Source organism: Paractinoplanes maris, assembly GCF_023544465.1.
Classification (GTDB): Bacteria; Actinomycetota; Actinomycetes; order Mycobacteriales; family Micromonosporaceae; genus Actinoplanes; species Actinoplanes maris.
The window spans coordinates 1-113,723 of record NZ_JALPVL010000013.1 but is presented as its reverse complement, the minus strand read 5'-3'; the positions used below and the strand labels follow the sequence as shown (position 1 = coordinate 113,723).

The 113,723-nt window shown below is 71.0% G+C and carries 104 protein-coding genes and 1 rRNA gene (1 of these 105 running past the window's edge); 36 read left to right on the top strand and 69 right to left on the bottom strand.

The genetic code is table 11. The annotated features are described in order from the left end of the window. On the bottom strand, positions 1 to 422 hold the start of the coding sequence (locus NAG42_RS33625; protein WP_250036000.1) for a hypothetical protein. Its footprint begins 817 nt before the window's first position; 422 of the gene's 1,239 nt are visible here — the first part of the coding sequence; its start codon is at positions 420 to 422; the stop codon falls past the left edge of the window. Positions 423 to 670: 248 nt separating this feature from the next. Further along, entirely contained in the window at positions 671 to 1,546 is an 876-nt protein-coding gene (locus tag NAG42_RS33620; protein ID WP_250035999.1) for an aldo/keto reductase, read from the bottom strand. Positions 1,547 to 1,671: 125 nt separating this feature from the next. Here NAG42_RS33620 and NAG42_RS33615 point away from each other — a divergent pair, with 125 nt between their 5' ends. Then, positions 1,672 to 2,340: an NADPH-dependent F420 reductase gene (locus NAG42_RS33615; RefSeq protein WP_250035998.1), complete on the top strand. Its 669-nt coding sequence runs from the start codon at positions 1,672 to 1,674 to the stop codon at positions 2,338 to 2,340. A gap of 4 nt (positions 2,341 to 2,344) precedes the next feature. Here NAG42_RS33615 and NAG42_RS33610 read toward each other — a convergent pair whose 3' ends face one another. Together NAG42_RS33610 and NAG42_RS33605 are read right to left on the bottom strand one after the other, a co-directional pair. Further along, positions 2,345 to 2,770, bottom strand: a complete 426-nt coding sequence (locus NAG42_RS33610) for a PIN domain nuclease (protein WP_250035997.1) — start codon at positions 2,768 to 2,770, stop codon at positions 2,345 to 2,347. After that, positions 2,767 to 2,976, bottom strand: a complete 210-nt coding sequence (locus tag NAG42_RS33605) for a type II toxin-antitoxin system VapB family antitoxin (RefSeq protein WP_250035996.1) — start codon at positions 2,974 to 2,976, stop codon at positions 2,767 to 2,769. Before NAG42_RS33605 ends, NAG42_RS33610 begins: the two co-directional genes overlap by 4 nt. A 274-nt stretch (positions 2,977 to 3,250) precedes the next feature. Here NAG42_RS33605 and NAG42_RS33600 point away from each other — a divergent pair, with 274 nt between their 5' ends. Continuing rightward, positions 3,251 to 3,553, top strand: a complete 303-nt coding sequence (locus NAG42_RS33600) for an MTH1187 family thiamine-binding protein (protein WP_250035995.1) — start codon at positions 3,251 to 3,253, stop codon at positions 3,551 to 3,553. Continuing rightward, positions 3,550 to 4,257 carry an HAD hydrolase-like protein gene (locus tag NAG42_RS33595; RefSeq protein ID WP_250035993.1) on the top strand — a complete coding sequence of 236 codons (708 nt, stop codon included), beginning with the start codon at positions 3,550 to 3,552 and terminating at the stop codon, positions 4,255 to 4,257. The genes NAG42_RS33600 and NAG42_RS33595 overlap by 4 nt, the downstream gene beginning before the upstream one ends. Before the next feature lie 10 nt (positions 4,258 to 4,267). Here the strand turns inward: NAG42_RS33595 and NAG42_RS33590 are convergent, their stop codons facing one another. The 3 genes from NAG42_RS33590 to recO are packed head-to-tail and all read right to left on the bottom strand — an operon-like array spanning position 4,268 to position 6,283. Further along, on the bottom strand, positions 4,268 to 4,681 hold the full coding sequence (locus NAG42_RS33590; protein ID WP_250035992.1) for a phosphoglycerate mutase family protein: 414 nt from the start codon (positions 4,679 to 4,681) through the stop codon (positions 4,268 to 4,270). A gap of 46 nt (positions 4,682 to 4,727) precedes the next feature. After that, a complete protein-coding gene (locus NAG42_RS33585) occupies positions 4,728 to 5,510 on the bottom strand; it encodes an isoprenyl transferase (RefSeq protein ID WP_250035991.1) in 783 nt (260 codons plus the stop codon). Continuing rightward, entirely contained in the window at positions 5,507 to 6,283 is a 777-nt protein-coding gene (recO, locus tag NAG42_RS33580) for a DNA repair protein RecO (RefSeq protein ID WP_250035990.1), read from the bottom strand. Before recO ends, NAG42_RS33585 begins: the two co-directional genes overlap by 4 nt. A gap of 119 nt (positions 6,284 to 6,402) precedes the next feature. On the opposite strand from recO, the gene NAG42_RS33575 reads away from it, so the two are divergent. Together NAG42_RS33575 and NAG42_RS33570 are read left to right on the top strand one after the other, a co-directional pair. Next, entirely contained in the window at positions 6,403 to 7,188 is a 786-nt protein-coding gene (locus tag NAG42_RS33575) for a DUF4097 family beta strand repeat-containing protein (protein ID WP_250035989.1), read from the top strand. Further along, positions 7,185 to 7,946, top strand: coding sequence for a thioesterase family protein (locus NAG42_RS33570; RefSeq protein ID WP_250035988.1), 762 nt, complete (start codon positions 7,185 to 7,187; stop codon positions 7,944 to 7,946). Before NAG42_RS33575 ends, NAG42_RS33570 begins: the two co-directional genes overlap by 4 nt. A gap of 278 nt (positions 7,947 to 8,224) precedes the next feature. Here NAG42_RS33570 and NAG42_RS33565 read toward each other — a convergent pair whose 3' ends face one another. The 7 genes from NAG42_RS33565 to NAG42_RS33535 form a co-directional block, all read right to left on the bottom strand. Continuing rightward, positions 8,225 to 9,415, bottom strand: coding sequence for an acyltransferase family protein (locus NAG42_RS33565; protein ID WP_250035987.1), 1,191 nt, complete (start codon positions 9,413 to 9,415; stop codon positions 8,225 to 8,227). Between the two features lie 108 nt (positions 9,416 to 9,523). Beyond that, complete coding sequence (gene era, locus NAG42_RS33560; RefSeq protein ID WP_250036307.1) at positions 9,524 to 10,411, bottom strand: GTPase Era; 888 nt, start codon at positions 10,409 to 10,411, stop codon at positions 9,524 to 9,526. A 1,010-nt stretch (positions 10,412 to 11,421) separates the two neighbouring features. Then, positions 11,422 to 11,772: a cytidine deaminase-like protein gene (locus NAG42_RS33555; protein WP_250035986.1), complete on the bottom strand. Its 351-nt coding sequence runs from the start codon at positions 11,770 to 11,772 to the stop codon at positions 11,422 to 11,424. Next, positions 11,765 to 13,141, bottom strand: coding sequence for a hemolysin family protein (locus tag NAG42_RS33550; protein ID WP_250035985.1), 1,377 nt, complete (start codon positions 13,139 to 13,141; stop codon positions 11,765 to 11,767). Before NAG42_RS33550 ends, NAG42_RS33555 begins: the two co-directional genes overlap by 8 nt. A gap of 4 nt (positions 13,142 to 13,145) precedes the next feature. Beyond that, positions 13,146 to 13,613 carry an rRNA maturation RNase YbeY gene (gene ybeY / locus NAG42_RS33545; RefSeq protein ID WP_250035984.1) on the bottom strand — a complete coding sequence of 156 codons (468 nt, stop codon included), beginning with the start codon at positions 13,611 to 13,613 and terminating at the stop codon, positions 13,146 to 13,148. A 22-nt stretch (positions 13,614 to 13,635) separates the two neighbouring features. Further along, positions 13,636 to 14,709 carry a PhoH family protein gene (locus NAG42_RS33540; RefSeq protein ID WP_250035983.1) on the bottom strand — a complete coding sequence of 358 codons (1,074 nt, stop codon included), beginning with the start codon at positions 14,707 to 14,709 and terminating at the stop codon, positions 13,636 to 13,638. 126 nt (positions 14,710 to 14,835) lie between these two features. Then, positions 14,836 to 16,227 carry a serine hydrolase domain-containing protein gene (locus NAG42_RS33535; protein WP_250035982.1) on the bottom strand — a complete coding sequence of 464 codons (1,392 nt, stop codon included), beginning with the start codon at positions 16,225 to 16,227 and terminating at the stop codon, positions 14,836 to 14,838. Between the two features lie 52 nt (positions 16,228 to 16,279). Here NAG42_RS33535 and NAG42_RS33530 point away from each other — a divergent pair, with 52 nt between their 5' ends. Then, complete coding sequence (locus tag NAG42_RS33530; RefSeq protein WP_250035981.1) at positions 16,280 to 18,658, top strand: beta-glucosidase family protein; 2,379 nt, start codon at positions 16,280 to 16,282, stop codon at positions 18,656 to 18,658. Positions 18,659 to 18,691: 33 nt separating this feature from the next. Beyond that, a complete protein-coding gene (locus NAG42_RS33525) occupies positions 18,692 to 19,678 on the top strand; it encodes an ABC transporter substrate-binding protein (RefSeq protein WP_250035980.1) in 987 nt (328 codons plus the stop codon). On the opposite strand, the gene NAG42_RS33520 is transcribed toward NAG42_RS33525, so the two are convergent. Genes NAG42_RS33520 through NAG42_RS33505 form a run of 4 tightly spaced genes read right to left on the bottom strand, consistent with a single transcriptional unit; the run spans position 19,675 to position 24,993 of the window. Beyond that, positions 19,675 to 21,402, bottom strand: a complete 1,728-nt coding sequence (locus NAG42_RS33520) for an ABC transporter ATP-binding protein (protein WP_250035979.1) — start codon at positions 21,400 to 21,402, stop codon at positions 19,675 to 19,677. The two genes, NAG42_RS33525 and NAG42_RS33520, sit on opposite strands and share 4 nt — an antisense overlap. Beyond that, positions 21,399 to 22,919: an ABC transporter transmembrane domain-containing protein gene (locus NAG42_RS33515; protein ID WP_250035977.1), complete on the bottom strand. Its 1,521-nt coding sequence runs from the start codon at positions 22,917 to 22,919 to the stop codon at positions 21,399 to 21,401. Before NAG42_RS33515 ends, NAG42_RS33520 begins: the two co-directional genes overlap by 4 nt. Beyond that, positions 22,916 to 23,950, bottom strand: a complete 1,035-nt coding sequence (locus NAG42_RS33510) for a FecCD family ABC transporter permease (protein WP_250035976.1) — start codon at positions 23,948 to 23,950, stop codon at positions 22,916 to 22,918. Before NAG42_RS33510 ends, NAG42_RS33515 begins: the two co-directional genes overlap by 4 nt. Continuing rightward, positions 23,950 to 24,993 carry an iron chelate uptake ABC transporter family permease subunit gene (locus NAG42_RS33505; protein WP_250035975.1) on the bottom strand — a complete coding sequence of 348 codons (1,044 nt, stop codon included), beginning with the start codon at positions 24,991 to 24,993 and terminating at the stop codon, positions 23,950 to 23,952. Before NAG42_RS33505 ends, NAG42_RS33510 begins: the two co-directional genes overlap by 1 nt. 123 nt (positions 24,994 to 25,116) lie before the next feature. On the opposite strand from NAG42_RS33505, the gene NAG42_RS33500 reads away from it, so the two are divergent. Further along, positions 25,117 to 25,911 carry a hypothetical protein gene (locus NAG42_RS33500; protein WP_250035974.1) on the top strand — a complete coding sequence of 265 codons (795 nt, stop codon included), beginning with the start codon at positions 25,117 to 25,119 and terminating at the stop codon, positions 25,909 to 25,911. A gap of 57 nt (positions 25,912 to 25,968) precedes the next feature. Here the strand turns inward: NAG42_RS33500 and NAG42_RS33495 are convergent, their stop codons facing one another. Together NAG42_RS33495 and NAG42_RS33490 are read right to left on the bottom strand one after the other, a co-directional pair. Beyond that, entirely contained in the window at positions 25,969 to 26,211 is a 243-nt protein-coding gene (locus tag NAG42_RS33495; RefSeq protein ID WP_250035973.1) for a hypothetical protein, read from the bottom strand. A 137-nt stretch (positions 26,212 to 26,348) separates the two neighbouring features. After that, a complete protein-coding gene (locus tag NAG42_RS33490; RefSeq protein WP_250035972.1) occupies positions 26,349 to 26,615 on the bottom strand; it encodes a hypothetical protein in 267 nt (88 codons plus the stop codon). A gap of 521 nt (positions 26,616 to 27,136) precedes the next feature. Here NAG42_RS33490 and NAG42_RS33485 point away from each other — a divergent pair. After that, the gene (locus NAG42_RS33485) at positions 27,137 to 28,498 is read left to right on the top strand and encodes a glycosyltransferase (RefSeq protein ID WP_250035971.1); all 1,362 of its coding nucleotides are present in this window, start codon (positions 27,137 to 27,139) and stop codon (positions 28,496 to 28,498) included. Positions 28,499 to 29,339: 841 nt separating this feature from the next. On the opposite strand, the gene NAG42_RS33480 is transcribed toward NAG42_RS33485, so the two are convergent. Then, positions 29,340 to 29,549 carry a hypothetical protein gene (locus NAG42_RS33480; RefSeq protein ID WP_250035970.1) on the bottom strand — a complete coding sequence of 70 codons (210 nt, stop codon included), beginning with the start codon at positions 29,547 to 29,549 and terminating at the stop codon, positions 29,340 to 29,342. 217 nt (positions 29,550 to 29,766) lie between these two features. On the opposite strand from NAG42_RS33480, the gene NAG42_RS33475 reads away from it, so the two are divergent. Next, positions 29,767 to 30,066, top strand: a complete 300-nt coding sequence (locus NAG42_RS33475; protein ID WP_250035969.1) for a hypothetical protein — start codon at positions 29,767 to 29,769, stop codon at positions 30,064 to 30,066. Positions 30,067 to 30,490: 424 nt separating this feature from the next. Here the strand turns inward: NAG42_RS33475 and NAG42_RS33470 are convergent, their stop codons facing one another. Next, positions 30,491 to 30,778 carry a hypothetical protein gene (locus NAG42_RS33470; protein ID WP_250035968.1) on the bottom strand — a complete coding sequence of 96 codons (288 nt, stop codon included), beginning with the start codon at positions 30,776 to 30,778 and terminating at the stop codon, positions 30,491 to 30,493. 1,387 nt (positions 30,779 to 32,165) lie between these two features. Between NAG42_RS33470 and NAG42_RS33465 the strand changes: the two genes are divergently transcribed. Further along, positions 32,166 to 32,882 (top strand): hypothetical protein, encoded by a 717-nt coding sequence (locus NAG42_RS33465; RefSeq protein ID WP_250035967.1) that lies wholly within the window; start codon positions 32,166 to 32,168, stop codon positions 32,880 to 32,882. Between the two features lie 356 nt (positions 32,883 to 33,238). Here NAG42_RS33465 and NAG42_RS33460 read toward each other — a convergent pair whose 3' ends face one another. The 4 genes from NAG42_RS33460 to NAG42_RS33445 form a co-directional block, all read right to left on the bottom strand. After that, positions 33,239 to 33,733 carry a hypothetical protein gene (locus NAG42_RS33460; RefSeq protein WP_250035966.1) on the bottom strand — a complete coding sequence of 165 codons (495 nt, stop codon included), beginning with the start codon at positions 33,731 to 33,733 and terminating at the stop codon, positions 33,239 to 33,241. A gap of 176 nt (positions 33,734 to 33,909) precedes the next feature. Further along, positions 33,910 to 34,644, bottom strand: a complete 735-nt coding sequence (locus NAG42_RS33455) for a 16S rRNA (uracil(1498)-N(3))-methyltransferase (protein WP_250035965.1) — start codon at positions 34,642 to 34,644, stop codon at positions 33,910 to 33,912. 122 nt (positions 34,645 to 34,766) lie between these two features. Beyond that, positions 34,767 to 35,420 (bottom strand): hypothetical protein, encoded by a 654-nt coding sequence (locus NAG42_RS33450; protein ID WP_250035964.1) that lies wholly within the window; start codon positions 35,418 to 35,420, stop codon positions 34,767 to 34,769. 44 nt (positions 35,421 to 35,464) lie between these two features. Continuing rightward, positions 35,465 to 35,923, bottom strand: coding sequence for a carboxymuconolactone decarboxylase family protein (locus NAG42_RS33445; RefSeq protein ID WP_250035963.1), 459 nt, complete (start codon positions 35,921 to 35,923; stop codon positions 35,465 to 35,467). A 131-nt stretch (positions 35,924 to 36,054) separates the two neighbouring features. Between NAG42_RS33445 and NAG42_RS33440 the strand changes: the two genes are divergently transcribed. After that, the gene (locus NAG42_RS33440; protein WP_250035962.1) at positions 36,055 to 36,900 is read left to right on the top strand and encodes a sigma-70 family RNA polymerase sigma factor; all 846 of its coding nucleotides are present in this window, start codon (positions 36,055 to 36,057) and stop codon (positions 36,898 to 36,900) included. Positions 36,901 to 36,942: 42 nt separating this feature from the next. Here the strand turns inward: NAG42_RS33440 and NAG42_RS33435 are convergent, their stop codons facing one another. Genes NAG42_RS33435 through NAG42_RS33415 form a run of 5 tightly spaced genes read right to left on the bottom strand, consistent with a single transcriptional unit; the run spans position 36,943 to position 41,022 of the window. Then, entirely contained in the window at positions 36,943 to 37,905 is a 963-nt protein-coding gene (locus NAG42_RS33435) for a quinone oxidoreductase family protein (RefSeq protein WP_250035961.1), read from the bottom strand. Further along, the gene (locus NAG42_RS33430; protein WP_250035959.1) at positions 37,902 to 38,264 is read right to left on the bottom strand and encodes a hypothetical protein; all 363 of its coding nucleotides are present in this window, start codon (positions 38,262 to 38,264) and stop codon (positions 37,902 to 37,904) included. The genes NAG42_RS33435 and NAG42_RS33430 overlap by 4 nt, the downstream gene beginning before the upstream one ends. Then, positions 38,261 to 39,124 (bottom strand): DODA-type extradiol aromatic ring-opening family dioxygenase, encoded by an 864-nt coding sequence (locus tag NAG42_RS33425; RefSeq protein ID WP_250035958.1) that lies wholly within the window; start codon positions 39,122 to 39,124, stop codon positions 38,261 to 38,263. Before NAG42_RS33425 ends, NAG42_RS33430 begins: the two co-directional genes overlap by 4 nt. 12 nt (positions 39,125 to 39,136) lie before the next feature. Next, a complete protein-coding gene (locus NAG42_RS33420; RefSeq protein ID WP_369077118.1) occupies positions 39,137 to 39,907 on the bottom strand; it encodes a citryl-CoA lyase in 771 nt (256 codons plus the stop codon). After that, on the bottom strand, positions 39,892 to 41,022 hold the full coding sequence (locus NAG42_RS33415; RefSeq protein WP_250035957.1) for a CaiB/BaiF CoA transferase family protein: 1,131 nt from the start codon (positions 41,020 to 41,022) through the stop codon (positions 39,892 to 39,894). Before NAG42_RS33415 ends, NAG42_RS33420 begins: the two co-directional genes overlap by 16 nt. Before the next feature lie 186 nt (positions 41,023 to 41,208). On the opposite strand from NAG42_RS33415, the gene NAG42_RS33410 reads away from it, so the two are divergent. The 3 genes from NAG42_RS33410 to NAG42_RS33400 are packed head-to-tail and all read left to right on the top strand — an operon-like array spanning position 41,209 to position 43,765. Beyond that, entirely contained in the window at positions 41,209 to 42,594 is a 1,386-nt protein-coding gene (locus NAG42_RS33410) for an amidohydrolase family protein (RefSeq protein WP_250035956.1), read from the top strand. An 11-nt stretch (positions 42,595 to 42,605) separates the two neighbouring features. Beyond that, a complete protein-coding gene (locus NAG42_RS33405; protein ID WP_250035955.1) occupies positions 42,606 to 43,427 on the top strand; it encodes an IclR family transcriptional regulator domain-containing protein in 822 nt (273 codons plus the stop codon). A gap of 20 nt (positions 43,428 to 43,447) precedes the next feature. Next, positions 43,448 to 43,765, top strand: a complete 318-nt coding sequence (locus NAG42_RS33400) for a hypothetical protein (protein WP_250035954.1) — start codon at positions 43,448 to 43,450, stop codon at positions 43,763 to 43,765. Between the two features lie 17 nt (positions 43,766 to 43,782). Here the strand turns inward: NAG42_RS33400 and NAG42_RS33395 are convergent, their stop codons facing one another. Continuing rightward, on the bottom strand, positions 43,783 to 44,346 hold the full coding sequence (locus tag NAG42_RS33395) for a MarR family winged helix-turn-helix transcriptional regulator (RefSeq protein WP_250035953.1): 564 nt from the start codon (positions 44,344 to 44,346) through the stop codon (positions 43,783 to 43,785). Positions 44,347 to 44,436: 90 nt separating this feature from the next. On the opposite strand from NAG42_RS33395, the gene NAG42_RS33390 reads away from it, so the two are divergent. From NAG42_RS33390 to NAG42_RS33380, 3 genes are all read left to right on the top strand, one after another. Then, positions 44,437 to 45,072, top strand: a complete 636-nt coding sequence (locus tag NAG42_RS33390; protein WP_250035952.1) for an FMN-dependent NADH-azoreductase — start codon at positions 44,437 to 44,439, stop codon at positions 45,070 to 45,072. A gap of 114 nt (positions 45,073 to 45,186) precedes the next feature. Further along, positions 45,187 to 46,413: a DUF4241 domain-containing protein gene (locus NAG42_RS33385; RefSeq protein ID WP_250035951.1), complete on the top strand. Its 1,227-nt coding sequence runs from the start codon at positions 45,187 to 45,189 to the stop codon at positions 46,411 to 46,413. A gap of 29 nt (positions 46,414 to 46,442) precedes the next feature. Then, positions 46,443 to 47,174 (top strand): VOC family protein, encoded by a 732-nt coding sequence (locus NAG42_RS33380; RefSeq protein ID WP_250035950.1) that lies wholly within the window; start codon positions 46,443 to 46,445, stop codon positions 47,172 to 47,174. A 16-nt stretch (positions 47,175 to 47,190) separates the two neighbouring features. On the opposite strand, the gene dnaJ is transcribed toward NAG42_RS33380, so the two are convergent. Together dnaJ and hrcA are read right to left on the bottom strand one after the other, a co-directional pair. Next, entirely contained in the window at positions 47,191 to 48,333 is a 1,143-nt protein-coding gene (gene dnaJ / locus NAG42_RS33375) for a molecular chaperone DnaJ (protein WP_250035949.1), read from the bottom strand. Between the two features lie 17 nt (positions 48,334 to 48,350). After that, the gene (hrcA, locus tag NAG42_RS33370; protein WP_250035948.1) at positions 48,351 to 49,373 is read right to left on the bottom strand and encodes a heat-inducible transcriptional repressor HrcA; all 1,023 of its coding nucleotides are present in this window, start codon (positions 49,371 to 49,373) and stop codon (positions 48,351 to 48,353) included. Positions 49,374 to 49,548: 175 nt separating this feature from the next. On the opposite strand from hrcA, the gene NAG42_RS33365 reads away from it, so the two are divergent. After that, positions 49,549 to 50,196, top strand: a complete 648-nt coding sequence (locus NAG42_RS33365) for a DUF4870 domain-containing protein (RefSeq protein WP_250035947.1) — start codon at positions 49,549 to 49,551, stop codon at positions 50,194 to 50,196. A gap of 33 nt (positions 50,197 to 50,229) precedes the next feature. Here the strand turns inward: NAG42_RS33365 and hemW are convergent, their stop codons facing one another. Then, entirely contained in the window at positions 50,230 to 51,432 is a 1,203-nt protein-coding gene (hemW, locus tag NAG42_RS33360; RefSeq protein ID WP_250035946.1) for a radical SAM family heme chaperone HemW, read from the bottom strand. A gap of 36 nt (positions 51,433 to 51,468) precedes the next feature. Here hemW and NAG42_RS33355 point away from each other — a divergent pair, with 36 nt between their 5' ends. From NAG42_RS33355 to NAG42_RS33345, 3 genes are all read left to right on the top strand, one after another. Then, positions 51,469 to 52,245, top strand: a complete 777-nt coding sequence (locus NAG42_RS33355; protein WP_250035945.1) for an enoyl-CoA hydratase-related protein — start codon at positions 51,469 to 51,471, stop codon at positions 52,243 to 52,245. A gap of 87 nt (positions 52,246 to 52,332) precedes the next feature. Next, positions 52,333 to 53,190: a hypothetical protein gene (locus NAG42_RS33350; protein WP_250035944.1), complete on the top strand. Its 858-nt coding sequence runs from the start codon at positions 52,333 to 52,335 to the stop codon at positions 53,188 to 53,190. A gap of 331 nt (positions 53,191 to 53,521) precedes the next feature. Beyond that, a complete protein-coding gene (locus NAG42_RS33345; RefSeq protein ID WP_250035943.1) occupies positions 53,522 to 56,029 on the top strand; it encodes a PAS domain-containing protein in 2,508 nt (835 codons plus the stop codon). A 797-nt stretch (positions 56,030 to 56,826) separates the two neighbouring features. Here the strand turns inward: NAG42_RS33345 and NAG42_RS33340 are convergent. From NAG42_RS33340 to NAG42_RS33325, 4 genes are all read right to left on the bottom strand, one after another. Continuing rightward, positions 56,827 to 57,102: a GlsB/YeaQ/YmgE family stress response membrane protein gene (locus tag NAG42_RS33340; protein ID WP_250035941.1), complete on the bottom strand. Its 276-nt coding sequence runs from the start codon at positions 57,100 to 57,102 to the stop codon at positions 56,827 to 56,829. Between the two features lie 80 nt (positions 57,103 to 57,182). After that, on the bottom strand, positions 57,183 to 59,063 hold the full coding sequence (gene lepA, locus NAG42_RS33335) for a translation elongation factor 4 (RefSeq protein WP_250035940.1): 1,881 nt from the start codon (positions 59,061 to 59,063) through the stop codon (positions 57,183 to 57,185). 159 nt (positions 59,064 to 59,222) lie between these two features. Then, entirely contained in the window at positions 59,223 to 59,948 is a 726-nt protein-coding gene (locus NAG42_RS33330; protein ID WP_250035939.1) for an MOSC domain-containing protein, read from the bottom strand. Positions 59,949 to 60,098: 150 nt separating this feature from the next. After that, a complete protein-coding gene (locus tag NAG42_RS33325) occupies positions 60,099 to 60,632 on the bottom strand; it encodes a DUF4240 domain-containing protein (protein WP_250035938.1) in 534 nt (177 codons plus the stop codon). 46 nt (positions 60,633 to 60,678) lie between these two features. Here NAG42_RS33325 and NAG42_RS33320 point away from each other — a divergent pair, with 46 nt between their 5' ends. The 3 genes from NAG42_RS33320 (at position 60,679) to NAG42_RS33310 (ending at position 62,431) form a co-directional block, all read left to right on the top strand. Next, entirely contained in the window at positions 60,679 to 61,656 is a 978-nt protein-coding gene (locus tag NAG42_RS33320) for a phosphotransferase family protein (protein WP_284046257.1), read from the top strand. 158 nt (positions 61,657 to 61,814) lie between these two features. Then, positions 61,815 to 62,081 (top strand): 30S ribosomal protein S20, encoded by a 267-nt coding sequence (gene rpsT, locus NAG42_RS33315; RefSeq protein ID WP_250009153.1) that lies wholly within the window; start codon positions 61,815 to 61,817, stop codon positions 62,079 to 62,081. Positions 62,082 to 62,185: 104 nt separating this feature from the next. After that, the gene (locus tag NAG42_RS33310) at positions 62,186 to 62,431 is read left to right on the top strand and encodes a hypothetical protein (RefSeq protein ID WP_250035936.1); all 246 of its coding nucleotides are present in this window, start codon (positions 62,186 to 62,188) and stop codon (positions 62,429 to 62,431) included. A gap of 3 nt (positions 62,432 to 62,434) precedes the next feature. Here the strand turns inward: NAG42_RS33310 and NAG42_RS33305 are convergent, their stop codons facing one another. From NAG42_RS33305 to NAG42_RS33285, 5 genes are all read right to left on the bottom strand, one after another. Then, positions 62,435 to 62,986 (bottom strand): hypothetical protein, encoded by a 552-nt coding sequence (locus tag NAG42_RS33305; protein WP_250035935.1) that lies wholly within the window; start codon positions 62,984 to 62,986, stop codon positions 62,435 to 62,437. A gap of 185 nt (positions 62,987 to 63,171) precedes the next feature. Next, positions 63,172 to 64,155, bottom strand: coding sequence for a DNA polymerase III subunit delta (holA, locus tag NAG42_RS33300; RefSeq protein ID WP_250035933.1), 984 nt, complete (start codon positions 64,153 to 64,155; stop codon positions 63,172 to 63,174). A gap of 306 nt (positions 64,156 to 64,461) precedes the next feature. Then, entirely contained in the window at positions 64,462 to 65,001 is a 540-nt protein-coding gene (locus tag NAG42_RS33295) for a GNAT family N-acetyltransferase (protein ID WP_250035932.1), read from the bottom strand. Between the two features lie 15 nt (positions 65,002 to 65,016). Beyond that, positions 65,017 to 67,551 (bottom strand): ComEC/Rec2 family competence protein, encoded by a 2,535-nt coding sequence (locus NAG42_RS33290; protein WP_438872491.1) that lies wholly within the window; start codon positions 67,549 to 67,551, stop codon positions 65,017 to 65,019. 424 nt (positions 67,552 to 67,975) lie between these two features. Next, entirely contained in the window at positions 67,976 to 68,872 is an 897-nt protein-coding gene (locus NAG42_RS33285) for a ComEA family DNA-binding protein (protein WP_438872490.1), read from the bottom strand. A gap of 925 nt (positions 68,873 to 69,797) precedes the next feature. Between NAG42_RS33285 and NAG42_RS33280 the strand changes: the two genes are divergently transcribed. After that, complete coding sequence (locus NAG42_RS33280) at positions 69,798 to 70,622, top strand: putative protein N(5)-glutamine methyltransferase (protein ID WP_250035931.1); 825 nt, start codon at positions 69,798 to 69,800, stop codon at positions 70,620 to 70,622. Positions 70,623 to 70,639: 17 nt separating this feature from the next. Continuing rightward, a complete protein-coding gene (locus tag NAG42_RS33275) occupies positions 70,640 to 71,659 on the top strand; it encodes a DUF1444 domain-containing protein (protein ID WP_250035930.1) in 1,020 nt (339 codons plus the stop codon). 56 nt (positions 71,660 to 71,715) lie between these two features. Here NAG42_RS33275 and NAG42_RS33270 read toward each other — a convergent pair whose 3' ends face one another. Genes NAG42_RS33270 through pepN form a run of 6 tightly spaced genes read right to left on the bottom strand, consistent with a single transcriptional unit; the run spans position 71,716 to position 77,243 of the window. Then, the gene (locus NAG42_RS33270) at positions 71,716 to 72,564 is read right to left on the bottom strand and encodes a DegV family protein (RefSeq protein ID WP_250035929.1); all 849 of its coding nucleotides are present in this window, start codon (positions 72,562 to 72,564) and stop codon (positions 71,716 to 71,718) included. Positions 72,565 to 72,624: 60 nt separating this feature from the next. Beyond that, positions 72,625 to 73,038 carry a hypothetical protein gene (locus tag NAG42_RS33265; RefSeq protein WP_250035927.1) on the bottom strand — a complete coding sequence of 138 codons (414 nt, stop codon included), beginning with the start codon at positions 73,036 to 73,038 and terminating at the stop codon, positions 72,625 to 72,627. A gap of 41 nt (positions 73,039 to 73,079) precedes the next feature. Next, complete coding sequence (locus tag NAG42_RS33260; RefSeq protein ID WP_250035925.1) at positions 73,080 to 73,709, bottom strand: histidine phosphatase family protein; 630 nt, start codon at positions 73,707 to 73,709, stop codon at positions 73,080 to 73,082. Next, positions 73,706 to 74,095, bottom strand: coding sequence for a ribosome silencing factor (gene rsfS / locus NAG42_RS33255; RefSeq protein ID WP_250035923.1), 390 nt, complete (start codon positions 74,093 to 74,095; stop codon positions 73,706 to 73,708). Before rsfS ends, NAG42_RS33260 begins: the two co-directional genes overlap by 4 nt. Before the next feature lie 38 nt (positions 74,096 to 74,133). After that, entirely contained in the window at positions 74,134 to 74,739 is a 606-nt protein-coding gene (gene nadD, locus NAG42_RS33250) for a nicotinate-nucleotide adenylyltransferase (RefSeq protein ID WP_284046256.1), read from the bottom strand. Beyond that, complete coding sequence (pepN, locus tag NAG42_RS33245; RefSeq protein WP_250035922.1) at positions 74,739 to 77,243, bottom strand: aminopeptidase N; 2,505 nt, start codon at positions 77,241 to 77,243, stop codon at positions 74,739 to 74,741. Before pepN ends, nadD begins: the two co-directional genes overlap by 1 nt. A gap of 181 nt (positions 77,244 to 77,424) precedes the next feature. On the opposite strand from pepN, the gene trpS reads away from it, so the two are divergent. After that, positions 77,425 to 78,402 (top strand): tryptophan--tRNA ligase, encoded by a 978-nt coding sequence (gene trpS / locus NAG42_RS33240; protein ID WP_250035921.1) that lies wholly within the window; start codon positions 77,425 to 77,427, stop codon positions 78,400 to 78,402. On the opposite strand, the gene NAG42_RS33235 is transcribed toward trpS, so the two are convergent. From NAG42_RS33235 to NAG42_RS33185, 11 genes are all read right to left on the bottom strand, one after another. Further along, a complete protein-coding gene (locus tag NAG42_RS33235) occupies positions 78,391 to 78,807 on the bottom strand; it encodes a GNAT family N-acetyltransferase (RefSeq protein ID WP_250035920.1) in 417 nt (138 codons plus the stop codon). The two genes, trpS and NAG42_RS33235, sit on opposite strands and share 12 nt — an antisense overlap. A gap of 56 nt (positions 78,808 to 78,863) precedes the next feature. Next, positions 78,864 to 80,360, bottom strand: coding sequence for a GTPase ObgE (obgE, locus tag NAG42_RS33230; protein WP_250035919.1), 1,497 nt, complete (start codon positions 80,358 to 80,360; stop codon positions 78,864 to 78,866). Between the two features lie 73 nt (positions 80,361 to 80,433). After that, positions 80,434 to 80,691, bottom strand: a complete 258-nt coding sequence (gene rpmA, locus NAG42_RS33225) for a 50S ribosomal protein L27 (RefSeq protein WP_250035918.1) — start codon at positions 80,689 to 80,691, stop codon at positions 80,434 to 80,436. 14 nt (positions 80,692 to 80,705) lie between these two features. Continuing rightward, positions 80,706 to 81,020 carry a 50S ribosomal protein L21 gene (rplU, locus tag NAG42_RS33220; RefSeq protein ID WP_250035917.1) on the bottom strand — a complete coding sequence of 105 codons (315 nt, stop codon included), beginning with the start codon at positions 81,018 to 81,020 and terminating at the stop codon, positions 80,706 to 80,708. Positions 81,021 to 81,192: 172 nt separating this feature from the next. Further along, positions 81,193 to 81,738: a hypothetical protein gene (locus tag NAG42_RS33215; protein ID WP_250035916.1), complete on the bottom strand. Its 546-nt coding sequence runs from the start codon at positions 81,736 to 81,738 to the stop codon at positions 81,193 to 81,195. 124 nt (positions 81,739 to 81,862) lie between these two features. Further along, the gene (locus NAG42_RS33210; RefSeq protein WP_438872489.1) at positions 81,863 to 85,027 is read right to left on the bottom strand and encodes an Rne/Rng family ribonuclease; all 3,165 of its coding nucleotides are present in this window, start codon (positions 85,025 to 85,027) and stop codon (positions 81,863 to 81,865) included. Positions 85,028 to 85,275: 248 nt separating this feature from the next. Further along, positions 85,276 to 86,043, bottom strand: a complete 768-nt coding sequence (locus NAG42_RS33205; RefSeq protein WP_250035914.1) for a TIGR03936 family radical SAM-associated protein — start codon at positions 86,041 to 86,043, stop codon at positions 85,276 to 85,278. Between the two features lies 1 nt (position 86,044). Further along, positions 86,045 to 87,988, bottom strand: coding sequence for a TIGR03960 family B12-binding radical SAM protein (locus NAG42_RS33200; protein WP_250035913.1), 1,944 nt, complete (start codon positions 87,986 to 87,988; stop codon positions 86,045 to 86,047). Between the two features lie 20 nt (positions 87,989 to 88,008). Further along, positions 88,009 to 88,392 carry an STAS domain-containing protein gene (locus NAG42_RS33195; protein WP_250035912.1) on the bottom strand — a complete coding sequence of 128 codons (384 nt, stop codon included), beginning with the start codon at positions 88,390 to 88,392 and terminating at the stop codon, positions 88,009 to 88,011. Continuing rightward, positions 88,392 to 90,890: a SpoIIE family protein phosphatase gene (locus tag NAG42_RS33190; protein ID WP_250035911.1), complete on the bottom strand. Its 2,499-nt coding sequence runs from the start codon at positions 90,888 to 90,890 to the stop codon at positions 88,392 to 88,394. The genes NAG42_RS33195 and NAG42_RS33190 overlap by 1 nt, the downstream gene beginning before the upstream one ends. 12 nt (positions 90,891 to 90,902) lie before the next feature. Then, positions 90,903 to 91,700: an alpha/beta fold hydrolase gene (locus NAG42_RS33185; RefSeq protein WP_250035910.1), complete on the bottom strand. Its 798-nt coding sequence runs from the start codon at positions 91,698 to 91,700 to the stop codon at positions 90,903 to 90,905. A gap of 166 nt (positions 91,701 to 91,866) precedes the next feature. Between NAG42_RS33185 and NAG42_RS33180 the strand changes: the two genes are divergently transcribed. After that, positions 91,867 to 93,006 (top strand): hypothetical protein, encoded by a 1,140-nt coding sequence (locus tag NAG42_RS33180; protein ID WP_250035908.1) that lies wholly within the window; start codon positions 91,867 to 91,869, stop codon positions 93,004 to 93,006. A 28-nt stretch (positions 93,007 to 93,034) separates the two neighbouring features. Continuing rightward, positions 93,035 to 94,495, top strand: coding sequence for a cryptochrome/photolyase family protein (locus NAG42_RS33175; RefSeq protein ID WP_250035907.1), 1,461 nt, complete (start codon positions 93,035 to 93,037; stop codon positions 94,493 to 94,495). Between the two features lie 3 nt (positions 94,496 to 94,498). On the opposite strand, the gene NAG42_RS33170 is transcribed toward NAG42_RS33175, so the two are convergent. The 3 genes from NAG42_RS33170 to NAG42_RS33160 form a co-directional block, all read right to left on the bottom strand. Continuing rightward, positions 94,499 to 95,173 (bottom strand): lysophospholipid acyltransferase family protein, encoded by a 675-nt coding sequence (locus tag NAG42_RS33170; RefSeq protein WP_250035906.1) that lies wholly within the window; start codon positions 95,171 to 95,173, stop codon positions 94,499 to 94,501. A gap of 149 nt (positions 95,174 to 95,322) precedes the next feature. Beyond that, positions 95,323 to 98,442 (bottom strand): isoleucine--tRNA ligase, encoded by a 3,120-nt coding sequence (gene ileS, locus NAG42_RS33165; RefSeq protein WP_250035905.1) that lies wholly within the window; start codon positions 98,440 to 98,442, stop codon positions 95,323 to 95,325. Positions 98,443 to 98,659: 217 nt separating this feature from the next. Next, positions 98,660 to 100,189, bottom strand: a complete 1,530-nt coding sequence (locus NAG42_RS33160; protein WP_250035904.1) for an alkaline phosphatase D family protein — start codon at positions 100,187 to 100,189, stop codon at positions 98,660 to 98,662. Positions 100,190 to 100,248: 59 nt separating this feature from the next. Here NAG42_RS33160 and NAG42_RS45160 point away from each other — a divergent pair, with 59 nt between their 5' ends. The 4 genes from NAG42_RS45160 (at position 100,249) to NAG42_RS33140 (ending at position 103,923) form a co-directional block, all read left to right on the top strand. Beyond that, positions 100,249 to 101,262 (top strand): helix-turn-helix domain-containing protein, encoded by a 1,014-nt coding sequence (locus NAG42_RS45160; protein WP_250035903.1) that lies wholly within the window; start codon positions 100,249 to 100,251, stop codon positions 101,260 to 101,262. Positions 101,263 to 101,291: 29 nt separating this feature from the next. Beyond that, a complete protein-coding gene (locus tag NAG42_RS33150) occupies positions 101,292 to 102,272 on the top strand; it encodes an ABC transporter ATP-binding protein (protein WP_250035902.1) in 981 nt (326 codons plus the stop codon). Then, positions 102,269 to 103,039 carry an ABC transporter permease gene (locus tag NAG42_RS33145; protein WP_250035901.1) on the top strand — a complete coding sequence of 257 codons (771 nt, stop codon included), beginning with the start codon at positions 102,269 to 102,271 and terminating at the stop codon, positions 103,037 to 103,039. Before NAG42_RS33150 ends, NAG42_RS33145 begins: the two co-directional genes overlap by 4 nt. Positions 103,040 to 103,137: 98 nt before the next feature. Then, a complete protein-coding gene (locus tag NAG42_RS33140) occupies positions 103,138 to 103,923 on the top strand; it encodes an ABC transporter permease (RefSeq protein ID WP_250035900.1) in 786 nt (261 codons plus the stop codon). A gap of 10 nt (positions 103,924 to 103,933) precedes the next feature. Here the strand turns inward: NAG42_RS33140 and ndk are convergent, their stop codons facing one another. After that, the gene (ndk, locus tag NAG42_RS33135) at positions 103,934 to 104,362 is read right to left on the bottom strand and encodes a nucleoside-diphosphate kinase (RefSeq protein WP_250036304.1); all 429 of its coding nucleotides are present in this window, start codon (positions 104,360 to 104,362) and stop codon (positions 103,934 to 103,936) included. A gap of 138 nt (positions 104,363 to 104,500) precedes the next feature. Here ndk and NAG42_RS33130 point away from each other — a divergent pair, with 138 nt between their 5' ends. Next, positions 104,501 to 108,280, top strand: coding sequence for a VOC family protein (locus tag NAG42_RS33130; protein ID WP_250035899.1), 3,780 nt, complete (start codon positions 104,501 to 104,503; stop codon positions 108,278 to 108,280). A gap of 99 nt (positions 108,281 to 108,379) precedes the next feature. Here the strand turns inward: NAG42_RS33130 and NAG42_RS33125 are convergent, their stop codons facing one another. The 3 genes from NAG42_RS33125 to NAG42_RS33115 are packed head-to-tail and all read right to left on the bottom strand — an operon-like array spanning position 108,380 to position 112,715. Further along, a complete protein-coding gene (locus tag NAG42_RS33125; RefSeq protein WP_250035898.1) occupies positions 108,380 to 108,763 on the bottom strand; it encodes a DUF4233 domain-containing protein in 384 nt (127 codons plus the stop codon). Next, positions 108,760 to 110,085: a bifunctional folylpolyglutamate synthase/dihydrofolate synthase gene (locus NAG42_RS33120; RefSeq protein ID WP_250035896.1), complete on the bottom strand. Its 1,326-nt coding sequence runs from the start codon at positions 110,083 to 110,085 to the stop codon at positions 108,760 to 108,762. The genes NAG42_RS33125 and NAG42_RS33120 overlap by 4 nt, the downstream gene beginning before the upstream one ends. Further along, positions 110,082 to 112,715 (bottom strand): valine--tRNA ligase, encoded by a 2,634-nt coding sequence (locus NAG42_RS33115; protein WP_250035895.1) that lies wholly within the window; start codon positions 112,713 to 112,715, stop codon positions 110,082 to 110,084. The genes NAG42_RS33120 and NAG42_RS33115 overlap by 4 nt, the downstream gene beginning before the upstream one ends. 68 nt (positions 112,716 to 112,783) lie before the next feature. On the opposite strand from NAG42_RS33115, the gene NAG42_RS33110 reads away from it, so the two are divergent. Then, positions 112,784 to 113,446, top strand: coding sequence for a hypothetical protein (locus NAG42_RS33110; RefSeq protein ID WP_250035894.1), 663 nt, complete (start codon positions 112,784 to 112,786; stop codon positions 113,444 to 113,446). 151 nt (positions 113,447 to 113,597) lie between these two features. On the opposite strand, the gene rrf is transcribed toward NAG42_RS33110, so the two are convergent. Then, positions 113,598 to 113,714, bottom strand: a 5S ribosomal RNA gene (gene rrf, locus NAG42_RS33105). Positions 113,715 to 113,723 lie beyond the last annotated feature (9 nt).

Sequence of the window (113,723 nt, the reverse complement as noted above, 5' to 3'; positions counted from 1 at the left end):
GCTACGGATTTCGGATGCTTACGCTTGTAAGCCTTTTCCGTAGCATCATATTCATTCTTGTCACAGACCCACATGCCGGATCGAATCCCGTTGGCCTGCGTAGGCTCGGTGGCGTGGCTCCGACAACGCTCGACTCGCCTACGCCGATCGCCGAGTTCCTTCGCCTCGTAGCCTCTCTCAAAATACCGTGACGTGCTCGGCTGGTCCTTCCAGAGCCCGACGCCGAGGGCGGCGGCTGCCACCAGCATTCCTGGCCACCACACCAGCCAGCTGATGAGAGCGGCCACTCCGGACGGAACAATATAATAGGACAGGGTCACCGCCTGCACCCACGCGCGAGGCGGTCGCAGATGTTCGCGGGCGCCGGTCATCAATTGATCGCTACTCAGGCGATCACAATCCGGAATTTGATGAACAGCCATTGTGCGCCACCCTGCCCGTCCGGAGGTCGCGCCGCGCGGAACAGATCACTCCGGGCAACCTCAAACGCAGCGTAGTTGGTGGCCGCCGAAGCTTCAAAGATAGAAAGGTGACAATGTCACCGAGACTTGATTCACCTCGAACAAGTCAGCCGGCGACAACATCTGCAAGAAGCACCACGCGGTTTCGCTTGTGAACTTCACGGTTGACCGCTATGTCGTCCGAGTTCTTGGCTCATGGCGGGTGCAGGTCAAATCAACAAAGCCAGATCTTCATCGGTGAGGCGCAGGGCGCCGGCGGCGATGTTGTCGAGCAGGTGCTGCTCGTCGCCGGTGCCGGGGATGGCCAGGACGTTCTCGCCCTGGTGGAGTGTCCAGGCCAGACGGACCTGGTGGCCGGTGACGCCGTGGGCCGCGGCGATTTCCCGTACGGCGTGGCCGGCCGCCGCCGGGGCGCCGTCCTCACGGCCGGGGCCGGCGATGGCGAAGAACGGGACGAAGGCGATGCCCCGCCCGGTCAGGGTGCGGACCAGGTCGGTGTCCCGGCGCAGGTCCACGGCGAAGCTGTTCTGGACGCAGGCGACCGGGGCGACCGCGGCAGCCTCGTCGACCTGGGCCAGGGTGGCGTTGGAGATGCCCAGGTGGCGGATCAGGCCCTCGTCGCGCAGTGCGGCCAGCGCCTCGAATCGGGCTGCCACGGGAGCGGTGCGGCTGGTCAGTCGCAGGTTGACCAGGTCGAGACGGTCCACCCCGAGGCGGCTCAGGTTCTCCTCCACCTGGGCGCGCAGGCGGGCGGGAGTGGCGGCGGTCTCCCACTCGCCCGACGGCAACAGACCGGGGCCGACCTTGGTGGCGATGAGCAGATCTTTCCCGTACGGGAAAAGGGCCTCCCGGATCAGGTCGGTGGCATATCGGCGCGGGCCGGTGCCGCTGTCGATGATGCCGCCGGGCGTCACATAAAAGGCGGCGGTGTCGATGTGGTTGACGCCCAGTTCCACGGCTTTGCGGAGGACGCGGAGCGCGGTGCCGCGGTCGGGATTCGCGGTGAGCCGCATCGAGCCGAAGCCCATGCGGTTGACGGTCTGATCGCCCAGTTTCCAGGTGCCGGCGGCGGATGCGGTGATCACTGCGGCCACGCTAATGACATCGTGTCCCGGCGGCACTCGGCCGTCCGCTCGATACCGGTTTGTCTACACCTTTGCTAGGTTGTTAAACACGGAATGATGCGTACTCGATCGAGGTTGTCGCCGTCATGACGACAATCGGAATCATCGGTAGTGGGAACATCGGCGGCACGGTGGCGCGGCTCGCGGTCGCAGCCGGATACGACGTGGTGGTGAGCAACTCCCGCGGTCCCGAGACCCTGAAGGATCTGAGCGACGAGCTCGGCCCGCTGGCCCGCGCGGCGACCGCCACCGAGGCGGCCGCGGCCGGCGACATCGTGGTGGTCAGCGTCCCGTTCAAGAACTTCCCGCAGCTGCCGGTGGCCGAGCTGGCCGGCAAGGTCGTGCTCGACACGGACAACTACTACCCGCAGCGCGACGGGAACTTCGAGGTGCTCGACAAGGGCGAGAAGACCAGCGCCCAGCTCGAGCAGGAGGCGCTGGGCTCGGCGCGGGTGGTCAAGGTGTTCAACAACATCTACTCGGGTCACCTGGCGTCGCTGCCCCGCCCGGCGGGCTCGGCGGATCGCACGGCCCTGCCCATCGCGGGTGACGACGCGGCCGCCAAGCAGACCGCCACCGAGTTCCTCGACACGATCGGCTACGACGCGGTCGATGCGGGAACGCTGGCCGACAGCTGGCGCCAGGAGCCGGGCACGCCGGTCTACGGCCCGCCCTACGGCACCTACGGTGTGGAGGCCGGCACCCCGGCGAGTGCCGACCAGATCCGCCAGTCCCTGGCCGAAGCCAAGCGCTGACCAGTCAGGAGATGGAGCCGGGCTCCGCGAGCCACTGCACGCGCTGCCCGGTGATTTCCGAGACACACTGGAACCCGGAGTCGTAATGGAGCACGGTCATTCCGTGCTCCTCCGCGGTCGCCGCTACCAACAGATCCACCGGGCCCGCCGCACGGAGCCGGCCCTGAGATCCCAGCTCATGCTGGACAGTTTTCGCCCGCTCGAAAACGCGGTCGGCCATGACCACCCATCGGTAGGCCTCACGCAAGTCAGTCACCAGCACCCGGCGATGCTCCGACGATCTTGCGGTGTAAAGGATTTCCAGTTCGGTCACGGCACAGACACCGAGTTGTCCGGCTTCGGACTTGGCCGCCCACTGCACGGTGAGATCATCGTCTCGCATCAGGCGCACGTAGGCACTGGTGTCGATGAGGTATTCGCTTTGGCTCATTTGCGATAGTTCCTCTTGTCGAGCAAGAGATCGAAATCGCCCGCTTTCCCCATCTTGCCAAGCCGCTCGAACGCTTCACGGCGACGCACTCGCTGGGCCACGTCCTGCACCGCGGAGTTGATCGTCTCCTCGTGCGTCTTGGTGCCGAACATCCGGGCGGCGTCAGCCAACACCGCATCGTCGATCTCGATCTGGATCTCGCTCATCAACGCCTCCATCCGGCCACCTCCTCTCATCGTAACGCCTAGATGCTTAATGCCCAGGTGGCATATGACTAGACTAGTCACGTGCGTCGCAAGGACGCAACATAGGTACAGATGAAAACCTCGCGGAGAGCGCGATCTGGTTCGCTTCGTCTAACGCCCCGACTGAACTACTCGCCAGCAGCGCCAACACCGGGTGAGAGCGCTCTCAGAGCGGCGGTGGCATTGCCGACATCGTTGGTCGGTACCTGCCGAAATTCAGGTCCGAGCTGCGAGTATGTGGGGCGTGCTGGTTGCTTTCTCTGTGACGCCGCTGGGCGTCGGTGACTCCGTCGGTGATCTCGTGGCCGAGGCGGTGCGCGTGGTGCGTGCGTCCGGGCTGCCCAACCGCACCGACGCCATGTTCACCACGATCGAGGGCGAATGGGACGAGGTGATGGCCGTCGTCAAACAGGCCGTCGATGCGGTGGCTGCTCACGCGCCGCGGGTCAGCGTCTCCCTCAAGGCGGACGTGCGGCCCGGTGTGACCGGCGCGCTGGACGCCAAGGTGGAGCACATCGAACGGGCACTGCGCGAATGAGACGCCTGGTCATGTGGGACATCGACTACACCCTGCTGCGCGGTGGCGGAGTGACCACGATGGCCTGGAAAGCCGCCTTCACCGAGCTCACCGGGGTGGCCTGGCGGGCGTCGCCGTCGTTCGGCGGGCGCACCGACATGGACGTCTGTGCCGAGGTCTTCGCGACACACGGGGTCACCGACTGCACGCCCGAGCGGTTCTTCGTGCGCTATGTGGCCGAGATCGAGCGCATCAAGCATCTGTTCATCGAGCAGGGTGCGTTGATGCCCGGCGTACGCGAAGTCCTGGCCCGCCTGGGCGACGACCCCGATGTGGTGCAGACGCTGGTGACCGGGAACGTGCCCGAGGTCGCCGCCGTGAAGGTGGCCGCCTTCGAGCTGAGCGGTTCGTTCGATGCCGAGGTGGGCGGTTACGGCACTGACGACAGCGTGCGCGCCACCCTGGTCCGGCGCAGCCTGGAGAGGGCCGAGGCCAAGTACGGCGAACGCTTCCAGCCCGTGGTCATCGGCGACACCGCCCACGACGTGACCGCGGCCCTGGCCAACGGCGCCTATGCCGTGGGCGTGGCAACCGGCCGCACGAAGATGGCCGACCTGGCCCTGGCCGGCGCCCACGCCGTGCTCCCCGACCTCTCCGATGTGGACGCCACCGTCGCCGTCCTGCTGGCCGATGTCTGGCCGCTCGACGAGAGTCTGGCCCGGTAGGCGGGCGCGGTCAAAGCAGGCGCGGCCAGCGCAGCACGGTCAGGCCGATGTTGCACGAGTTGAGGCCCGCCCAGCGGGCCGCGGGCGCCTCCAGGACGGCCCGCAGAAACCAGGCGACCTGGAAGCTGTGGGTGATGCACAACTCGTCGGCCGACGGGTCGGCGAAGCGCGCGGCCGCCGCCGGGTCGTCGGTGGGATCGGAGTCGGTCAGCTCGTCGGCCACCTCGACCGGCACGCCGGGCAGGGCCGCGGCCACGATCGAGGCGGTCTCGGCCGCGCGGGCCAGCGGACTGTGGCTGATCCGCGTGATGCCGGCGCCGGCCAGCCGCTCGCCCAGCAGCGCGGCCTGACGCCGCCCGGTCGCGGACAGCTCCCTCTCGTCCGGCCGCGCCTCGGCGTGCCGGGCGATCCAGAGCCGGCTCACCCGTTGTCGCCCGTGAGATCACCGCCGGCGAACGCGGGGCGATCGGTCATGTCGGGCTTACCGGATTCGGCACGGCCCCGCCGAAGCGGCGGTCGCGGCTGGCGTAGAGCTCGCACGCATACCAGAGGTGGCGGCGGTCGAAGTCCGGCCAGAGCGTGTCGAGGAAGACCAGCTCGGCGTAGGCCGACTGCCACAGGAGGAAGTTCGACGTACGCTGCTCGCCCGAGGGGCGCAGGAAGAGGTCGACCTCGGGAATCTCGGGGTGGTAGAGGTATTTCGCGATCGTCTTCTCGTTGATCTTCGACGGGTCGAGCCGGCCGGCCGCGACGTCACGGGCGATCGCGGCGGTCGCGTCGGCGATCTCGGCCTGGCCGCCGTAGTTGACGCAGAACTGCAGGGTGAGCGTCTTGTTCTTGCGCGACATCTCCTCGGCCGTCTCGAGCTCGGAGATCACGCTCTTCCACAGCCGGCCGCGGCGGCCCGACCACACCACGCGGACACCGAGATCGACCAGCTGGTCGCGCCGGCGCCGGATGACGTCCCGGTTGAAGCCCATGAGGAAACGCACCTCCTCGGGCGAGCGCTTCCAGTTCTCGGTCGAGAACGCGTACGCCGAGAGGTAGGGAATGCCCAGCTCGATGGCGCCCTCGATGGTGTCGAACAGCGAGTGCTCGCCCTGCTCGTGGCCCTTGGTGCGGGACAGGCCGCGCTCCTTGGCCCAGCGGCCGTTCCCGTCCATCACCAGCGCCACGTGCTTCGGCAGCGCCGCCTTGGGCAGATCGGGCGGGGTGGCACCGGAGATATGCGGGATGGGTGGACGCGGCGTCATGGGTTCTCCCGTCGATCGACCAGCGGGAGCGAGCGCAACGCCCGCTCCATGTGCCATTGCAGGTGGGCGGCGACCAGCCCGCTGCACTCGCGGCGCACCGGGGTCTCGGTGGCGTCGGCCACCGCCCAGTCGCCGACGGTCAGCGCGCTCATCAGGCCGATCGTCGCCGGGCTGGGGTGAGCCGAACCGGGCGGCCGGCAGTCGGGGCAGACCGCGCCGCCGGCCGGCACCGAGAAGGCGCCGTGCTGCCCCGGGGTGCCGCAGACCGCGCACTCGGTGATCGCCGGCGCCCAGCCGGCCACCGACATGGCGCGCAACAGGTAGGCGTCGAGCACCAGACCGCCGGCGTGCTCGCCGACCGACAGTGCCTTGAGCGCGCCCAGAGTGAGCTGGAACAGGCGCAGTGAGGGCTCGCGCTCGACCGGGGTGAGCCGCTCGGCGGTCTCGGCGATGGCGCTGGCCGCCGTGTAACGCGGATAGTCACCCAGGAACTGCTTGCCGTAGAGCGCGACCGCCTCGACCTGGCTCACCGAGTGCAGCGAGCTGCCCACCCCCTCAGGGGAGCCGGCGAGCTGCAGGTCGATGTGGCCGAACGGCTCCAGCCGGGCCCCGAAGCGCGAGGTGGTGCGCCGCACGCCGCGGGCCACCGCGCGCAGGCGGCCGTGGCGGCGGGTGAGCAGCGTGATGATGCGGTCACTCTCGCCCAGTTTCTGCCCGCGCAGGACCACCGCGTCGTCGCGGTAGAGGTGGCGGCGGTATCCGGCGGCTGGCACCCCGTCATTCTGCCTCGTGGGTACGACAGACCCTGACCCGGATCTCAGGGTCATCTAGGGGGCCGCTCAGTGACAGGACCGATGGTGCCCGCACCGGCAACGGTCATAGCGTCATCACCATGACCACGACACTCGCCCGGCGCGCCGGAGTCCTCGTCCTCATCGCCGCGACGACGGCGACGGCCCTGACCGGGTGTGCCGGGGTGCTCGGGGCCAAGATGACCTACGACGACACCGAGAAGACGAAGATCACCGAGATCCGGCTCGACGGCGGCAGCGGCGACGTCGCGATCCGCACGGCCGCGGTCACCGAGACGAGCATCAAGCGGGTCATCCGGCGCAGCAGCGACCCGGGCGAGTCCTATCGGCTCGACGGCAGCACGCTGGTCATCGACGCCTCCTGCGGCCACAACTGCTCGGTGTCGTACGAGATCGTCGCCCCCGCCGGGGTGAAGGTCACCGGCGAGCTCGACTCGGGCGACATCGCGTTCGACTCCGTGGGCGACACCGACGTCAAGCTGACCTCGGGCGACGTCATGATGATCGACCCGGCCGGCACGGTCAAGCTGCGCGGCACGTCGGGCAACATCCGCGTGGTCAACGCGAAGAAGGCGGTCGACGTGCAGATGACCTCGGGCGACGTCGAGGCCATGGACATCGCCGCCCCGGTCAAGCTCAAGGTCACCTCGGGCGACATCGACGCCGTGCTGAGCACCGCCAACTCGGTGACCGCCCAGACCACCAGCGGCGACGTCCACGTGCAGGTGCCCCAAGGCAGCTACAAGGTCAGCACCAGCACCGGCTCGGGCGACGAGGGTGTGCATGGAATCACCAACGACCCCACCGCCAAGAACGAGATCACCCTGCGCACGGCGAGCGGAAATGCGGTAGTCACGGGGGCATGAGTTTTTATCTTCCGCTCGGTGACGGCCAGTTCCGCCCCACCCGGTCGACCGAGAGCCCCTGGGACACCGAGATGCAGCACGGCGGCCCGCCCGCCGCGCTGCTCGGGCGGGTGCTGACGGTCGACGGGCTGCGCCTGGCCCGCATCTCGGTCGACTTCCTCGGCCCCATCCCGCGCCGCGACTTCCAGATCGAGGTCTCGACGATCAAGCCGGGCCGGCTGACCACGCTCAACGAGGCCCGCATGATCGTCGACGGCCGGGTCGCGGTGACCGCCCGGGCCTGGCATCTGGCCCCCGGCCCGCAGCCGCCGGTCACCACCCCGGCCGACCACGCCGACCCGTTGCCCGAGGCCCACGGCGACGGCGGTTTCCCCGGCTACGACGGCTGGGGCTACGGCGAGGCGATCGAGTGGCGGACCACCAAGGGCGAGCTGGGCGTGGCCGACGGCGAGACCCACGTCTGGACCCGCGTGCGGATGCCGCTGATCGACGGCGAGGAGCTGACCGGCATCGACCGCGCCCTGATCGTGGCCGACTCGGCCAACGGCATCTCCGCCGTCCTGCCGATGGGACAGTGGCTCTCGATCCCACCCACGATGACCACCACGCTGCTCCGCCCGGCACTTGGCGACTGGGTCCACCTGGCCTGTCGCACAGCCCTCAGCGACGACGGCCTGGGCCTGACCACCGGCGAGCTCGCCGACCCCGAGGGCACGCTCGGTCAGGTCTCCCAACCCTTGGTCGTCCGCGCCCGCTGACCACTCAGGGTCAACCCCCTTCCCCGTACGCGGAACCGCACGCCACCCTCCACCCATGTCCGCAAGCGGCGCAACCACCGCGCACGCGGACCACACGCCACCCTCCACGCACGTCCGCAGGCGCCGCGACCCCCGTGGGCGCGCTACCTCCCCGCCACGCGACGGCGCGTCCGTCGCGTGCTGAGCAGCGCTTCGCGCGGACCCCTGCCCAGCGCCGTGGACGCAGCCGCCGGGGAGCAAGGCGGCTCACCAGCGACGCAAAGACCGCCGCGCCGCGTTCAGCGACCGCGGGTGCCGGCACTCTGGAGGTCGGCGGCCGCGCCGGCCGGGGCTGGGGAGACCGGGGCGAGACGGCGGGGCTTGCCGGGCACGAGCGTGGGGCGCCGGCCCGCCGAGATGTCCTCGACCCAGCCGACCAGCAGCACCACGATGGCCAGCAGCACCGAGACCACGGCCAGGCGCCACGAGATGCCCACCCAGCCGTGCACCGGTAGGCCGGTCGCCTCGGCGAAGCGGACCACGATGATGATCAGCGGCACGTGCCAGAGGTAGATGGTCAGCGCTCGGGCGTTGAGCACGGTCAGGGCCCGGCTCGGCGCCACCCGCGGCGAGACGCTGAGCACGACCAGGATGAAGGCAGCTGACCACAGCGCGTTGGCCAGCGGGATGTCGTTGAGGTCGAAACCGCGCGGCCCGGGATGGGTCAGCGCCCACGCCGCCCCGGCCGCACTCAGCACTCCCACGATCCACCAGCGGTAACGCGCCAGGGCAGCCCCGCGGACACGGCCGCTGCCACCCCCGGACGGCGGGCACGCGGCCGCCGGTGTGAGGCGCGAGCTGGTCGCCGCGGTGGGGCGTGACGGTGTGGACAAGCGGCGCAGCGGTGCCGACGTGCGGGTGCGGGAGGAGCGGCGGGCCAGCAGGCCGTCGTGGTGGGCGAAGCCGAGGAGCCAGGCGCCGCCGTAGAGGGCCAGGTCGCGCACGACCACGTGGGGCGTCACGCCGGTGAACGTGATCAGCGCCAGGGTCCCGTACGGAAGGAGAAGGGTGGCCAGCGGGAAACGGCGGAACAGCGGCAGCAGCAGGGGCGACAGCAGCACGAACCAGAGGAAGTCGCGGAGGTACCACAGGGCGGCCAGGCCGTTGAGCCAGAAGCCCTCGGCCGGTGGGTCCACGATCGGGAACGCCCACAGCAGCACTTTCCAGTCCCAGGCCAGGCCGCCGAGCAACATCATCGGGACCGCCACCGCGACCAGCACCCACAACGCCGGCAGCAGGCGGTGCAGGCGACGCTCGACCGCCGCCGCGCCGTAGCGGTCGAGCGACGCCGCCATCATCGAGCCGGCCAGCGCGAACATCACCGACATGGCCGGCAGGACAATGGTGAGGGCCACCCACCCGGTCGAGTGATAGACCACCACCCGGACGGTTGCGGCAGCGCGCAGCAGATCCAGGTACCGGTTTCGCATAGGGTTTGTTGTTACCCAAGCCCGCACCATTGCCGCAAACCGGCGTGAACTATCCCATAATTGATAAATCTGGACGTCTGGATATTGCTCGATCGCGGAAAAGAATGATCAGAATCCGAGTTTGCGCAGCTGACGTGGGTCGCGCTGCCATTCTTTGGCCACCCGCACATGAAGATCGAGATACACCCGGGAGCCGATCAACTGCTCGATCTCGGCACGGGCCTTGCTGCCGACCTCTTTGAGCCTCGTGCCCCGCGAACCGATCACGATCGACTTCTGGCTGTCCCGCTCCACATAAAGATCAGCGTAAATCTTGGTGAGGTTACCCTCGACCATCATTTCCTCGACGAGCACCGCGATCGAGTGCGGCAGCTCGTCCCGCACCCCCTCCAGAGCCGACTCGCGGATCAGCTCGGCGATCAGCACCTGCTCCGGCTCGTCGGTCAGCACGTCGTCCGGGTAGAGCTGCGGCGACTCCGGCAGATGATTGATCAGCACATCGACCAGCGTCTGCACCTGATGCCCGGACACTGCACTCACCGGCACGATCTCGGCGAAGTCGTGGAGCTCACTCACCGCGAGCAGATGCTTGGCCAGGGTGGCCGGGTCGACCAGGTCGACCTTCGTCACCACCGCGATCACCGTCGCCTTGAGCTCGGCCAGCTCGGACGAGATGAACCGATCGCCCCGCCCCACCGGCTCGTCGGCCGGGAAGCAGACACCGATCACGTCGGTCTCGCTCCACACCTCCCGCACGAGGTCGTTGAGCCGCTCGCCCAGCAGCGTCCGCGGGCGGTGCAGCCCCGGCGTGTCGACCAGCACGAGCTGCGCGTCGTCACGGTGCACGACGCCCCGGATGACGTGGCGGGTGGTCTGCGGCTTGCTCGACGTGATGGCGATCTTCTGCCCGATGATCGCGTTGGTCAGCGTGCTCTTACCGGCATTCGGCCGTCCGACAAAACACGCGAACCCGGCCCGATAGACGTCATCCCGCACCGCCTTGCCACCGGCCGCGGTGTGCCGATGCACCCTTCTCGGCCGCGGGGCGCTCTCGACGACGGGCTCACGCTTGGGCCGCTGCGCGGCATCACGCCTGGGCCGCTGAGCCGAGGCCCGCTTGGGCAGCTCCTCCCCCCGCGCCGAAACCCGCTTGGGCCGAGGATCACCCTGAGCCGAGCCGCGCGCGGGCCGCTGGTCACTCTGCGGGGAGAAGCGGTTGGACCGCTGGTCGCCCTGAGCCGAGCCGCGCGCGGGCCGCTGGTCACTCTGGGCGGAGACGTCACGCTTTTGAGATGTACGGGCTACGCCGGAAACGCCGGAACCACTTTGTTGCGTAGTACCGCGTGACTCGTCGCGCCCCCGCGTCTGCGAGGCACCGGGCTTGCGGTTGGGCTCGCCGCCGGCTCTCGGAGTGTCCCGGCGTCCGCCGGCGGAGCTCTCGGCCCGCCGGGCCGCCCGCCGCTCCTGACGCCGGATCTCGTTGCGCTCCCCCGCCGTCAGCCGTCGGCTGCTCCCGGACGAACTACCGGCATCCATGGACGGCCCCGCCGACGATCGCCCCGCCGAGGACGCGGACCAGCCGGTCGAGGACGTGGACCGGCCGCCGCCGCCGCCGCCAGAGTTTCCGGAACCCATCGTGCGCCCGCCGCGAGCAGGCAAGGAGCGCGAGGAACCCCGGTCGCCGCCACCCGAAGACGACGAGCGCGCAGCACCCCGGTCGCCGCCACGCGAAGCCGACGAGCGCGAGCCACCCTGCTCGCCACCGCGCGAAGCCGACGAGCGCGCAGCACCCTGATCGCCACCGCGCGACGACGACGAGGAGCGTGAAGCCGCCTGGTTGCCGCCCGACGAGGTCGACGTGGGCGCGGGCTGGTCGTCGGCGGATCGTGCGGGAGAGGACGCGGCGCGGTCGCTGTCAGCTGCGCGCGCGGGGTCGGTGGACGGTGTGGCGGCGGTGGAGGTCGCGCCGCGCGTACGAGGCTTGCGCGGGGTGCGCCGGTCGTCGGTCATGCCGTGACCGTGCCGCAGAGGCTGCCCGTGGGGTCGGCCACGTGGATGGGCGCATCGGCCGCCAGATCGCGCACCGCCGCCTGCCCCGCCGTCTCCAGCGACGCCGTCTCTGTGACCACCGCGGCCGCCTCGATCAGCTTGGCCCCCGACGCCACCGCCGAAGCCACCGCCAGCTGCAGCGCCGTCACCGACAGGCTGGGCAGCGACACCGTGGCCGCCGCATAGGTGCGGCCGTCCTGGTCGCGTACCGCCGCGCCCTCGGCCGCACCCACCCGGGCGCGAGCGCTGCGCGCCAGGGTGACCAGCTTGGTGTCCTCGGCGCTCAAGGCGGTGTCCGTGTCAGGCATCGGCGGTCTGTTTCTCCTCGTTCTCGGTCTGGGTGTCGGTCGGGGTCTCGGTGTCGGGCTCGGGCGGCTCCACCCGGCGCACCAGCACCGAGTCGATGCGGTTACGCCGGCCGGTCGTGCCCTCGGCGACCAGGTGCAGGCCGCCGACGTCGACCGTAGCTCCCGGGATCGGGACCCGGCCGAGCGTCTGGGCCAGCAGGCCGCCGACCGTCTCGACCTCGTCGGCGGGCAGCTCGACCCCGAACAGCTCGCCCAGATCCTCGATCGGCAGCCGGGCGGTCACCCGCACCGCCCCGTCGTCGAGGTGCTCCACCGGGGGGCGCTCGACGTCGTACTCATCGGTGATCTCGCCGACGATCTCCTCGAGGATGTCCTCGATCGTGACCAGGCCGGCCGTGCCACCGTACTCGTCCACGACGATCACCATGTGGGTGCGGGCCGCCTGCATCTCGGAGAGCAGGTCGTCGACCGGCTTGGACTCGGGCACGAACGTGGCCGGCCGCATCAGGTCGGCCACCGCCTGCGCCGTCGACGCCGGGTCACCGTTCTGGGTGCGGCGGATCACGTCTTTGAGATAGACCACGCCGAGCACGTCGTCGACGCTCTCACCGATCACCGGGATGCGCGAGAAGCCCGAGCGCAAGAACAGGTAGAGCGCCTGCTGCAACGTCTTCGAAGACTCTATCCACACCATCTCGGTGCGCGGCACCATCACCTCGCGGGCGATCGTGTCACCCAGCGCGAAGACCGAGTGGATCATCTCGCGCTCGCCGTGCTCGACGACACCGCGCTGCTCGGCCAGGTCGACCAGCTCGCGCAGCTCGACCTGGCTGCCGAACGGCCCCTCGGGGAAGCCCTTGCCGGGGGTCACCGCGTTGCCGATCAGGATCAGCAGCGAGGCCAGCGGGTTGAGCACCTTGCCGAGCCAGCGCACCAGCGGCGCCGCGGCCTTGCCCACCGCATAGGCGTGCTGACGCCCGACCGTACGCGGGGCGACCCCGACCACGACGAAGCTGACCACCGTCATCGTGCCCGCCGTGACCAGCGCCGCCGTCCAGCCGATGCCCCAGCTGTCGACCGCGACCAGCGCGATCAGCGTGGTCGCGGTGAGCTCGCAGAGCAGCCGCAGCAGGAGCAGCAGGTTGAGGTGGCGCACCACGTCGGAGGCCACCGCGGCCAGCGCCGAGGCACCACGCTCGCCCTCGCGGGCCATCTCGGCCGCGCGCGCCGCCGAGACGCTGCCCAGCGCCGCGTCGGCCATCGAGGCCAGACCGGCCAGGAACACCAGCGCGACCGCGAGAACGATCAATTGCACGTCGGGCAGGCCCGCCGAGGCGGAGCCGGCCGCGAGCAGGTGAGTGGGGTCCACGACCTCAGCCGGCCCGTCCGGCCCGCCAGCTCTGGAGCAGCCTGTTCTGCAGGGCGAACATCTCGCGCTCCTCCTCCGGCTCGGCGTGGTCGTAGCCGAGCAGGTGCAGGGTGCCGTGCACGGTCAGCAGGTGCAACTCGTCGGCCGCCGAGTGCCCGGCCGCGGCGGCCTGTTTGGCGGCCACCTCGGGGGCGAGCACGATGTCGCCGAGCAGCCCCGGCTCGCCCTGGCCGGCCTCGCCGGGACCGTGGTCGACGCTGCCCTCGTCCATCGGGAACGCGAGCACGTCGGTCGGGCCGTCACCGCCCATCCAGCGATGGTTGAGCTCGGCCATGTAGTCGATGTCGACGAGCAGGATCGACAGCTCGGCGAGCGGGTTGACCCCCATCTCGTCGAGGGCGTGCCGGGCCACCGCGAGGATCGCGTCGGTGTCGACCTCGACTCCCGACTCATTGGCGATCTCGATGGACATAGTGGTGCTTTTTCCCTCGGATTCAGCGCCGGTGACCCGTGCGGCCACCGCTGGCGGCGCGACCGGGGACGGCGTGGACGGATTGTGTGGCGCGTTCCTGCTCGTCGTCGTAGCGCGCGTAGGCGTCGACGATCTCGGCGACCAGCCGGTGCCGCACGACGTCGGAGCTGGAGAGCTCAGCGAAGTGGACATCCTCGACATTCTGCAGGATCTCGCGAACGACCTTGAGACCACTGCTGGTGCCGCCGGGCAGGTCGACCTGGGTGACGTCGCCGGTGACCACGATCTTGGCGCCGAACCCGAGCCGGGTGAGGAACATCTTCATCTGCTCGGGCGTCGTGTTCTGCGCCTCGTCGAGAATGATGAAGGCATCATTCAAAGTCCTACCACGCATATATGCTAAGGGGGCGACCTCGATCGTGCCCGCGGCCATCAGGCGGGGGATCGACTCGGGGTCGAGCATGTCGTGCAGCGCGTCGTAGAGCGGACGCAGGTAAGGGTCGATCTTCTCGTTGAGCGTGCCGGGCAGGAAGCCCAGCCGCTCGCCGGCCTCGACGGCGGGACGGGTCAGAATGATGCGGCTGACCTGCTTGGCCGTCAGCGCCTGCACGGCCTTGGCCATCGCCAGGTAGGTCTTGCCCGTGCCGGCCGGGCCGATGCCGAAGACGATCGTGTTCTGGTCGATGGCGTCGACGTAGCGTTTCTGACCCAGCGTCTTGGGCCGGATCGTCTTGCCGCGCCGGGACAGGATGTTGAGGGTGAGCACCTCGGCCGGGCGCTCGGAGGTCGCGTCCTCGAGCATGGCGACAGTGCGGCGCACCGAGTCGACGCTGAGCGTCTCGCCTCGTTCGATGAGTTCGATGAGCTCGGCGAAGAGGCGCTCGGCGATGGCGTTCTCGGCGGGGTCACCGGTGATGGTGATCTCGTTGCCGCGGACGTGCACGTCGCTGGCGAGGGTTCGCTCGATGAGCCGCAGGATCTCGTCCTTGGCGCCCAGCAGGTTCACCATGATCTTCGGGTCCGCGACCGAGATCTTGGTCTGCACCCGCGCCGCGCCGCTGGAGCCCGCGCTGGAAGGGTTCGGCGTACCGGTCATAGGGCGGCCACGAGGGCCTCCGCCACCTGCTCTCTTTCTCATCGTCGCCCGCGCGGGGCGGCGTCCTTGAGGACTGTGCCATCGTATCCGCTCGGCGGCGCGAGCGCCGATGCCATTATGGCGGCGTCAGGCGTCGAACCCGCCGTCGGACGCGGCCCCGCCGTCGAAGCCGTCCTGCACCCGGGTCACGCGGTAGGTGGCCCAGTGCATCCGCACGACCGTGCCCGACTCGTCCCGGGTCAGTCGCAGCAGCTCTCCGGTCTCCCGGCCGCTCACCGTGCGCAGCACGTCCGGCTGCTCGGGCAGCGGCTGGAAGGTGGCCGGCGGGACGTCGGCGGCACCGCCGGCCAACCGGGCCTGCAGCGTCCCGTCGTGCCAGGAGAAGACGAACGGCGTGCCCTCGCTGTACCAGGGTCCGAGGATCGAGCGGTACTGCGGCGGGGCCGGCGGGGCGATGCGCCACGGGGTGATCTCGGCCGGGTCGAGCTCGACGGCCAGCCGGAGCAGCTCGTGGACCAGCTCGGCGATCCCGCGGGAGGTGCCGGACGAGCCGAGCACGCCGCAGCCGAGCCCGGCCGGCAACCCTTCGCCGCCCCGCCGCCCGTATGCCGAGGCGAGGAACCCGGGCATCGCGCCGTCGTGCCCGACGTGGGTGGTGAACCGGCCCTGCGGCTCGATGATCAGACCGAGCCCGAAGCCGTCGGCCCACAGCGCCTCATGGGTCACGGTGGCCGGGAAGCGCATCTCGTCGAGGGTCGTGGCCGCCAGCACCTTGCCGTCCGGGTCGGTCGTCGCCGGGTCGGCCAGGAAGGCGCCCCAGGTGGCCATGTCGGAGGCGGTGCTCCAGAGCTGGGCGGCCGGGGCGGTCCCGCCGAGGTCGGTCTGCGGCTCGGGGCGGGCCGCGTCGGAGAAGTCGTCGACCACGTAGCCGACCGCGGCCTGCGGGGGCGCGTGCAGCGTGGTGGCGCCGAGGCCGAGCGGTTCGAGCACCCGCTCGGCGACGACCTCGGACCAGCGGCCACCGCGCAGCTTGGCGACGAGCTGTCCGAGCACGGCGAAGCCCAGGTTGGAGTAGTGGAAGCGGCGGCCGTTGGGCAGCACCCGCTCGGCCCGGTCGAGCTGGGCCAGCACCTCGGCGTCGCCCGGCGCTCGCAGGGTGTCCCAGATGTCCCCGTACGGCTCCCGCTGGAACCCGGCGGTGTGCGAGAGCAGCCGCCGGATGGTCGCGTCGCCGTGCGCCGGCACCGGCAGATGCCGGTCGACCGGGTCGTCGAGGTCGAGCAGCCCGTCGTCGCGGCACTGCATCACCAGCACCGCGGTGAAGGTCTTGGTGATCGAGCCGATGCGGAACCGGGTGTCCGGCCCGAGCGGGTGCCCGGTGGTGCCGGAATCGCCGACGGTCAGCACCCAGGGCTCACGGTCGGCACGGTGCAGCGCGACCGAGAGGGCGGGGATGCGACCGTCGGCCTGCGCCTTGCGGACGGCCCGTTCGTAGCGGGCCGGGGGATGGCTCTCCATCTCCATGATCCTAAGGTGGCAGGCGACGAGCACCGAGGATGGGAGCGCTTCCATGGCGGATGTCGAACAACTGCTCATGCGATTGAGCCTCGAGGAGAAGGTTTCGCTGCTGGCCGGGCAGGATTTCTGGTCGCTGCCGGCGATCGAGCGGATCGGCCTGCGCTCGCTGGTGATGTCGGACGGGCCGATCGGCGTCCGCGGGGTCGGCTGGGCCCCCGACGACCCGTCGATTGCGCTGCCCAGCCCGACCGCGCTGGCCGCGGCCTGGGACGTCGAGCTGGCCGAGCGGGCCGGGCAGCTACTCGGCCAGGAGTCCCGGCGCAAGGGTGTGCACCTGCTGCTCGGCCCGACGGTGAACCTCCAGCGCACCCCGCTGGGCGGCCGCCACTTCGAGTGCTACTCCGAGGACCCGCTGCTCAGCGGTGAGATCGCGGTGGGTTTCGTGCGGGGCGTGCAGCAGCACGGCGTCGGCACGACGGTGAAGCACCTGGTCGGCAACGACTTCGAGACCGACCGCATGGAGGTCGACGTCCGGATCGGCGACCGGGCGCTGCGGGAGATCTACCTGGCCCCCTTCGAGCGAGTCGTCGATGAGGGCGGCTGGGGCGTGATGAGTGCCTACAACAGCGTGAACGGCCAGTCGATGGCCCAGAACGGGCCGCTGCAGGACGAGATCCTCAAGCGCGAGTGGGGCTTCGACGGCGTGGTGGTCTCGGACTGGCGGGCCGCGCGCTCGACGGTGGGAGCCGCGCTGGGCGGGCTCGACATCGCGATGCCGGCCCTGGAGAACCCCTGGGGCGACAAGCTGGTGGCCGCGGTCCGGGCCGGCGAGGTGCCCGAGGAGGTCGTCGACGACAAGGTACGCCGGGTGCTGCTCCTGGCCCAGCGGGTCGGCGTGCTCGACGGCGGCCCGGCCGTGACGCCGCCGGCCGATCTCGACGGCGACGCGATCGCGCACGAGGTGGCCGCCCGCTCGTTCGTGCTGGCCCGCAACGAGAACTACGCCCTGCCCCTCGAACCGGCCGCGCTGACCAAGGTGGCCGTGATCGGTGCGCTGGCCACCGATGCCCGGGTGCTCGGCGGGGGCAGTGCCCAGGTCTCGCCCCCGCATGTGATCTCGCCGCTCGACGGACTGCGGGCGAGCCTGTCGGGAGTGGACGTCGAATACGCGATCGGCGCCGACCCGCGCCCGTTCCTGCCCGCCGCCCACGGTCCCGGGTGGGCGCCGGCCACGGTGACGATGGGCGGCTACGACTTCGTGGTCGACCCCGCGGCCGTACGGTGGATCGGCTCGCTGCCCGGGGCCCTTGACCCGGCCGACGTCGACGAGATCCGCCTGGAGACCACCTTCACGCCCGAGGCCGGGGGCGAGCACACCTTCGCCGTCTCCGGATTCGGCACGTTCGAGCTGCGGATCGGCGACGAGCTGCTGTACGAGGGCACGCTGCACCCGCCGGGCGCGACCCGGGCCGACCTGCTGCTGTCCCCGCGCGAGCAGCGGGTCACCAAGCGCCTCGAGGCCGGCGTGGCGGTGCCGGTCGTCCTCCGGCAGACCATCGCCCGCGGCATGGCCCACACGGTCTCGGCCACGCTCGGCCACCGCCCACCCGGCCCCGACGCCGAGGGCATGATCGAGGAGGCGGTCCGCCTGGCCGCGGGCTCGGACGTCGCCGTGGTCGTGGTCGGCACCACCGAGCAGGTCGAGTCCGAGGGCTTCGACCGGGTCTCGCTCGCGCTGCCCGGCCGGCAGGACGAGCTCGTGTCGCGGGTGGCCGCGGCCAACCCCCGTACGGTCGTGGTGGTCAACGCCGGCTCGCCGGTGCTCCTGCCGTGGGCCGACGAGGTCGCGGCGGTCCTGCTCACCTGGTTCCCGGGGCAGGAAGCGGGGGCCGCGCTGGCCGACGTGCTGCTCGGTGTGACCGAGCCGGGCGGACGGCTGCCCACCACCTGGCCGCGGCTCGAGCAGGACTGCCCGGTGCTGGCGATCGAGCCGCGCGACGGCACGGTCTCCTACGACGAGGGCGTCTTCGTCGGCTACCGCGGCTGGCTGCGCTCCGGCGTCGCGCCGCTGTACGCGTTCGGCCACGGCCACGGGTACACGACCTGGCAGTACGACGATCTGGTGGTCACCGGGTCCGAGGCCGTGGTGACGCTGACCAACACCGGCGCCCGGGCCGGCCGTGAGGTCGTCCAGGTCTACGTCGGACCGTCCCCGGTCGACTCCGACCGGCCGGAGCGCTGGCTGGCCGGGTTCGAGAACGTCGAGGCCCGGCCGGGCGAGACGGTGACCGTCCGGGTTCCGTTGCCGCCCCGGACCTTCGAGACGTGGGCCGACGGAGGCTGGCAGCGCCGCCCGGGTGACTACCGCGTGATCGCCGCCCACGCCCTCGACGACCCCCGCCGGACAGCCACCTTGATCGTGGAAGGGTAGCCTAACCTCACTTTTACGTGAGGAGATCCGCCCATGCGAGTGCGCGCACTTGCCACGCTCGTCACCACGGTGCTGCTCGGCGCCTCGCTCGCCGCGTGCGGCGGCGGGAACGACGAGGATGCCCCGGCCGCCGCCACGTCGGCCGGGGCGGCGTTCCCGGTCGAGGTCGAGCACAAGTTCGGCCGGACCACGATCCCGGCGAAGCCCCAGCGGATCGTCACCGTCGGCTGGAACGACCAGGACTTCGTGCTGGCGCTGGGCGAGGTGCCGGTCAGCACCCGGGAGTGGTTCGAGGAGTACCCGACCTATCCCTGGGTCGCGGCCAAACTGAACGGCAAGCAGCTGCCCACGTTCTCCGCCGAGATCAATTACGAGGCGATCATCAAGCAGCAGCCCGACCTCATCCTGGCCGTCTACGAGACGGTCACCCGGGAGACGTACGACAAGCTCTCGCAGATCGCCCCCACGGTGATCCAGTCCGGTGACTTCAAGGACGAGGAGACGCCCTGGGACGTGCAGACACTGACCACGGGCAAGGCGCTCGGCAAGGACGCCGAGGCGCGGGCCCTGGTCGACAAGGTCAACGCCAAGGTGGACGAGGCCAAGAAGGCCAACCCGCAGTTCGCCGGCAAGGTGCTGGTCGGGGACTACGGCCCGGAGAAGGGCCAGCATTGGCTGCTACCGGCCAAGGACCCGCGCCGCAGCATCTTCGACGCGCTCGGGTTCGGCACCCAGGAGCAGGGCGAGGACGTCAGCGAGGAGCGGCTCGACCTGCTCGACCGGGACGTGCTCTTCGTCAACGGGGCGACCAGGGCCGACATGCTGAAATCGCCGGTCTTCAGCCGCCTCGGGGTCGTGCGGGAGGACCGTACGCTCTATACGTCGTTCGACACGGCACTAGCCGGCGCGCTCTCCTACAGCGGCCCCGACGCGCTGCTCTACGCCCTCGACAAGCTGGTGCCGGAGCTCAGGAACGCCACCGACGGCGACACCGCGACAAAAGTCAACGAGCTGACCTAACCACGGGACTGCCAGGCCGACCACAGCGTGGCGTAGCGGCCCCCGGCGGCGACCAGGTCGCCGTGGGTGCCCTCCTCGAGCACGGCGCCGTGTTCGAGCACCACGATGCGGTCGGCCCCCGCGGCCTGGGTGAGCCGGTGCGCCACCAGCAGCGTGGTGCGGCCCTTGGTGGCGGCCAGTGCCGAGTCCTCCAGCTCCCGCGCGCCCGCGCTGCCCGCCTCGGCGGTCGCCTCGTCGAGGACGGCGATCGCCGGGTCGAGCAGCACCAGCCGGGCCAGGGCCAGCTGCTGGGCCTGGGCCGCGGTCAGCGGGTGGCCGCCCTCCCCCACCACCGTCTCGAGCCCGCCGGGCAGCGCCCGGGCCCAGTCGAGCGCGCCGACCTGCTCCAGCGCGGACTCGGCGGCCTCGGCCGTGGCGGCCGGCCGGGCCAGGCGCAGGTCCTCGATCAGCGAGCCGGCGAAGACGTGGGTCTCCTGGCTGATGATCGCCACGGTGCCCGGCGCGAGCTGGTCCACCGGCACCCCGCCCGCGGTGGCCGTGCCGGAGATCGGGCGCAGGATGCCGGCCGCGATCGAGGCGACCGTCGTCTTGCCCGCTCCGGTCGAGCCGACCAGGGCCACCCGTTCGCCGGGGGCCACGCGCAGGCTGATCCCGCACAGCACGGGCACCCGTTCCTCGTACCCGAAGGTCACCGCGCGCAGGGTGAGGTCGGCGCTGGAGACCGCGTGGGCACCGGCCGGGGCGACGGGCAGGGTGCCCACCCCGACCAGGCGGGCCAGCCCCGCCCCGGCTGCCTGGATCTCGTCGAAGGTGAACAGGATCATCGACACCGGATTGAACAGCCGGTGGAACAGGACCGCGGCCGCGGCCGTCTCGCCGACGGTGACCCAGCCCGACCGCACGAACCAGAAACCGGCGGCCAGGATCGTCGCCAGCCCGAGCAGCTCGGCCCGGTTGATCCGCCCGACGAAGCGGGTGAACAGCGCGAACACCCCGATAGAGAGGTCGCGGGCGCGGGCCGAGGCGTCGTCGATGGCGCTCAGGTGGCGGTTCTCCAACCGGTACGCGTGAACCGTGCGCACCCCCTGCAGGCTCTCCATCAGCAACTGGGACCGGGCCCCCACCGCGGCCCGCTCGGCGGCGTAGATCGGCGCCGAGCGCGGCAGATACCAGTGCAGCGCGACCAGGTAGGCCGGCATCACGGCCAGCCCGGCCAGCCCGAGCCGCCAGTCCAGCCCGAACATCGTGGTCACGCTGAGCAGGGCCAGGAACAGCGCCGAGATGACGGTCGGCAGCACCTCGGCCGCCGCCGCACCGACCGCGGCCACGTCGGCACCGACCCGGGCCAGCAGGTCACCCCGCCCGACCCGGTCGAGGGTGGTCGCGGGCAGGCGCAACGCGACGCTCACCGTCTCCTCGCGCAGGTTGGCCAGGATGCGCTCGCCGAGCCGGCTCACCAGGCTGGTGGTGGCCCCGGCGGCGATGCCACCGAGCAGGGCGATCCCGGCGACCAGCAGACCGATGGGCACGAGCGCGGTGGAGGCGGCCCCGTCGCGTACGAGATCGACCAGCAAGCCGAGCGCGGTGACCGGAACCACCGAGGCACCGGCCGCACCCAGGCCGGTCGCCACCGTGAACGCCACCTCGAGGCGGCGGGTCCGCAGCTGCGAGCAGAGCCAGACCCAAGTCTGCCGGGGCGTCGCGACCGGGAGCGCGTGGGTCACCGCAGCACCGCCGAGCGATAGGTGTCGTCGGTGGCCGCCAGCGAGGCGTGCGTCCCGGTCGCCACGACCTCGCCGTCGCGCACCACGACCACCCGGTCGGTGACGGCCAGCAGCGCCGGGCTGGTGGTGATCAGCAACGTGCCCAACGTGGAGCCCGGACCGTGCCGCAGGTCCCGGATGCCCCGGGCGATGGCGTGCTCGGTCACCGCGTCGACCGCCGTCGTGGGTTCGTGCAGCACGAGCAGCCGGGGCGCGGCCAGCAGCGCGCGGGCCAGGGCGAGACGCTGGCGCTGACCGCCCGAGAGGGCCGCCCCCCGATCGGCGATCGCGTGGTCGAGCCCGTCCGGGTGGGCCGCCACCACGTCGTCGGCGGCCGAGGCCCGCAACACGTCGGACAGGTGGTCGCCGGCGCCGAGCAGGTTCTCCCGGATCGTGCCGCTGAACAGCTCGGGCAGGTGCGGGGCCACCAGCACGTCGGGTGAGCCGTCGTCGAAGAGCGCCACCAGCGGGCCGGCGTCCGGTTCGACCACCACCCCCACGCACTCGCCCTCGACCGGCGGGATCGGGTTGCCGACGGGCGGCGGTTCGGCCGGCCGGATGTCGAGCACGGCCTCGATCCGCTCGGCCGAGGCCCGCGACGAGGCGAACCAGCCGGGCGCGGCCGACAGCGTGGCGAACGGCTCGCCCAGGAAGGCGGCCAGGCCGATGACCGTCACCAGTTCGCCCGCCGAGATCCGCCCGCTCAGCGCGAACCAGCCCGCCAGGATCGCGATGCCGCAGGCCAGCAGCGTGCTCACGGTGTCCGACGCGGCCTGGAACCAGCCCACCGTCTTGGCCGCCCGCAGCGTGGCGGCGAGCGACTCGCGGCTGACCTCGCGGTAGCGGTGCGCGGCGGCGTCCTGGGCGCCTATCCCGCGCAGCGGGCGCAGGCCGGTGACCAGGTCGGTGGCGAGCGACGCGGCCCGGCCCGCGACCTCCTGCCGGGCGGCGACCCGCCGGGTGATCCGGGGTGCGGCGCGCTGCAACCCGACCAGCACGACCGGGGTTCCCAGCAGGACGACCAGGCCCAGGGGTACGGAGATCAGGCAGAGCCCGACCGCGCTGATGGCCGTGGCGACCAGCGCCCCGAACAGCCGGGGCAGATAGTCCAGCAGGTACGAGGTGGTGTCCGCGTCGGTGGTCGAGATGGTGAGCACGTCCCCGGTGCGCACCTCGGTGCGGGGATCGAGCACCTTGGCCGCCACCTCGAGCCGCAGCCGGTGTGCCTCGTCGGCCACGGCCCGCATGAGCTGCCGGGCACCGGCGCGGTAGGCGACGGTCAGCACGAGGAACAGGGCCGCCAGCGTGCTCACCCAGAGGATCAGCATGCTCAGCTGCCCGGTGGCCACGGCCCGGTCGACGATCACGCCGATCAGGATCGGCACGAGCGCCTCGCAACCCTGGTGCAGCCCGATCAGCAGGCTGCCGCACGTGACCGGGCCCCGGTTGCGGAGCAGTGCCCGCCCGAGAAGGCTCACGCCCGTTGCCGCGCGACCACCAGGAGCCACGCGAAATAGACGCCGCCGACCGCGACGGTGACGATTCCCACCGGCAGCTGGGTCGGCGCGAACAGATGCTGGGCCAGCCAGTCGCTGACGATCAGCAGCACGGCGCCCATCACCGCGGCGGGGGCGAGGGCCACCCCGCGCGTGCGGGTGAGCCGCTGCGCGAGCTGGGGCGCGGACAGGGCGACGAAGGAGATCGGCCCGGCGGCGGCGGTCACGGCCGCGGTCAGGGCGACCCCGACCACCAGGTACGCCAGCCGGGTGCGCTCCACCCGGACGCCGAGAGCCGCGGCTGCCTCGTCGCCCATGCCGAGAACGGCCAGCCGCCGGCCCAGCCCGAGCAGCACGACGACCAGTGCGCCGAGCACGACCGCGACCGGTGTCACGCTTGCCCAGCCGAGCCCGTTGAGGGTGCCGTCGTCCCAGATCGCGGCCGAGACGGCCACCTGCAGCTTGGCCTTCAGGATCAGCCACTGGTTGACCGAGGCCAGCACCGCGCTGATCGCGATGCCCACGATGATCAGCCGGAAGCCGTGCACCCCGCGGCGATAGGCCAGCGCATAGACCACGACCCCGGTGGCCAGACCGCCGATCAGCGCACCGGTCGCCGTCGCGTAGTAGCCGGCGCCCACCGTGATCATGGCGAGCAGCACCCCCGTGTACGCGCCGATGTTGAAGCCGATCACGTCGGGGCTGCCGAGCGGGTTACGGGTCAGCGCCTGGAAGATCGCCCCGGCCAGCCCGAGCGCCGCCCCGGCCAGCAGCGCCAGCAGCACCCGCGGCAGCCGCCACTCGACCACGACGAGCCGGTAGGCGCCCGAGCCGTCACCGGTCAGCGCGCGCAGCACATCGCCGGGCGGGATGGTCAGCTCGCCGGTCGACAGCGCCAGCACGGCGGTGGCCAGCGCGACCAGCACGAGCAGCCCGCAGACGACCAACGGCCGCACCGGGATCCGCACGAACGGCCGCAGCACGATCGCCCGGCGCCCAGAATGGAAACTCATCAACCATTGACCTTGGCCCGGCGGATCCACCAGATCAAGACCGGAGCGCCCACGAACGCCGTCACCAGTCCGACCGGGAGCTCGCCGGGCCGGATCACCACCCGGCCCACGATGTCGGCCAGCAGCATCAGGATCGGGCCGCAGACGATCGTGTACGCGAAGATCCAGCGCTGATCATGGCCGGCGAACCCGCGGACGAGATGCGGGATCATCAGCCCCAGGAAGCCGATCGGCCCGGCCGCCGCGGTCGCCGCCCCGGCCAGCAGCATCACCGCGATCAGGGCGAGCAGCCGGGTGCGCATGATGTTCGCGCCGAGCGAGCGGGCCAGGTCGTCGCCGAGCGAGACGGCGTTGAGCGAGCGGGCCACCAGCACCGCGAGCACCGTGCCGGCGACGACGAACGGCAGGATCGTCAGCGCCACGTCCAGCGGCCGGCCGGCGATCGAGCCGGCGTCCCAGAAGCGCAGGTAGTCGAAGGCGCGCGGCTTGACCAGGCGGATGCCGGCCGAGATGCCGTCGAGCACCGCCCCCAGCGCCACCCCGGCCAGGGTGAGCCGCAGCGGTGTCGCGCCGCCCCGGCCGGCCGAGCCGAGCAGATAGACGAGCACCAGGGCGACCGCGACACCGCCGAAGCCGAACCAGACGTACTCGCCGACCTCGGTCCGCCCGAGGAACCCGACCGCGAAGACCATGAACAGGGCGGCGCCCGCGTTGACGCCGAGGATCTGCGTGTCGGCCAGCGGGTTGCGGGTGACCGCCTGGATGACCGCGCCCGAGAGCGCGAACGCGACGCCGGTGAGGATGCCGAGCAGGGTGCGGGGCACGCGCAGCTCGCGGACGATCGACTGGTCCTCGGTGCCGGCGTAGTGGACCAGCGCGTCCCAGACCGTGCCGACCGGGATCGTGCGGGTGCCGATCGCGACGCTGAGCACACACACCACAGCGAGCAGGCCGAGCGCCATCGCCAGCCCCGAGGCCTGCCGCGCTCTGCTCTCCTGGCGCGTCTCCCGGCGCGCGTGTCCCTCGGTGCGCGTCAAGAGCATCTCCGCAGGTTAGCCTACCCTACAATCGGTGACTGATTGTGACCAAGGTCGCTTTCACGCACGGTAGTTCAAGCCTAAAGTGTGCGGGCCTAGTTGTTCCGTTAAGCCCGTTAGGACGCCTGCATGTCGCGGACCCCCGAGCTCGACTCGAAGGCGCTGGCCCGGCATTGCGTGGCCGCGCTCGCGGCCCATCCGACCCCCGGCCGCTTCGCCGCGCTGGTCGTCGGGCCGACCGACCCGACGGCCGACGTGGCCCGCACGGTGGAGGCATCGAGCTCCGTCGAATACGACGTGAACAGCATCTTCCTGCTGGTGCTGGACCGCCGGACCGGGCGGCCGGCCGGAGTCGGCCGGGTCGTCCGCGGGGGTGGCCGGACACTGGACGACGCCCCCGAGCGGATCGGCCGCGACCTGTCGGCGATCGTCGAGGCGCACGGGCTGCACGACGGTGGCACCATCTGGGATCTCGCTACGCTCAGTGTTCTTCCGGACTACCAAACCGACCGGCTGGCCGTCACGGTGAGTGCACTTTTGCATCGCTCGCTGCTGCGGGCGGGCCACCGGGCCGGCGTACGCCATCTGGTCGCGCTCCTCGACGGCTGCGCCCACCGCGATCTGACGCTGCTCGGCGTCCCGCTCGTGCCGATGGCCGGGTCCGAGCCGGTCGACGGCGTCCACGCGGTCTACGCACCGTTCGCCGCCCTCGAGCCGGCCATCGCCGAGCAGGGCCGCCGCCTGCGCCGCCGCACCGGCCCGTACGCCGGCGAATTGCCCGCCCGCGGCCTGCGCCGGATCCCCGCGCGCCGCCTCGCCGCGCGGCTGTCCGAGCAGGTCGCCACCGGCCACGGCCTCGACGAGCATATTCTGCTGCCTGGCCTGGAACGCCGGCGATACCGCGGGCTCCGCGCGCGGGGCTGACCGGCCCCGCGGGCTCCGCGCGCCGGGCTGACCGGCCCCGCGGGCTCCGCGCGGGAATCAGCCGCGCGGCCCGGTCTGGGAATTCGCCCGGGACCGGCGCGAGGGCGCCTCCGGGCGGCTTCCCCGGGCCGCGAGAGGGAAGAGGGTGTGAAAGCCGTGATTGTATCCCTCACGAAACGCCCGGTCCCGGTCCATGCTGTGCATGTACCACTGGTGAATTCGCCCGGCACCGTACGCGCAAATTACCGAGACAATGACGTAGACGATGCTTTGCAGGAACACATTGCTACCGATCAGCATGCATTAACCTTAAAGCTTCTTCCCCCGCGGGAACACAACGCCCCAGCCGGTCGGCCGCGATTTTCGTCCGGCCCCTGTCGGCCGATCATCCGAGCGATTTCGGGGTTCTCGCGCGATCCGATCGGCCGGATACCGGGCTAGTCGACATCCACCCGGTACCGGCTTGATCGATGTTTCCTGCGGTGCCAGCTGGAGCCCGTCGCCTCCACCGCGCCCGCGGGCTGCTGGGCCTCCATCATGGAGAGGATCGAGCGCGACGCGTTGTCGTAGCCGGTGCGATAGGCCTGGTCCCGTTCCACACCGCGCTTGTGCCACTGATGGATCCGGCCGAACGCGTAGGCGCTGGACAACAGGATGCTGAGTGCGATCAGGAAAATAAGAGCTTCGTTGCCCGGTGCGGTCACCGTTCACCTGCCATACGCGACGCGATTCCGACAATGCCTGAGGGCCTTTCCGTGCCCCTGAGGGCAGTTGCACAACCGGGGATCCCAACCTTGGTCGACTTGGGATCCCCGGCCGGGCCGCGCCGCGACCGTGGTCACACCAGCCCGCCGCCGGCAACGCTGCCGGTTACGGGCGAGCATCCTTTCCGGTGCGACCGATCGCTGGGCGGACCGCTCATTGCATGGTGGAGAACTGACATTCGACGACGCCCGAATTCGGTCGCCGGTCCAGCCTTGCCCGAAGAAGGGCGCGCCTCCGGCTGACCGATCGGCCGATGCCGGACGTAGGTTCCGCTCCGGTTTTCGAGTGGCAGTCACCAGGGAGTCCGACAGTCGTTTCAAACGCAGTTCGTCATGCCACCGAAGAGTCCCGGTGCCGTGCTGAATTCGCGTTCGCGTCCGATCTCCGCGATCACCACTTCGACCGAATTCCGCATCCGGGTCGGCCGGCTGTCGCGGCGCCCGGATCAGGAAGGTTTCTCATGCCTGAACATCCCCTCACCCGGCGGGGGCGGCGGATCCTCATCGCCGTCGCCGGGTTCGTCTTCCTCGCCTTGGTCGCGGCGACCTGGTACATCCACGACCGGGTGGCCAACCCGGTGCTGCTCGCGTACTGGTGGGTCGGCAACGGCACGCTGTTCTACTGCCTGTACGCCTTCACCCGGGACTCCCGCTTCGAGCACCTGCCGATGGCGGCCGGCCGGATCGTGGCCATCGTCCCGGCTCACGAGCGGGACCACGACGATCTGCGGGCCTGCATCTGGTCGATCCTCGACCAGCGCGGTGTGGTTGTCGACGAGGTGCACGTGGTGGACGACGGATCGGTCCATCGGCCGGTGGATCCGTTCCCGCACCCGCGGGTCCGCTGGCACCGCACGGGCAACGGTGGCCGGCAGGCCGCCCAGGCCTACGTTCTCGATCGGCTCGACCCCCACGACTGGGATTTCGTCCTCACCGCGGACGGCGACTGTGTCCTCGACGAGCGGGCGATCGAGCACCAGCTGAGGGCGCTGAGCCGGCCGCGGATCGTCGCGACCACCGCGATGGTCGCGGTGCGCAACGTCCACCAGAACCTGCTGACCCGGGTGGCCGACCTGAACATCGGCACCCGCGTGATGAGGCGGGTGAGCCGGGCCCGGAAATCGCCGACGGCCATGCTGACTGTCACCTCCGGCGCCGTGACGATCTACCGGGCCGGCACTCTCTTCGAGCAGAAGCGCCGGTACCTCGCGGCGAAAGCCACCGGCGACGGTTGTTACGACGCCGGCGTGCCCGACCTCGAAGGTGAGGTGGTCCGCGTGCACGAGGCGATCGTCTGGACGCGGGAACCGGCCGACGCGCTGGTCGCCTATCGGCAACGACGGCGCTCGGCGACTGCGTCGTGGCGCCGGCTCGCCCCGGCCCTGACCGGGCCACACCGATCCGGGGATCCCCTGGCCCGCCTGATCCTCCTGCTCCAGCTCGCGGCCGGCCCGCTGACGCTGGGCTTCGTGATCTTCACCCTGGTCGAGAGTGCCTGCCGCGACACGCTCCGGCTGCTCCCGATCGTCCCCTACGTGGCGCTCTACCTGCTGGTGCGTTACGCCATGACGGGTCTCTACCTGGTCGAACGGCCCGGGCTCGACAGCGCCCGCAAGGTCTGGACGTGGATCCTGCTCACGCCGGTCGAAGCGGTGTACCACCTGCTGTTCTCGGTGCCGATCAAGTACATCGCTCTCCTTCAGCTCCGGGGCTTCGACCGGACGGTCACGGCCGAGCCCAGCAAGGTCTACTACAGCGGCTACCTGACCGGGGCCGGCGCCTCACCAGCGCCGGCCGCCGGTCTTGGAGAAGGACATGAGTGACAAGCAGATCATCGGACGAGTCGCGGTAACGCAGACCGGCGGGCCGATCCTCAGCACGGCGACCGACCGCTCGGTGATCTCCCTCGCACAGCCGACCGGCCCGGCGTCGTACGGCGTGCCCGCCGACGCCGCCTCCGCCGCCGTGGCTCCCGACGTCACGGCGCCCGGAGCCGCGACGCCCCCAGCGGCAGCATCCCAAGCCGTGGCATCGGCATCCCATGCGGCGGCATCCCATGCCGTTGCGTCCCAGGCTGCCGCATCCCATGCTGCTGCGTTCCAGGCCGCCCCGTCCCAGGGTGCCGCGTCCCAGGGTGCCGCGTCCCAGGCCGCCCCGTCCCAGGGTGCCGCGTCCCAGGGTGCCGCGTCCCAGGCCGCCCCGTCCCAGGGTGCCGCGTCCCATGCTGCTGCGTTCCAGGGTGCTGCGTTCCAGGGTGCTGCGTCCCATGCCGTGCCGTCCCAGGGTGCCGCGTCCCAGGGTGCCGCGTCCCAGGGTGCCGCATCCCAGGGTGCCGCATCCCAGGGTGCCGCATCCCAGGGTGCCGCATCCCAGGGTGCCGCATCCCATGCCGCCGCGTCCCATGCTGTGCCGTCCCAGGGTGCCGCGTCCTACGTTGGCGCGTCCTACGTTGGCGCGTCCCACGTTGGCGCATCCCAGGGCGGCGCATCCCAGGGTGCGCCGGAGGCCGTGACGTCCGAGATCATGGCGCCCGACAAGGCGCTCGAGGTGCTGACGCTGGCGCAGCGCACGGCCTCGGCTCATGTCGCGGATGCTGCCGAGCAGGCACGCAAGGCGCTGGCCGAAGCGGAAGCCCGCACCGAACAAATGCTTCGCGAGGCCCGGTCACACGCCGAAAAAATCCGCGGCGAGGCTGAGTCCGTTTTGTCCCAGGCTCGCGCTGCAGCCACTCTGGTCGAGCGTGACGCCCGGGACAAAGCCGCCGAGATCCAGCAGGAGGCCGAGCAGGTACTCACTGAGGCCCGGGCCGAGGCGGAGAGGGCAGTGGCCGGCGGACGGGACCACGCCGAGCAGTTGAAACGCCAGGCCCAGCAACGCTACGAGGATGCGGTGGGCGGACTCTCGATCAAACGGGAAGGCCTGCAGAAGCAGATCGAGACCCTGGAGATTTTCGACGCCGACTATCGGCAGCAGCTGACGACGTTCATCCAGCGACAGATGCGGGCCCTCTGGACCGAACAGCCCGACATCGCGGGCGCGATAACAGACGGCACTGCAACCGGCGGCGCTGCGGCGGTTCGGGCTCCAGCGGGTGGCACTGCGGCGGCAGGCACTGGAGCACGTGGCGCTAGAGCAGGCGGCGCTGGAGCACGTGGCGCTGGAGCACGTGGCGCTGGAGTGGGCGGCGCTGGAGTGGGCGGCGCTGGAGTGGGCGGCGCTGGAGTGGGCGGCGCTGGAGTGGGCGGCGCTGGAGTGGGCGGCGCTGGAGTGGGCGGCGCTGGAGTGGGCGACACCGCACCAGGCGGCGCTGCGCCGGATGGCGCCGGAACAGGCAGTGCTGGAGTGGGCGGCACTGCAATTGGCGGCACTGGAACAGGCGGCAGTGCAATAGGCGGCACTGGAACAGACGGCGCTGGAGTGGGCGGCCCTGGAGTGGGCGGCGCCGCACCAGGCAGCACTGCGCCGGATGGCGCTGGAACAAGCGGTGCTGGAACAGGCGGTGCCGGAGTGGGCGGCGCTGGAACAGGCGGCGCTGGAACTGGCGGCGCTGGAACAGGCGGAGCCGGAGTGAGCGGCGCTGGAACAGGCGGCGCTGGAGCACGCGGCGGCAGAGCAGGCGGCGCGCACCGCGGAGGTTCGGCCGGGCCGGCCCGGGCCGGTTGAGCCGGAGTTCCGCGCCTCGACCCCGCGGCCACTGCACGATCTTCGGACGTTCTCACCAGTCGACGATGATCATGCAGTGGCCGCTTTGTCGTTCGCCCAGCTCACCCGCCGCCACGAAGAGTCATCACAGTCATGGTCCTGGGACAGGTCCGTCAACTCTGCAGCAGACGTCGCTGACGACGACGCTGCAGGTCGATCTCGGCCCAGTTGTCGGGGATATGACTGATGAAGAGGGTCTGGATCGGAGAAAGCGCCCCGGCCGACGCCAACTCTTTCTGCTCACGGATCCAGCGGCGGGTATCCGTACGCAACCGTTGCGCCCGCGCCCGGGCCGCGGCGTCGCGAGGGTCGTTGTACGGCAGATCGCTTTCCAGGAGCGCCAGCGCCGCCCGGTAGGCCGCACGCCACTTGGCGGAAAGCACGATCTTGTTTGTTTGCATCAATCTTTTCCTTGCTCCATCGTATTTCCCAGAACCCCGGATCTACCCATCCGACCGAGCCGACAATCCCGGTCGGAGGCAATCCTCGAATGTCGATCCGTGGCCGATCTTGAAACATAGAAAAGGATCCAGAACGGTCGTCCACCCCCACCCACAGCCGTCCACATCGAGCATTCGTCAGCCGAGCACCCGGATCGGAGGTGCCTCTGGGCGCCGACGAGAACCGCATATTCCACTACCGAGAGTGCGCGCGTGGCCCTTCTTGGCCGACGTGCCCCTGATGGCCAAAATGACCAGCGAGTCCCGGAACCCGCTCCCACCTGCCAATAAAGCGAAGATACCGCCAACCGGCGATCACGCAATCGGCGCCTACCCACGGCAGTGCAGCCACTCTGAGTGAAGTAGCTGGCGCTCAGGTAGTCACGCAAGGCGCAGTCGGCGCGTCCACCGAAGAGGACATGCCGACAATTCTGCCAGAAACGTCTGACCGTTGCACAGGGGAAAGTTTTTACTTTTCGGCTGGCATTTATCAGTACATCGCGGCCAGAGCAAGGGGACACAATTGCTCGGCTGCAACCGTTAGGGGTAACTGCCACGAAACGTGGCCCTCGCACGGCCGAGCACGCGTCAGGATTTTGGCGGCCGGCGGTCGCCCGAAAGTCAGCCGGCCCCGCGAAAGGCTCACTCCGATTGCCCATGCGTACTACGCCGCACGGGGGGTGAGCGGCGAACACGAGAGGCTACGGGGCGTCATTCATATATTACGGGGCGATATGCGGCCAACGCTTGACACTCAGCGGCCGAGGCCGGGCGACCTGGCTCGATTTCCGCCGTTTTCACTAGTGAGGAAAGACCATTCCGGTCGGCGGAGCTCCGTCGGACAGCTCCCCGTCGATGCATGGGAGATCTCCGCCGCCCGCAAGGCGTGACGGCCATCACACTGACACTGAGTTATCGCGTAGATGACGGTCGGTTGAGCGGCCAAGCCGAGCTCAACATCGCTCCGGCGTCGACGATGAGCCGGTTCCCAGCGCTCCACCGGGATCGGCATCCGCAGTGAGGCCATCCGAGCTGCCGGGGTCGAGCCGTCACGGCCCGGCGGAACGGGTTTCAGGCCGGCAGCCATCGGCACCGCGGCGGAGCCGGAACGGCAGAGCCAGCGGAAATTGACGGAATGGTGTGACCACCATTGTTGAATTCGTCGATTCTTCGGTTCAGAAAGGCCGTCGAGTTCAGCCCGGAACCTCCGACAGTCATCCGCCGAACGGTCGACAGCTGATCGTCGGTCCGGCGCGCGAAGGCGTACGCGGGTTCGACAACCAGCGTGGACGGAACGCGGTTTTCCCTCCCGTAAGACACCGGGCACTACGGCACGAAAGGAATCGCGATGAACAAGCTCACCCGCGCCATCACCCTCGGAGGCTTCGGTGTGCTCGCCGCGCTGGCCGTCGGGACCGGACCGGCGCAGGCCGCCGGCACGGCGACCGCGACTCCAGAGAGCAAGACCGCGGCTTCGCGCGCCGATTGGCGCCTCGACGGCGAGGTTGTCGGCTACTACCCGTCGCTGCGGTCCTGTGAGATGGCCGGCCGGTACGGCGAGCGGGCCGGCGCTTGGGACGACCACGACTGCAGCCCCGTCCGTGGGGGGCTGCGGCACGGAACGTGGGCCCTCGAGGTCGGCGACGACGACAACTGGGGCCGGTTCGGCTTCGGCCGTCCGTTCCAGGTCATACGTACGTTCCCGGGTCAGTTCCGGCCGCGTTTCGCCGGCCAGTTCCGGCCGGGCCGCCCGAGCCACATCGGTCACCACCACTTCGGCAACGGCCGTCCGGACGTCCGTCCGGGTCGCGGCCCGGTCCGGGGCGGTCCGCAGGGCCAGCCGGGCGGCGTCCGCGACCAGCACAACAACCACGGCAGCCAGCCGGGCGGCGTCCGCGACCAGCACAACAACCACGGCAGCCAGCCGGGCGGCGTCCGCGACCAGCACAACAACCACGGCAGCCAGCCGGGCGGCGTCCGCGACCAGCACAACAACCACGGCGGCCAGCCGGGCGGCGTCCGGGGCGGCAACCCGGGAACGCCGGGCGGCGTCCGCCACCCCTGATCCAGCGGCACGTCGGGAGCGATCGACCCGGGCGGCCAGGACCAGTGGCCGGCCGGACGCTCATGACGTGACGAAGTCATCACCGAACGAGGAGGCCTATTGAACGATTCCTCCGGCTGATGCTTAGTCATCTCCTGGTGCCGCCGGGCGAGCACGATCGCCCGGCGGCACCAGCCCCCGCGAGAGCATGCGATTCACAGCTCGCGCCTGGCGCTGGTGTCCTGCGTGTCATTTCCGCCGCGTCATCGATCGGCCCGGTCAATTTCCCGCGGGCCGTGACTCGAAACCGGAAAGACAGACGGCCGTCGGATTACCGGCCGGGTTTCTGACAAGCTGAACCGAGAACAAGGAACCGATCAGTACTTGGTGTCGTCCTTGGCTCCATTGTCCTTGGCCCCGTAGCCGTCGTCCTTGACAGCATTGTTCTTCGTGTCGTTGTTCTTCGTGTCGTTGTCCTTCTTCCCGTCGTCCTTGGAACCGTAGCCACTGTCACCCTTGTTTCCGTGCGGCTTGTCCGCCACGACGGGGGCGTGACCGAACCGCCGCCACCGGTTGGCCTGGTCGACCTCGAGCGCCCAGATGCCGCGGCGGAAACCGGTCCGGATGAGGTCGCAGTTGAAGTAGTCCCACCGGTCGAAGTGCACACCGACGCGACCGGCGAGCGCGCAAGCCCCCAGCGTCCGGTAGTAACCGGCGATTCCGTCCCGGCGGCCGTGCTCCGGCGTCGCGCCCAGCTGACCTGCGGCCGGCTTGACCGCCGGCTGCGTCGTGGAGCCCGAGGCCTGCGCCGGACCGGCGCCGATGGCGAGGCCGGCCAGTGCACTCAGGCCGGTCACCGCGATAACACGCATCGACTTATTCATTACTGTGCCCTTTCTCGGCTTTGACACGATCTTGTGCAAGATCAGCAAAGCATGAGAATCGGCACACAATAGTCGAGCAACACGCTGAGGTAGCCGGAAGGAATGAAAGGCTGAGACGACCGGTAATTGTTCGGCGTGGCGTCCGGTCCGGGGCCCGGCAATGATTACCAGCGGCCGAGCCGGGCCGACAGCACCGACAGCGCCGCCACCCCGGCCGTCGAGGTCCGCAACACCTCGCGGCCCAGCCGCACCGCAGTGGCCCCGGTGGCGGTGAAGAGCTCGACCTCGCTGTCGCTGATGCCGCCCTCAGGGCCCACCACCAGCGCGATCTCCCCCGCCGCGGGCAACGCAGCCGCGGCCAGCGACACGGTCGCCTCCTCGTGCAGCACGAATGCCGCGCCCGCGCCGCCGAGCCGGGCGGCCACCTGCTTGGTCGAGCAGTCCGGATCGCCGCCGACAACCGGCAACCACGCCCGCCGGGCCTGCTTGGCCGCCTCACGGGCGGTGGCGGCCCACTTGTCGCGGGCGCGACCGCCACGATCGCCACGCCACTGCGCCACCGAGCGGGCAGCGGCCCAGGGCAGAATCTCGTCGACGCCGATCTCGGTCATCGCCTGCACCGCCAGCTCCCCGCGGTCCCCCTTGGCGATGCCCTGCACCACCACCAGGCGCGGATCGGCCGCGGGCACCTGCTCGCGCTCCACGATCTCGACGTCGACGCTGCCCTTACGCACCGCGATGACCCGGCCGAGAGCGCTGCCGCCGCGGCCGTCGGCCAGGATCAGCGTCTCACCGGCCCGCAGCCGCTGAACATCCGCGGCGTGGTGCCCCTCGGGACCGTCCAGGGTGTGCGCGTCGCCGACGGGCAGAGCCTCGACGAGAAAGAGCGGTGCGGACATTCCCCGCACGCTACCTCCACCCACCCGGAGAGAATGGCCGACCACCCGCGCCTCCCCGCCTGGAAAGAACGGCCGACCCGGACGCCCGTGCTGCGCGAGCCGATCAACGAGCTCCGGCGGTCTCAGCCCTGATCGCTGGGCTTGCGGGTGGCTCGCATGCGGGCGATCGCCGTGTCCCACTCATCGGGCTCACTCTGGTCACCGCGCCCCAGAAAGTGCTCGGCGTGCGACACCACGGCCCAGATCAGCGCGATCACGACACCGAGGGCCGCGAGCGTGGCCAGTCCCTGGGCGGCGTCCTCGAGCCACGGATACCACGCCGGATAGAGCTGGGCCTCGATCAGCGGAATGCGGTCGCCGATCGTCGCCCCGGTCAGCGTCGCGTAGTAGTCCTTGAGATAGATCGGCTGACTGGCGTCCGACCCGATCGTCATCAGTCCGATCAGGAAGATCGCGGCACCGGCACCCAGGGCCCAGCTGCGCGCCCATCGCACCCCCTTGAAGATCAGAGGCGCCAGGACCGCGTACGCGATGCCGGCCAGGCCCAGAACGACCAGGAGCACCGCTCCCCGGCCGGCCCGGATCATCGCCGGCGGCACAGTCCCGTACTCGGCCTGGATGTTGTCCATCAGCGCGGTGAGCCGCCCGGCGCCGGGCGAGGACCAGTACGCCAGATCGAGCACCCCGGCGACGAGCAGCAACACTCCGACCGGCACCATCAGCCCCGCCAGCAGAGTCGCCACCCGCACGCCGCGGGGCACGTCTCTCCCCGTCATGACCCGGATGGTAGACCGGCCGGACCACGCCGGACGTCCTCCGATCATCCCCAATTCTGCGGGGCCTGCTGGCGGGTCGTGACGTTGATGCGGTTGAAGAAGTTCGTCGTCGCGATCCACAGGACGAGGGCGGCCAGCTCCTTGTCGCCGTAATGCCGGGCCGCCTCGTCCCACACCGCGTCCGGTACGGCGTCCGGGCTGTCGGCGAGCCGGGTGGCGTGCTCGGCCAGTGCGAGCGCGGCCCGCTCGGCATCGGTGAACCACGGCGTCTCACGCCACACGGCCACCGTCATCAGCCGCTCGTCGGTCTCGCCGTTCTTGCGGGCGTTGCGGGCACCGGACTCGACACACGGCGCACAGCCGTTGATCTGGCTGGTCCGCAGGTGCACCAATTCCAGCGTGGCCGGGCCGACACCGGCCGAGTGGACCGACTTGTAGAGGATGTTGATCGCCGTGACCGACTCCGGCAGATGAGTGGCGGGGTTGTCCATCCGAGCCTGCATGATGTTCTCCTCGTGATCGCGGTGGCTGATCGGCGGCGGCACGTCACATCGGCGCGCTCTGATCCGTCGGTGGTGCGACGGACGAGACCGGCCCGGTGTGACCGATGTGGCGCACACCACAAGGGGGACAGATGGACGTGCACGAGCGCTTCGAGGAGAACCGCCCCCGGCTGCGCGCGGTGGCCTACCGCATGCTGGGCTCGACCGCCGAGGCCGAGGACGCTGTGCAGGAGGCGTGGCTGCGGCTCGACCGGGCCGGTCCCGGTGGGATCGACAACCTCGACGCCTGGCTGACCACGGTCGTCGGCCGGGTCTGCCTCGACATGCTGCGCTCACGAGCCGCCCGCCGCGAGGACACCCTCGCGGCCGAGCCACCGGCGGCGCCGGCGATCGGGCGGTCAGCCGGCCCCGAGGACGAGACACTGCTGGCCGACTCGGTCGGGTTGGCGCTGCTGGTGGTCCTGGAGACACTGACCCCGGTCGAACGGCTCGCCTTCGTGCTGCACGACCTGTTCGCCGTGCCGTTCGACGAGATCGCCCCGATCGTGGGCCGCTCCCCCGACGCCGCCCGCCAGCTGGCCAGCCGGGCCCGCCGCCGGGTGCGGGCTCAACCGGCCGAGCGCCCGGCCGGCCGCGAGGTCGTCGACGCGTTCCTGGCCGCCTCCCGCGACGGCGAGTTCGAGACGTTGCTGAGCCTGCTGGACCCCGACGTACGCCTGCGGGTCGACGCCTTCGGCCAGCGTGACTTGGGCCTGCCCGCGGAGATGCACGGTGCGGGAGCTTTGGCCCGCTTCTTCAACGGCAAGGCCCGCAACGCCGAGCCCGCACTCGTCGACGGCGTCCTGGCCATCCGGGTCGCCCCGGGCGACGACACCCTGCTGGTCATCGCGCTGACCGTGACCGCCGGTCGCATCACCGCCCTGGACGCCACCACCGACCCGACCCGCCTGCGCGAGCTCGAGATCCTGCCCTTGTGACCTCACCCGGCCAGAGCCCGCAGCGGCGACGGCGAACAGGCGCTAAAACGCGAGCACAACCCGCCCGTCGGCGTTTCCGGTGGCTTGGCGGCTCCAGGCGGGCGTCACCTCGGTGAACGGCACGACCTCGTGTGCCACGGTGAGCCGGCCCGCGGTGGCATGACCCGCCACCACCCCCAGCGAATCGGCCCGCTCCCCCACCGACAATCCATTGTTGGTGTAGCCGAGAATCTTCAGCGAGCCACTGCGCAGCGTCGCCGAGTCGAGCGGCGCGGTCGCCCCGGCCGAGCTGCCCAGGTTCACCAGCCGGCCGCCCGGCCGCAGCACTCGCAACGCGGCCGCCGCGGGCACGCCGAAGACCGGGTCGAGCACCAGGTCGACCAGCCCCGAGACCGCGCGCACCCGGTCGGCCAGCGTGCTCGCGTCGTCGTCCGGCAGCAGCGGCACGGCGTGGTCCGCGCCCAGCCGCACGGCTCGTTCGCGGGCGGTCGCGGAGCGGGACACGGCGATGACCCGGGACGCCCCGGCCAGCCGGGCGAGCTGGATGGCGGCCTGGCCGACCACTCCGCCCGCGCCCAGCACCAGCACCACCTCGCCCTCGGTGAGCCCGCCGGTCCGGGTGAGCGCGGCGTGCGCGGCCACCGCCGAGAGACCCAGCGCGGCGATCAGCGGCAGCGGGGCTTCCGGCGGCAGGGGCACGACATCGACGTACGGAATGGAGACCGCGCCGGCCATGCTGCCGTCACCCGGCCGCATCCCGGCCGAGGTGGCGAACCAGACCGGCTTGCCGTCGTCGGCCCGGCGCCCGACGCCTTGGACCCCGGGGACGTACGGGGTCGCCGGCATCCCGAAGTAGCTGGTGCCCGAGGCGCACAGCAGGTCGAGCGGGGTGATCGGCGCCGCCGCGACGGTGATCGGCACCTCGCCCGCGTGGGGGCGGGGCGGCCGCCGCTCCTCGATGGACGGTGGCCGGCCGCACACGCGCAGCACGGCCGCGGGGATCATGTCGCGATGTCCGGGTAGGGCATGTCGAAGTGGGCCAGCCGAGCACCGAATGCCTTCTGGTATTCCAGCGGTTCGGTGTTGCCCCGCTCGAACATCGCGATGAACAGCGTCAGCGTGAGGAACGGGTGGGCGCCGAGCTCGAAGAGGCGTACGTGGTTGTGACCGATCAGGGCCTCGCGCTCGTCGTCGGTGAAGCGCAGCCACGTGCTGGCCTCACTGGTGTGGCAGTTGAGCACGGTGTTGGCGCGCTCCGCCTCCCACCAGGTCACCAGCTCGTCCGGCGTGGATCGGTAGCGCTCCACCAACTCCGGGTCCCGGTCGACCATGTACAGAAACTTGTCCAACAAGTATTTGCTCACGCCGGTGCTCCGTTCGGGTACCAGGTGAAGTAGGCCTCCATGGTGTGGAACAGGTCAAGGGTGTCGACGTGATCCGCCTTCGCCCCGGCTCCGGCGACGCCCATCATCAGCATGAAGTCCATGAAGCCGTGGGTGGCGTTGCCCGGCGAGTGCAGGCTGTCCAGGGTCACTTCGCGCAGGCAGTTGTCGAGGTCGCCGGTGGCGATCCACTCGACGGCCCGCCGGTCGAACTCGGGGTCGGGTCCGTGCGGCCCGAACTGCCGGGGGCCGCCCAGCTCGAGCGACAGGTGCCCGGTGCCGATGATCGCCACCCGCAGGTGCGACGGCCACGACTCGACGATCTTGCGGATCGACTCGCCGAGCTGCACGAACCGCTTCGGCTGGGGCAGGGGCGGCGCGAAGATGTTGGTGTAGATCGGCACGATCGGCAGGTCGGCCTCGGGGCGCAGCGTGATGATCGGGCACGTCACGCTGTGGTCGATCCGCAGCTCGTTGCTGAACGCCAGGTCGAAGCCGTCGTCCAGGCCGGCCCGCAGGATGTGCGCCGACAGGTCCTCCTGGCCCTTGAGCAGCATCCGGGGCAGGCCGAACTCGCGCTCCTCGTTGTACCAGTTGGCGTCGTAGAAGGGCGCCTTGCCGACCAGGAACTGCGGCATGTTGTCCAGCCACAGCTGGTGGAAGTGGTCGGAGCCGACCATCACCAGCACGTCCGGGTTGGCCCGGGTCAGCGTCTCCCGAAAGGCGAGGATCTTGCGTTCCCACTCGTCGGCGAACGGCGGCCGGTCGTCACCGGTGGCGGTGGTGGCCCGGTAGTAGAACGGGTGGTGGGTGGAGGCGATGACCGCGACGATGCTGGCCATTGAGTCGATCTCCTAGGGCTCGTAGACGGCGTTACGGTCGACGGTGCGATAGATCTCCATGCCGAGCGGGCGGCGGCGCTCCTCGGCGAGGTGCCCGAGCAGCCCGGCCGCGCGGGCCAGCAGCGCGAAGCCGCGCAGCAGGTCGATGGGCAGGCCGAGGTCGGCCAGCGCGGCCCCGCACACGCCGGCCCCGTTCAGCGGCAGCCGGCGGCCGAGCACCTCGGGGTGCACCCGCCCGATCGCCTCGAACAGTTGCAGGTGCGGGCCGCGCAGCCCCTCCTCCGTGGCGATCCGGATCAGCACGGGCGTACGCGGGTCCTGATCCTTGTGCACCGGGTGGCCCAGCCCGGGGACGAAGCGTTTCTCGTCCTTGGCCCGGCGGACGGCGTCGAGCGCGACCGCGTCGTAGTCGGGGTCGTCGCCCGCATCCGCCAGGGTGAGAGCCAGAAACCGTCCACAGTCCTCGGTCACGCCCAGGAAGCGCGACCCGCCGCCGAGCAGACCGGCGGCGAGCGCGCCCTGCAGGGCTTCCGGTGCCGAGAGGTACGTCAACCGGGCCGCGATAGCCGTGGGCGTGAAACCGTGGTCGGCCAGCGCCACCAGCACCGCTTCGAAGACCCGGACCTCGGACGGGGTGGGACGGCGACCGGACACCAGCCAGAAGGCGAGCTCGCCGAAACCGACCTTACCCATCAGGTCGGCCGCCAGGTCCTGGCCCAGCAGCGAGATGGTGTCGGGGGTCGACGTGCCGAGGCCGGTCGGGAAGCTCAGCTCCTCAGCCACTTGCGGATCTCCTCGCCGTGCTCGTCCAGCCCGGGCGGCGGCAACTCGTACCGCGCCCGCGAATCGCTGAAGGTGATGGGATTGCGGATGCCGGGGACGCCGCCGGTGGTGACCACCGGGTCGAGTCCGAGCTCCTCGGCGAACGCGACGCCGCCGTCGATGGTGTTGATCGGTGCGCACGGCACACCGGCGGCGAGCAGGTCGCGGAACCACTCGTCCTTGGTCCGGGTGGCCAGTCGCTCGACCAGGATCGGGCGGAGCTGCTCACGGTTCGCTGTGCGGTCCTGGTTGCGGCCGAAGCGCGGGTCGTCGGGCAGCCCGGGCAGGTCGAGCACCTGGCACAGCTTGCGGAACTGGCCGTCGTTGCCGGCGATGACGATCAGCTCGCCGTCGGCGGTGGGCAACGGCTCGTACGGGAAGAGGCTGGGGTGGGCGTTGCCCATCCGGAACGGGATCGTGCCGCCGGCGACGTATCCGCTGGAGTGGTTGACCAGGCCGGAGAGCGCCGAGCTGAGCAGGTTGACCTCGACGTGCTGGCCGCGGCCGGTCTGCGCACGGGCGTTCAGGGCGGCCAGGATGCCGATGTCGGCGTGCAGGCCGGCCATCACGTCGAAGACCGAGATGCCGGCGCGGTAGGGCGAGCCGTCCGGGTCACCGGTCAGGCTCATCAGCCCCGAGATGGCCTGCACCATCAGGTCGTACCCGGGCAGGCCGGCTCCCGCTCCGGTGCCGAAGCCGCTGATGCTCGCGTAGATGATCTTTTCGTTGGCCGCCGCGACGGTGTCGTAGTCGAGCCCGAAGCGGGCCAGGCCACCGGGACGGAAGTTCTCGATCATGATGTCGGCCCGGTGGGCCAGCGTCCGCGCGTCGGCCAAGTCGGCCTCGTTCTTGAGGTCGAGCGCTATCGATCGCTTGTTGCGGTTGATGCCCAGGTAGTAGGTCGAGACGCCGTCGCGGACCGGCGGCATCCACGTGCGGGTGTCATCGCCGGCCGGACCCTCCACCTTGATCACTCGAGCGCCGAGGTCGGCCAGCAGCATCGTCGCGTACGGCCCGGCGAGGATCCGGGAGAAGTCGGCGACGAGCAGGCCGTCCAGTGGGCCTTTCCCTGACATACAAACCGCCCGTTCTGCGGACACTCGTCCGCTGGCTCAGCGTGCCTCGCCCGATAGCCCCTGTCAACCACCTGTTGATCTCACCGAAACAATCTATTGACGCTGCAAGTGACCGCGAGCACACTGACGCCATTCGACCTGCCCGCCACGCGGACAGAAGTCCGGAAACACTGGAAAGGATGGGCGATGATCTTCCGCAACGGCCTGGTGCTGACCATGGACGACTCGCATACCGTTCTCGAGAACGCCGACGTGCTCGTGGTCGACGACAAGATCGCCGAGATCGGGCCGAACCTGAGCGCGCCCGACGGCCATGAGGAGATCGACGCCTCCGGCGGCATCCTCATGCCCGGCATGGTCGACACCCACCGGCACATGTGGCAGACCGCGATGCGGGGCTACGGCGCCGACTGGACCCTCACCCAGTATTTCGTCTGGTACTACCTCGAGTCGGGCAAGCAATTCCGGCCCGAGGACATCTATGCCGGCAACCTGCTCGGGGCCCTGGAGGCGCTCGACTCCGGCGTCACCACCACTGTCGACTGGTCGCACGGCCTGCAGAGCACCGATCACGCCGACGCGGCGGTCGACGCGCTCGAGGCCGTACCGGGACGGTTCGTCCTCGCCTACGGCAACATCCAGCAGGGTCCGTGGGAGTGGTCGACGTCGAAGGCGTTCCAGGACTTCTACCGGCGCCGCATCGACGGCGGCAAGCTGGCCGGCTTCCAGATGGCGTTCGACGTCACCGGCGACCCGGCCTTCCCCGAGAAGGCCGCCTTCGAGGTCGCTCGCGAGCTCGGGGTCACGGTCACCACGCACGCCGGCGTCTGGGGTGCCACCAACGATGACGGCATCCGGCTCATGCACGACAGCGGCTTCATGACGCCCGGCAACGTCTACGTCCACGCGGCGACGTTGTCCAGCGACTCCTATCACCGCATCGCGGCCAGCGGCGGCTCGGTGTCGGTCTCCACCGAGAGCGAGCAGAGCGCCGGGCAGGGCTACCCGCCCACCTGGCAGCTGCGCCGGCACGGCATCCCGGTGTCGCTGTCGATGGACACCAGCGTGTGGTGGAGCGGCGACCTGTTCTCGGCGATGCGCACCACGCTCAGCGCCGACCGCGCCCGCGAGCACCTCGAGGCCCACGGCAAGCAGGAGACGGTGACTCACCACCACCTGCGGGCCGAGCAGGTCGTCGACTGGGGCACGCGCGGCGGGGCGCGGGCGCTCGGTCTGGACTCGGCAATCGGGTCGCTGACCCCGGGCCGGCAGGCCGACGTGGTGCTCCTCAAGAACGACGCCTCGCCGGTCATGTTCCCGATCCTCAACCCGTACGGGCACGTGGCCTTCCAGGCCCAGCGGGGCGACGTGCACACCGTGGTGGTCGGCGGCCGCGTCGTCAAGCGCGACGGCAAGCTGGTCGACGCGGATCTGGCCACCGCCCGGGCCAAGGTCGGCGCGACCATCGACCACCTGCGCGAGACCCTCGGCGAGGACGCCTGGAAGCAGGGCATGAACCCGGACATCCCGGAGGCCCGCATCCTGCACAACCCGTATCAGTACACCAAGTAGGGTCCCCTTCCATGACCGACATCGGGAGGGGCGCCGGACCCGACTTCATCGAGGCCCTGGCCCGTGGCCTCGACGTCCTGCGCTCCTTCCGGCCCGGCACCCCGGCCGTGACGCTCAGCGAGATCGCCGGCCGGACCGGGCTCGCCCGGCCGACCGTCCGCCGCATCCTGATCACGCTCGAGGCGCTGGGCTACGTGCGGGCCGACGGGCGGGGTCACACGCTGACCCCGCGCGTGCTGGAGCTCGGCATGGCGTACGTCAATGCCTTGAACATGTGGGACGTCGCCCGCCCGCACATGGAGAAACTGGTCGCCCAGACCAACGAGTCGACCTCGATGGCTCAGCTGGACGGCAGCGACATCGTCTATGTGGCCCGGGTGGCCATTCCCAAGATCGTCACGTTGGCCGTCACCATCGGCACCCGTTTCCCGGCGCCGGCCACGTCGATGGGCAAGGTGCTGCTGGCGTCCCTGCCGCCCGAGGAGCTCGCGGCGGTGCTGGCCGAGCCGTCCCGCTCGGGCATCACCTCGCGCTGGCAGCCCACGGCGGCCGAGCTCGACGCCTCACTGCGGGAGGTCCGGGCCAAGGGGTGGGCGCTGGCCGACCAGGATCTCGCGCCCGGCATCAGGTCGATCGCGACCGGCGTACGGGACGGGGACGGCCGCGTGGTGGCGGCGATCAATGTGACGGTGCACGCGGCCGAGACCTCGGTCGAGACGCTGATCGACGACCACCTGCCGAAACTGCTGCGCACCGCGGCCGACATCAGCCACGACTGGTCACTGACGGCCGCGGTACCAGCCGTCACCGTTCTCGCGTTGCGACCCGGCTGAGGCTGGGCCACGCTGACCACGTGAGATTCGTATCCGATCTCTTCGATCCGGAACCGGCACGGTGGGGCCTGCGCGGTGACCCGTGGGTCTGGCGCGCGATGAGCGAGAAGCTGGCCGGCGTGGCCCTGCCGCCCTCCGCCGGCGAGGTCGAGCGGCTGCTCCGGGCGACCTTCGACCGGGTGGTCGGCGTCGAACTGGCCATCGAGGCCGCGCCCTGGGTGTTCCGCGAGGAGTTCGCCCATGGCGGCCTGTCGAGCGGCAGCGTGCATCTGGACACGTGGCGGGCCGAACTGCTCCCGGCCCTCGTCGACCGTGCTCGCGCCCGGCTGGACGGCTGAGGCTCGATCGCCCCGGCTCAGCAGCCGCCCGGCACGCACGGATCGCCACGGCCCTCGCGCTCGGCCCGGTCGGCCTCCTCGATCGCGGCGTCGACCTGCTTGACCGTGTCGGGGGAGGCGGCCGCGGCGAGCTCGTGGGCGATGCGCTGCAGCTGACGCACCTGCGCCGGCGACAGGTTGTCGAAGACCAGGCGACGAGCTTCCCGTACGTGGGCCGGGGCGGCCGCCACCAGCGCGTCGTAGCCCGTCGAGGTCAGGAACGCCTGCACGCATCGCGACTCGCCGTCACTGCCGACCCGGCGGGTGACGTAGCCCTGTTTCTCCAGCCGGCTCACCGCGTGGGAGAGCCGCGACAGCGAGCCGCCGGCCAGATGGGCCAGGTTGCTCATCTGCACCGCGTGATCCTGCGGACGGGACAGGTGGGACAAGATCGAATACTCGAAGAAATTGAGCCCGGAATCGCGCTTGAGCTGGGCGTCGATGGCGGCCGGCACGGACATGAGCATCGCGATCAGGGTCATCCACGCCGCGCGCTCGTCACGGTCGAGCCAGGCGACGTCCTCGGGCGCGTCAATGGTCACCCCAGGAGAATAGCTCCCCGGCGCACTTGAATGTTCAAGCCGAAGATGACACTCTTCCACTTGAACATTCAATCCGTGAGGGAGCAAGCAATGACCGTTCTCCGCATCGACTCGAGCATCCAGGGCCCCGTCTCGGCCTCGAGCGAGCTGGCCGACGTCGCCGAGGCGGAGTGGACCGCCGTCCGTCCGGGCACTGCCTTCGTCCGCCGGCACCTCGGCGCCTCGCCCCTGCCGGCGGACGCCTGGGCGACCGCGATCCACGGCAACTTCACCCCCGAGGACAAGCGGACCGACGAGCAGCGCGCGGCCATCGCCCTGGCCCAGCAGCTGACCTCCGAGGTGCGTGACGCCGAAGCGGCGATCCTGGCCCTGCCGCTCTACAACTACGGCGTCTCCCAGCACGTGAAGACCTGGATCGACCTGGTCATGGCGGGCACCCCCAACCCGAACGAGCGGCTGCTCGACGGCAAGCCGGTGATCGTGCTCACCACCCGTGGCGGCGGCTACGGCCCCGGCACCCCGCGCGAGGGCTGGGACCACAACACGTCCTACCTGCGCCGCGTGGTCGGCGACATCTGGGGCGCCGACCTGACCCTGATCGAGCGCGAGCTGACCCTGGCCGGCGTCAACCCCGCCCTGGACGCGCTCAAGGACACCGCCGAGCTGCTGAAGAAGGCCGCCCACGAGGCCGCCACCCACGCCGGGCGCACACTCGCCGCCCGCTGATCCGGTCGGAATCTCTCGTTCGGCTGTCATTTCGCTCTCGGCCACCGCATCGGCCGGAAAAGTCGCTCTTGCGGGGCGGCGAAACGGAGTCGGCCCTGAATAAGATCGCCGACCATGGAGACCACTGTGGCGGCGGTGTACTGCGACGGCTGGGACGACGGGGTGGTCAACCCGCTGACCCCCGATCAGGCCGAGGCGCGTGATTCCGCCGGCGAGCCGTACTCCGTGGTGCTGCTCGCCGGCGGCCGCCCGCACACTGTGCTCGACATCTCGTGGGCCGAGGGATACTGCGCCGCCACCCGCTACGACGGCCAAGGCCGGCGGATCGCCGTCCACGAGCTCCGCCGGGCCCGCGAGGGTGACTTGTTCCTGCGCGAGTCGACCAGCTGGGCCGGGGCCGACGGGGCCGGTCCGAAGGAGTTCTCGCACCTCGCCGCGCGGCACCGGATCAGCTGGCAGATCGGCGGCCGCCGCAACGACTCGATCGAGCCGGCCGGCGACCGGGGCGGCCGCCACACGTTCTCCGACACCGGCTTCACCCCGCCCCGGCTGCCGATCCCCGCCTTCGGTCGCTGGAAGGCCCTGCTCGACAGCGTGGCCCGGGTCCACGCCGAAGCCTGCGTGATGCCGTTCTCCGAGGTGTGCGCCGTTCCCCACGCGGTCGACGGCCCCTTCCGGATCGCCGATGCCGACCACCACGACCTGCCCGTCCGCACCTCACCCCAGCGTCCGTGGCATCCGCCGCGCCCGCTGCGTCCCCGCGGCCTGGACACCCTGTTCCGCGACGGCGCCGAGCGCACGGTCGGCGAGCGCCGGATGCGCATCTCCACCCACCCGGCCGGCAAGCTGAATCTGCCCTCGGGCCGTCTCGTGGCCGCCGACCCGTCCTCGCTGGACTACGGCGAGGAGCCCTTCCTGACCACGGTCCCGCCCGGCCCCTACCCGGTGACGATCAGCCTGGCCACCTTCACCGACGACCCCGGCCACAGCCGCGTGGCCGCCGTCCGCCTGGACATCACCGACCGCCGTCCGGCCCGCTGGGAGCTGGCCCTGCGCGACGGCCAGGACCTGCTCGACCTGGGTTACGGCGAGTTCTTCGGCTTCGGGGTCGACGCCGGGCTGGCCTGCTTCGTCGACGAGGACAACCGTGAGCGCCTGACCGGCGAGTGGCAGTCCCTGGAGCTCCGCGATCCCCGTTTCGCCGTCATCGCCGGCGGCGACATGATCGCCTGGTCCAGCGGCTGGGGCGACGGCTCCTACCCCACCTGGGTCGGCCGCGACCACTCCGACCGGATCACCACGTTCATCGCCGACATGCTCCTGTTCCCCTCGGAGGACTGAGGCGTAGGGACGCATCTACCATCGTCGGCATGGCGACGCGGCTTGTGCAGATCAACATGAAGGCTCACGACGACGCCGCCCTGGGCGGTTTCTGGGCCGAGGCCCTCGGGTGGTCGGTGTCCAGCGAGGGGCCCGGCGTGACGAACCTCGAACCGGAGGGCTTCGTCTATCCCGACCCGGTCGCCGTCTGCATCGATCTGATCGCCTCCACCGAACCCAAGACGGTGAAGAACCGCGTGCACCTCGACCTCGCCGCCACCTCGGCCACCGATCAGGCCGAGCTGGTCGCGCGGCTGCGCGATCTGGGCGCGACACCGGCCGACGTGGGCCAGGGCGACGTGCCGTGGACGGTCCTGGCCGACCCCGAGGGCAACGAGTTCTGCGTGCTCGACTCGCTGCGCCCGGAGACCGGCCCGATCGCGACGGTGGTGGTCGACTGCACCGACCCGCGGGCCATGGCCCGGTTCTGGGGCGAGGCCATGGACTGGACCGTGCACAAGGTCACCGACCACCACGCGGTCCTGCGCTCCGCTCAGGGTGTGGGCCCCTACCTGCAGTTCCTGCGCACGCCCGACCCGAAGACCACCTGGAACCGCGTCCACCTGGACATCCGCCCCTACCCGCAGGACGACCCCGAGGCCGAGGCGGCCCGGCTCCAGGCTCTGGGCGCCACCGCCGTCGACCTGGGCGCGGCCGACATCTCGTGGACGGTCCTGGCCGACCCGGAGGGCAACGAATTCTGCCTCCTGGCGCCCGGCTGACCGCGGAACCGGCCGATCAGTGGCCGTTGAAGGCGTCGCGCATCCGGCTGAAGAAGCCACCCTGCTTGCTCAGCTCGGCCACGTCCTCGCCGCGGGTCTTGGCGAAGTCGCGCAGCATGCGCTCCTGGTCGGCGGTCAGCTTGGTCGGCGTCTTGACGTCCAGGTGCACGAACAGGTCGCCGCGACCCTGGCCTCGCAGATGCGGGACACCCTTGCCGCGGATCCGGAGTGTGCTGGCCGGCTGGGTGCCCTGCTTGACCTCGATGCCCTCTTCGCTGTCGAGCGTCTTGATCGTCAGGCGGGTGCCGAGCGCGGCCGCGGTCATCGGCAGGGTGACGCGGCAGTGCAGGTCGTCGCCCTTGCGCGAGTAGACGTCGTGCGGGCGCTCGTGGATCTCGACATACAGGTCGCCGGGCGTGCCGCCGCCGGGGCCGACCTCGCCCTGCTGGGCCAGGCGGATGCGCATGCCGTCCTCGACGCCGGCCGGGATCTTCACCGTGAGCGAGCGGCGGGTGCGGACGCGGCCGTCGCCGGCGCAGGTCGGGCAGGGGTGCGGGATGACCGTGCCGTGGCCCTGGCAGGTGGCGCAGGGGCGGGACGAGACGACCTGGCCCAGGAACGTGCGCTGCACGCTCTGCACCTCGCCCCGGCCGCCGCAGGTCTCACAGGTGGCCAGGTGGGTGCCGGGGGCCGTGCCCGCGCCGGAGCACTGGGTGCACAGCACCGCGGTGTCGACGGTGATCGGGGCCTCGACACCGAACGAGGTCTCGACCAGGTCGAGCTCGAGGCGCAGGATCGCGTCGGCGCCGGGACGGGTGCGCGGGCGCGGGCCCCGGGTGCCGCCGCCGGCCGCCGTGCCGAAGAACGCGTCCATGATGTCCTGGAAGCCGACGAACGGGCCGCCCGCACCGCCGGGACCGCCCGGGCCCATGCCGCCGCCGGGCGCCAGCGGGTCACCGCCCAGATCGACGATCTGCCGCTTCTGATCGTCCGAGAGGACCTCGTAGGCCGCGTTGATGTCCTTGAACTTCTCGTGCGCTTCCGGATCGGGGTTGACGTCCGGATGATATTGCCGAGCCAGTTTGCGGTAGGCGCGCTTGATCTCGTCGTCGGTGGCTTCCCGGCTCACGCCGAGAATGCCGTAGTAATCCTTGGCCACGGGCTCCGCAATCCTCGTCAGTTCTGTGCTAGAAGGTCGCCCACGTAGCGTGCCACCGCGCGCACAGTCGCGATGGTGCCGGGGTAATCCATCCGGGTGGGACCCAGCACTCCGAGCCCACCGACGATCGTCGCCCCGGGGCCATAGCCTGTGCTGACCACCGACGCCGACCGCAGGTTGTCGATCTGATTCTCGTCGCCGATCCGCACCCGGGTCTTGCTGGGTTCGAGATCGCCGATCAGTTTCAGCAGGATGACCTCCTCCTCGAGGGCCTCGAGGACGGGGCGCAACGTGCCCTGGAAGTCGAGCACGCCCCCACGGGTCAGGTTAGCCGTGCCCGCCAAGGCGAGGCGTTCCTCACTGCGCTCGACCAGGGTCTCGAGCAGCACCGAGGCCAGGCAGGCCATGGTGGCGCGCTGACCGGGGGCACACTCGTCGACCAGCCCCTGCACGAGCGGGGGCGTGTCGGCGAGCCGCTGACCGGCCAGTTTCTCGTTCACCCGGCGGCGCAGGTCGGTCACGTCGTCGGCCGGGACGGGCCCCGGCAGCTCGACCAGCCGCTGCTCGACCCGGCCGGTGTCGGCGATCATCACGAGCATGAGGCGCGTGGTGGAGATCGGCACCAGCTCGAGGTGCCGCACCGACGAACGGGCCAGCGAGGGGTATTGCACGACCGCGACCTGGCGGGTCAGCTGGGCCAGCAGGCGCACCGTGCGGTGCACCACGTCGTCGAGGTCGACCGCGCCGATCAGGAAGCGCTCGATGGCCCGGCGCTCGGCCGGAGTGAGCGGCTTGACCTTGGACAGCCGGTCGACGAAGAGCCGGTAGCCGGCGTCGGTCGGCACCCGGCCGGCGCTGGTGTGCGGCTGCCGGATGTAACCTTCCTCCTCCAGCACCGCCATGTCGTTACGCACCGTAGCGGGCGACACGCCCAGCTGGTGGCGCTCGACGAGCGACTTGGAGCCGACCGGCTCCTGGGTCTCGACGTAGTCCTCGACGATCGCGCGCAGCACGTCGAGCTTGCGATCATCCAGACTCATCCGACCCCTCCCCCTCCGGTTGCGCCCGCTCGGGCTCTCTTGGCACTCCCACGGACAGAGTGCCAGTCTACGTCGCCACCGGCGTCAGCGCGATGATCGCGTCGTCTGTCTATTCACCGGCTCGATCAGCATGTCGCTCTCGACCGCGTTGAACTGCGGCTCTACGGTGTCAGCCATGACTGAGCCACCTCGCCCGCCCGGTGAAGGCAACCCGAACGACCCGACGCGGGCGTTCAACCCATATGCGGCTAACGACCCGACTTCCGGTTCGACACCGCCTCCGCCTCCGCCCTACGGCGCGCCGTCGTCCGGCTCCGGTTACGGCTACGCGGAGCCGCCGCCCTCCTCGGGGCCCGGCTACGCTGCTCCGCCGCCCTCGTCGGGGCCCGGCTACGGTGCTCCGCCGCCCGGATACGGCACCCCGCCACCGCCGTACGGCTATCAGCAGCCCGGCCACCAGCCCGGTTACGGCTCGTCCCCGGGCCAGGACGACAAGACCTGGATCCTGGTCGCGCACTTCGGGGGCGCGCTCGGTGCGTTCCTCGGCGGCGGGCTGGCCGGCTGGATCGGGCCGCTGATCGCCCTGCTCGGCAAGGGCAACCAGTCGCCGGTCGTGCGGACCGAGGCGGTCAAGGCGCTGAACTTCCAGATCGTCTGGACCATCGTCGGCGTGATCGGCTGGGCCACCGCCTGCGCCGTGATCGGCTTCGTGATCATCCCGATCGCCGCGCTGATCTCCATCATCTTCGGCGTGGTCGCCGGTCTGAAGGCGGTCAACAACGAGCCGTACAACTACCCGCTGACCATCAACCTGATCAAGTAGGGCCGGGGAGCGCCGGGAACGGGGCCCGGCGCGTCACACCACGTCGCGGATCACGGCGTCGGCCAGCAGCCGGCCACGCAGAGTCAGGACGAGCCGGCCACTCTCGTACGCCTGGGGGTCGAGCAGTCCGTTGGCCAGCGCCTGCTTGGCGCCCACCGGGTCGACCCGGTCGAGGGCGATGCCGTCGCGCAGCCGCACCCGCAGCATCACGTCCTCGACGTGGCGGTCCTCGTCGCTCAGCAACTCGCGCCCCTGCCCCGGCGACACCCCGTCCAGGAGCCTTTTCCCGTACGCGGCCGGGTGCTTGACGTTCCACCAGCGCACCCCGCCGACGTGGCTGTGCGAGCCCGGCCCGAGACCCCACCAGTCGGCGCCGGTCCAATAGAGCAGGTTGTGCCGGCAGCGGGCCTCATCCGAGGTGGCCCAGTTGGAGACCTCGTACCACCGGAAGCCGGCCTCGCTGAGCGCCGCCTCCGCGGCCAGGTAACGATCGGCGGCCACGTCGTCCGACGGGTACGGGATCTCGCCACGCCGCATCCGGGCGGCCATCCGGGTGCCGTCCTCGACGATCAGGGCGTACGCGCTGACGTGATCCACCCCGGCCTCGACCACCTTGCGCAGCGAGGTGGCGAAGTCGTCGGCCGTCTCCCCCGGCGTGCCATAGATCAGGTCGAGGTTGACGTGCTCGAACCCGGCCTCGCGAGCCTCCACCGCGGCCTGCGGCGCGCGCCCGGCCGTGTGCTTGCGGTCGAGGATGCGCAGCACGCCCGGCGCCGCCGACTGCATGCCCAGCGAGATCCGGTTGAAGCCGTGCCCGCGCAGCCGGCGCAGATAGTCGGGATCGACCGATTCCGGGTTGGCCTCGGTGGTGATCTCGGCATCGGGGGCCAGCCCCCATGCGTCGTCGATCCCGTGCAGGATGCGCCCGAGGTCGTCCGCGTCAAGCAGGGTCGGCGTGCCGCCGCCGAAGAACACCGTGTCGACCCGCGCCGGGTCGATGGTCCGCCGGGCCAGCTTCAGCTCCTGCAGGACGGTCTCGGCGTACGTCTCCCGGCTGACCCCGCCACCGAGCTCACTCGCCGTGTAGGTGTTGAAGTCGCAGTAGCCGCAGCGGCTCGCGCAGAACGGCACGTGGACATAGACGGCGAAGCCGTCCTTTCCGACGTGAGCCGTCGCGGTTGCGGGCAGAGACCCGTCCAGAGGTACGGGTTCGCCATCGGGAAGTGCGCCGGCCATCCGTCAAGTGTGCACGCCGGCCGTTAATGTTCCGCCATGGCTCTGGTCCAGACCGTCACCGACGCCGGGGTGACCACCCTGACCCTCGACTCCCCGGCCAACCGCAATGCCCTGTCCACTCCGCTGATGGGGGAGCTGCTCGACGCTCTCGCCGAGGCGCTCACCGACACCTCCGTGCGAGCTGTTGTGTTGTCGCACACCGGTCCCGTCTTCTGCTCGGGCGCCGACCTCAAGGAGACCGCCGCGGCGCGGGAGAACGGCCGCGTGCCGGCCGAGATGATCGCCGACGTGCTGGCCGCGCTCTGGGAGTTCCCCAAGCCGGTCGTCGCGCGGGTCGCCGGTCCGGCCCGGGCCGGCGGTCTCGGGCTGATCGCGGCGGCCGACATCGCGGTCTGCGTGCGCGAGGCGACGTTCGCCTTCTCCGAGGTACGGCTGGGCGTGATCCCGGCCGTGATCAGCGCGACCGTGCTGCCCCGGCTCTCCTCGCGCGCGGCGGCCGAACTCTACCTCACCGGCGACGTCTTCGACGGCGTGCGGGCGGCGGAGATCGGGCTCGTCACCGCGGCCGTGCCGGCCGAGGAGCTGGACGGCAAGGTCCGCGGATACTGCGACAGCCTCGTGCTGGGCGGGCCGCTCGCGCTGGCCGGGACCAAACAGCTTCTCCGGCCTACGGCGATCCGGGGCGAACTGGCCGAGCTGTCGTCCCGGTCGGCCGGCTACTTCCACTCCGCCGAGGGGCGTGAGGGCGTGGCCGCGTTCCGGGCGAAACGGCCCGCCGCCTGGGTACCCGGCGCTCCGACGGCGCAAGGGTGACGTTGATCGGGTGACTTCGTTGACTACTCTGGTCGCCTGAAGAACTGAGGGTCGTGTCGCCTGACGAACTACCTGCTGGGGGTGTGAGTGCGCAAGTCACCGGTCGTGGCGCTCGCGATTGTCGCCCTCATCGGTGCCCTCGGTGTGTTCGCGGTCGTCCAGACCTTCTCGGGCACCATCAAACTGCCCAAGATCGGTCCGGAGTGCACCGTGCGGGCCGACGGCGAGGTGCCGCTCGACTATGTGCAGATGGCCAACGCGGCGACCATCACGGCCGTGGGCCTGCGCCGGGGCATGCCCGAGCGGGCCGTGGTGATCGCGCTGGCCACCGCGTTCCAGGAGTCCAAGCTCGAGAACCTCGACGACGGCGACCGCGACTCGGTCGGGCTCTTCCAGCAGCGCCCCAGCCAGGGCTGGGGCACCTTCGACCAGATCAAGGACCCGAGGTACGCGGCGGACAAGTTCTACGCGTCGCTGAAGAAGGTCAAGAACTACCAGAAGATGCGGGTCACCGACGCGGCGCAACGGGTGCAGCGGTCGGCCTACCCCAACGCGTACGAGAAATGGGCCGACGAGTCGGCGGTGCTGGCCCGGGCGCTCACCGGGCGGGCCACCGGCGCCGTGGAGTGCAGTGTGAGCGGGTCGCCGGTGCTGCGCGGCGCGGCCGCGGCGACTGCACTGACCAAGGGGCTGCGGCTCGACTGGGGCAAGAGGCTGCCCGAGTCGGCGACGGCGACCGAGGCGGCCCGCCTCACCGTCAAGGTCACCAGCGCGAGCGCCGGCTGGCGGTATGCGCACTGGCTCGTGGCGCACGCTTCGGCGACGGGTCTCGAACGGGTACGTTTCGGCGATCTCGAATGGCACGCGCCGGACGGCCGGTGGCAGGCGGTGAGCGCGGACGGTGGCGCCGGGACCGGCCGGGTGGTCGCGGAAGTCTTCAGCTGACTTCCCTTTTCGGCCCCGCCCCGAAAGTTTCGGAGTTCCGACCGGCTACTGCGGGTGATGATGGCCGCTCGGGGTGCGCAGTTGCGTAGCGTATACATCAACGTGGACAGACAGCTACGGCCCTGGTACTAAGTAGGACGTGTCAAGGGCAATCGAATGGATTCTCCTGGGTCTCGGCAGCTGCACGGCGATCATCGTCGGACTGCGGTGGCATCGGCCCGCCCGCTCCGGGCCATGGCTCCTGCTGGCCGGGGCGGTAGCAGCATTAGCAGTCGGTGACGTTTTCTACGCCTTCGATGTCATGGCTGTGGCTACCGGTTGTTATCTGGCGATGTTTGTGCTTGTGGCCGGGGCGATGCTGCGGTTCACCGAGGGCGGCTCGGTGCTGGTCGACCGGGCCCGCCTGATCGACCTGCTCGCCTTCACCTGTTCGGCGCTGCTGGTCGTGTGGGTCTTCGTGATCGCCGACAACGGCCCCTGGACGCGCCTGTCGCCGTCCGATGTGATCGGTTCGCTGCTGCTGACAGCGGTCGCGCTGCGCCTCAACCTGGCGACCGGCCGCAACGTGTCGGCGCTGCTGCTGCTGGCCGGCTCGATCGGCCTGCTGGCCGGTGACGTTCTGTTCCCGCTGTTCCAGAGCGAGGCCGCCGAGTCCGGCTACCGGGTCCTCTACATCGCGTGGGGGCTGGCGGCCCTGCACCCGTCGATGGTGCGGCTGACCCAGCCGATGCCGCCGGCCCTGGCCCGGTGGCGCGGCCGCTGGGCCGCGCTGCTCGGCGCCTCGGTCGCCACCCCGCCGATCGTGCTGCTGATCGAGGCCCTGGACGGCACAGTCCGCGACGGTGTCCCGATCGCCATCGCCGGCGCGATCACCCTGACCCTGACGATCACCCGCCTGGCCGACTCGGTCACCCTCAACAGCCACGCCCTGGCCCGCGAACGAGGCCTGCGAAGCGCCAGCGCCGACCTGGTCTCGGCGGCCGACATCCCCGCCGTGGACGAGGCCGTCCGAGCCGGCGTGGCCGCCCTCATCCCCGCCGGCGCCCTCCGCAGCGTCGTCTTCGCCGCCGACGACCGCCAGCTGGCCACCATCCCGCTGCCCCCCGTCCCCACGGGCCGCCGCCCCCGCAGCTGGTGGGCCGCCGCCCCCACCACCACGATCAATTCCACCGCCCGCCCCTTCCCACCGGACGACGTCCTCACCCCCGACGTCCTCACCCCCAAGCCCGACGGCACCCACTCCGACCGCATCCCACCCCACAGCGGCGCCCGGCACAGCGGCACCACACCGCCCAGCCAAGCCACACCGGGCAGCACTCGGCCACCCAGCCACACCACACCTGACGCGGGCAGCACTCAACCGCCCAGCCACACCACACCCGACCTCGGCAGCAGCGCCAAGACACCCGGTCACGCCGAAGCAGGCACGCCTAGCAGCACCAAGCCACCAGGCCACACCGCGCCCCGCACGCCTAGCAGAATTCGACTGTCCAACCACGCCGCGCTGGGCTCCCCGAGCAGCACCAAGCCGTCCAATCACGCCGCGCCCGGCGGACCCAGCAGCACCCAGCCGCCCGGCGACGCAGCGCCCGGCACCCCTGACAGCACCCAACCGCCCAGCGACGCCGGGGCTGGGGGATCAAGCAGCACCCAGCGGCCCGCTCACGCCGCACCTGGCACGCCGGACAGCACCGAACCGTCGAACCACGCCGCGCCCGGCACCCCTGGTAGCACCCACGCGCCCAGCGACGCCGCAGCCGACGGATCCAACAGCACCCAGCGGCCCGGCCACGCCGCGTCCGGCGCGCCTGACAGCACCACACCGACCAACCACGCCGCGCCCGGCAGGCCTGGTAGAAGCCCACGGCCCGACGACGCCGCGGCCGGCACATCCGGCAGCACCCAGCCGCACGGCCACGCCGCGCCCGGCACGCCTGACAGCACCACACCGACCAGTCACGCCGCGTCGAGCAACACCGGGCTGTCCGGCCAAGCTGCGCCCGATTCACCCAGCAGCACCGACCTGGCCGGCGAAAAGCCGTTGAGCGCTGGGAGATCAGGACTTTCGCGAGCGGTGAGGCGCGTCCGGTGGTTCAGCTCTCACCGCCGGATCGCCCGTTTCGTCTCATCGCTCCGCGCGCGGGCCGCCGAGCACCGGAACCACCGCGGCCGCCGGCGGGACGCGGTCACCACCGGCACCACGAACGGACTGAGCCAGGAGCAGACGACGCTGGTCTGCCCCCTCTGGCTGGAGCCGCTCGCGGTAGCCCGGCCGAGCGGCGGCGCCCTGGTCCTGACCGGTCGCCGCGAGGCCCTGACCGCCGCCCACGACGCCCTCGAGGTCCTGGCCGGACAAGCGGCCCTGGCGCTCGACCGCATCAGCCTGGTCGAGGCCGTGGGCCGCCGCGACAGCGACCTCTACCTGCGCGCTGTGATCAGCAACACCGCCGACCTGATGCTCGTTCTCGACGACGATCAGCGCATCCGCTACGCCAGCCCCGCCCTGCACGACCTGCTGGGTGACGAGAAGCTGTCCCCCCTGGCCACTCTGGAGGACCTGGTGCACCCGGACGACCGCGGCCAGATCCGCCGGGCGCTGGCCACCGGCGGCGACGGCACGATGTTCTGCGCTCTCCGCCGCCCCGACCACAGCCAGGTCCTGGTCGAGGCCACCTACCGCGACCTGCGCGCGGACCGCCTGGTCCAGGGCTTCGTCCTCACCCTGCAGAACGTCACAGAAACTCAGGACGCGATCGACCGCCTCCCCCACCGCGACCACCTCGACGAGCTCCCCGCCTGGATCAACCGCCGAAGCGCCCAGCACAAGTTCCGCTACTGACACCCCCAGCTCCACCCACCGCACCGCAGACACAACAAGCGGCCGCCCACCAGTCAACTTCCACCCGGCACGACTACGGCAGCAGAGCCACAACAAGCGGCCGCCCAGCCTGACAATCAACCTCCACCGGGCGCGACAACGGCAGAGTCACAGGAGGGCGCCCGCCCAAACCAACCAGCGCTTCGCGCGAACCAACACACGGCCCGGCTCCCGCAGCAGCACACACAAGCGGCGCCCAACACCGACACTTACGGCCAGACCCCGTAGCAGCGGCAGCAGGGGCATAACGAGCGCCCGTCGACCATCAACACTCGCGGCTCGGCCGCGGTGGATGCGGCGGCGATATGCGTGAGCTGTCGTCTGCCCGGCCCACTGCGGACAAAACGCGCGCGGCGGAGGCGGCCGCAGGGAGTTTTGGAGCCCGCCCACTCACTCAGGTCGCGCGGGTGGGCTGAGCGTTCTGGACGCGCCAGCGGCCAGCTCGGCCCACCCGCGCCCTCGGCGTGAGCTGCGGTCCGCACCCACCACCCCGCTACGACAGCCGCTCTTGACCTTGCGTCCTCAAGACACCGCCGCTCTTGACCTTGCGTCCTCAAGACACCACCGCTCTTGACCTTGCGTCCTCAAGACACCGCCGCTTGTGACTCGGCGGCCATCAAGACACCGCGCTGTCACTCCGCAGTCGTAGGACACGCTTTGTTTCTGTGCTTGACGGCTCCACGCCGCGCATTCTTGGAAACGGCGAAGCGCCGGACCACAATGGTCCGGCGCTTCGACTCAGCGATCGATCGCTGTTGTTACCGGTGAACGCGACGACGACCGCCGACACCGGCGACCAGAGCCACACCGATAGCGGCCAGCACGACCTGGAACAGAAGCTCGATCCAGTCGAAGCCCTTGGTGTCGGCAACGCCGGTGGCGCGGGCCAGCACGGTGCCCAGCAGCGCGGCGACAACGCCGATGACCAGGGTCAGCCAGAGCGGGATGTTCTGCTTGCCCGGTACGACCAGGCGGCCCAGCGCGCCGATGATGAGACCGACGATGAGCGCGACGATGATGCCGGTGACAGTCATTGGGGGGTTCCTCTCGGGATGAAGCTTTGTTGCGTCCGTCGAGCCCCAGAGTTCCCGAGTCACCGAAAAACCAAACCGAATTATTTCTTGTTTGCTCCTTTGGTGTCCGGAGCGTCAGAGGTCGACAGGGCGGCGATGAACGCTTCCTGCGGTACCTCGACCCGGCCGACCATCTTCATCCGCTTCTTGCCTTCCTTCTGCTTCTCGAGCAGCTTGCGCTTACGGCTGATGTCACCGCCGTAGCACTTGGCCAGCACGTCCTTGCGGATGGCGCGGATCGTCTCGCGGGCGATGATCCGGCTGCCGATGGCCGCCTGGATCGGCACCTCGAACTGCTGGCGCGGGATGAGCTTCTGGAGCTTGGAGGCCATCGAGACGCCGTAGTTGTACGCCTTGTCCTTGTGCACGATCGCGCTGAACGCGTCGACCGGCTCGCCGTGCAGCAGGATGTCGACCTTGACGAGGTCGGCCACCTGCTCGCCGGAGAGCTCGTAGTCGAGCGAGGCGTACCCCTTGGTCTTGCTCTTCAGCTGGTCGAAGAAGTCGAAGATGATCTCGGCCATGGGCAGCATGTAGCGCAGCTCGACCCGCTCGGACGAGAGGTACTCCATGCCGAGGAGGTTGCCGCGGCGGCTTTGGCACAGTTCCATGACGGCGCCGACGTACTCGTTCGGCACCAGGACCGTCGCCCGCACCATCGGCTCGTGGATCTCGGCGATCTTCCCGGTCGGGAACTCGCTCGGGTTGGTGACGACGTACTCCTCGGCGTCCTCGGTGTAGACGCGGTAGACCACGTTGGGCGCTGTGGAGATCAGGTCGAGGTTGAACTCACGTTCCAGCCGCTCGCCGATGATCTCGAGGTGGAGCAGGCCGAGGAAGCCGCAGCGGAAGCCGAAGCCGAGCGCGGCCGACGTCTCGGGCTCGTAGGTGAGCGCGGCGTCGTTGAGCTTGAGCTTGTCCAGCGCGTCGCGCAGTGCCGGGTAGTCCGAGCCGTCGATCGGGTAGAGACCGGAGTAGACCATCGGCTTGGGGTCTTTGTAACCGCCGAGTGCCTGCTTCGCCGGCCGGGAGTTGCCGGTCACGGTGTCACCGACGCGGGACTGGCGTACGTCCTTCACGCCGGTGATCAGGTAGCCCACCTCGCCGACCCCGAGGGCGCCGGCCTTCTCCATCTCGGGCGAGACGACGCCGATCTCGAGCAGCTCGTGGACGGCGCCGGTGGACATCATCTTGATCTTGTCGCGCGCCTCGATGCGGCCGTCGATGACCCGGACGTAGGTGACCACGCCCCGGTAGACGTCGTAGACCGAGTCGAAGATCATCGCGCGGGCGGGTGCGTCGGCGTCGCCGACCGGCGGCTGGAACTGCCGGACGATCTCGTCGAGCAGGTGCTGCACGCCCTCACCGGTCTTGCCGGAGACGCGCAGCACGTCGCCCGGATCGCAGCCGATCAGCTTCGCGAGCTCCTCGGCGTACTTCTCGGGCTGCGCGGCCGGCAGGTCGATCTTGTTGAGCACCGGGATGATGTGCAGGTCGTTCTCCATCGCCAGATACAGGTTGGCGAGGGTCTGCGCCTCGATGCCCTGCGCGGCGTCGACCAGCAGGACCGCACCCTCACAGGCGGCAAGCGACCGGGAGACCTCGTACGTGAAGTCGACGTGACCGGGGGTGTCGATCATGTTGAGGACCGCGGACTGACCCTGCTGGTCACCCTCGCGCACCTCCCAGGGCATGCGAACGGCCTGCGACTTGATGGTGATGCCGCGTTCGCGCTCGATGTCCATGCGGTCGAGGTACTGCGCACGCATCTGACGCGGGTCGACCACCCCGGTGATCTGCAGCATGCGGTCGGCCAGCGTCGACTTGCCGTGGTCGATGTGGGCGATGATGCAGAAGTTGCGGATGCGAGCGGGATCGGTCGCACCGATCACGTTCACGCCGGGGTCGAGCGGTCCAGGCACGATCTTCCGTTCTACGCAATCAACGATGGCTCGGCGAGCGCCGGCGCGTTCTATCGTCCCACGTCCGCGCGGAAGGCCCACTCACACCCGCTCAAGCCCGCGCTCAGGCCCCGCTCGCCGCCGTGCTCGCCGCCCGCTCGCTGCCTGTTCGCCGCTCGCTCAGATCGGTTCCAGGGCGGCGTGCGGGCGCGGCGGCAGCTCGGCGGTGATCGCGTCGCCGGGGCGGATGGTGCCGCCACGCAGTACGACCGTCATGATGCCGCCCTTGCGGACGAGGCCGCCGCTCTCGTCGTGGCCGATCACTTCCTTCAACAGCCCCGGCTGGAAGGTGTTGATCTGCTGGCACGGGTTCCGGAGCCCGGCCACCACGAGGGCCGGCCGCGGATCGGCGGCGGCCGTCGTCTCGGCTGCCGCCTCGCGGGCGAGTGCGGCCCGCACCGCCTCGGTGGCCCGGGCGGTCGGCTCGTTGAGCGTTGCCGACTCGGCCGCCGTCAGCACCCCGGTCAGCATGCCGACGACCGACGCGGCGTCGGGCACTGCGGCCTCGCCGGGCGCAGGGCCGAAGCGCAGGATCGTGCCGACCGGCAGCCCGAGCAGGTCGATGCCACGCGTCGTCACGTTCTCGCCCAGGTTGCCCGGCCGGACCTCGTAGCCCTTCCGCGCGACGTCGGCGAACAACTCCTGGTGGATCAGGTGGACCTGACGCAGGTTCGGCTGCGTCGGGTCGACCCGGACCCGGCTCTTGTGCCGCACATTGACCCCGGCGTGCGAGTCACCCTCGATGCCCACCCCGGCGACCAGCACGATCTCGTCCCGCGTCGGCTTGGTGAACGAGTAGACGTCGTTCCGGCTGACCGAGGTCACTTCCCCGTGAGCAGTCTCCATGAACTGAAGTCTCGCCGAACCGTCCACCTCGGCTCGACCCCGAATCCCACTTCCTGACCGGCCCGCTTCCTGGCCGGCCCGCGTCGGCGAGCCCGCGCGGGTGGGCCGCTCTCGCGTCAGCCTGGGATCATCGGCGCGGGTCGCCGGGGATCACTCGGGCGGGGCCAGGAACAGCGCGGACAACTTGGGCAGGCGGCGCTGCATCTCCTCCTCGTTGTCGAAATCCCACAGGTCGGCGGCCTCGGGCCGGGTGACCGGCCGCTCTCCCGCCGGGAACTCCTCACCGGTGGCCTGCGCATAGGCCTCGGCCGCGATGGACAACACCTCCTCGGCCTCGAACACCGCGCCCGTGTCGGCCGCCTGCTGCACGACGGCCACATCGGCCAGTGAGTCGGGCGATTTCACCGAACGGGCGACCGCGTCCCGCCCGTGAGCGACCAGCCAGCCCCGGAAGCTGTCGAAACCGTCCTCGGAACAGCCGCCATTGATCAGATAGGCCGCCGCCCACAGGTCCTGCGTGCCGGAGGCGACCATGACCTTGTCGAGATGGCGACCCCAGGCCACGATCTCCTCCGGACCGCGGGCGGCCAGGTCGGCCACGGCACGCTTGGCCACGTCGGCGGGTGAAGCGGGCCGATCAGCTGTCGCGCGGCTGATGACCGCCCAGAAGTCGTCGGTTCTCATGACCAGGATCCTGCCAGTCGGGTACGACAGAACGCGGCCGGGCAGGATGAGGTTCGTGCGAACGATCTCGCTCCCCGACGTGCCCTACGGCTCCACCGCCGTCCGACCGGGCTGGCCCGACCTGCCCGACAGCCTGCGCCAGGCCATCTCAGCCCGCCTGGGCGCTCCGATCGTCTCCGCGCGCAGCGCCGGCGGCGGTTTCACCAGGGCCTTCGCTGCGGTCGTGACGACATCGGCCGGCGTGACCGGCTTCGTCAAGGCGGCACCCCTTCAAGATCCCACTGCCGACTGGTACGCCCGTGAGGCCTTCCTCACGTCCCGGCTGCCCGCCGCCGTGGCCGCACCCCGCCCGCTCTGGACGATGATCGACTCCGATTACTTCGTGCTGTGTCTGGAGCCCGTCGACGGCCACGTGCCGGCGCTGCCCTGGTCACCGCCGGAGCTGGACGCGGCGTTGTCCTCCTGGGCCACCGCCGCGGAGGCCCTGAGCACCCCGGACGCCGAACTGCTGGAGGCCGGTGTGCCGCCTCTCGCTGACATCCTGCGCAACGAGATGTCGTGGTGGTCGGAGGTCGCCGCCGGCCGGGAATCCATGCCCCGTACGGCGCACGGCACGGTCGCACCGGCTCGGCTCGCCCATCTGGCCCGCCTGGAGCAGGAGTTGCCCGGCCTGGTCGCCGGCCGCGCCCTCATGCACGGTGACCTGCGTATCGACAACGTCCTGATCGACGGCTCCGGCCGCGCCCACCTCTGCGACTGGACCTGGCCGTGCCTGGGCACCCCGTGGTTCGACACGGTGACGTTGCTGGTCACCGCGTTCGCCAGCGGGCTCGACGCGGACGCGTACCTCTCGGACTGGGACGCCCCCGCCGAGGGAGTCGACGGGGCGCTGGCCGCGCTGGCCGGCTATTGGCTGACGCGGGCGGACGGCGGGCCGAGCAGCGCCTCCCCGCACAGCCGGCAGCATCAGCGTTTCAGCGGCGAGCAGGCACTGGCCTGGCTGGCCGACCGCCGGGGCTGGTGAGGGCGTTTTGGCGGCTCGCCGGGTCACTGGTAGTCTGGTTCATCGCGTGTGGTGACGCGCTGCTGTCGGCTGTTTCCGGCTTTCCGCTGGTGCTGTTGACAACGGTGACCATCCCGCTGAGACCGTTTCCGAACACCTAGTCAGGACAAGGCTGTCGCGTGGCGAACATCAAGTCCCAGATCAAGCGCAACCGGCAGAACGAGAAGGCCCGGCTGCGCAACAAGTCGGTCAAGTCGTCGCTGAAGACCGTGATCCGCAAGCTCAATGAGGCGAGCGAGGCCGGCGACACGCAGACCGCGACGACGCTGCTGCGTGACGCCTCTCGTCAGCTGGACAAGGCCGTGAGCAAGGGCGTCATCCACAAGAACCAGGCGGCGAACCGCAAGTCGGCCATCGCCAAGCGCGTCGGCGCGCTGTCCGCCTGATTCTCAGCGGGTCGCACCTGTAGAAGGCTGCACTCCGGGCACCGTTGGACCTCGCGTCCACCACGGTGCCCGGTGCCTTTTGCCGCCGATGTTACCTTGGTACCGTGGTAAACATTGAGCGGACGCAGACCGGGGTGCGTCTCGAACGCAACACCCTGAAGGTGCTCAAGGGTCTGGCGGAATACCTCGACTTGTCGCTCGGCGAGCTGCTGGAGGGCATCACCCTGCACGCCTTCGAGGGCAGGGCGCCGTTCACACCACAGACCATCGCCAAGATCGATCAGCTCAAGGCCGTGTACGGGCTGACCCTGACCTCAGCCGACGCCCACCGGCTCGACGAGCGGCAGTGACGCCTATTCGTACCGGCGCGTGGCCGACTGGCGGATCCACTGCTGCTGAGCCTCGGCCCGCTCCGCCCACGGACGCAGGATCGGGCCGCCATGGTCACGGTCGATCACGCCGGGCAGGCGGGTGGTCTCCTCCCCCGCGCGGGCGGAGGTCCTGGCGTCATGAGCATCACGCGTCATCGCAGCGGGCCGCAGGGCCGACGTGTGTTCCACGAACGCACCCGTACCCGCACCCGCAGCAGCCGCGCCCGCTGAGCGCGCCGCCGCGCCCAGACCGGCGCTCGAGGCGGGGGCCGGCGGCGTCAGCGAACCGGCGATCACGTCGTTGAGCTTGACCATGATGGCGACGGTGGCCGGCAGCACCAGTACGCCCCACCAGCTCACCAGCTCCGCCAGGGCGAGCAGGATGCCGAGCGCGATCGCACCCTCGAGGAACACGAAGCAGAGAAACCCGCTCGGCGTCAGAAACTTCAGCCGCAGCATGCGGGCGTAGAGCGGCCGGTGCCCGACCATCGGCGGTGCAGCCGTCCGAGGCACACCGATTCGAGGCTCAGACATCCGAGACCCCGACATGCCTGCCCCAGCCGTGCCTGACTCAGACATCCAAGGCTCAGACATGTGAGCCTCAGACGTGCCAGGCCGAGACATGCGGGCCTCAGACATGCCAGGCCGAGACATGCGGGGACCAGAGATGCCGGGCCCAGAGACGCCGGAACCAGCCGTCGGAAGATCGCGCGGCCGGCTCATCGCGCGCCGCCCGAGCGACGGGCCGCGGCCACGGCGAAGACAGCCTGCTCGAGGGCGAAGCCCCGGTCTTCCGCGCCGCCCTTGACGGCGGCGTTGCACACGGCGGCCGCGCGCATGGCGTCGACCAACCCCTCGGGCGTCCAGCCGCGGCTGCGCTCCTGGGCGCGCTGAATCTTCCACGCCGGCATGCCGAGTGAGCTGGCCATCTGGTACGGATTTCCACGTCCGGCCGAGGCCACCCTCGCCACCGTGCGCACCCCATCGGCGATCGCGTCGGCGATCGGCACCGGGTCGACACCGACGTGCAGCGCCCACCGCAGTGCCTCGAGCGCCCCCGGCACGTCGCCGATCATCGCCGCGTCGGCCACCGTGAAGCCGCTGACCTCGGCCCGCCCCTTGTAGTAGCGGGCCACGACCGCCTCAGTGATCTTGCCGTCGGTGTCGGCCAGCAGCTGCGAGCAGGCCGCCGCGATCTCGCGCAGGTCGTTGCCCACGGACGCCAGCAGGGCGGACGCGGCCGCCTCGTCACACTTGCCACCGTTACGCCGGAACTCGTCGCGCACGAACGCGATCCGCTCGCGATCGCCCTTGAGCTTGGCGGCCGGCACGACCGTGGCACCGGCTGAGCGCAGCCCGTCGGCCAGCGCCTTGCCCTTGGCCCCGCCCAGGTGGGTGACGATCAGCGAGACCTCGGGATCGGGATTCTTCGCATAGCCCAGCAGAGCGGCGGTCAGATCTTTTCGCGCATCCTGTCCACTGCGGATCACCAGGACGCGCCGCCCGCCGAACAACGACGGGCTCAGCATCTCGGCGAGCTCACCGGCGGCGAGCGCGCCCGCCTCATACTCCCGGACGTCGGCACCCGGCTCGGCCGCCCGGGCCGCATCAACGGCGGCGGTGACCGCGCGGGCGGAGAGAAGCTCCTCATCGCCTTGGACAAGCAGCAACGGGGCGGGCGGCGCGGTGTTCACGCCCAACATCGTTGCACGAAGGGCTGACGTTTCCGCGAGCCTCACTCCTTAGCGCAGACTCAGGGATCAGGGAATGCGAAAGCAGACATATCGGCGCCCAGCCATGTCGCACCAGGTCCGCGCGACACTCGATCAGGCTGAATGTCTCCCAGGCCCGATAACGACACCCGATCGAGCATCAACCCCTATCGTTCGGTACAAGTCCTGCCTGAACGGCTTAACCCGGGCGTGTCGGCGCGCCCCTGCCCCACCACCGCCCGAAAGGCCGCCGAAGACAGCAGATCATCGTGGGTGCACGCGGAAGCCGGTCCACGGTCAGGCCGGTAGTTCGGACGGCAGCATCGAGCCGACCCAGGCGTCCACCCGCCCACCGCGGTGCACGAGCCGCTGCCGCAGGACGGCCTCGACCGTGAAGCCCGACTTCTCGGCCACCCGGCGCGAAGCCACGTTGCCCACCTCGGCCCGCCACTCCACAAGCCCCAGCCCGAGCCGCCCGAACGCCCACCCGCACACCGCCCGCACCGCCGCCGTCGCGACACCGCGTCCCCGGGCCACCGGATCCATCCAGTACCCGATCTGTCCCGCGCCGGCCCCGTCCAGCCCCAGTCCGACCCGGCCCAGCCGCCCCGGCCGAGAAGCCGCCTCGACGACGAATTCCGCCCGCGCCCCCGAGTCCCATCCCGCCACACACATCTGCCGGACGAAGTACTCGGCGTCGCTGAGCTGGTACGGATCCGGGATCTGCAGGTACTTCCGCACCAGCGGGTCGAGCGAGACCTCGTACACCCAGGGAATGTCGGCCTCCACGAACGGGCGCAGCAGGAGACCCCCGGCTGTGATCGTCTCTCGTTCCATCCCGGCATTGTCGCCTCATGGCCCCGGCGGATCACCGCGGGCGACCACGGCCAACCCTCGGCCGTTCGCCACCGCGGCGAGGTCACCCGATTGATCCGTACGCAGAACTCGCGCACCGCCCCGAGCCAGCTGGGCCATCAATGACGCGTTCGGATGGCCGTAGTCGTTGCCCAGCCCGACCGACACCAACGCCACGGCCGGCCGGATCTCGTCGAGGAACCGTGGCGACTGAAAGCTGGATCCGTGGTGCGAGACCTTCAAGACGTCGGCCCGCACCGCCCCGGCCGCCAGGTGGTCGAGCATGTCCTCCTGTTCCTCGGTCTCCGCGTCGCCGGGCAGCAGAATCGTCCGGCCGTCCACCTCGGCCCGCAGCACCAGCGAGTTGTTGTTCGGATCGGAGTTCGTGCCGTGCAGCGGCTCCACCGGCCCGAGCACCCTCAACCGCAAACGGCCCACCTCGTACGCCCACCCGGCGGTGACCGCAGACAGCGGCACCCGTCCGGCCGCGGCCGCCACCGCCGCGCGACCAGCCGGCGGCTCGGGCCAATCGGGCCCCACCACCCCGTGCACCTCCCGTCCCCGGAAAACGCCCGTCACACCCCCGATGTGATCCATGTGGAAGTGGCTCACCACGAAGAGCGCGATCTGCCGCACCCCGAGCCGCCGCAGGCAGTGATCCACGGCGTTCGGCTCGGGACCGGCGTCGACCACCACGGCCCGCCCGGCGCCGGCCGGCAGCACGATCGCATCGCCCTGCCCGACCGCGCAGGCGACCACGACCCAGCCCGGCGGCGGCCAGCCCGAGGCGAGCAACCGGACGGGCAGGGCGCCGAGCACTCCGCCGAGCGCGACCACCGTCACCAGCTTCCGGATGCCCGGCCGACGGGTGGCGATCAGCAGCCCGATGGTGATCACCGCGAGCAGCAGAGCGCCGGTGAGCCCGCCCGGCCACGGCAGCGCTCCGGCCGGCACGCGCGCTCCATGGGTCGCGATCAGCACCAGCCACTGCGCCGGCCAGTGCCCGAGCCAGGCGGCGAACTCGGCACCGGCCGGCCAGATCGGCGACATCACGGCCGCGGTGACACCGAACAGCGTGGCCGGCGCGATCGCCGGGACGGCGAGAAGGTTGGCCGGCACGGCGACGATGCTGATCGTGCCGGACAGTCCCGCCACCACCGGTCCGCACGCGACCTGCGCCGCAGCCGGCACGGCGAGCGCCTCGGCCAGCCCCGGCGGGCATCCCCGCCGGCGCAGCCCGTCCCGCCAGACCGGAGCGAGCAGCAACAGACCCGAGGTGGCCAGCACGGACAGCGCGAAGCCGGCATCCGAGGCCAGCTCGGGGTCGATCACGATCAGCACGGCCACCCCGGCCGCAAGCGCCGGAAGGGCCGCCCGCCGACGCCCCGACGCCAGCCCGAGCAGCCCGATCGCTCCCATCGCGGCGGCCCGGACGACACTCGGCGACGGCCGCGCCAAAATCACGAACCCGGCGAGGGCCACAGCACAAACCACCGCCGTGACGACCGGTCCGGCCCGCGTCCGCCGGACGGCGAACAGGACCACGCCCAGGATAATCGCGACATTAGCTCCCGAAACGGCGTTTAAATGCGTCATGCCGGTCGTGCGAAAGTCCTCTTCCAGCGCGGGGTCTAGCCGGCTCGTGTCGCCCACGACCAGCCCCGGCAGCAAACCACCGGGCCGATCGGGCAGCGGCTCGCAGGCCCGTTGCAGCCCCGTCCGCAGCACTCCGGCCGCCCGCTGCGCCCACGAAGGCCGCCCGACCGCCGTCGGCGCTCCTCGCACCGACGCCACCACCGCCCGCAGGTCCCCACCGCGCGGCGGCATCAACTTGCCCCGGGCCGTCACCCGCTGCCCCGGCAGGAGCCCCCGCCACCCCGGATCACTGCCGAGCACCAGGGCCCGAGCCGACAGCCGCAGTGCAGCCGCGCCCTCCGCCCGCACCGCCTCGAGGTCAACGGCCACGATGTACGCCGGCGGCCTCCCCACCGATCCCCGCAAAGCCCGCGGATCGTCCCGCACGACCATCTGCAGCCACACCGGACCCCCGGCCTCGATCAGCCGGACCAGCGCCGCATCCTCCCGCACGCTGACCCGAGCCGCCGTAGCCACCGCCCCACACCCCACCCCGAGCAGCACAGCAAGAACCACCCACAACCACGCCCCAGCGGTTACCGAAATGTCCCGCCCCAAGCGCCGGCCAGCCATCGGCGTCGGCATCGGCATCGGCATCGGCATCGGCATCAGGCTCACCTCGTGCACCCGTGCGCCCGTGAGTGAAGCACGGTGATCCGCCCGGCGTTTCGGGCCCAGACCGACGCGGGCGGCAGAGCCGGGGAGCCCAGGTGCGGGAAGTCCACGCATGCGGCGCGGCATTTCCTTCGCGCGGCACCGCCCGAGAGCCACCAGCCCGGACGCGATCAACACCGCACCCACGCCGAGGAGAACCCCAGCCCGGGCGGACAAATAGAGAGCCGCCAGCGCCGACAGCCACACAGCAACCGCGAACCCGGCCAGCCTGAGATCGACCACGCCACGCAAGGCACTGTCCACAGGCTTCGCCGACGAACCAGGAGTCCCGTCACCGGCCCGATCAGAGTCGCCAAGCGCCCGCGTCCCACCAGATCTCGGCTTGCTCACAGCTCAGCCTCGATCTCGGGTCGCACAGCGATCGCAACGTAACCGCCAAGATCAAGGCGAGGCCCGGCGGACACGGCGCCCAAGACACGACGGTCGCCACGAATGTGAGCATCAGACGGCATAGCGACGAGAGCAGAACCGCCACAGCTGGGCCGAGAACCGGCAGGCAGGACGATCGAGCAAGACACGACCGCCGCAACCAGAGTGAGTACCAGGTGACACGGCGCCGGCGCGCGGCCAACCCGAAGCTGAAAACCGGGCGGCACGGCCACCAGGACGCGGTTGCAGCAACCAAGGCGGCTGCGGAGCGCGGCGCTCATACCGTCACCAGATCCTTGAGCTGGTCGTAGCGGGCGTCGCCGATGCCGTCGACCTTGCGCAGGTCGCTGACTGCTTCGAAGCCGCCCTGGGCCTCCCGGGCGTCGAGGATGCGCTGGGCCAGCACCGGGCCCACGCCGGGCAGCGTGTCGAGGTCGGCGAGCGTGGCCAGGTTCAGGTTGACCGGGCCGCCCGCCCCGGGAGCCCCGGGCGCGGGAGCGGCACCGCCCGTCGGCAGAGCCACTCCCGGCGGCGGCGTGACGCCGACCATGATGAGCTCGCCGTCGACGACCTTGCGGGCCAGGTTGAGCACGGCCACATCGACACCGGCGTCGGCGCCGCCCGCCGCGGTCAGCGCATCGGCCACCCGCGCTCCGGGCGCCAGCCGGACCAGCCCGGGCTTGCGCACCTTTCCGCCGACGGCGACGACCACTTCGGTGGCCACCGACCCGCGAGCAACGACCGGCGGATCCTGACCCGACTCTGATGGGACCGCGCCCAGCGGCGGCGGCGCGACCGGGTCGACGCGCGGGCGAGCCCGCCACGCCAGCACCGCGGCGATCAGAACGACCACCGCGGCGACCACAGCCAACGCCCGCACACCCCGCCGCCCCGGATCGAAGGCGCCCAGCCCGAACCGGCGACCCCCATCCGGCGAGCCACCGAAGGCACCGGCCCCGGTGAGGCCGGGCTGCTCCTCCGGGGCGGTCGATCCGGCGAAGGCGAAGCGCTCCTCAGCCGGATCGAACGTGTAGCTCTCCTCAGGCACAGCATCACCGTCGGGATGGTCAGGCGCCTCCGGCAGCACCCAGTCGGGCGGCGGCATCGACCGCCCCGAGGGCATCGCGGGACGAACGGCAGCGGCCGGGGCTCGGAAGGGCTCGGAATCGGGCATCAAGTCACCAAAATGAGACGTCTGAAGATCACCATCGGGCAGGACCGGATGGGCGCCGGTGGGCGACCGCACAGCAACGACAGTCGGCGGTGGAGAGACCGAGCCACCCCCGAACGGCGGGAAGCCCGAGCCGGACCCCGGCGGCGGGGGAATCGAACCGGTCCCCGGCGGCGGGAAAACCGAACCAGGCCCGGGCGGCGAAGACAACGAGCTAGGCCTCGGCCACGGCGATGCCGGGTCAGGCCCCGGCCGCGGGAGAATCGGGCCGACGTCGGGCGGTGCGGTGGGTCCCGAGGCGACGGATTCAGCAGCCGCGGGCGGTGTTGTCGCCGTCAAGATGGTCATCGGCTCTGTCGGCGGCGGCGGGTCGGCGGGACGGGCTGGCCGATCATGCGAAGCCGGCGGCGTGGACCAAGGCGTCCCCGGCCGGTAACTGGTCGGCGGCGGAGCAGGCCGGCTGCCCGGCTCAGCAGAGTGTGGAGGCGTGACTCGCTGGGACGGGTGAAACACGGCGCTGGGCGCCGCCTCCAGGTCCACGTCGTCGGGCCACGCCGGGATGATGTCGGACCACTCCAGCGGATCCCCCACCTCGGCCAGGTCGGCCAGCCCAGCGGCCGGAGGGGCGGCGCTGACCGGCTTGCCGTGGGCGCCGAAGGACGGGCCGGGGGCAGTCGACAAGCCGTTGCTGGTGGCCGAGGAGGGCGAAGGCAGGGTGGTGCGGGTCGGCAAAGATGGGGACGGGGCCGGCCGGTCGCCAATCGGACCAGCCAGCACCGACCGCAGCCTCTGGGCCGCGGCGTCGTCGGGGGGCTTCCGCTCTCGCACGCCCCGCACGTTAGGGACGGCGGCGCCCCCGCGCCCCGCCCCTTGTGGACAGCGGTGCATTGTGGATAACTTCAGCGACCCGGCTGACCGGTGATATGGGATGAGTGTGACGATCACGGAGAACGCGCTGGCCACGGCCATCACGGCACTGCGCGCGGCCGGCTGCGTCTTCGCCGAGGAGGAAGCCGCCATCCTGAGCGCGGCCGCCGCCGACGACGCCGCGCTGGAGGTCTTGGTGAAGCGCCGCGCCCAGGGCGAACCCCTCGAGCAGGTGGTCGGCCACGCCGATTTCGCCGGCATCCGCGTACGTCTCAGGCCCGGTGTTTTTGTCCCCCGAGTCCGCAGCCAACTCCTCGTCGACGTGGCCGCCCGGCACGTCAACGAAGCCCGGCACGTCAACGAAGCCCGGCCCATGAACGCAGCCGAAGCCCACCCCGTCGTGCTCGACCTGTGCTGCGGCTCCGGCGCCCTGGGCCTGGCCGTTCGCCACCGCACCCCCGGCATCCACCTGCACGCCGCCGACCTCGACCCCACCGCCACCGCCTGCGCCCGCGACAACGGCATCTCCCACGTCCACGAGGGCGACCTCTACGAGCCCCTCCCGGCCAAGCTCCGCGCCCGTGTCGACGTCCTGCTGGCCAACGTCCCCTACGTCGCGACCCCCCACCTCCCCCTCCTCCCCGCCGAGGCCCGCGACCACGAGCCCCGCCTGGCCCTCGACGGTGGCCCCGACGGCCTTGATATCTTTCGCCGCGTAGTCGGGAGCGCTCCCATGTGGCTCTCCGAAACCGGCATCCTGCTCTCCGAGATCACCGAGGCCCAGGAACGGCCCGCACTCGACGCCATCCGCGATTCGGGTCTGGACGGCGACGTGATCTACGACGAAGATCTCGATGCCCGAGTGGTCCGGGCCAGGAAGCTCTAGAGGAAAGAGGCGTTCGGGTGGGCCTGCTGCGAAGGTTCGCGCGGGTCAGACTGGCCACCCAGGTGGTCCGGCGACTGCGCAAGTCCGGCTTCAAAGTCGTGCGCTACGACGCCCGCACCTTCCAAGTCCGTTTTGCACCGAGTGTCCGCCAGGAACCGGAGATCGTCGATCTCGCTCCGCTCACCGGCATGGGCCGCAAGCAGATCAAGGCGTACGTCTCCGGTCTGATCGCCAATCCGGTGCCGCCGACCTGGCAGCAGGCGAAACCACTGCTTCGCCCGGTCCTCCGAGGGGCCACGCCCGGCGCCCCACTGCGGCGCCCAGCCTTTCCCTATCTCTTCGAGTACGTCGTCATCGATCACCCGGAAGCCATGACCTATGTGACCGACGAGCAGATCAAGACCTGGGACGTACGCCCGGACGACGTCTTCACCGCGGCCCGCGCCAACCTCGAGGGCGCCACCCTGAAGAGCGCCCCCACCGCGGTTGTCCGCTTCGTCGACAACGGCGACGCCTACTGGACCTCCCATCTGCTCCTCGCGCACTGGCTGGAACGTCTCGCACCTCAGGTCGACGGTCCCCCGATGGCCTTCGCCCCCGAGCGCGGCACCCTGCTGATCGCCTCCACCACCAGCCCGCACCTGCCGGCCCTCTTCGCCCAGGCCGAGGAGCTCTATGCGCGGTCGCCCCGGCCCATCACCCCGATGGCCTACGTCAGTGACGCCGAGGGCTGCACAGTTCCCTACATCGCCGCGCCCGGGCATCCCCTGCACCACGTCGTCCAGCGCGCCGGCGCGATTCTCGCCGTCCAGGAGTACGCGCGTCAGGCGATCCACCTGACCGAACCCGCCGCCGAGCTCGACCTGGTCGGCGACGACGAGACGGGCTGGCACACCCGGGCCGACTGGGACGAGAAGTCTCTGCTGCCCACAGCCGACGAGGTGCGGATCGGCGACCGCACGATCCCGTGGCGCGAGCTGGCTCCCCGCCTCGAGCCGGTCGGCGGCCTCAACCCGATCAGATGGCGCCGCAGCTGACAACGCCGCAGCCGACAACGCCGCAAGCACCAAGCCGGCGGCCAACCAGGCCGAATCTAAGCGCGCCGATGCACGACGACCCCGGCCAGCCCCGGCCCCACATGCGCCGCGACCACCGCCCCGATCTCGGTGATGTAGCAGTCCCGCAGCCGGTCCCCCAGCCGCATCGCCACCGCGTCGGCCAGCGCCGCCGCCCGGTCCGGCTCCTCCAGGTGGTGCACGGCGATGTCCACCTCGCCCTCGCCCGACGCCTCGACCGCGAGATCCACCAGCTTGGCCAGCGCCCGTCCGGCCGTCCGCACCTTGTCCTTGACGACGATGGTGCCGTCCGCCATGTGCAGGATCGGCTTGACCGCCAACGCGGTGCCGAGCAGCGCCTGAGCCGCCCCGATCCGTCCGCCCCGGCGCAGGAACTCGAGCGTGTCGACGTAGAACAACGTGCTCACCTGCGACGCGTGCTGGACCGTCACCCGCCGTACGGAATCGAGGTCTTGACCCGCCCGCGACGCCGCGGCGGCCGCGAGGGCGGCGAACCCCAGGCCCATGCCGGTCGTGCCGCTGTCGACCACCTCGACCCGGGAACCGATCTCGGCCGCGGCCATCGTCGCCGCCTCGAAGGTGCCGGAGAGCTTGGCCGACAGGTGGATCGAGACGATGCCGTCGGCGCCGGCGTCGAGCAGCTCCCGATAGGCCGCCGCGAACTGGGACGGCGCCGGCCGTGACGTGCTGACCGCCGTGCGGCGCCCGCCGAGCGCGCGGGCGACCTCGGCCGGCTGGATCTCGAGCCCCTCGAGTCCGTCACGGCCGTTGATGACCACGGTCAGGGGCACGACGGTCAGCTCATACGAGCCGCTGAGTTCGGCGGGCAGGTACGCGGTGGAGTCGGTGACAACCGCGACGGGCATGCGGGCACGGTAGCCGATCGGCACCGGCCCGGCCGAGTCAGCCCGTGTCAACCGGGCCGATCAGCCCTTCTCGACCGACACCACGATGAACGGCACACCCTGCTGGCAGGTGGACATCATGCCGGGCTGGGACTTGCCGCTGATCGTGACCTTGCTGCCCACGGCGGCCTCGGCCCGCATGGCCGGGTCATCGAAGATCAGCAGGTGCGAGCCGGTGCTGTCGGCCAGGAGCACACAGTTGGGCTCCACCCCGGCGGTCACCGTGCCGGTGATCGTCTGACCGCCGGCCACCGGGCGCCCGGCCGACGGCTCACCGGTGGGTCCGCTGGTCTTGGCGGTGGGCACGGGCAGGTCGACCACGTCCGAGGCGGAGGGGGAAGTCACCGGCGCCGGCGCCGCGCCGGTGTCGGCCGCGTTGGCGCAGCCGGCGGCGAGCAGGAGGAGCAGGAGGGCGGGAACGGTCCGAGTCACCATGATGCTTGGACGCTACCGGATCATCAGCGGTTCCCCGGTGATCAGACGGGCGGCGGCACCGGGCGTTCGCTGAAGGGACCGACGTTGTAGGCCGCGACCTGCCAGCCCCGCTTGTCGTCGTGGGTCAGCTCGACCCAGTGACAGTTCTGCAGGGCGCGCAGGGTGCGCAGCTGCTCGATCGGCCAGCCGAGCAGGTGCCCGACGCCCTGGCGGGCGGCGGCGCCGTGGGTCGCCACCACGACCGTGCCGCCGGGCGGGGCCAGGGCGGCCGCGTCGAGCAGTGCGTCGGACACGCGCCGGCCCAGCTCGTCGAGGGTTTCGACGTCACCGCCGACCTCCTGGCCGGCCGACCAGCGGGCGTGCTGATCGGGCAGGTTCTGCGCCACCTGGGTCATGGTCAGGCCCTGCCAGGCGCCGAAGTAGCGCTCGCGCAACCGCTTGTCGTAGCCGATCGACAAGCCGGTCAGCGCGGCCAGCGCCGCCGCGGTGTCGGCCGCCCGCCGCAGGTCGCTGGCGACGATGGCGTCGGGCTTGAACTTGACCAGGAGCTCGGCGGCGTCGACGGCCTGCTGACGGCCGAGGTCGTTGAGCGCCACGTCGGTCTGCCCCTGGACGCGGTGACCCGCGTTCCAGTCGGTGTTGCCGTGGCGCCAGACGATGAGCCTGGTCACGACGCTTCGGCGTCGGCCAGGTCGCGATCGACGAACGGGACCGTCGGGCAGTCCTTCCACAGTTTGTCGAGGGCGTAGAACTCGCGCTCCTCGGCGTGCTGGATGTGGATGACGATGTCGACGTAGTCGAGGAGCACCCACCGCCCCTGACGCTCGCCCTCGCGGCGCACGGGCTTGGCCTTCTCCGGGAGGTTGAGCAGTGCCTCCTCGACGGCGTCGACGATCGCGGCGACCTGGCGCTCGTTGGACGCGGAGGCGATCACGAAAGCATCGGTGATGTAGAGCTGGTCTCCGACATCGATCACGACGATGTCTTGCGCCTTCTTGTCGGCGGCGGCCTGCGCGGCCGTCATCGCCAGTTCAAGGGCGCGTTCGCTGACGGGCAAGAGGATCCTCTCGGTCGGTTTCTACTACTCCAAGCGTCTCACACCGGTGTGACATTTCCCGACCCCCGATAGAGGCCCCGCTTGTTGATGTATTGCACGACACCGTCGGGCACGAGATACCACACCGGTTCGCCCCGGCCGACCCGGTCGCGGCAGTTCGTCGACGAGATGGCCATGGCCGGCACCTCGACCAGCGTGACCGAGTCCTCCGGCAGGTGGTCGTCGGTGAGCTCGAAGCCGGGCCGGGTCACCCCCACGAAGTGCGCGAGGGCCAGCATCTCGAACGCGTCCTTCCAGCTCAGGATGCGGCCGAGCGCGTCCGCCCCGGTGATGAAGAACAGCTCGGCGTCCCCACCGAAGATCGCGCGCATGTCCCGCAGGGTGTCGATGGTGTAGGTGGGGCCGTCACGGTCGACGTCGGCCCGGCTGACGTGGAAGCCCGGGTTGGACGCGGTCGCGATGACCGTCATCAGGTAGCGGTCCTCGGCCGGCGAGACACGCCCCTTCTCGTACGGCTGACCGGTGGGTACGAAGACCACCTCGTCGAGGTTGAAGCGCGCCTGCACCTCACTGGCCGCGACGAGGTGGCCGTGGTGGATCGGGTCGAACGTCCCGCCCATGATCCCGATTCGCCGAGCTGACATCAGGAAAGAATAGGGCGGGCGGCCAGAGCCCGCCGGAGGTCGTCGTCGGCGTCGAGCACCACCCGCCGCAGAAGCGGGTCCAGGCCCGGGTCGGCCAGCAGCTCGGCCGCGAGGTCGCGGGTCCGCTGCTCGACGACCAGGCTCGGGTAGGCCGCGCCGGCGGTGCGCTCCGCGCTCATGCCGCTGCGCATCCGCATCATCGCCGGCATCTCGGCGAAGTAGCGGGGCACGTAGTCACGGACCAGGTCGAGCTGCTCGGCCTGCCAGAACCCGGCGGCGGTCAGCTCGACCAGCCGGTTGGAGAGCTTGGCGTCGCCGATGATCGCGGCCCAGGCGGCCGCCTTCGCCTCGGGGTCGGGGCGGGCAGCCCGGCAGCGGGCGGCCCACTGCTCGCCGGTGGCGCTGCGGTCCCGCTCGAACTCGGCGTCGATCACGTCGGTGCCGGCCGCGCCGAGCACGGCCAGGCGATAGACGATCAGCCAGCGCAGGTCGGCGTCGACGGCCAGGCCCTCGGGGGCGTCGCGGCCGTCCAGCCAGCCGGTCAGGCGGCCGGTGTCGACGGTGGCGCTGATCAGGCCGCGGGCGGCGGCCAGCTGGCGTGACCCGCCCGGCTCGGCCGCGGCGAGCAGGCGGTCGGCGGCCTGGGCGACCAGGTCGAGGGCGGCCGGGCGGGTCTCCGGCGTGGCATAGCGGTCGACCAGGCCACGGGTGGCCCGCAGCACGTCCTCGACGATCACGACCTCGGTCTCCACCGGCAGCGCGGCGAGCACGAGGGTGACCAGCTCGGCGACCGGGCGCTCACCGTCGACGACCGCGTCGAGCGTGGCCGCCCAGAGCACGGCGCGGGCCAGCGAATCGCCCATCACCGGCAGCACGGCGGGCACGGCGGCGGCCGACTCGTCGTCGAGGCGGATCTTCGCGTACGTGAGGTCGCCGTCGTTGAGCAGCAGCAGTTCGGCCACGGGCTCACCGGCGAGCTCGGGCACCTCGGTGCGCTCGGCCGCCTCCACGTCGACCTCGACCAGCTTGCGACGCTTGACGGTGCCGTCGGCGTCGCGGTCCCAGAGGCCGATGCCCAGCCGGTGCGGGCGCAGCGTGGGGTAGTCGGCGGGGGCGCTCTGCCGCACGACGACCGAGGAGTAGGCGCCGCCGGCGACTGTCACCTCGGTCTGCAGCGTGTTGACCTGGGCCCGCCGGAGCCAGACCTCGGCCCAGTCGTCGAGGTCGCGCCCGCTCGCCTTGGCCAGCGCCCCGAGCAGGTCGGCCAGGGTGGCGTTGCCGTAGGCGTGCTCCGCGAAGTACGCGTTCACCCCGGCCCGGAACCCCTCCTCCCCGACGAAGGCGACCAGCTGCTTGAGCACGGCCGCGCCCTTGGCGTACGAGATGCCGTCGAAATTGAGCAGCGCCTGATCGGTGTCGGTGACCTCGGCCGGCGCCACCGGGTGGGTCGACGGGTGCTGGTCGGCGCGCAGGCCCCAGGATTTGCGCTGCATCGCGAACGTCGTCCACGTGCCCGGGAAACGGGTCGCCTCGGCGGTGATGCGGGTGCCCATGTACTCCGCGAACGACTCGTTCAGCCACAGGTCGTCCCACCAGGCCATGGTCACCAGGTCGCCGAACCACATGTGGGCCATCTCGTGGGCGATCACATTGGCCCGGTGCTCGCGGTCGCTCTCGGTGACCGCGGACCGGTAGATGAACTCGTCGCGGAAGACCACCAGGCCGGGATACTCCATCGCGCCGAAGTTGAACTCGGGGGCGAAGGCCTGCTGGTAGTGCCCGAACGGGTACCGGATGTCGAAGATCTCGTGGTAACGGTCGAGGCACTGCTTGGTGATCTCGAAGATCTCGGCCGCCTCGGCGTCGAGCGCCCCGGCCAGCGCGGCCCGGGCGTAGAGAGCCAGCGGGATGCCGTCGTGCGAGTCGGTGACCTCGTGGTACGGCCCGGCGATGAGCGAGCAGAGATACGTCGAGATCGGCTTGGTGGCCGCGAACTCCCAGCGTCCGTTCTCCCCGGACAGCAGCGGTCCGTTGGCCGCCACCCGCCAGCTCGCCGGTGCGGTCACGTCGATCCGGAACGACGCCTTGAGGTCGGGCTGGTCGAAGGCGGGCAGGATCCGGCCCGCGTTGTTGATGAACATGTGCTGGTAGATGTAGATCGAGCCGTCCGCCGGGTCGACGTACTTGTGCAGGCCCTCGCCGGTGTTCGAATACCGCATGACGGCCTCGACGGCGAGCTCGTTGGTGGCGGCGAGCCCGGTCAGCCGGAGCCGGCCGTCGGCCAGCGCCGAGCCGGGCAGCGGCGAGCCGTTCAGCGTCATCGTGGCGACGCTCTCGGGCTCGAACTCGAGGAACGTCGAGGCGCCCTCCCGCGCGTCGAAACGCACCACCGTTCGGGATCCGAAGGTGTCGCCTTCGGCGGTGAGGTCGAGGTGGACCTCGTATTCGCGGACATCGACGGTGGCGGCCCGGGCGGTAGCCTCGGCGCGGGTCAGGCTCGGCATCCGACCATCATCCGTTATGAGCCGTTCCGCTGCTATCGTGGGCTCCATGCGCGCGAACCTTGCCCGGTGGCTGCCCTGACGGGCGGCTCCCCTCGACGCGCACCACCATCGCGGCCGCCCCTTCCGGGCGGCCGTTGTCATGTCCCCGGGAGGAGTGGCCTCCGGCCCCGGAGGACACACCATGACCCGCCGTCTCACCGGCTTCCAGCCGACCGGCCACCTGCACCTCGGCAACCTCGTCGGCGCCATGCGCCCGCTGGTGCGGGCTCAGGAGAGACCCGAGACCACTCATTCCATCGCGATGATCGCCGACCTGCACGCGCTGACCGTCGAGCACGACCCCGACCGGCTGCGCGCGAACACGTTGCAGGTGGCCACCGTGCTGCTCGCGGCCGGCGTCGACCCGCGGCGCACCGCCGTGATCGCCAACTCGCAGGTGCCCGAGCACACCGAGCTGCACTACCTGCTCGAGAGCGCGACCGGCTACGGCGAGGCCGCTCGCATGATCCAGTTCAAGGAGAAATCCGCTGCCGGCAAGTCCGGGGTGCGTCTCAGCCTGCTGACCTATCCGGTGCTCATGGCGGCCGACATCCTCGTGCACGACAGCGAGCAGGTGCCGGTGGGCGACGACCAGAGTCAGCACCTGGAGCTCGCCCGCACGATCTCGGCCCGGTTCAACGCGCGTTACGGCGACACCTTCACGGTGCCCGAGGGCATCCGGCCCGAGTCGGCCGCCCGGATCATGGACCTGGCCGACCCGACCCGCAAGATGAGCAAGAGCACGCCCTCGGCGGCGGGCCGGATCGGGTTGCTCGATCCGCCCGAGGTGATCCGCCGGACCATCGCGCGGGCGGTCACCGACACCGTCGGCGTCGTGCGGGACGACCCGGATGGCCAGCCCGGCGTGACCAACCTGCTGGCCGTCCTGCGTGCCTGCGCCGACCGGGAGCCCGGCTCCTTCACGTCCTACGGCGCGCTCAAGCGCGAGGTGACGGACGCGGTCGAGGCGGTCCTGGCGCCGATCAGAGCGCGGTACGCCGAGCTGTCGGAGGACCCCGGGCACGTCCGCCAGATCTTGGCCGAGGGCTCGGCCCGGGTGCGTCCGCGCGCCGCCGAGACCGTACGCCGGACCCGTGCCGCCCTCGGCCTATTGGACTGAGGCGGTGAGCCGCTTCTCGAAGCAGAACATGGCGGGCTCGCAAGTCGGCACCCGGTTGTAGCCCGACGACTGATAGAGGGCGAGCGCCGCGGGCGAGGACACACCGGTGGTCAACCGGATCACCGGCCGGCCCGCGGCGAGCGCCTCCTCCTCGAGCGCGACGATCATCTGTCGGGCGATGCCGCGGCAGCGGAAGGAGGGTCGCACGTACATCCGGTTGATCTCGGCCACCCCGATCTCGGGCAGCGCCCGCCACGCACCGCAGGCCACGGCCCGGCCGTCGACCACCGCCACGAAATACGCGGCGCGGTCGTCCGGCACGAAGCCCTGGCCGCCCTCGTGCCGCTGGGCCGCGACGAGAGCGGCCAGCTCGGGGTCCAGGGCGGGCCTGGCTTCGATCAACACGTCGTGACCCTAGGCGACCACCTTTGCCACAGGGTTGCGCCGAGCTGGACTACGCCCTATTCGTCGGTGTCGTCGTCATCTGTCACCAGGACGGGCCGATGGGCGTTGGCCACGCTGGTGACCGTGCCGTCGGCCGCCATGTGCAGCAGCTCGTCGTCGGAGCGCACGCGGCGGGCCTTGCGGGCGGCCAGACGGTCGGCGGCGGTGGCCCGGGCGGCCTCGTCCTCGAGGCGGGCGTCGGTGCCCCGGGGGCCCGACACGAACTCGCCGGCGTTGGGCTGCCAGTCGAACTCGCGCTCGCCGATGCGCACCGGGTCGCCCGGGCGGGCGCCCTTCTTGGCCAGCGCGTCCTCGACGCCGAGGCGCTCGAGCCGGTCGGCCAGGTAACCCACGGCCTCGTCGTTGTCGAAGTTGGTCTGGCGGATCCACCGCTCGACCTTGACTCCGCTCACCACGTAGACGCCCTCGGCGTCCTGCTCGACCGTGAAGCCCGACTCGTCGACCGCGCGGGGGCGCACGATGGCCCGGGTCGGCTCCTGCACCGGGTGGTCCAGGCGGTGCTGGGCGACCACCTCGGCCAGCGCGAAGACCAGCTCCTTGAGGCCCTCGCGGGTGATCGCGCTGACCTCGAAGACGCGATAGCCGCGGGCCTCGAGGTCGGGCCGCACCATCTCGGCCAGGTCGCGCCCGTCCGGGATGTCGATCTTGTTGAGCACCACCAGTCGCGGCCTGTCCTCGAGACCGCCGTACGCCGCCAGCTCGGCCTCGATAGCGTCGAGGTCGGCCAGCGGGTCCCGCTCGATCTCGGGCGCCGCCGCGTCGAGCACGTGCAGCAGCACCGAGGTGCGCTCGATGTGCCGCAGGAACTGCATGCCCAGGCCCTTGCCGGTCGCCGCGCCCGGGATCAGCCCCGGCACGTCGGCCACCGTGAAGATCTGGTCGCCCGCCTGCACCACGCCGAGGTTGGGCACCAGCGTGGTGAACGGGTAGTCAGCGATCTTGGGCTTGGCCGCGGAGATCACCGAGATCAATGACGACTTGCCGGCCGATGGGAAGCCGACCAGGCCCACGTCGGCGACGCTCTTGAGCTCGAGCACGACGTCGAGGCTGTCGCCCGGCTCACCCAGCTCGGCGAAGCCCGGCACCTTACGGCGGGTGTTGGCCAGCGAGGCGTTGCCCCGGCCACCGCGGCCACCGCGGGCCACCTCGAAGGTTGTGCCGGCCCCGATCAGGTCGGCCAGCACCTCGCCGTCGGCGGTCTGCACGACCGTGCCGTCGGGCACCTTGATCACGAGGTCTTTGCCATTGGCGCCGTCGCGGTTGGCGCCCGCGCCGCCGCCGCCGTTGCCGCCCTTGATGTGCGGGTGGAAGTGGAAGTCGAGCAGCGTGTGCTGCTGCGGGTCGACCACCAGGGTGATGCCGCCGCCGTGCCCGCCGTTACCGCCGTCGGGACCGCCCAGCGGCTTGAACTTCTCGCGGCGCACCGAGACGCAGCCGTGCCCGCCGTCACCGGCCTGCAGGTGCAGCACGACTCGATCGACGAACGTGGTCACTGCTCACTCCTTCATAAGAACAAAACAAAGCGGGCCGAGGACCCGGAGGTCCGCGGCCCGCTTCGGAAAAACTCTACTCCGCAGCCGGAACGATGCTGACGGTCTTGCGACCGCGCTTCGTGCCGAACAGCACATTGCCGTTCGCCAGCGCGAACAGCGTGTCGTCGCCACCGCGGCCGACCAGGTCGCCCGGGTGGAACTTCGTGCCGCGCTGGCGGATCAGGATCTCGCCGGCACTGACCAGCTGGCCGCCGAACCGCTTGACGCCCAGCCGCTGCGCGGCGGAGTCACGGCCGTTGCGCGAGCTGGATGCACCCTTTTTGTGAGCCATGAGTGATCCGCCCCTTACTTCCCGCTCTGGATGCCGGTGACCTTGATCTTGGTCAGCGGCTGACGGTGCCCCTGACGCTTGTGGTAACCGGTCTTGTTCTTGAACTTGTGGATCCGGATCTTCGGACCCTTGGTGTGCTCGGCGATCTCGCCGGACACCGTCACCTTGGCAAGCTTGGCCGCATCGGTCACCAGGTTGTCACCGTCGACGAGGAGGACTGCGGCGAGCGTCAGCGAGTCGCCGGGAACACCCGCGAGCTTCTCGACCTCGATCACGTCGCCCTCGGCAACCTTGTACTGCTTGCCGCCGGTCTTGACGATCGCGTACATCGGACGCGGACTCCCTGAGACTTACGCAACGCGGAACGCTGCTTGGCGGATGAAGCTGAGATCCCGGCTCTCGCCCTCACAAAACCGAGGCGGGCACGGAAGCACGGCGCCTGGAAAAGCGCCAGCAGAAAGACTACTTCATGAAGAGCGCCGATCCCAAACCGGGGCGGGATCAGCCTCGGCCGCAGGCCTTGTCGAGCCGCGCCGAGAGCGCCGACATCTTGTCCGCGTTGATCTTGGTGATGTCACCCTTCAACGCTTTGACCTGCGAACTCATCTCGGTCAGCGCCTTCTTGAGACCCGGATCGGTGGTCAGGCCGGCCATGTCGGCGAGCGCGAACGAGTAGTTTTGAACATCACGCGAGACCTTCTCGGCGGCCTGCCGCTTGGCCTGCGCCCCCTTGCCCGCCGCGTCGATCTGCAGTTTGAGGTCGGCGATGAAGATCTCACCGAAGCTGGTGCTCGCCCGCTCGGCCTGGGCGCAGATCTCTTTGGTGTTGCCGGTCAGCGCGGCGTCGGCCGAGGCCGCGGCGGACGGGTCGACCGGGGCCGGCGGCACCGCGGAGGCCCGGGCGGCCGAACCGGCGCCCGGAACAGCGCCAGCACTCGGGCCGGCAGCGTCGCCGCCGCCGGACGAGGAGGAGCAGGCGGCCGTGGCCGCGAACGCGCCCAGTGCCACGCACACGGCGAGGCCTTGACGCAGGGGGAATCGGGACATGGGGGCTCGGTCTCCTCGGGGGAAAGGCTGATCGATCCCGCGAGGGTAACCGACGGAACGGAACGGAGCGGCTTGGCAGTTAACTTTCTTTACCAAACCGCTCCTGTCGAACCGTCAAGCCAGGTCAGGGACGCGTACGCCGCCGGGTCCCGCTCCGCCGTGAGCGGCGCCGTCCGGCCCCGGCCCCGACCGACCCGTCGTCCTCGTCGTCGTCGTCCTCGTCAGCCGCGTCCGGGTCGTCCGACCCGGTGAGCTGCAGCGGCTCCGCGTCGGGCTCAGCTGCCTCGTACCGCGACAGGTCGTAGCCGCTGATGTCGTACTCGTCATCGGCATCCGACGTGCTGACCGCCGGCCGGCCCGCCGTGACGATGCCCGAACCCGCCACCGGGGGCAGACCCGCGGTCTCGGCCGCCGGATCGTCGCCACCCTCGTGGCGGACGACCTCGATCACCTGCTCGGCCGGAGCCTCGATGTCGACCACCAGCTCGGCCGGGGCGTCGATGTCGACCACCAGCTCGGCCGGGGCCTCGATCTCGACGACGGCCGGCTCGGCGACCACGGGCTCGCCACCGCCGCCCCGGCGGCGCCGGGACTTGCCGGCCGCCGGCTGCTGCTGTTGCTGCGGCTGGACCGGGGCGGTCTCCGTGCGCGCCGCCGCGGCGACCGCCTTGACCTGGGTGCCCGCGCCGCCGTTGGACCGCTTCTCGGGCACCGGCTCGGTGTGGATCAGCACGCCGCGGCCCTTGCAGTGGTCGCAGGTCTCGCTGAACGCCTCGAGCAGGCCCGAGCCGATCCGCTTACGGGTCATCTGCACCAGGCCGAGCGAGGTGATCTCGGTGACCTGGTGCTTGGTGCGGTCGCGGCCCAGGCACTCGGTGAGCCGCCGCAGCACGAGCTCGCGGTTGCTCTCGAGCACCATGTCGATGAAGTCGATGACCACGATGCCACCGAGGTCGCGCAGCCGCAGCTGCCGGACGATCTCCTCCGCGGCCTCGAGGTTGTTGCGGGTCACCGTCTCCTCGAGGTTACCGCCGGCACCGGTGTACTTACCGGTGTTGACGTCGACCACGGTCATCGCCTCGGTGCGGTCGAACACCAGGTGGCCGCCCGAGGGCAGGAACACCTTGCGGTCGAGACCCTTGAGGATCTGCTCGTCGATGCGCTTGTCGGCGAAGACGTCCCCGGTGCCGGTGTAGCGGTGCATGCGCTCCAGCAGGTCGGGTGAGACCGAGTTGAGGTAGTTCTCGAGCTCCCCGTACGCCGAGTCGCCCTGCACGATCAACTCGCGGAAATCCTCGTTGAACAGGTCGCGGACGACCCGGATGACCAGGTCGGGCTCCTCGGAGAGGGCGGCCGGCGCGTGGCCCTCGGCCGACCGGCGCTGGATCTCCTCCCACTGCGCCTGCAGCCGCTTGACGTCGCGGGCCAGATCGTCCTCGCTGGCGCCCTCGGCCGCCGTCCGCACGATCACGCCGGCGCCGTCGGGAACAAGCTTCTTCAGTACGTCCCGCAGGCGCTTGCGCTCGTTGTCGGGCAGCTTGCGGCTGATCCCCGAGGCGTTGCCGTTGGGCACGTAGACCAGGTGCCGGCCGGAGAGCGCGATGTGGCTGCTCAGCCGGGCCCCCTTGTGCCCGATCGGGTCCTTGGTCACCTGCACCAGCACCGAGTCGCCGGAGCGCAGCGCCTGCTCGATCGAGCGGGCCCGGCCCTCGAGCCCGGTGGCGTCCCAGTTGACCTCACCGGCGTAGAGCACCGCGTTGCGGCCCCGGCCGATGTCCACGAACGCCGCCTCCATGCTGGGCAGCACGTTCTGCACCTTGCCGAGGTAGACGTTGCCGACCATCGTGCCGGAGGTGCTGCGCGACACGTAGTGCTCGACCAGGATGCCGTCTTCCATCACCGCGATCTGGGTGCGGTCGGGCTTCTGCCGCACGACCATCACCCGGTCGACCGCCTCGCGACGGGCCAGGAACTCCGACTCGCTGAGGATCGGCGGGCGGGTCCGGCGCTGCTCACGGCCGTCCCGGCGGCGCTGACGCTTGGCCTCGAGCCGGGTCGAGCCCGAGACGCCCTGCACCTCGTCGGAGGTGGTGCGGCGGGGCTCACGGACCCGCACGACGGTGTGCACCCCGTCCTCGATGCCACCGGTCTCGGCGTCACCGGTCGAACCCTTGCGGCGACGGCGACGGCGACGGCGGGTGACCCCGTCACCCTCGTCGCCCTCTTCCTCGTCCTCGGACTCCTCCTCGGCCGAGGCCTCGGTGCCGTCCTCGGTCTCGTCCTGCTCGCCGTCCTCGGCCGGGCCCTTGCCCCGGCCACGGCCCCGGCGGCCGCGACGACGGCGCCGGCGGCCGGCCGCGGTGTCGTCGTCGTCGTCACCGTCGTCGTCGGCGCCGTCCTCGACGTCGTCGGCACTCTCGTCGGCCTCGTCGACCGTCTCCTCGGCGGGCGGGGCGGTCACCTCGGCCACCACGGCCTCGGCGGGCTCCTCGGCCGCGCCGCGGCGACGGCGCCGGCTGCGGCGGACCCCCTCGGCCGGCTCCTCGGTGACGGCGGGCGGCTCGGCGACCTCGGCCTCGACCGGGGTGACGGCCGGGGTCTCGGCGACCTCGGGCACCTCGGCGACGACGGGCGGCACCGCGGCACCGCGGCGGGTCCGCCGGGCCGGAGCCGGCGCGGCCTCGGTCGGGTCGGGCGGCATGAAGAGCACGGCGGGCGGCAGGGCAGCGGCCCGGCGGCCCCGGCGCGGGGGCGTCTCGGGCTCGACGAAGTCGGCGTCGAGCGGAATCACGCCGATGATCGGCGATGCCTCGTCCTCGACCGGTGCCTCGTCCTCGACCACGGGCTCCTCGCCCTCGATCAGGGCTTCCACCCGGACCGGCTCGGCGGGGACCTCGGCCGGCGTCTCGGCGACCGGCTCCTCCACCGGGGCGGCGGGGGCGGCGGCCTTCTTGCGCCGGGCGCGGGTGGCCTTCACCGGCGGCGCGGCCTCGGGCTCGGCGGCCGCGGTGGCCTCGGGCTCGGTCGGCGCGGCCGCGGTGGCCTCGGGCTCGGCGGCGGAAGCCGCCGGAGCAGCGGCCGGCGCGGTCGCCTTGCGACGACTGCGGGTGGCCTTCACCGGCTTGGCCGGCGGCTCACCGGCCGGCACGTCGGCCGGGGTCGGGTCGTCGGCCGGGGCGGCCGGCGGCTCGGTGGTGGTCGCCGCGGGGTCGGACGGACCCGCGGCGTCGGTCTGATCGGCGGCCGGAGCGGCCGCGGCCTTGCGGCGCGGGGCACGCGTGCGGCGCACGGGGGTAGTGGCTGCGGCGGTCTCGGGCGGAGCGGCTGCTCCGGCCCCGTCACCGCCCTGTTCTCCCAAGTTGTCCTGGGGCTCGTTATCGAGCATGGGGCGCTCTCCAGTTCTGGCGGCCCCGGGCGCGTTTGAGCGCTGCCACGCAGGGTCGCCGCAAGTATTTCGGTCCCGCCGGGTAAGCGGCAGGCTGCCGAAGTCTGTCAACGGACGTCAGCTGCAGCCGACGCCCCCCGATGAAGCAGTCCTCAACCCGGAAGGGCCGACGCGCGATCCGCGTCCAACGGATCGGCGATCTCCCCCTGCGCGGTGAGCGTGCCCTGGGCCAGCCGGGTCACCCGTGGGGGCACCGGCGGCTCCAGGCCCGCTGCCACGCGCAGGCCGGAAAGGACGTCATCGGGTCGCACGGCGGGCGTCACCTGTCGTACGACAAGGTCGATTATCGCACACGGTGCGCCGTCCGCTTCGGAAGGTCCGGCGGACTGCTCCGTCACAGCGATGAGAGTCACTGCCTGGCGGGCGTCGAACGAGCGCCGGCCCTGCTTGGTCATGCGCTCGACCAGCACTTCGTCGAGTTCGCGGAACGCCTTGACGGCCGCCTCGGCCTCGGCCGGGCCGACCGAGGGCAGCTCCAGGCGCCAGCGCGAGGCGTCGATCCGGTCGGCCAGGCTGCCCGGGCCGGCCACCACGGCCTCGAGCACGTCGAGCCCGGGCGAGAGCGCGGCGTCCAGGGCCACGCGCAGCTGTTCGGGGTCGACCTCGGCCTGCAAGCCGATCTCCAGGTACTCCGCCTCGCTGCCGACGCCGGTGGGCGCCGCACTGGCGTACGAGATCTTGGGGTGCGGGGTGAAGCCCTGGGAGAACGCGATCGGTGCGGCGGCCCGGCGCAGCGCCCGCTCGAACGCCCGTGCGAAATCGCGGTGCGAGGTGAAGCGGAGCGGGCCGCGCTTGGCATACCGGATGCGGATCCGCTGGACGATCGGCGCCTGACCGCCGACGGGCTGGTTCTTGGCCATGTCAGGCGGAGATCCGCAGGGAGTTCACGGGAGTCAGCGGCAGCAGTTTCTTACCGGTGGGGCCGATCTGGATCTCGGTGTCCATCGACGGGCAGACACCGCAGTCGAAGCACGGGGTCCAGCGGCAGTCGTCCTGCTCGAACTCGGACATCGAGTCCTGCCAGTCCTGCCAGAGCCAGTCCTTGTCGAGACCCGAGTCCAGGTGGTCCCAGGGCAGCACCTCGGAGTGCTGCCGCTCACGGGTGGTGTACCAGTCGAGGTCGACACCGAAGCCGGGCAGCACCTCGGCGCAGGCCTCGACCCACCGGGCGTACGAGAAGTGCTCGCTCCAGCCGTCGAAGCGGCCGCCCTTCTCCCAGGCGCGGCGGATGACCGCACCGACCCGGCGGTCGCCCCGCGAGAGCAGGCCCTCGATCAGCGACGGCTCACCGTCGTGGTAGCGGTAGCCGATGGCCCGGCCCAGCCCCCGGTCGCTGTTGATCTCCTGCTTGAGCATCTGGAGGCGGGCATCGATGACCTCGGGGCGCTCCATCGGCGCCCACTGGAACGGGGTGTGCGGCTTGGGCACGAACCCGCCGATCGACACCGTACAGCGGATGTCCTTGGTGCCGGCGGCGATCCGGCCGGCCTTGATGACCTCGTGGGCCATGCGGCCGATCTGGAGCACGTCCTCGTCGGTCTCGGTGGGCAGCCCGCACATGAAGTAGAGCTTGACCTGCCGCCAGCCGTTGCTGTAGGCGGTCACGACCGTCCGGATCAGGTCCTCCTCGGTCACCATCTTGTTGATGACCTTGCGGATGCGCTCGGAGCCGCCCTCGGGAGCGAAGGTCAGGCCGGTGCGGCGCCCGTTGCGGGACAACTCCTGGGCCAGGTCGATGTTGAAGGCGTCGACCCGGGTCGACGGCAGCGACAGCGAGACATTCGTGTCCGCGTACTGCTCGGCCAGGCCGGAGCACATGTCGCCGATCTCGGAGTGGTCGGCGCTGGAGAGGGAGAGCAGGCCGACCTCGTTGAAGCCGGAGAACTCGAGGCCCTCCTTGACCATCTGGCCGACCGTGGTGATCGAGCGCTCCCGGACCGGGCGGGTGATCATGCCCGCCTGGCAGAAGCGGCAGCCCCGGGTGCAGCCGCGGAAGATCTCCACCGCGTAGCGCTCGTGGACCGTCTCGGCCAGCGGGACCAGGGGCTTCTTGGGGTAGGGCCAGGCGTCGAGATCCATCGTCGTGCGCTTGGCGACCCGGAACGGCACGTCCGGCCGGTTGGGCACCACGCGCTGGATGCGGCCGTCGGGCAGATAGTCGACGTCGTAGAAGCGAGGGACGTAGATGCTCTCGGTGCGGGCCAGGCGCAGCAGCAGCTCGTCGCGGCCACCGGGACGGCCCTCGGCCTTCCACTCCCGGATGATGCCGGTGATCTCGAGGACGGCCTCCTCGCCGTCGCCCAGCACGGCGGCGTCGATGAAGTCGGCGATCGGCTCGGGGTTGAAGCTGGCGTGGCCGCCGGCCAGCACGATCGGGTCGTCGTCGCCCCGGTCGGCGCTGTCCATCGGGATGCCGGCCAGGTCGAGGGCGGACAGCATGTTGGTGTAGCCGAGCTCGGTCGCGAACGACAGGCCGAGGACGTCGAAGGCCTTGACCGGACGATGGGCGTCGACGGTGAACGCGGGAACGCCGTTCTCCTTCATCAGCGCCTCGAGGTCGGGCCACACCGCGTAGGTGCGCTCGGCCAGCACGTCGTCCTGCTCGTTGAGCACCTCGTAGAGGATCTGGACGCCCTGGTTGGGCAGGCCCACCTCGTACGCGTCGGGATACATCAGAGCCCAGCGGACCGTCGTCGCATCCCAGTCCTTGACGACGGCGCCGAGCTCGCCGCCCACGTACTGGATCGGCTTGCTGACCCGGGGCAGCAGCTGCTCGAGCTGCGGGAAGACGGAACGTACGCTCATGGGCCTCTACGGTACGCGGGTCAGCTGCTTATCTCGGCCGCGGCCCGGTCCAGGTCGGTGGCCAGCACATCCTCGCGAAACGCGCACAGCTGGAGCGTCATGCGGGCGGCGCCGGTCCGGCCCACCACCAACCGGGTCGGCTTGCCGTGGTCGTTGAGGTCGCCGACCAGGGCGTCGAGCAGGCGCACCCCGGCGCTGTCGAGGAACGAGACGGTGGTCAGGTCGATCAGCACCTTGCCCGCCGTCTCGATCCGCTCGACGATCGCCCGGCCGATCTCGGGCGCGTTGGCCAGGTCTATCTCACCCGTCAGCGACACCAGCTCGGCGTCGCCGAACGTCGAGAAGGTGACCCAGCGATCCAGCTGCCCCATCGGCACCGGCCGGCCACCCCGGGTGAACTCCATCACTCGGCCCCCCGTCGGCGGCGCATGGTCACGGTGGTGCCGTCGCTGCGGTCGAACAGCACCTGATCCATCGACTCCCGTATCAACTGCAGACCACGCCCGCGGGCCACGTCGCTGACCGCGCCCCGCCAGGTGCCCCGATCGGTGACCCGCACCTCGACGGCGTCGGTGGTCACCGTGGCGACCACGTCGATCATGCCGAACGGGTCGTCGCGGTAGCCGTGCTCGATCGCGTTGGCCACGGCCTCGGAGCAGGCCAGCAGCACCGCGTCGCGGCAGCCGGACTCGACCTCGTGGGCCACCAGCCACGCTCGCAGATCGGCCCGGAGCAGGGCGATCTGCATGCGGTCGGCGCCGATGGTGCGCTCGATGCGCTCCTCGGTGCCCAGCGTCAGGCAGAGCATGCAGACGTCGTCCGAGTGGTCGCGGCCGACCAGGGTGTCGGCCAGGGTGGCCGCGAGCCCCTGCAGCGGCGCGTCCCGGCGTCTCGCGTACTCGCGGGCGAGCAGCTCGAAGCCCTTGTCGATCGGGCGGGTGCGGCGCTCGATCAGGCCGTCGGTGTAGAGCAGCAGGCGGCTGCCGGCGGGCAGGCGCCGGCGCTGCTCGGTGCGGTTCTTGTCACCGGCCTTCGAGCCCAGCGGCGCCGATCGGGCCTGCATCAGGTATTCCGGTGAGCCGGCCGGCTCCTGCAGCAGCGGCGGCAGGTGCCCGGCGCACGAGTAGGCCACCTCACCGTCGGTGAGGTCGATCTCGACGTACGCCACGGTGGCCATCCGCGCCGACTCCACCCGCTCGACGAACCGGTCGAGGCCCTCGATCAGCTGGGCCGGGCCGCTCGCGTTGCAGGCGAGCGCGCGCACCGCGCTGCGGAGCTGGCCCATCGTGGTGGCCGCCTCGATGCCGCGGCCCACCACGTCGCCGACCACCACCGCCAGCTTGTCCTGGGTGATCAGGAAGGCGTCGAACCAGTCCCCGCCGACCTCGAGGTCGTGCGTGGCGGCCTGGTAATGGGTCTCGACCGCGAACCGGGTGTCGCCGCTGGGCAGGTCGCCGGCGAGCAGGCTGCGCTGCAGGGTCCGGGCGATCTGGCGTTCCTGCTCGTAGAGGCGGGCGTTCTCGAGCGCGAGCCCGGCGCGGTCGGCCAGCTCGATCAGGAACGCCCGCTCGGCCGCGGCACCCCGCCGGTCGGGGGCCATCCGCAGCGCCAGGGTGCCGAGCACCAGGCCCCGGGCGGTGAGCGGCAGCACCGAGCAGTCCAGCTGGTCGCCGTCGGCGGCGAAGACCGGCTCACCGCTCGCGGCCACCTTGCCCAGCCGCTGGGTCAGCAGCTCCTCGTCGGGCCGGGGGCCGCCGGCATCCTCGACGACCGGCGTTGTGCCCACGTGCAGGCGCACCTCGGCCCAGTCGGCGATCTCGGGCACCACCCGGTCGACCACGCGGCGGGTGCGGGGCAGCAGCCGGTGCAGCTCGTCGAGCGAGCGGGTGGTCTCGGCCAGGAACTTCGAGCGCTCCTGACGCCGGCGCAGCTCGTCGTAGAGGCGGGCCCGGTCGAGGGCCTGACCGGCCTGCTGACCGAGGAGACGGACGACCCGCAGCTCGCCGTCGGTGAGCCGGCGCTCGCCCTTGAAGCTGAACGCCAGCACGCCGAGCGTCTGCGGGCCGGCGAGCTCGTCGGTCGGGCCAGTCGTCAGCGGCAGGAGCACGACTGTGCTGCGGCCCGAGCGGCGCATGCTCTCGACCAGGTCGGGAAAGTGCTCCCGGGCCTCGGTGACCGAGCCGACGACGTGCAGGTCGCCGCGGTCGGCGACCCGGGCCACGGCACGCTCGGACGAGCGCGCCATGTCGTCCCAGTTGCCGGTGGTGGGGTCGGTCGACGCGACGGCGTAGATGATGTCGCGCTCGTCGTCGATGAGGTAGATGCTGCTGCTGGCCGCGCCGAAGGCCGCCTCGGGCGCCCGCACCATCGCCTCGGCCACCTCGGCCTCGGTCGGCGCGGCGGCCAGATCGGCCACGACCTGTTGCAGCACCCGGACCCGCCGCTCGGAGTCCTCGGCGATCTGCCGGGCGAGCAGCAGCTCCCTCTCGTACTGCCGGCGCTCGGTGGCGTTGAAGACCGTCGTCCGGATCGCCCGGGGCTGCCCCGACTCGGCCCGGGCCAGCACCGAGTTGACCAGGGTGGGCAGCTGCCGGCCGTCCGAGCAGACCAGGTCGAACGCCAGCTCGTGCACCTCGTCCTGCATGCGCAGCAGCGGGGCGTAGTGGGTCTCGTGATAGATCCGCCCGCCCGAGGTGAGCAGATCGCGGAAACGGCGGTGCCCGACCAGCTCACCGCGGGTGTAACCCGTCCAGGACAGGAAGGTCTGGTTGACCCGGACGATGGTGCCGTCGGGAAGCGTGGTCAGATACCCGCACGGGGCATGCTCGTACAGGTCATCGGGGTCTTCGTCCCAGGGCGGCCGCAGATCCTGCGTCACGTCCGGCCCACCAGAGTCACTCACGGTCCGCCGCTTCTAAAGCCAGGCCTTCATGGCGTCGATGGTCTCCTCCGGGGCGCTCAGGTTGGGGCAGTGCCCCGTCGCGTTGAGGTGCACCAGTGTGCTCCCGGCGGTGTGCTTGTGAACGTAGTCGCCCACCATCGCCGGCGCGATCACGTCATCGGAGCACTGCATGATCAACGCGGGCGTGCGCAACTTGAGGAGATCATCGCGATTGTCGGAGAGGAAGGTGACACGCGCGAACTTCTTCGCGATCTCGGGGTCGGTGCGGCAGAAGCTGTTGGTCAGCTCCGCACCCAGCTCGGGCCGGTCGGGGTTGCCCATGATCACCGGCGCCATCGTGCTGGACCAGCCGAGATAGTTGCTGTCGAGCGAGTCGAGCAGGGAGTCGATGTCGGGCTTGTCGAAGCCGCCCTGATAGCCGCCGCCGGCCTCGTTGATGTAGCGCGGTGACGGGCCGATGAGGACCAGGCGGGCGAAGCGCTCGGGCTCCTTGTTGGCGGCGATCACACCGATCATCGAGCTCACCGAGTGGCCCACGAAGACGACGTCCCACAAGTCGTTCTCATGCAGGATCTCGAGGACGTCGTCGGCATAGCCGTCGAGCGAGGAGTAGCGGTCGTCGTCGTAGGCCGACAAGTCGGACCGGCCGTTGCCGACATGGTCGAAAAGGACGAGCCGATGAGAGTCCGCGAAGGCCGGAGCGACGTGGCGCCACATGTTTTGGTCGCAGCCATACCCGTGGGCGAACACCATCGGCTGACCGGTGGGATTCCCGGTCAGGGTGACGGCGTTTCTCTGTGTCGTTCTCATGTCCCGGTAACCATACGGCTCCCCAGCGTCTTGCACATCGCCCTGGTTGTCCGGCATCTGAATGCCGGAACCGGCCCGCCGATCGAGGGCGGGGGTGGCACACCGCCTCTAACCTGGGAGTTGACCACCTCGCCGGCACCTCGCCGGCAGCGAAGGAGATCGACGGATGGCCCAGGAGCAGCCGGAGGAAACTCAGCCGGCGGCCGGAGTGCCCGACCCGACCCGGGTGGACGACGGCTCCGAGCCCTCCACAGTCGACGCGCCGGCGCGCTGGAGCGGCTCGGCGACCGTGCCCGCGCCGTCGCCCCGCAAGCAGTGGTGGCGCCGCGACGACCGGCCGGAGCCCGAGGAGCCGACACCGGCCGACCCGTGGCTGACCATGCCGCCGGTCGACCCGTGGGCCGGCCAGGACACACCGTGGGAGCCACTCCACCTGCCCACCGGCGACACCACGCCCCCGCCGATGCCACCCACCCGCATCGAGCCCCCGGCGCCCGCACCGGCTCCCGCACCGGCTCCCGCACCGGCTCCGGCGCCCGCACCGGCTCCGGCGCCCGCGCCGGCACCGGCTCCCGCGCCCAGTAAGCCCAAGCTCAGTAAACCCAAGCTCACCAAGAGGGAACGCAAGCGCCTCGAGAAGGCCACCGCCAACCGGCTCCCGGTCCAGACCCGGCCCCCGGCCCCCCACCCCGGGCCGCCGGCACCCCCGCCCGGCCCGATCGTCCAGGGCCGCCGCCTGCCCGCCCCGCCGCCCTGGGCTCCGCGCCCGGCCACCCGCCCGTTGCCGCCCCCGCGCCGCAAGCGCCGCTGGGGCCGCCGGCTCGCGCTGCTCAGCCTGCTCGGTGTGGTCTGCTGCTGCGGCCTGCCCTTCGCCTGGTTCCAGCTGCCCTCGGCCCGGCAGTACCCGGTCAGCGCGGCCCTCCCCCAGTCCTTCGCCGACCTGCAGTTGCGCGACACCGAGCAGACCGACCCGGGCGGCTTCGCCGGCGTCTATCGCGACGGCCGGGGCAAGCGGGTCACGGTCATCGGCGAGACCGGGTTCCGGCTGACCCCGGGCTCCGACGTCCGCGGCCGCCTCGATCAGGCCACCGCCGATTACCAGCTCGAGGACGTGCAGGAGTTCGACCTCGGGGAGTCCGGCGCGCACCAGCGCTGCGGCGTCGGCCGGGAGGGCCGCACCTCGGTCGTCGTCTGCGCCTGGGCCGACCACGGCAGCCTGGCCACCGTGCTGCTCACCCGGCGCTCGATCACCGACAGCGCCGACCTGGTCGCCCGGCTGCGGGAAGAAGTGCTGACTCCCGGTTGATCGGGCCCGGCCCGGGCACGATGACCTGATGACCCGCCGCTGGCTCTTCGCCGATCAGCTCGGCCCGCACTTCCTGGACTCCCCGGGCCAGAAGGTGCTGCTCGTGGAGTCGAAGGCGGTGTTCCGGCGTCGCGTGTTCCACCGGCAGAAGGCACACCTGATCCTGTCCGCGCTGCGCCACCGCGCCCTGGACGACGGGGTCCAGCTGGTCCGGGCCGAGACGTATGCCGAAGCGGTCCGGGAGGAGGTGACCGTCTGCCATCCGACCTCCCGGGGCGCTCGCGATCTCGTCCACCGGCTGCTCACCGTCACCGAGGTGCTGCCGCCGCGGGGCTTCGTGACCGCGCCGGCCGACTTCACCGCCTGGGCCGGCGGCCGCGGCCACCTGCGGATGGAGGACTTCTATCGGGACGCCCGGCAGCGGCACGGCATCCTGATGGACGGCGACGAGCCGGTCGGCGGCCGGTGGAACCTGGACGCCGACAACCGGGAGCCACCGCCGCGCGGCGCCGACCGCCTCGGCGTACCGCCACCGCCGGCGATCACCGAGGACGAGATCGACGAGCAGGTCCGGGCCGACCTCGACCGCTGGGAGCGCGAGGACGGCATCGAGTTCGTCGGGAACGACGGCCCTCGGCTGTTCCCGGCGACCCGGCGGGAGGCGCTGGCCCGGCTGCGGCACTTCGTGACCCACCGGCTGCCCACCTTCGGCCCGTACGAGGACGCCATGCTGGCCGGCGACCCGCTGATGAGCCACAGCATGCTCAGCGCCGCGATGAACCTGGGCCTGCTCGACCCGCTCGAGGTCGTCGAGCGCGCCGAACAGGCGTACCGGGACGGCGACGCTCCCCTGGCGAGCACCGAGGGTTTCATCCGGCAGATCATCGGCTGGCGCGATTTCATCTGGCATCTGTACTGGTATTTCGAGCCGGACTACCGCGCTTCCAACGAGCTGAAGGCACGGCGGGAGCTGCCGAGCTGGTTCGCCGATTTGGATGCCGGTGCGGTCGAGGCGCGCTGCCTGTCCGACGTGCTGGCCGGGGTACGGGACCGCGGCTGGGTGCATCACATCCCGCGGCTGATGGTGCTCGGCAACTACGCCATGCAGCGCGGATGGCGGCCCGGCGCGATGGCCGACTGGTTCCACCGCTGTTTCGTCGACGGCTACGAGTGGGTGATGACGGCCAACGTGATCGGCATGAGCCAGTTCGCCGACGCCGGGCGGATGAGCACCAAGCCGTACGCGTCCGGGGGTGCCTACATCAACCGGATGAGCGATTACTGCGGCGGCTGCCGATACGACCCGAAGGTGCGGGTGGGCGACGACGCGTGCCCGTACACCGCTGGTTACTGGGCCTTCCTGGCGCGCAACGAGCCCGAGCTGGCCGGCAACCACCGCATGCGGCAGCCGCTGAACGGCCTGCGCCGGCTGAGCGACGTCGAGGCCCTGGTCGAGCAGGAGACGGCGCGCGGCTCGCGCGCGCCGTGAGCCTCACTCCTTGGGCGGCTTGGCCGGGGCGTAACGAGGCACGTACTCCTGGCCGGTGAGCTTCTGGATCTCGGCCATCACCTGGTCGGTGAGCTCGCGCAGCGACGTGCGGTCGTCGGCCCGGCCGGCGGTCGGGATCGGCGCGCCGAACTTGACGGTGACGACGCCTCGGGCCGGCCGGGGCAGGAGCTGGCCGATGGGCTGCACCTTCTCGGTGCCCAGCATGCCGCAGGGCACGATCGGCACCCCGGCCGCGACAGCGAGCCGGGCCACGCCGGTGCGGCCCCGGTAGAGCCGGCCGTCGGGTGAGCGGGTGCCCTCGGGATAGAGCGCCACCGCGTCGCCGGCCTTGAGGACCGGGATCGCGCCGTCGAAGGCGGTGAGCGCCGCGCGACCGCCGCCGCGGGCGACCCGGATGGCCCCGAGCCCGTGCATCAGGCTGCGGTTGAACCAGCCCTTGACGCCGGTGCCGTCGAAATACTCCTCCTTGGCCCAGAAGGCGAGGTGACGAGGCACCACCGAGCCGAGGAAGAGCTCATCGGCGACCGACAGGTGGTTGCCGGCGAAGATCACGCCACCGGACCGGGGGATGTGCTCGAGGCCCTCGACGTGGGGCCGCCAGCCGAGCATCATCGCGTTGCCGACCGTGAACTTGCCGATCGTGTAGAGCAGCGGCAACTGGGGTTCCTCCGGGGACAGGCGTGCACACGAAAATGTGGGGGGCGCGGTCAGGTTATCGGACGGAAACCCGGAAGTCCCTGTCGAGCTGACCGACCGGCCCGGACATTTCCTCACAGATGTGGGGAATATCCGGGCCGTCCCCAGTTTCAGCTCGTCTTCGAGACCTGAACTGTTACCTGATCTCCGTCGCCGACCTCACCGGCGAAGCCCTCGGCCCCGGCCTCGGCCAGCGTCACCGAGGTCGCCAGCGTCTCGCCACCGACGAAGTCGCGGTGGGCCCCGACTGCCGCCCGCACCGGCTCGGCCGCCGACACGACCAGCGCGATCCGGTCCGAGACGTCCAGCCCGGCGTCGCGCCGGGCCTGCTGCACCACCCGGATCACGTCGCGGGCCAGACCCTCGGCCGCGAGCTCGGCGGTGACCGCGGTGTCGAGGACGACGACGCCCGCGCCGCCCGTCAGCGGCGCCGAGTTCTCGGCGTCGGCCGCGACCAGCTTGAGCTCGTACTCGCCCTCGGCCAGGGTGACGCCGGCGGCCACCGGGGCCCCGTCGACCAGCTGCCAGTCGCCCGCCTTGACGGCCTTGATGACCTGCTGAACCTGCTTGCCGAGGCGGGGGCCGAGCGCCCGCGGGACCACGGTGAGAACCTGCTCGGACGAGGCGGCGACGTCGTCGGTGAAGACGACCTCCTTGACGTTGACCTCGTCGGCCACCAGGTCGGCCAGGCCGGACAGGGCCGGCGCGGCCGGGGTGGCCACGGTGAGCTTGGCCAGCGGCAGCCGCACGCGCAGGCCGCGCGCCTTGCGCAGCGACAACGCGGCCGAGGCGACGTCGCGGATCGCGTCCATCGAGGCGACCAGCTCGTGGTCGGCCGGGAACGCCCCGGCCGAGGGCCAGTCGGTCAGGTGCACCGAGCGGTCGCCGGTGAGGCCACGCCAGATCTCCTCGGTGGTCAGTGGCGCGAGCGGCGCCACGACCCGGCACACCGTCTCGAGAACGGTCGCCAGCGTGTCGAACGCGTCGGCGTCACCCTGCCAGAACCGGTCGCGCGACCGGCGGACGTACCAGTTGGTCAACGCGTCGAGATACGACCGGACGCTCGCCGCCGCGCCGGAGATGTCGTACTCGTCCATCTGGCGCTGGACGTCGGTGACCAGCTCGCCGGTCTTGGCCAGGATGTAGCGGTCGAGCAGGTGGGTCGAGTCCGTGCGCAGCGTCGCCTCGAAACCCGACGCGTTGGCGTAGAGGCTGAAGAAGTACCAGACGTTCCAGAGCGGCAGCAGCACCTGGCGCACCGAGTCGCGGATGGCCACCTCGGTGACGGGCATGTCCCCGCCCCGCAGCACCGGCGACGACATCAGCATCCAGCGCATCGCGTCCGAGCCGTACGAGTCGAAGACCCGGTAGACGTCCGGGTAGTTGCGCAGCGACTTGGACATCTTGCGCCCGTCCTCGCCGAGCAGGATGCCGTGGCTCAGGCAGTTGCGGAACGCCGGCCGGTCGAACAGCGCGGTGGCCAGCACGTGCATCGTGTAGAACCAGCCGCGGGTCTGACCGATGTACTCGACGATGAAGTCGCCCGGGTAGTGGTGCTCGAACCAGTCCTTGTTCTCGAACGGGTAGTGCACCTGGGCGAACGGCATCGATCCGGACTCGAACCAGCAGTCGAGCACCTCGGGCACCCGGCGCATGGTCGACCGCCCGGTCGGGTCGTCCGGGTTGGGGCGGGTCAGCTCGTCGACGTACGGCCGGTGCAGATCTTCGATCTTGACCCCGAAGTCCTGCTCCAGCTGCTCGAAGGAGCCGTAGACGTCGACCCGCGGATAGGTCGGGTCGTCGGACTTCCAGACCGGGATGGGCGAGCCCCAGAACCGGTTGCGCGAGATCGACCAGTCGCGGGCGTTGGCCAGCCACTTGCCGAACGAGCCGTCCTTGATGTGGGCCGGCGTCCAGGTGATCTCCTGGTTGAGCTCGACCATCCGGTCCCGGAACTTCGTCACGGCCACGAACCACGACGACACCGCCTTGTAGACCAGCGGGGTGTCGCAGCGCCAGCAGTGCGGGTACGAGTGCGTGTAGCCCTCGTGGCGCAGCACTGCTCCGCGCTCCTTGAGCACGGCGATGATCGGCTTGTTGGCGTCGAAGACCTGCGTGCCCTGCCAGTCCGGCACAAGCGCGGTGAAGCGGGTGTGCTCGTCGACGGTCACCACGGTCGGGATGCCGGCCGCGTTGCAGACGTTCTGGTCGTCCTCGCCGAAGGCCGGCGCCTGGTGCACGACGCCGGTGCCGTCCTCGTCGCTGACGTAGTCGGCCGCGAGCACCTGGAACGCGTTCGGCCCGCCTTTCTCGACCAGGAAGTCGAACATCGGCGTGTATTTCCGGCCGGCCAGTTCGCGCCCAATCACCGAGCCGACCTGGGTGAAACCTTCGAGCTCTTTCCCGTACGCGGCGACCCGCCCCGCACCTAGGATGATCTTGCGATCGTCCTTCTCCAGCACCGCGTACTCGATGTCCGGCCCGACCGCGAGCGCCAGGTTGGACGGCAGCGTCCACGGCGTCGTGGTCCACACCGCGATGTCCTCGCCGGTCTCCAACCTGAACGTCACCGTGAGCGCCGGGTCGGTGCGGTCGCGGTAGACGTCGTCCATCCGGGTCTCGGTGTTCGACAGCGGGGTCTCGCACCGGAAGCAGTAGGCCAGGACGCGGAAGCCCTCGTAGACCAGCCCCTTGTCGTGCAGGGTCTTGAACGCCCACATGACCGACTCCATGTAACTGGGGTCGAGGGTCTTGTAGTCGTCGGCGAAGTCGACCCACCGGGCCTGGCGGGTGACGTAGCGCTCCCAGTCCTTGGTGTAGGCGAGCACCGACGTGCGGCAGGCGTCGTTGAACTTGTCGATGCCCAGGTCGACGATCTGCGCCTTGGTGCTGATGCCCAGCTGCTTCTCGGCCTCGACCTCGGCCGGCAGCCCGTGGGTGTCCCAGCCGAAGCGGCGCTCCACGCGCTTGCCGCGCATGCTCTGATAGCGCGGGACCAGGTCTTTCACATAGCCGGTGAACAGGTGTCCGTAGTGCGGCAGCCCGTTGGCGAACGGCGGTCCGTCGTAGAAGACGTACTCGTTGGTGCCGTTCTCGCCGGCCGGCCGCTGCTCGACCGACGCCTCGAAGGTCTTGTCGGCGCTCCAGTGCTCGAGCACGGCCCGCTCGACGGCGGGCAGGTCGGGGCTGGCCGGCACGCCCGTGGCGTCGGTGTGCTTGGGGTAGGCCATCGGTGGTCCGTCTCCTCGTGGCAGTCAGGGTCAGACTGCGAGGACGAGCCGAAGCCCGCGGTACCACCTCGCTTGGCGGATCGCTCCGCCCGCTCATTTCGATCGGCCGCCGCCACCCGGTTCTACTGAGACCGTCAGGTCCGTTCTTCCGGAAGCTCCCCGGTGATGGCCGGATCGTCGCCTGCGCTCGGACAACGATACCGGCCGCCACGGTATTTCAGCGTTTCGGGGCGCTCAGGGTCGTGCTCCAGAGGGATACGCCCTCGCGGTCGCGCAGGTGCACGGTGAAGGCCTTGGTCTCGGCGTCGATCTCGACCTCACCGAAATGCTGAAAGCCGTCGGCCGGCGAGGTGTTGGCCACCGGCGGGGCGTTCACGAAGGCGGTGCGGGGGCCGAACGTGGCGTCCAGGGCGTTCGGGCCGAACGCGCCGGCGTGCGCGGGGCCGGAGACGAACTCCCAGAACGGCGTGAAGTCCTGGATCGCCGCCCGGGCCGGGTCGTAGTGGTTGGCCTGGGTGTAGTGCACGTCCGCGGTCAGGAACACGATGCCGGTCACCTGGTGCCGGTGCGCCGCCTGAAGCACCTGGGCGAACTCGAGCTCGCGGCCTTTCGGCACACCCGGGTCGCCCTGGGCCACGCCCTCCTGAGCGCCGGCTCCGTCCGGCACCACCAGGCCGAGTGGCAGGTCGTTGGCGATCACCTTCCAGGTCGCCGTCGACTCGCGGAGTCCGCGGATCAGCCACTGCCGCTGCTCGGCCCCGAGCAGGCCGCGCGCCGGGTCGGCGTACGTGTTGCCGTCGTTCCCGTCCTTGAAGGTGCGCATGTCGAGCACGAAGATGTCGAGCAGCGGCCCGTACGAGATCTTGCGGTGGACCGGCCCCTCGCGCAACGGCGTCGGCACCCACTCGTGATAGGCCTGCCGGGCCCGCCCGGCCAGCACGTCGACCCGCTTCTCGGTGTAGCGGGCGTCGTCCAGGATCTCCCCCGGGTACCAGTTGTTGGTCACCTCGTGGTCGTCCCACTGGTTGATCTGCGGCACCTCGGCCGCGAACCGGCGGTAGGCGTGGTCGAGCAGGTTGTAGGCGTACTGCCCGCGGTACTCGGTCAGGGTCTCGGCGACCTTGAGCTTCTCCTCGGTGACCAGGTTGCGCCAGATCCGCCCGTCGGGCAGCGTCACGCTCTCGGTCAGCGGTCCGTCGGCATAGACGGTGTCACCGCTGTGCAGCAGGAAATCGGGCCGGCGGCGGCGCATCGACTCGAAGAGCTTCAGACCCCCGTACGCGGGGTCGATGCCCCAGCCCTGGCCGACGACGTCCCCGGTCCAGACGAACCGGACGTCGCGCCGACGGGTGGGCGCCGTCCGCAGCGACCCGCTGACCGGGGCGCCGAACAGACCCGGCCGGTCCAGGCTCTCGGCCCGCACCCGGTAGTGGAGCTGTTCGCCCGCGGGCAGTCCGCGCAGCGTCAATTTGCCGGTGAAGTCGGTGCCGGGCGTGACGATCGGGCCGCGCAGCACGCGCGAGCCGCGGAAGTCGGGCCGCTTGCTGACCTGCACCCAGAGACGTCCGGGCCGGTCGGCGCGGCTCCAGACGACCGCCGAGTTGCCGAGGGGGTCGCCGCTCTGGACGCCGTGGGTGAGGACCGGCCGGTGGCCGGCCGAGGAGAACGCGGGGGCGCCACCGGCCAGGCCGGCCACGCCGCCCGCCACTCCGGCGCGCAGCAGGTTTCGTCGCGAGATCGAGGTCATACCGTGATACCTATCGATCCCATATGGCCTCCTGGTAGCCGTTCCCTAAACTTCACCCCGTGATCCGGATCGAGATCGATGAACCGACGCTGTCCCGCACGCGGATCGCGATCAGCCCGTTCGCCGAGGTCATGTGCAGTCTCTTCCTGCTCCAGCGCAACCCGGGCGGGGCGCCCTGGCCCTATGACGGATGGGCCCGCCGCACCCGCGAGATCCTGCGCACCGACCCGGCGACCGGCCCGGTCTCGCTCTATCTGAACCTGCCGTCGGTCTCTCCCGACTTCCTCGGTCCGCCACCCGACAGCCCGATGCCGACCATCGGCGAGCAGCTCGACCAGCTCCGGTCGACGCCGCCCGAGGTCATCGCGCGCGAGTTCGCCAAGCACTACCCGGACGGGGACCTGCCGCCGTCGATGCGGCCCTTCGCCGGCGATCGCCGGGCCGCGCTCGATCGGCTCGCCGACGGCGTGCAGGCCTACTGGGACGCGGCCATCGCGCCGTTCTGGCCGGCCATGCGGGCCGCGCTCGACGAGGAGGTGCTGCTCCGGGCCCGGGCGCTGGCGGCCGACGGCCCCGACGCGCTGCTGGCCCGGTTGCACGACCGGATCCGCTGGGAACGGCCGGTGCTCACCCTCGTCAAGCCGCTCGACCAGTCCTTCGTGGCGGTCAACCAGCGGCTGCTGCTGGTCCCGCTCATCTTCTCCCGCGGAGCGTTGCTGTGCTCGGGCGATCAGCCCGACCTCGTCATGGTCACCTATCAGGCCCGGGGTGCCGCCGTGCTGGCCGACACCCCGCCGCCGCCGCTCGCCGACGATCGGCTGACCATCCTGGTCGGTCGCGGCCGGGCCGCCGTGCTGCGCGCGCTGACCGCGCCGGCCACCACCACCGGGCTCTCCACCGCCCTGGGCCTGGCCCCCAGCACCGTGTCGGAACACCTGGCCGGTCTGCTCGCGGCCGGAGTCGTGCACCGGCGGCGGGCCGGACGCCGCGTCCTCTACGGCCTGGAGCCGGCCGGCACGGCTCTGGTGACCCTGCTCGGTGAGGATTCGGCCCGCACCGAATTCGTTTCGTAGAAGGGCCGCCGCTCCCTACGGTTCGGGCCATGGGGAGCGAATACGCCATCGAGGCCGAGGATCTGCGCCGGACCTACCGGGCGCGCACGGGCTGGCTCAAGCCGCAGCGGACCGAGGTCGAGGCGGTTCGCGGGGTGACCTTCACGGTCGGCCGCGGTGAGCTGTTCGGTCTGCTCGGGCCCAACGGCGCCGGCAAGACCACCACCATCAAACTGCTCAACACCCTGCTGATCCCCACCTCGGGCTCGGCCCGGGTGGGCGGGCACGACGTGGTGCGCGAGACCCGGGAGGTACGGCGGCGGATCGGCTACGTGTTCGGCGGCGACCGGGGGCTCTACGACCGCCTGTCCGCGCTGGACAACCTGCGATACTTCGCCGAGCTGTACGGGGTGCCGGCGCGCGAGCAGAAGCGGCGCATCGCCGAGCTGCTCGACCTGGTCGGCCTGGCCGGGCGCGAACGGGAACGGGTCGAGGGCTATTCGCGGGGCATGCGGCAGCGGCTGCACATCGCCCGTGGCCTGTTGCACACCCCGGAGGTGCTCTTCCTCGACGAGCCGTCGATCGGCGTCGACCCGGTGGCCGCCCGCGAGCTGCGCCGGACGGTCGCCGACCTGGCCTCCACCGGCACGACGATCCTGCTCACGACCCACTACATGGCCGAGGCGGACGAGCTCTGCGACCGGATCGCGGTGATCTCCGACGGGCGCCTCCAGGCTCTGGGGACTCCCACGGAGCTGCGGCGGAGGGCCGACGGCAGGCGGGTGGTCGAGGTCGAGGCGTACGGGGTCCCGGAGAGCGCGGTCGACGCGCTGCGCGACCTGCCGGGCGTACGGGAGACCGCGGTCGAGGCCCGGGGCGCGTTGCAACTGCTGACCGTCCACTCCGACGCGCACGTGGACGTGCAGGGTGACGTGCTGCGGGAGCTGGCCGGCATCCGCCTCGGCCGGGTGGACAGCCGGGAACCGACCCTCGAGGACGCGTACGTCGCGATCGTGAGCGCCGCCGCGTGAGCACCCTTCGCCTGCTCACGGTGGGCACGTTGCTGCACGCCAAGCAGATCAGCCGGTCCCCGTTCGAGATCGTGATCGCCTTGGTCGTCCCGGTGGTGCAGGCCACCCTGGCCGTCTATCTGTTCCGCTCCGGCGGCGAGCAGCACCGGCTGCTGGAAGCCGCGGTCGGCGCCGGCGTGATGGGGGTCTGGTCGTCGGTGCTCTTCGGCTCGGGCGGTGCCATCCAGAACCAGCGCTGGCAGGGCACCCTGGAAATGATCATGCTGGCGCCCCGGCGCCCGGTGCTGGTCGTCCTGCCGATCACCATCGCCACCGGTCTGACCGGCACCTACGCCCTGCTCGCGACCCTGATCTGGGGCCGGCTCCTGTACGGCATCCGGCTCCACTTCGCCCACCCGGTCGCCTTCGTCGTGGCCGCCGTGGTGTGCGTCGTCGCGCTCGGCATGTTCGGCCTGCTGCTGGCCGCGACGTTCGTGCTCATGCGCAACGCCAACGCCCTGGCCAACACGCTCGAATACCCGGTCTGGCTGGTCTCCGGCATGCTCGTGCCGATCACCGTGCTGCCCGTCTGGACCGGCCCGATCGCCGCTGTCCTGCCCACCACGTGGGGCGCCCGCGCGCTGCGCGAGGCCACCAGCGGCGGCCCGGTCTGGCCGTCGCTGGCCGTCTGCCTGGCCATCAGCCTGCTCTGCCTGGCCCTCGGCGCCGTGGCCCTGACCCATGTCGAGCGCCGCGCCCGGGCCGCCGCCACCCTGGCCCTGGCATGACTCGCCCGACCATCCATCCCCTGGGTCCGGCCCTCACCGGCCGCTGTTTCCCGCCCGTTCCCCCGCACCGCACCAGCAGGTCGAAAGGTCCGATCCCCATGAAGACACTCCGCCTGATGACGATCGGGGGCGTGATCGCCTACCGGGCCCTGTTCAACTGGACGACGCCGGGCATGTTCGTCGGGACGCTGCTGGTCGGGCCGCTCTTCCAACTGCTGTTCTTCGCCTACCTCGGGCGGCAGCTGCAGGTGGCCGACGACCGGTTCTACATCGTCGGCAACGCGGTGCTCACGGCCTCACTGGCCTGCGTCTTCGGCGGGACGATGGCGGTGGCCAACGAGCGCCGCTACGGCACGCTCGGGCACGTGCTGCTGTCGCCTCGCAGCCGCACCGCGGTCTTCTGGGGGCGCGTTCTGCCGTACGCGGGAAATGGTCTTTTGATCGCGGTCGTGACCCTCGGCGCGGGCGCGCTGCTCCTCGGCCTGCGCATCCCGCTCAGCGCTCTGCCGGGGCTGTTCCTGGCGATGGCCGCCGGGTCGCTCGCCTGCGGTTTCTTCGGGCTCACCCTGGGCGCGCTCGGGCTGCGGTTCCGCGACGTGTGGGTGGTCTCGAACGTCTCCGTCGCACTGTTGCTGCTGCTCACGGGGGTCAACGTGCCGGCGTCCGGCCTGCCCGGCTGGATGACGGCCGTCGGCGAGTGGCTGCCGATCACGCACGCGGCCGAAGCGGCCCGGCGACTCGCGGCCGGAGACGGACTGGCCGCGGCCGCGTCCCCACTCGGCCAGGAACTCCTGGTCGGAGCGGGTTACGCGGTCGCGGCCGCCGTACTGCTCAAGATCTTCGAATTCGAGTCGCGCCGGACAGCGTCGCTCGACGTCCTCTGAAGTCTCGGGCTCAGAGAGCCAGGTCGGGGAACCAGAGGGCGAGCTCGCGCTTGGCGCTCTCGGGCGAGTCGGAGGCGTGCACCAGGTTCTCCCGGTTGGAGAGCGAGAAATCGCCGCGGATCGTGCCGGCGGCCGCCTTGCGTCCGTCGGTCGAGCCGATCATCGCGCGGACGACCTCGATCACCTCGTCGCCGGTCAGCACCAGCGCGGCCAGCGGGCCCGAGGTCATGAACTCCTTGAGCGGCGGATAGAACGCCTTCTCGACGTGGTCGGCGTAGTGCTGGTCGGCCAGCGCGGCGTCCATCGTGCGCAGCTCGATCGCCTCGATCACCAGCCCCTTGCGCTCGAACCGGGCGAGAATCTCGCCGAGAAGTCCGCGACGGACCGCGTCGGGCTTGATGAGCACGAGCGAACGCTCGGTGGGGCTGGACACGACGATCCTCCAGGACAGGGGTGAGAAGGCTGAGTTTCAGCCTATCGGTACCGGAAACGCGCCGAGCGCCAACGCCGGGACTACCGCACTTTCGCTCAAGCTGAGCCGGGCAATAACCTGACGGGTACGAGCGGGAGGTCCACATTGGCAAACCAGACCGGACGTCCGATCGCGCCGGCACGGAAGCTGGTCGCGGCGGTCGCGGGCACGATCGCGGTCTTCGTGGTCGCGCTGGGTTTCGGCATGTCGAGCCTGGGGGTGGTCATCTTCGGGGTGGCCCTGCTGGGCCTGGCGGTCGCGCTCGGCGTCGTCAACGTCGTACGCCGCGGCGCCCGGGCCTGGGTGGCCGGCACGGCCGAGGTCTCGTCGATCACGCCGCGTCCGCTGACCACGGCGGTCTACGCCCGGGCCCGCATCCAGGCGGTGATCGTCGCGCCCGGCCTGCCGACGCGCGAGGTCGAGATCAACGAGTCCCGCATCCCGGTCGTGAAATGGCCCGAGCCCGGCGACACCCTGCCCATCACGGTCGACGTCGACGACCTGCGCCGCGTCAAAATCAACTGGGACGAGGCGTCCCCGCGCGAGCGAGGCGCCGACCCGCCGCCGGCCGTCCCCGACTACGACGACCGCCCCGGTCCCGGCCTCGACCCGGATGCCGACCTGGACGCCGACCTGGACGCCGACCTCCTCGGCGACGTCGAGCCGCCGCCGTGGGCCGGTCGCGACCGCACCTGGGGCCGGGGCCCGGACGAGCCGCCGCCCCCACCGCCGCCGGGCAGCTCACCGCAGCCGCCGCCCCCGCCGCCCGGCCCCGAGGCCGGCCCGCTCAGTGCCTCGGCCGTCGACTCGGAGGAGTACGGCAGCCCGGTGGTGGTCCGCGACACCCCGGCCGGCCCCGTAGTGGAGGGCGTCTTCGTCGACCACGACGACGCCCCGCCGCCACTGCCCCGCCGCGCTTCCGCCGGCTCCGCCTACGCCACCGAGCCCGAGCCCGCCACCGCCGGCCCAGACATCACGGACCCCGCCGGACACCCGGCCGACGCCAGGGGCCCAAATGCCGCCGACGGCCCGAACGCCGCCGGACACCCAGCCGACGCCAGACACCCGGCCGACGCCCGACGCCCGGCCGACGCCAGGGGCCCGAACGCCGCCGACGGCCCGAACGCCGCCGGAGATCCGGATACCGCCGGGGATCCGGATGCCGCCGGGGATCCGGATACCGCCACCGCCGGAGGTCCTGCCACCGTCGGGACGGCTGCCACCGCTGGGGCTGCGGCGGCCGGTGCCGCTGCCGGTGCCGCGGCGGCCCGCTCGTCCAAGCGGCGGCCGAGCCCGCGCCCCCACGGTGGCGCGGCGACCGCCACCGCCGACCATTCCACGGCTCCGTCCCAGCGCGAGCCCCACCCGGACGACGCGCTCGGCACCGACATCCCGCTCGACGAGCCGTCGCCCTACCGCCGCCCCGAGCCGACGGCAACATCCACACCGGCCACACCGTCGCCGGTCAGCTCCTACCCCACCGCGCCGGACCCGGCCGTCCCACCACCGACCGCCCCCGAGCCCGCCACCCCGCCGCCGACGGCTCCCGCCCCCGCCACCTCGCGCCCGGACGCGGCCTACGCTCCATCCCCACGTCCCGCCTACGACGACGAGATCGACCTCCCCCTTGAGGGCGACCCCGACCCGGCCCCGGAGGACACCGCCCGTTCCGCCCGGGCCCGCGAGGAAGACCTGATCGCCCCACCTCCGTCCAACCCCGCCCCGACCCCTCCGTCAACCCGCTTCGTCTCCAACGCAGCCCACGACGCGACCACCCCCACCGAAGAGTTCCCGGCGTCGCCCACCCACCCCACAGCTCCGGCACCCAACGCGCAGCAAGCCCCAGCCGCCGTCATCTACACCCCGACCAACGCGGCCGCCCCGCCCACCACCCGGCCGAATGCCGACCCCCTCAACCCAGAACCCGGCTACCCGGCCACCGCCCAACCGCGCGCAACCGACCCCGGCTACCCAGCCACGGCCCAGCCGCACGGCACGGAACCCGAATACCCGGCCACGGCCCAGCCCCGCGACGCAGAGCCGCACGGCACGGCACCCGGCTACCCGGCCGCCGCCCAGCCTCGCGCCACCGAACCCGGCTACCCGGCCACGGCCCAGCCGCACGGCACGGAACCCGAATACCCGGCCACGGCCCAGCCCCGCGACGCAGAGCCACACGGCACGGCACCCGGCTACCCGGCCGCCGCCCAGCCTCGCGCCACCGAACCCGGCTACCCGGCCACGGCCCAGCCGCACGGCACGGAACCCGAATACCCGGCCGCCGCCCAGCCTCGCGCCACCGAACCCGGCTACCCGGCCACGGCCCAGCCGCACGGCACGGAGCCCGGATACCCGGCCGCCGCCGAGCGCCGGGCCACGGAATCCGTTTACCCGGACGCTCACCCATATGCCGAAGCCGACGAGACGCCCCAAGCGCAATCCCCGTCCGCGACCGACGAGCCGGCCGCCGCACGATCGGGGCCGGTCGGCGAAGAAGCTGCCCCGGCCTTCTCGCCCGAAGCCCCGCCCCCGGCCGCCGAATCGGGCAGGTCCGGCGGTCTGCTGGCCGGCGCGTTCGGCGCCGTGGCCGCGGCGGCGGTGGCGGCTGTCAAAAAGGTCGGCAAGAACGATCACGAGAAGGACGCCCCGTCCGGTCAGATCCCGTTCGACGAGCCCACCCGCGCCGACGAGACAAGACCCGAAGCGGCTCCGAGCAGCGATCCGGACCCGGAGCCCGATGCGCCGGCACCCGACGCCGTGTTCTACCCGAGGCAACGGCCCGTCGACGAGGAAACCTCCCTGCGCCCGCCCCGAACCGCGCCGAGGCCCGAGCCCCAGCCCTCCGCGGCTGCGGCTTCCGTCCCGAGCCCGCAGCCGAGACCGGCCCGAAGCGCCGACCAACCAGCCCCCACCGAAACGTCCGGCGCCGAAACAACCACCGCGCGCGACACCGAGCCCACAGCCTCCGCCGCCCAGCCATCGACCACCGCGCGCGACACCGAGCCCACAGCCTCCGCCGCCCAGCCATCGACCACCACGCGCGGCGAGCCCCCAACCTTTGCCGCCCAACCAACGACCACCACGCGCGGCACCGAGCCCCCCGCCTCCGCCGCCGAGCCGACGACCGCGCGCGGCACCGTCGCCGCAGCTTCCGGCGCCGAGCCGACAACCGCCGCGTCAGCAAGCTCCCCGTCGGAAACCGGATCGAGGGCGGCCACACCGACAGCCACGTCGGCGAGCGCCGGCCCCACAGACGCCGGAGCGGACACCCTCGCGGGCGCAGGGCTCAACTCCTCGGGTGACGCCGGGCCGGCGGGTGGGGCCAGAGGCGTACCCGCAGCGGGAACGAGCCACCCCAAGCCGTCACCGGCCGCCGCTGCCCTGGCCGCGGCCGCCGCGGCAGCGGCCGCCGGAGATCGCGGACCGTGGAGTGACCTGGCCGGCCCGTCCGAACCGGACGACCGTGCCGCAGACGTGATCACCGCCTATCCGAGCGCCCGCCCGGGCCCGGCCGGCGCGATCTACGGCGTCGGCATCACAGTGCTCGTCACCGATCTCGCCCGGTCGACGGCGTTCTACCGCGACACGCTCGGTTTCTTCGAGATCGACAGCGGTGAGGGCAGTGCCGTCATGGCCTCCGGCGACACCCGTCTGGTCCTGCGCACCGTCAACGACCTCTCCAGCGAGGCCGGCCGCCTCATCTACCTGAACCTCGAGGTGGGTGACGTCGAGGCCGTCTATCAGGAGCTGCAGACCAAGGGCGTCGAGTTCGTCCATCCCCCGCGCCCGGTCAACCGCGGCGACCGCCTCGAGCTGTGGTCAGCCACGTTCCGCGACCCCGACGACCACAACATCGCCGTCACCCAGTGGCGGTCCATCCGCTGACGACCCACATGGCCGGCCCGTGCGGCCGGCCATGTCAACGCCCGAGGCACAGATCACGCGTCCAGCTCAACGGCCGAGACACGCGAGGAGCGGCGGCCGCTAACCGAGGATCGAGCGGCGGACGTGGAGGGCATAGACCCAGGCCCCGCCGAAGATCAGGCCGAGGGCGGCCAGCGACCAGTGGAAAAGCCCGCTGGCCAGCAGCAGAACCTGAAGCACCGTCCCGGCGGTCCAGGCCCACGAACGGCGCATCAGACCGGCCAGCAACGCCGCGAGCACCGCCAGCGTGATCACCGAGGCCAGACCCCACCCGCTGAGGTCGCCGCCCATGATGCGGATGGGCTGGATGGCGAGCAGCAGCACGATGGCTTCCAGCACGAGTGTGCCGGCCCCCAAACCGCGTACGGCGGCTTGCGGGTTGCGAAGCCCGGACCGGGGCGCCGGAGCGGCCTGGTCGGGCGGGTCAGGCTCGGGAGAGGTCATCGCTTCAGGAGTTTACGCGCGTCGGCCACCGTGACGACCGAGCCCGTGACGATCACGCCGACCCCGCTGAGTTCGCCCGACGTGTCCTCCTCGGCGATCACCACGGCCTCCTCGATCGCGTCCGGCATGTTCTGCGCGACCGTCACCCGGTCCTCGCCGAAGATGTCCGTCGCCAGCTGCGCGAGCTCGTCGACCGGCATCGACCGCGGCGAGCTGTTCTGGGTCACGACGATGCGCGCCGCCACCGGCTCGAGCAGGTCGAGCAGCCCGGACACGTCCTTGTCACCCAGCACCGCCACCACCGCGACCAGGTGCCGGAACGAGAACTCCTCCTCGAGCGCGCTCACCGTCGCCGCCATGCCGTGCGGGTTGTGCGCGCCGTCCAGCAGGATCGTCGGGGCGCTGCGCACGCTTTCGAGCCGGCCGGGCGAGTCGACCTGCGCAAACCCTTCCCGTACGAGTTCGAGCTCCAACTGCCGGTCGGCGCCCGCACCGAGGAACGCCTCGACCGCGGCCAGTGCGAGTGCCGCGTTTTGCGCCTGGTGGGCGCCGAACAGGGGCAGGAAGATCTCCTCGTAGATCCCGCCCAGCCCCTGCAGCGTGAGGACCTGACCGCCGACCGCCTGGTTGCGCTCGATCACGCCGAACTCGCTGCCCTCGCGGGCGACGGTCGCCCCCATCTCGGCACTGCGCTCGAGGATCGGCCGCATGGCCTCCTCGGTCTGCAGCGCCGAGATCACCGTGGCGCCCTTGTGGATGATGCCCGCCTTGGCCCAGGCGATGTCCTCGATGGTGTCGCCCAGCCACTCGGTGTGGTCGAGCCCGATCGGCGTCATCACCGCGACGCCGGCCTCGATGACGTTGGTCGCGTCCTCCTCGCCGCCCAGACCCACCTCGACGACGGCGATGTCCACCGGGGCGTCGGCGAAGGTCGCGTAGGCCAGGGCGGTCGTCATGTCGAAATAGGTGAGCGGCTCGGCGTTGCGGGCGTCGATCAGCTCGGCCAGCGGCGCCACCTCGTCGTAGATGGCGGCCAGCCCCTCCTCCGAGATCGGCTCACCGTCGAGGCTGATCCGCTCGCGGACCGTCTCGAGGTGCGGGCTCGTGTAGCGGCCGGTGTGCAGGCCGTGCGCCCGCAGCAGCGCGTCGATCATGCGAGCCGTGCTGGTCTTGCCGTTCGTGCCGGTCAGGTGGATCGCCGGGTAGGCCCGCTGGGGGCTGCCGAGCACGTCCATCAGATCGCGGATCTTCTGCATGTCGAACGCCATGCGGGTGAAGCCACGCCCATTGAGTGCGGCCTCCACCTCTGGATAAGTGCTCATGATGAAGGCAACGCTTCGAGGGCCGCGGCAATTCTCGTGAGATCAGCCTCAGCCGTGGCGAGCCTGTCCTTGATCTTTGTGACCACCTGCTCGGGCGCCTTTCCGATGAACGAGTCGTTGCCCAGCTTGGCCCGGCACTGCGCCGCTTCCTTCTCGGCGGCGGCCCGGTCCTTTTCGAGCCGGGCGCGCTCGGCCGCCACGTCGATCGTGCCGCGGGTGTCGAGGTCGACCGTGATCGGGCCGGACACCGCGAGCGTCGCCGTGGCCGTGAAGCCGTCGCCGGGCGCGTCGAGCCGGGCGAGCGAGCGGATCAGCGGCTCGTGGGTGTCGATGCCGACGGCGCCCAGACCGGTGAGCGCCGCGGACACCCGTTGGCTCGGCTTGAGGCCCTGGTCGGACCGGAACCGGCGGACCTCGGTGACCACCTTCTGCAGGGCGGCCAGCTCCTCCTCGGCGGCGTCGTCGATCAGCTCCTTGTCGGCCGCCGGCCACGCCGCCCGCACGATCGTCTCGCCTGCGGTGAGCGCGATCCACAGCTCCTCGGTGACGAACGGGATGACCGGGTGCAGCAGGCGCAGCAGCTGGTCGAGCACGTGGCCGAGGACGCGGCGGGTGTTCTCGCCCTGCTCGGAGGCGAGCACCGGCTTGCTGAGCTCGAGATACCAGTCGCAGACGTCGTCCCACGCGAAGTGGTAGAGGGTGTCACAGACCTTGGCGTACTCGTAGGTCTTGAACTGCTCGTCGACCTCGCCGATCACGTGCTGCAGGCGCGAGAGGATCCACTTGTCGATCGCCGACAGCTCCTCCGCCGGCGGCAGATCGCCCTCGACGGTCGCGCCGTTCATCAGCGCGAAGCGGGTCGCGTTCCACAGCTTGTTGCAGAAGTTGCGGGAGCCCTGGCACCACTCCTCGCTGATCGGCACGTCGGAGCCGGGGTTGGCCCCGCGGGCCAGCGTGAAGCGGGTGGCGTCGGCGCCGTAGCGCTCGATCCAGTCGAGCGGGTCGACCACGTTGCCGAACGACTTCGACATCTTCTTGCCGTGTCCGTCGCGGACCATGCCGTGCAGGTTGACCACGTCGAACGGCTGGACGCCGTCCATCGCGTACAACCCGAACATCATCATCCGGGCGACCCAGAAGAACAGGATGTCGTAGCCGGTGACGAGCACGCTGGTCGGATAGAACTTCGCCAGCTCGGCGGTCTTCTCGGGCCAGCCCATCGTCGAGAACGGCCACAGCGCCGAGGAGAACCAGGTGTCGAGGACGTCCTCGTCCTGCGTCCAGCCCTCACCGGTGGGCGGCTGCTCGTCGGGGCCGACGCAGACGACCTCGCCGTCCGGCCCATACCAGACCGGGATGCGGTGACCCCACCACAGCTGGCGCGAAATGCACCAGTCGTGCATGTTGTCGACCCAGGCGAAGTAGCGCTTGGAGAGCTCGGCGGGCTCGATGACGACCCGGCCGTCGCGGACGGCGTCACCGGCCGCCTGGGCCAGCGGACCGGTGTTGACGAACCACTGCAGCGAGAGTCGCGGCTCGACGGTCGTCTTGCACCGTGAGCAGTGGCCGACCGAGTGCACGTACGGCCGCTTCTCGGCGACGATGCGCCCCTGCTCCCGCAGCGCGTCGACGATGGCAGGCCGGGCCTCGTAGCGGTCGAGCCCCTGGAACGGGCCGTGCACGGTGACGACCGCGCGCTCGTCCATCATGGTGATGCTCGGCAGGCCGTGGCGCTGGCCGATCTCGAAGTCGTTGGGGTCGTGGGCCGGGGTCACCTTGACCGCGCCGGTGCCGAACGACGGGTCGACGTGCTCGTCGGCCACGATCGGGATGAACCGGCCGGTCAGCGGCAGCTCGACCTCGGTGCCGATCAGGTGCCGGTATCGCTCGTCGTCGGGGTGGACGGCCACGGCGGTGTCGCCCAGCATCGTCTCGGCCCGGGTGGTCGCCACGACGATCGCGTTGTCGCCGTCGCCGTATCGGATCGAGACCAGTTCGCCCTCGTCGTCGGTGTGCTCCACCTCGATGTCACTGAGCGCGGTCAGGCAGCGCGGGCACCAGTTGATGATCCGGTTGGCCCGGTAGATCAGCTCATCCTCGTACAGCCGCTTGAAGATTGTCTGCACGGCCCGGGACAGACCCTCGTCCATCGTGAACCGCTCGCGCGACCAGTCCACCGAGTCGCCCAGCCGCCGCATCTGCCCGAGGATGGCCCCGCCGGACTGCGCCTTCCACTCCCACACCTTTTCCACGAACTGCTCGCGGCCGAGGTCGTGACGGGACAGCTGCTGCGCGGCGAGCTGACGCTCCACCACGTTCTGCGTGGCGATGCCGGCGTGGTCCATGCCCGGCAGCCACAGCACCTCGAAGCCCTGCATGCGCTTGAGGCGCGAGAGTGCGTCCTGAATGGTGTGGTCGAGCGCGTGGCCGACGTGCAGCGAGCCGGTCACGTTGGGCGGCGGGATCACGATCGAGAACGCGGGCTTGTCACTCGCCGGGTCGGCCGTGAAGTAGCCCTGCGATACCCAATTCTCGTACCGCCGCTGCTCTACCTCGCCCGGCTGGTACTGAGCGGAGAGTCCACCGGTGGGCCGGCTGTCGGGCGTGCGGGGCTGGGTCGTCTCGGTCACCCGACAAGTCTACGGATGCCGCCCCGGAACCCCGAATTCGCACCACCACCGGTTGCTACGCTCCTGCAATGCCCGAGCCCGGCCCGAACCCGATCGACATCGGCACCCCACCCCCCGCGACCGACGACGACGGCGACCTCTTCCCCGGCGCCGACGATGCGCCGGCCGGCAAAAAACCCCGAGGCCGCGTACGCCGGGTGTTGATCAGCATCCTGCTGGTGGTCGCGGTGGTGGCCGTGGCGATGCTCGCGTTCACCAGCTGGCGCATCATCGCCCAGCGCCACGCGGAGCTCGAGATCCAGCCGAGCGTAGGCCCGCTGAGCCTGGACTACTCCCGTGAAGGGGCCAGCACCGCGGACTACCTGCGCACGGCCCTGGCCGCCGAGGTCGAACTCGACCACACCTACGGGGCCGTCTACAACGAGACTCCCGACAAGAACGTGCTGTTCCTGGCGGGCACCGGCCTCATCTGGACCCCCGGCAAAGACCTCGAAGCCGCCATGGACCTGATCTCCGATGAGGAGGGCGCGGTGACCAACCTCGAGGATGTCGACCCGGGCCCGTTGGACGGCACCATGAAGTGCGGCATCACCAAAACCGCCGACGGCGACCTCACCGTCTGCGGCTGGGCCGACCACGGCAGCCTGGCTTTGGCGATGTTCAACAACCGCACCCCCGCGGAATCGGCTCCGTTGATGCTCGCCCTCCGAAACGCCACCGAATCTCGCTGACGCTCACAGCGCACAACAAAAAGCGGCCGCGCCCTCAGCATTGCTGGGGGCGCGGCCGCATAAGAGTCACTGTTTCTGATCCTGCCGGCGAATAGGTCCGGAAATGACAGTAGGCCCACCCCGTGTGGGGTGGGCCTACTGTTCACGTTGAGTCCGGCGGCGTCCTACTCTCCCACACCCTCACGAGTGCAGTACCATCGGCGCTGGAGGGCTTAGCTTCCGGGTTCGGAATGAGACCGGGCGTTTCCCCTCCGCTATGACCACCGAAACAGCAATC

Excerpts from the sequence above, each read along its gene's own strand:
- NAG42_RS33615 (WP_250035998.1), top strand. The coding sequence starts at position 1,672 with ATGACGACAATCGGAATCATCGGTAGTGGGAACATCGGCGGCACGGTG.
- NAG42_RS33610 (WP_250035997.1), bottom strand. The coding sequence starts at position 2,770 with ATGAGCCAAAGCGAATACCTCATCGACACCAGTGCCTACGTGCGCCTG.
- NAG42_RS33605 (WP_250035996.1), bottom strand. The coding sequence starts at position 2,976 with ATGAGCGAGATCCAGATCGAGATCGACGATGCGGTGTTGGCTGACGCC.
- NAG42_RS33600 (WP_250035995.1), top strand. The coding sequence starts at position 3,251 with ATGTGGGGCGTGCTGGTTGCTTTCTCTGTGACGCCGCTGGGCGTCGGT.
- NAG42_RS33595 (WP_250035993.1), top strand. The coding sequence starts at position 3,550 with ATGAGACGCCTGGTCATGTGGGACATCGACTACACCCTGCTGCGCGGT.
- NAG42_RS33585 (WP_250035991.1), bottom strand. The coding sequence starts at position 5,510 with ATGACGCCGCGTCCACCCATCCCGCATATCTCCGGTGCCACCCCGCCC.
- NAG42_RS33575 (WP_250035989.1), top strand. The coding sequence starts at position 6,403 with ATGACCACGACACTCGCCCGGCGCGCCGGAGTCCTCGTCCTCATCGCC.
- NAG42_RS33570 (WP_250035988.1), top strand. The coding sequence starts at position 7,185 with ATGAGTTTTTATCTTCCGCTCGGTGACGGCCAGTTCCGCCCCACCCGG.
- NAG42_RS33565 (WP_250035987.1), bottom strand. The coding sequence starts at position 9,415 with ATGCGAAACCGGTACCTGGATCTGCTGCGCGCTGCCGCAACCGTCCGG.
- NAG42_RS33555 (WP_250035986.1), bottom strand. The coding sequence starts at position 11,772 with ATGCCTGACACGGACACCGCCTTGAGCGCCGAGGACACCAAGCTGGTC.
- ybeY (WP_250035984.1), bottom strand. The coding sequence starts at position 13,613 with ATGTCCATCGAGATCGCCAATGAGTCGGGAGTCGAGGTCGACACCGAC.
- NAG42_RS33540 (WP_250035983.1), bottom strand. The coding sequence starts at position 14,709 with ATGACCGGTACGCCGAACCCTTCCAGCGCGGGCTCCAGCGGCGCGGCG.
- NAG42_RS33535 (WP_250035982.1), bottom strand. The coding sequence starts at position 16,227 with ATGGAGAGCCATCCCCCGGCCCGCTACGAACGGGCCGTCCGCAAGGCG.
- NAG42_RS33530 (WP_250035981.1), top strand. The coding sequence starts at position 16,280 with ATGGCGGATGTCGAACAACTGCTCATGCGATTGAGCCTCGAGGAGAAG.
- NAG42_RS33525 (WP_250035980.1), top strand. The coding sequence starts at position 18,692 with ATGCGAGTGCGCGCACTTGCCACGCTCGTCACCACGGTGCTGCTCGGC.
- NAG42_RS33510 (WP_250035976.1), bottom strand. The coding sequence starts at position 23,950 with ATGAGTTTCCATTCTGGGCGCCGGGCGATCGTGCTGCGGCCGTTCGTG.
- NAG42_RS33505 (WP_250035975.1), bottom strand. The coding sequence starts at position 24,993 with ATGCTCTTGACGCGCACCGAGGGACACGCGCGCCGGGAGACGCGCCAG.
- NAG42_RS33500 (WP_250035974.1), top strand. The coding sequence starts at position 25,117 with ATGTCGCGGACCCCCGAGCTCGACTCGAAGGCGCTGGCCCGGCATTGC.
- NAG42_RS33495 (WP_250035973.1), bottom strand. The coding sequence starts at position 26,211 with ATGCTGATCGGTAGCAATGTGTTCCTGCAAAGCATCGTCTACGTCATT.
- NAG42_RS33485 (WP_250035971.1), top strand. The coding sequence starts at position 27,137 with ATGCCTGAACATCCCCTCACCCGGCGGGGGCGGCGGATCCTCATCGCC.
- NAG42_RS33470 (WP_250035968.1), bottom strand. The coding sequence starts at position 30,778 with ATGCAAACAAACAAGATCGTGCTTTCCGCCAAGTGGCGTGCGGCCTAC.
- NAG42_RS33465 (WP_250035967.1), top strand. The coding sequence starts at position 32,166 with ATGAACAAGCTCACCCGCGCCATCACCCTCGGAGGCTTCGGTGTGCTC.
- NAG42_RS33460 (WP_250035966.1), bottom strand. The coding sequence starts at position 33,733 with ATGCGTGTTATCGCGGTGACCGGCCTGAGTGCACTGGCCGGCCTCGCC.
- NAG42_RS33455 (WP_250035965.1), bottom strand. The coding sequence starts at position 34,644 with ATGTCCGCACCGCTCTTTCTCGTCGAGGCTCTGCCCGTCGGCGACGCG.
- NAG42_RS33450 (WP_250035964.1), bottom strand. The coding sequence starts at position 35,420 with ATGACGGGGAGAGACGTGCCCCGCGGCGTGCGGGTGGCGACTCTGCTG.
- NAG42_RS33445 (WP_250035963.1), bottom strand. The coding sequence starts at position 35,923 with ATGCAGGCTCGGATGGACAACCCCGCCACTCATCTGCCGGAGTCGGTC.
- NAG42_RS33440 (WP_250035962.1), top strand. The coding sequence starts at position 36,055 with ATGGACGTGCACGAGCGCTTCGAGGAGAACCGCCCCCGGCTGCGCGCG.
- NAG42_RS33435 (WP_250035961.1), bottom strand. The coding sequence starts at position 37,905 with ATGATCCCCGCGGCCGTGCTGCGCGTGTGCGGCCGGCCACCGTCCATC.
- NAG42_RS33425 (WP_250035958.1), bottom strand. The coding sequence starts at position 39,124 with ATGGCCAGCATCGTCGCGGTCATCGCCTCCACCCACCACCCGTTCTAC.
- NAG42_RS33415 (WP_250035957.1), bottom strand. The coding sequence starts at position 41,022 with ATGTCAGGGAAAGGCCCACTGGACGGCCTGCTCGTCGCCGACTTCTCC.
- NAG42_RS33410 (WP_250035956.1), top strand. The coding sequence starts at position 41,209 with ATGATCTTCCGCAACGGCCTGGTGCTGACCATGGACGACTCGCATACC.
- NAG42_RS33405 (WP_250035955.1), top strand. The coding sequence starts at position 42,606 with ATGACCGACATCGGGAGGGGCGCCGGACCCGACTTCATCGAGGCCCTG.
- NAG42_RS33390 (WP_250035952.1), top strand. The coding sequence starts at position 44,437 with ATGACCGTTCTCCGCATCGACTCGAGCATCCAGGGCCCCGTCTCGGCC.
- NAG42_RS33385 (WP_250035951.1), top strand. The coding sequence starts at position 45,187 with ATGGAGACCACTGTGGCGGCGGTGTACTGCGACGGCTGGGACGACGGG.
- NAG42_RS33380 (WP_250035950.1), top strand. The coding sequence starts at position 46,443 with ATGGCGACGCGGCTTGTGCAGATCAACATGAAGGCTCACGACGACGCC.
- hrcA (WP_250035948.1), bottom strand. The coding sequence starts at position 49,373 with ATGAGTCTGGATGATCGCAAGCTCGACGTGCTGCGCGCGATCGTCGAG.
- NAG42_RS33365 (WP_250035947.1), top strand. The coding sequence starts at position 49,549 with ATGACTGAGCCACCTCGCCCGCCCGGTGAAGGCAACCCGAACGACCCG.
- hemW (WP_250035946.1), bottom strand. The coding sequence starts at position 51,432 with ATGGCCGGCGCACTTCCCGATGGCGAACCCGTACCTCTGGACGGGTCT.
- NAG42_RS33355 (WP_250035945.1), top strand. The coding sequence starts at position 51,469 with ATGGCTCTGGTCCAGACCGTCACCGACGCCGGGGTGACCACCCTGACC.
- NAG42_RS33345 (WP_250035943.1), top strand. The coding sequence starts at position 53,522 with ATGTTTGTGCTTGTGGCCGGGGCGATGCTGCGGTTCACCGAGGGCGGC.
- NAG42_RS33340 (WP_250035941.1), bottom strand. The coding sequence starts at position 57,102 with ATGACTGTCACCGGCATCATCGTCGCGCTCATCGTCGGTCTCATCATC.
- NAG42_RS33330 (WP_250035939.1), bottom strand. The coding sequence starts at position 59,948 with ATGGAGACTGCTCACGGGGAAGTGACCTCGGTCAGCCGGAACGACGTC.
- NAG42_RS33325 (WP_250035938.1), bottom strand. The coding sequence starts at position 60,632 with ATGAGAACCGACGACTTCTGGGCGGTCATCAGCCGCGCGACAGCTGAT.
- NAG42_RS33320 (WP_284046257.1), top strand. The coding sequence starts at position 60,679 with ATGAGGTTCGTGCGAACGATCTCGCTCCCCGACGTGCCCTACGGCTCC.
- NAG42_RS33305 (WP_250035935.1), bottom strand. The coding sequence starts at position 62,986 with ATGTCTGAGCCTCGAATCGGTGTGCCTCGGACGGCTGCACCGCCGATG.
- holA (WP_250035933.1), bottom strand. The coding sequence starts at position 64,155 with ATGTTGGGCGTGAACACCGCGCCGCCCGCCCCGTTGCTGCTTGTCCAA.
- NAG42_RS33295 (WP_250035932.1), bottom strand. The coding sequence starts at position 65,001 with ATGGAACGAGAGACGATCACAGCCGGGGGTCTCCTGCTGCGCCCGTTC.
- NAG42_RS33285 (WP_438872490.1), bottom strand. The coding sequence starts at position 68,872 with ATGCCCGATTCCGAGCCCTTCCGAGCCCCGGCCGCTGCCGTTCGTCCC.
- NAG42_RS33280 (WP_250035931.1), top strand. The coding sequence starts at position 69,798 with ATGAGTGTGACGATCACGGAGAACGCGCTGGCCACGGCCATCACGGCA.
- NAG42_RS33270 (WP_250035929.1), bottom strand. The coding sequence starts at position 72,564 with ATGCCCGTCGCGGTTGTCACCGACTCCACCGCGTACCTGCCCGCCGAA.
- NAG42_RS33265 (WP_250035927.1), bottom strand. The coding sequence starts at position 73,038 with ATGGTGACTCGGACCGTTCCCGCCCTCCTGCTCCTCCTGCTCGCCGCC.
- nadD (WP_284046256.1), bottom strand. The coding sequence starts at position 74,739 with ATGTCAGCTCGGCGAATCGGGATCATGGGCGGGACGTTCGACCCGATC.
- pepN (WP_250035922.1), bottom strand. The coding sequence starts at position 77,243 with ATGCCGAGCCTGACCCGCGCCGAGGCTACCGCCCGGGCCGCCACCGTC.
- trpS (WP_250035921.1), top strand. The coding sequence starts at position 77,425 with ATGACCCGCCGTCTCACCGGCTTCCAGCCGACCGGCCACCTGCACCTC.
- rpmA (WP_250035918.1), bottom strand. The coding sequence starts at position 80,691 with ATGGCTCACAAAAAGGGTGCATCCAGCTCGCGCAACGGCCGTGACTCC.
- rplU (WP_250035917.1), bottom strand. The coding sequence starts at position 81,020 with ATGTACGCGATCGTCAAGACCGGCGGCAAGCAGTACAAGGTTGCCGAG.
- NAG42_RS33215 (WP_250035916.1), bottom strand. The coding sequence starts at position 81,738 with ATGTCCCGATTCCCCCTGCGTCAAGGCCTCGCCGTGTGCGTGGCACTG.
- NAG42_RS33205 (WP_250035914.1), bottom strand. The coding sequence starts at position 86,043 with ATGGCCAAGAACCAGCCCGTCGGCGGTCAGGCGCCGATCGTCCAGCGG.
- NAG42_RS33200 (WP_250035913.1), bottom strand. The coding sequence starts at position 87,988 with ATGAGCGTACGTTCCGTCTTCCCGCAGCTCGAGCAGCTGCTGCCCCGG.
- NAG42_RS33195 (WP_250035912.1), bottom strand. The coding sequence starts at position 88,392 with ATGGAGTTCACCCGGGGTGGCCGGCCGGTGCCGATGGGGCAGCTGGAT.
- NAG42_RS33185 (WP_250035910.1), bottom strand. The coding sequence starts at position 91,700 with ATGAGAACGACACAGAGAAACGCCGTCACCCTGACCGGGAATCCCACC.
- NAG42_RS33180 (WP_250035908.1), top strand. The coding sequence starts at position 91,867 with ATGGCCCAGGAGCAGCCGGAGGAAACTCAGCCGGCGGCCGGAGTGCCC.
- NAG42_RS33175 (WP_250035907.1), top strand. The coding sequence starts at position 93,035 with ATGACCCGCCGCTGGCTCTTCGCCGATCAGCTCGGCCCGCACTTCCTG.
- ileS (WP_250035905.1), bottom strand. The coding sequence starts at position 98,442 with ATGGCCTACCCCAAGCACACCGACGCCACGGGCGTGCCGGCCAGCCCC.
- NAG42_RS33160 (WP_250035904.1), bottom strand. The coding sequence starts at position 100,189 with ATGACCTCGATCTCGCGACGAAACCTGCTGCGCGCCGGAGTGGCGGGC.
- NAG42_RS33150 (WP_250035902.1), top strand. The coding sequence starts at position 101,292 with ATGGGGAGCGAATACGCCATCGAGGCCGAGGATCTGCGCCGGACCTAC.
- NAG42_RS33140 (WP_250035900.1), top strand. The coding sequence starts at position 103,138 with ATGAAGACACTCCGCCTGATGACGATCGGGGGCGTGATCGCCTACCGG.
- NAG42_RS33125 (WP_250035898.1), bottom strand. The coding sequence starts at position 108,763 with ATGACCTCTCCCGAGCCTGACCCGCCCGACCAGGCCGCTCCGGCGCCC.
- NAG42_RS33120 (WP_250035896.1), bottom strand. The coding sequence starts at position 110,085 with ATGAGCACTTATCCAGAGGTGGAGGCCGCACTCAATGGGCGTGGCTTC.
- NAG42_RS33110 (WP_250035894.1), top strand. The coding sequence starts at position 112,784 with ATGCCCGAGCCCGGCCCGAACCCGATCGACATCGGCACCCCACCCCCC.